The following is a 98,599-nucleotide window of genomic DNA, read 5'->3' as shown; positions in this document are numbered from 1 at the left end:
GAGAGGGGGGGATGCCACGCCTCCCTTTTTCCTTCCCTCCCCCCCGCCTCCCCCCCCCCCCCCCCCCCCCCCCCCCCCCCCCCCCCCCCCCCCCCCCCCCCCCCCCCCCCCCCCCCCCCGCGGCCCTGGCGACCGCACTGGGCGTCAACGACCCGGGCGGCGGCGGAGTGCCGTTCGAGGAGGCGACCTGGCCGCTGCCGCCGGGCAGCACCCTCGTGCTCTACACCGACGGACTGGTCGAGAGGCCCGGCCCCGACATCGAGGCCCGGATCGACGTCCTCACCGAGACCGCCGACGCCGCGCTGAAGGGCGCTCGCACCGGCCCGGACACCCTCGAACGGGCGGCGGACCGGCTGATCAGGACCCTCATCGCGGACACGGCCGCCCATGACGACGACGTGACGCTGCTCGTGATCGGTGTCCCCGGGCCGGGCGGGGCGGGCGCCGACGGCTGACCGCCCCGCCTCCAGCCGCGTAGACGGTGACCGGCCGGTCAACGGGGCGCGTCGTGCCACCGGCCGAACCGGGACCGAGGGCTGTCGCACCGCAACCGCGATGGCCGAAAATGTGTCTCTCACCGCGCGGCCCGGTCGCTCCGCCAAGGGGTGGGGCTCGAACGGCACGGCGGTCTTGGGGGGCTGGAATGAACGCATGGGCGGTGCCCGGATACACCGAGTCACTCGAACTCGGGTCGGGGGCGAGCGGGCGGGTCGTACTCGCCGTGCACGAGGAGACCGGCGTGCCGGTGGCCGTGAAGTACCTCAGCGAGTCCCTGCGCACCCGGCCGGGCTTCGTGCACGACTTCCGGGCGGAGGCGCGGCTGCTCGGCGGGCTGGAGAGCCCCTACGTCACCGGACTGTACGAGTACGTGGAGAGCCCGGACGGCGCCGCCATCGTGATGGAGCTGGTCGACGGGGTCTCGCTGCGTACGCTGCTGCGACGGGAGGGTCCGCTGGCGCCCGAGGCCGCGCTCGTCATCCTCAAGGGATCGCTGCTCGGCCTGGCCGACGCGCACCGCGTCGGCGTCGTCCACCGCGACTACAAGCCGGAGAACGTCCTGGTCGTGCCGGATGGGTCCTCCAAACTGGTCGACTTCGGCATCGCGGTGGACGTGGGCAGCAGCGCGGGTGTGGCCGGAACCCCCTCCTACATGGCCCCGGAGCAGTGGACCGGCGCACCTGCCTCTCCCGCCGCCGACGTGTACGCGGCCACGGCGACCTTCTTCGAGTGCCTGACGGGCCACAAGCCGTACGCGGGCGACAACCTCGCGGAACTCGCGCTTCAGCACGTCGACGCGCCCGTTCCCGCCGAGGAGGCTCCCGAGCCGGTGCGGGAGCTGGTGCGCCGAGGTCTGGCCAAGGACCCGGAGGAACGGCCCGCACAGGCCGAGGCGTTCGTCAGGGCACTGGAGGCGGCCGCAGGCGCCGCCTACGGCCCCGACTGGGAGGAACGCGGCCGGGGCCGGCTCGCAGCGCTGGTGGCACTGCTGCCGCTGCTGCTGCCCACGGCCCGCAGCACACCCCGGAGCACCACGGACACCGCACGCACGGTTCTGAGCCGGGAGCCGGGCCCCGGCCGGGCGCAGGCGTGGCTGCCCGGCCGGGCCGGATGGCTCGTGTCCGGTGCCGCCGTACTCCTCGGTGCCCTCCTGACCTACGGACTCCCGTACGACCCTGAGGCCGCCGCGCAGCGGGCGACGCAGGCCCTGGCCACCACCGCCGCCCGGCCCGGCGGCGCGGACCCGGCGGCGTCCCCTGCCCCGACGGCCTCGTCCCCGCCCCCGTCCTCCACCCCCACCGCGTCAGCCGGCCTGTCGCCGTCACCCAGCCTGTCGCCCCCGGCCCCGGCGGCCATCGCTACCGGTGGGCCCTCGGCCTCCGCCGGCCCGGCCGGTGAAGAGGAGACCATGGCGCCCGGTGGGCCGACCCCCTCAGCGGCGCCGACGACCGCCGCCCCCACGTCGCCTGCCGCTCCCGCCGTGAAGGACGTCGTGGTGTCGGACTTCCGGCAGACGGGCCCCACCACCGCGACGGCGACGATCGGCATCACCACGGACGCACCCGGGCCGGTTTTCCTCACTGTCTCCTGGTCCACGGGCGACACGGCGCGCCGGCCGGGCACCGCGGACGGTGCGCCCCAGACCTTCGAGCGCAGCGGCGCCACCCAGTACACGCTCACCGTCGATCACACCTTCCAGAACGCCGGCTGTTACTGGGCGGTGCAGGCCACGACGACCCCGGCCGCCGCCGGCGGCGGCGGAGCCTCCCGGCAGCTTCTGACCAGGCGGTGTGAACTCAGATGACCGCCCGAGACGACGACCGCACTCCCGCACCCGCCGACGAGCGGACCGAGGTGCTGAGGTCTGCCGACGAGCGGACCGAGGTGCTGGGGTCTGCCGAGGAGCGGACTGAGGTGCTGGGGTCTGCCGAGGAGCGGACTGAGGTGCTGGGGTCTGCCGAGGAGCGGACTGAGGTGCTGGGGTCTGCCGAGGAGCGGACCGTGGTGCTGGGGTCTGCCGAGGAGCGGACCGTGGTGCTGGGGCCCGCCGACGGGTGCACCGAGGTGCTTCCACCCGCCGAGGAGTGCCCCTCCACCCTCCACCTCGGCCCCGTCGGCGGCCTTGCCCCGGGACGCGACCCCGGTTCGGCCGACGCCGAGTACAGCGCCACCGTGCTGGCCAGCCACTGGATCCAGAGACCCGAACCGGACGAGACCCGTGTCGAGCAGCCGGCCGGGCAGCCCTCGGCGACGACGCGGCCGGTGCAGCCCGATCGCGTCGAAGGCACCGTGCTGCGGTTCGGCCCGGGCGTGACCGCATCCGTCGCACACCGCGCCCACCGGACGCTCCCCGCCCTGCCGCCGCCTCCCGCGCCCCCGCGCCGCCGAAGCCTGCGCAGACACGCTCTGCCCGCGCTGGTCGTCCTGTGCGTCCTGGCCTTCCTCGCCTGGCAGCGCCTCGGTCCCTCCCTCGCGGTCGGCACGGTGGCGGTCACGGCCCGGCCGACGGTCCTGGAGTGCGACGGCACCGCACACATCGTCGGCCTCGTGACCACGAACGGCCGTCCGGGCACCCTCTCCTACCGCTGGATCCGAAGCGACGGCACCTCCTCGGGCGTTCTGAAGGAAGTGATGGCCCGGGGCCAGCGACAGGCACGCCTTCACCTGTTGTGGACCTTTCAGGGCCAGGGGCACCGCACCGCCCGGGCCGAACTGCGCATCCTCTCCGCGCCTCCCCGCACGGCCACCACCCACTTCACCTACGACTGCGCCTGACCGCCAGACCCGCCGGTCGCTCCCTTATGACCGGCATCGGTACATTTGTACGGCAGGACATACACACGCCAGGCGTGCCGACGGCCGCGCCCCGTCTCAACGACCCTCGCAGGCGAGGACCGCATGTTCGATCTGAGTGCGCCGATTCTGACCGCGTTCCTCGTGTATGTGGCTGCCATGATCGGGACCGGCGTGTGGGCCTACACCCGCACGCACACCTTCGCCGACTTCGCCCTGGGCGGCCGCAGACTCAGCGCCGTCGTCGCCGCCCTGTCCGCAGGGGCCAGCGACATGTCCGGCTGGCTGTTCCTCGCGTTGCCCGGAGCCGTGTACGCGGCCGGCCTCGGTGCCAGCTGGATCGCCGTCGGCCTGGTGATCGGCACTTACCTCAACTGGCTGTTCGTCGCACCGCGGCTGCGCACCTACACCGAGCGGGCCGACAACGCCGTGAGCCTGTCCGCCTACCTGGAGGAGCGGTTCGAGGACCGCACCCGGACGCTCCGACTGGTGTCGGCCGCCGTCACCCTGGTGTTCTTCACCGTCTACGTGGCCAGTGGCCTCGTGGCCGGCGGGTTGCTGTTCGAGCAGGTCTTCGACATCCGGTTCGGCATCGGGGTGACCGTGACCGCCCTGGTGATCGTCGTCTACGCGTGCCTGGGCGGCTTTCTCGCCGTGAGCCTGACGCACGTGATGCAGAGCACCCTGATGTTCCTCGCCCTGCTCGTGATCCCGCTGACCGGTGTCGCGGTGCTCGGCGGCTTCGGCGCGCTGGGCGAGTCCCTCGACAGCAAGGCTCCGAGCCTGCTCGACATGGGGGCCAGAGTCGGCTTCACGGACGGCCGGTGGTCGGACGGCGGGTCACTCGGCGCCGTGGCGACGATCTCGCTGCTCGCCTGGGGGCTCGGCTACTTCGGTCAGCCGCACATCCTGGCCCGCTTCATGGGCATCCGCAGTACCGGTGCCATCCCGGCGGCCCGCCGCATCGGAACCGCCTGGGTCTTCGTCGTGCTCGCCGGCGCCACACTCGTCGGCCTGGTGGGCATCGGACACCTCGGCACGCCACTCGGCGACCCCGACACGGTGTACATCGTCCTGACCCAGACACTGCTCACGCCGTGGGTCGCCGGTGTGATGCTGCTCGCCGTCCTGGCCGCGATCATCTCGACCGCGGACAGCCAGCTGCTCGTGTCGTCCACGGCTCTCACCGAGGACTTCTACCACGCGTTCCTCCACCGCCGGGCCGGGGACAAGGCACTGGTGCGGGTCGGTCGCGGCGCCGTCGTCGTGGTGATCCTGGTGGCCTTCGTGATCGCGCTCGGGGGCGGCGGGCTGCTCGACATCGTCGCCCAGGCCTGGGCGGGCTTCGGAGCCGCCTTCGGGCCGGTGGTCCTCCTCTCGCTGTACTGGCCGCGCATGACCTGGGCGGGCGCCATGGCGGGGATCGTCTCGGGCGCGGCCACCGTCCTGTTCTGGGAGAACATCAACCCACTGCTCGGACCACTGGAGTCCGGCATCTACGAGATGGTCCCGGGCGTCCTGGTCGCCACGGCCGCCGCCCTGGTCTTCGGCAGGTTCGTGGGGCGGCCGCCGAAACGGGCCTTCTGGCGGATGCCGGGCGGCGGAGTGAGCCAGTTGATGGTCGCGCCCTTCCTCACCCGTGCACCGGTCGGCATGGCGGTCCTCGACACCGACCTGCGCTACGTCTGGGTGAACGAGCCACTGGACCGCATCATCCCCCTCGAACAACGACTGGGGCGGCAGGTGAGGGAAGTGCTGCCGGAGCCGGAGGCGGAGGCATACGAGGAACAGATGCGCAAGGTCCTCGAGACCGGGATGCCGGTGCTGGACCACGAGTACCGCGGTCCCAGCTACACCGACCCCGACCGTGTCCGCGCGTGCTCCGCCTCCTTCTTCGCGCTCAAGGACCGCAAGGGCCGGTACGTGGGCATCTCCTACATGGTCGTCGACGTCACCGAGCGCTGGCGGGCCCAGGAACGCCTGGCCCTGCTGAACGACGCGGGGGCACGGATCGGCAGCACGCTGGAAGTGACGCGGACCGCCCAGGAACTGGCGGACGAGGCGGTGCCGTTTGTCGCCGAGTTCGTCGCCGTCGACCTGCTGGACTCGGTCATGCGGGGCGAGGAGCCGGAACCCGGACCGGTGGGCATGACGCCCGTCATCCGCCGCGCGGGCCAGCAGTCGGTGCGCGAGGGCTGCCCGGAGGCGAGTCTGACCGTGGGCGAAACCGTCCGGCGCGCCGCGCTGTCGCCCGTGACCCGGAGCCTGCTGGAGAGCAGAACCCTGGTGGAACGGGTCCTGGACCTCTCGCAGAGCGCCTGGGTCACCGGGGACGAGTCACTGGGCACCTCCCTGCGCGACTTCGACTTCCGCTCGCTGATCGTGGTTCCGGTGCGGGCGCGCGGCGTCACCCTGGGAGTGGCGACGTTCGCCCGTACCGCCCGTACGGGCCCCTTCGAGGACGACGACGTTCGACTCGCCGAGGAACTGGTGTCGCGCGCGGCCGTGTGCGTCGACAACGCGCGCCGCTACACGCGCGAGCGTGCCGCGGCCCGCTCCATGCAGCGTTACCTGCTGCCGCAGGAGCTGGCCGGAGGTTCCGCCCTGGAGGTGGCGTCCTGGTACCTGCCGGCGGACGCCCCCAGTGGTGTGGGCGGCGACTGGTTCGACGTCATCCCGCTCTCCGGGGCCCGGATCGCCCTGGTCGTCGGCGACGTCGTCGGCCACGGCATGAACGCGGCGGCGACCATGGGACGCCTGCGCACTGCGGTTCGCACGCTCGCCGACCTGGACCTTCCCCCGGACGAACTGCTGGCCCATCTGGACGACCTGGTCATCGGCCACCTGGGGGCGCACGGCAGCAGGGAGCCGGTGGCAGCCGGCGACGAGACCGCGGGCGCCGCGTTCCTCGGGGCCACCTGCCTGTACGCCGTGTACGACCCGGTCGGCCGGCGGTGCACGCTGGCCCGGGCCGGCCACCTCCCGCCGGTGATCGTCGCGCCCGACGGCACCGCCGGCATCCTCGACCTGCCCGCCGGACCGCCCCTCGGCCTCGGCTACCTCCCCTTCGAGTCCATCGAGGTGGAGCTGGCCGAGGGCAGCCTCATCGCCCTCTACACGGACGGCCTCATCGAGACCTACGACCGGGACATCGACGTGGGGCTCTCCCGGCTGTGCGACGCCCTCGCGGTGCGCGGGCGGACACTGGAGGAGATCGGTCTGGGCGCGGTCGACGCCCTCCTGACGGGTCCGCCGTCCGATGACGTGGCCCTGCTGCTCGCCCGGACCCACGTCCTGCCGCCGGACCAGGTCGTCTCCTGGGATTTGCCCAGCGATCCGGCCGCCGTCGCGCACGCCCGCTCTCTCGCCGGCCGGCAACTGGAGGAGTGGGGCCTGGCCGGCCTGACCTTCACCACGGAGCTCATCGTCAGTGAGCTGATCACCAACGCCATCCGCCACGCGACCGGACCGGTCCGGCTGCGTCTGATCCGGGACCGGGGGCTCATGTGCGAGGTCTCCGACGCCAGCAGCACCTCACCGCGCCTGCGCCATGCCCGAACCACCGACGAGGGAGGGCGGGGCCTGCTGATCGTGGCCCAGCTCGCCCAGCGATGGGGCACGCGTTACACGACGACCGGCAAGATCATCTGGACGGAGCAGCTCATTCCTCCCGGCACCCCTCCCGGCGCCGCCGAACAGGGGATGTGACCGCATCGGGCGGCCCGGACGGGCTCTCCGGCGTCTTGCGATGCACGGCATCGGACCACGCGACCTGATCGGACGCTCAGAGTGAAAGGACCCCTCAGCGGCTCGCCGCACCCGACCGGGCCGCCGGCCGGCCGCGGGAGACCACACGCGTCCCGCGGCCGTCCACGACCCGGACCTGCAGCGAACCGCACCCGCAGCGGGTCCACTCCGTACGGCCCGTCGCGGTGGCGTGCCGCGACAGCACCTGGAACGGCTCGCCCCCGTCCGGCCAGCCGCAGTGCGGGCAGGCGGTGGCATCGATGCTGGTCATGACTGACTCCTCGAACGTCGTGGCTGGTGGACCGTCGCGACACAGCCAGGGTGCTTCGGGAGTTCCGTACACGTCCAGGTTGACTTTGTGGACCTCACTGTGAAGCCTGGGCTTCATGATTGACCTGCGCCGGCTGCACGTCCTGAGGGCGGTCGCCCACTACGGCACGGTCACCGCGGCCGCCCGGGCCCTGCACTTCACCACGTCCGCCGCCTCCCAGCAGATCCGCCAGCTCGCCCGCGACCTGGACGTCGACCTGCTGGAGCCGCAGGGGCGCGGAGTCCGGCTCACCCCGGCCGCCGAGAGCCTGCTCGCGCACGCCGACGCCATCCAGGCCCGCTGGGACCAGGCCGAACTCGACCTGCGGGCCGGCCTCGGGACGCCGTCCGGTGTGCTGAGGGTGACCGGCTTCCCGATGGCCGTCTCGGTGCTGCTGGCGCCCATGGCGGCCCGGCTGGGGGAGCGGCATCCGCGGCTGTCCGTACGGATCACCGAGGCGGGCGTCCCGGAGAGCTTCGACCTCCTCTTCGAGGGTGAGACGGACCTGGCGGTCATCGAGGCCACCCCGCACAACCCGCCGATGAGCGACACGCGGTTCGACCAGCGGCCTCTACTCGACGACCCGTTCGACCTGGTCGTCCACGAGGGGCACCGGCTGGCCGGGCGGGACCGGGTCGACCTCGCCGAGGCGGCACGCGAGCCGTGGATCGCGCCGGTGGAGCAGAGCCCCTGCCGCCCCCGCGTCCTGTCCGCGTGCGGTGCCGCCGGGTTCACGCCCGACGTCGTCCACCACGCCCTCGACTGGAACGTCACCGCCCACCTCGTCGCCCACGGGCTCGGCGTCGCCCTCATCCCGCGCCTGGCCCACCTGACACCGCACCTGCCGATCGCCCGGGTCCGCTGCACCGGCAGTCCCCACCGCAAGCTCCTGACCTGCACTCGCGGCGGCGGCCACACCCGCCCGGCGGTGGAGGCGGCCCTGGCGGAGCTCCGGGACCTGGCACCGACAGCGGTCGCCTGACGCAACCCCGGGGTCCCAGGACCCGGAGGGCCCGGCCCGTCAGCGCCCGGACGCTCCTGCCCGCAGCGCGTCCATGACCAGGTCCAGCAGACGCGTGGCGCGCGGCTGCCAGTCGCTGCGCGGGTCGATCGTCCAGAGGCCGCCGATGGCGAGCAGCAGGTCGTCGGGGGTGATCCCGGGCCGGATGGTGCCAGCCTTCTCGGCGGCGCGGAGCAGCAGTTCGGCCGCCTCGGTCACCGGGGCGTGACCTGGCTTCGCCGGTTTCCCGGGTGCGCTGGTGGCCTGCCGGATCGCGTCCGCCAGGCCCGCCTTGGTCATGGCGAACCGCGCGAGCCGGTCCATCCACTCACGCAGTGCCCGGTCGGGCTCCCGGCTCGCCAGCAGCGGGGCCGCGGTGTCGGCGACCTGCTGCATCTCGTGACGGTAGATCTCCAGGACGAGTGCCTCACGGGTGGGGAAGTGGCGGTAGAAGGTCCCCTGTCCGACGCCCGCCTTCTTGGCGATCGCGCTCAGCGGGGCGTCCGCCGACCGTGTCAGTTCGGCCAGCGCCACTTCCAGGATGCGCTCGCGGTTGCGCTGCGCGTCCGAGCGCAGAGGAGCGTCCTTCTTCTGGCTCACTCGCCCTCCTCGCGGCCCGTGGCCGAAACCCGGTCCTTGTTAAGCGGACAGCTGTCCGTTACGTTTTCCGGGTAACGGACAACTGTCCGCTTGTTGTCATCGTATCGGTGTGCCGTCCGTGCGGACAGCCCGTGGCGGGCCGTGCCCCGGCCGGCCTGCCCCGCATCCTGCACGGTCGCGAACCGCCACCGCCACCCGCGGCGCCCGACCCTCCCCGACCACGCGATGTGAGAGAGAAGGCTTCCATGCCCCCATCGACGTCCAGCGACCTCACCCTGTCCGTCAACGGCGAGAAGTACCCGCTGACCGTCGACCACCGCACCACCCTGCTCGACGCCCTGCGCGAGCGGCTGGACATGACCGGCACCAAGAAAGGATGTGATCACGGGCAGTGCGGCGCCTGCACGGTCCTGGTCGACGGCCGCCGGAGCGTGGCCTGCCTCCAACTGGCGGTCGCCGCCGAGGGGCGCGAGATCACCACCATCGAGGGCGTGGCCGACGGTGACCGGCTGCACCCGGTACAGCAGGCCTTCCTCGATCTCGACGGCTTCCAGTGCGGCTACTGCACGCCGGGGCAGATCTGCTCGGCCATCGCCGTGATCGAGGAGCACGCGGCCGGCTGGCCGAGCGCGGCCACCGGCGACATACGGCCCGAGGCGGGACCACCGCCGCTGACCCCGGAGGAGATCCGCGAGCGCATGAGCGGCAACCTGTGCCGCTGCGGCGCCTACGTGTCGATCGTCCAGGCCGTGGCCCGCGCCGCCGAGGCGAAGGGAGCGGCGGCATGAGGGAATTCGGCTACCAGCGCGCCTACGACGTCTCCGGCGCGGTGGCGCTGCTCGACGGCGACGGGGAAGCCCGTTTCCTCGGTGGCGGCACCAACCTCGTCGACCTCATGAAAACCGGCGTCGAGCGGCCCGCCCGGCTCGTCGACGTGACCGAACTGCCCCTGAACCGCGTCGAGCCGGCCGAGGACGGCGGACTGCGCATCGGGGCGACCGTCACCAACAGCGACCTGGCCGCCCACCCGGAGGTCCGGCGCCGCTACCCGGCCCTGGCGCAGGCGGTGCTGGCCGGTGCCTCCGGGCAACTGCGCAACATGGCCACCGTCGGCGGCAACCTGCTCCAGCGCACCCGCTGCGGCTACTTCACCGATGTGACGAGCCCCTGCAACAAGCGCCTCCCGGGCAGCGGCTGCCCCGCGCTCACCGGTGAGCACCACAATCACGCCATCCTGGGCGCCTCCGACCACTGCGTGGCCACCCATCCTTCGGACATGGGCGTGGCCCTGACCGCCTTCGACGCCGTGGTCACGTACGAAACGGCCGACGGGCCGGGCGAGTTGCCGCTCGCCGACCTCTACCTGCCGGTGGGGCGGACCCCGCACCTGGAGACCGCCCTGCCGCCCGGTGCGCTGATCACCGGCGTCACCCTGCCGCCCACGCCGGTCGCGGCTCACTCCCGCTACCGCAAGGTGCGCGAGCGGGCCTCGTACGCCTTCGCCATCGGTTCCATCGCCGCCGCGCTCGACGTCCGCGACGGTCTCGTGCACGACGTACGCCTGGCCTTCGGCGCGGTCGCCTCGCGCCCCTGGCGGGCCCGCACCGCCGAACGCGTCCTGACCGGCGCCCCGGCCGCTGCGGAGAACTTCGCGGCCGCCGCGGACGCCGAACTGGCGGCCGCCAGGCCCCTGCCCCACAACGGATACAAGGTGACCCTGATGCGCAACCTCGTCGTGGCCGGCTTGAGCGAACTCGCCGAGGAGGCCGCCCGATGACCACCGCCACCAGGGGAGCCGTCGGCACCGCGCACACCCGTGTCGAAGGCCGCGACAAGGTCACCGGAACGGCCCGCTACGCCGGCGAGATCCCCTTCGCCGGACTCGCCCACGGCTGGCTGGCGCTGTCCACCGTCGCCCGCGGCCGCATCCGGGCCATCGACACCGAGGCCGTGCTGGGCATGCCCGGCGTCCTCACCGTGCTCCACCACCACAACGCCCCGCGCGTCGACAGCGGTTTCACCGGCATCATGGGCGTCCCGCCGGACCCGGGCGTCGGCCTCTTCCAGCACGACCGGGTGGTCCACCGGGGCTGGCCGGTGGCCCTGGTCGTCGCCGAGACGTCCGAACAGGCCCGGGAGGCCGCCGAGGCGCTCGTGGTGCACTACGAGGAGGAGCCGCACGACGTGGCGTTCTCCGCCGGGCGCGACGCCGAGGCCTACCCGCACGACGGGCACGTGCCGGCGGCTGTGGAGAAGGGCGATCTAGAGGCCGGCCTCGCGGCGTCCGCCGTCGTCATGGACGCGGAGTACACCACTCCCGAGGAGCACCACAACCCGATGGAGCCGCATGCGGCGACGGCACTGTGGGAGGGCGGCCGGCTCGAGGTCGTCGACTCCAACCAGGGCACCAACTGGGTCGCCGGCGAACTCGCGAGCCTGTTCTCCCTCGACCCGGCCGCCGTGCGGGTCCGGTCCGAGCACGTCGGCGGCGGCTTCGGCAGCAAGGGCGCCCGCGCGCACCAGGTGGCCGCCGTGATGGCCGCGACCGTCCTGCGGCGCCCGGTCCGGGTCGTCATGACCCGCCGGCAGATGTTCTCGCTCGCCGGATACCGCAGCCCCACCGCCCAGCGGGTCAGGCTCGGCGCCGACGCGGACGGCCGGCTGCGCGCACTGGAGCACCGGGCCCTGAACCAGACCTCCACCGTGCACGACTTCGTCGAGCCGAGTGCCGCGGCGGGACGGTCGATGTACGCCGCCGACGCCCACCACACGGTCAGCCGGCTCGTCAAGCTCGACGTACCGACCCCGACGTGGATGCGCGCCCCGGGCGAGGCACCGGGCTCGTTCGCCCTGGAGTCGGCGCTGGACGAACTGGCCGAGAAGTGCCGCATCGACCCGATCGAGCTGCGCGTGCGCAACGAGCCCACGGTGGGGCCGGTCTCCGGGCTGCCGTTCAGCAGCCGCAACCTGGTCGCCTGCTTCCGGGAAGGCGCCCGCAGGTTCGGCTGGGCGGAGCGGGACCCGCGCCCCGGAGTGCGCCGGGAGGGGCGCTGGCTGCTCGGCACGGGCACCGCAGCCGCCACCTTCCCCGTCATGGCCATGCCGTCCACGGCGGCCGTGACCGCGGAGGCGGACGGCACCTTCACGGTGCGGGTCAACGCCGCGGACATCGGCACCGGCGCCCGGACCGCGCTCACCCTGGTCGCCGCCGACGCCCTGGAGGTGCCGACGGACCGAGTCCGGGTGCGCATCGGGGACAGCGACCTCGGCCCGGCGATGATCGCCGGCGGCTCGTCGGGCACCCGATCCTGGAGCTGGGCCGTCACGTCCGCCGCCGGCGAACTGCGCCAGAGCCTCGTCCCGGGCGCCGGCATCCCGCCGGAGGGCGTCACCGTACGGTCGGACACGGCCGAGGCCGTCGGCGCCCTCGCCCAGAAGGAACGGCACTCCTTCGGGGCGCAGTTCGCCGAGGTCGCCGTCGACCCCGCGACCGGCGAGGTCCGCGTGCGCCGCATGCTGGGCGTCTTCGCGGCCGGCCGGATCGTCAACCCGCTCACCGCCCGCAACCAGCTCCTCGGCGGCATGATCTGGGGCCTGTCCATGGCCCTGCACGAGGAGGCCGTCCGGGACCGGGCGAGCGGCGGCGTGTACGGAGCCGACCTCGCGGGCTACCACGTCGCCGCGCACGCCGATGTCCCGCACATAGAGGCCGACTGGGTCGACGACCCCGACCCGGACGACCCGGTCGGCATCAAGGGGATCGGCGAGGTCGGCATCGTGGGCGCGGCCGCCGCGGTCGCCAACGCCGTGTGGCACGCGACCGGCGTACGCCACCGGAACCTGCCGATCCGGCCCGACCGCGTGCTGACGGCGGGCGGCGATGCTTGATCTCGCCGGGCCGCTGGAGGAGTGGATCGAGGAGGGCCGGGAGTTCGCCGTCGCCACGGTGGCCGCCGTCGGCGGCAGCGCCCCGCGCCCTCCCGGCGCCGCGCTGGCGGTCTCCGCCGACGGCACGGCCATCGGCTCGGTCTCCGGGGGCTGCGTGGAGGGAGCCGTGTACGAGCTGTGCCTCCAGGCCCTCCGGGACGGCGAGACCCTTCTCGAGCGGTTCGGCTACAGCGACGAGGACGCCTTCGCGGTCGGGCTGACCTGCGGTGGGACCATCGACGTGCTGGTCACGCCGTTCGCCGCCGGGCGCTCGGTCCACCGGGCCGCGCTCTCGGCCGCCGCCCGGGACGAGCCGGTGGCCCTGGCCCGGGTCGCCCGGGGCCCCGCCGGCCTGCTCGGCCGGGCCCTGCTCGTGCGTCCCGGCGGCTCGCACGAAGGCGGTCTGGGCGATGGCCCGGACCTGGACCGCACGGCGCGCGCGGAGGCCAGGGCCCTGCTGGAGCGCGGCCGTACCGGCACGGTCGAGCTCTCCGAGGGCGGGTCGCACTGCCCGGGCGGTCTCACCCTGCTCGTCGAGTCGGCCGTGCCGCCGCCCCGGATGATCGTCTTCGGCGCGATCGACTTCGCGGCGGCGCTCGTCCGGGCGGGCCGGTTCCTCGGCTACCACGTCACCGTGTGCGACGCCCGCCCCGTCTTCGCGACCCGGGCGCGTTTCCCGGAGGCCGACGAGGTCGTCGTCGACTGGCCCGACCGTTATCTGCGGAGCACGCGGACCGATGGGCGCACGGTGCTGTGCGTGCTCACCCACGACGCGAAGTTCGACGTGCCCCTGCTGACGGAGGCCCTGCGCCGGCCGGCCGCCTACATCGGCGCCATGGGCTCCCGCCGCACCCACGAGGACCGCGAACGGCGGCTGCGGGAGGCGGGTGTGGGCCGGGGCGAGCTGGCCCGGCTCCGGTCACCGATCGGCCTCGACCTCGGGGCTCGTACGCCCGAGGAGACCGCCGTGTCGATCGCGGCGGAGATCATCGCGGCCAGGCACGGCGGCACGGGGGCGCCGCTCACCGGCTCGGACACGCCGATCCACCGGGCCGGGCGGGAGGCGCTGCCGGTCTGACGGCACGCCGGAGGGCCCGCGGTCGTCACCGGCCGCGGGCCCCTGGGTGGTGCCAGCGCGAACGGGTCAGGCCGCGGTCGGCTCCGAGACGAAGCCGTGCAGGCGGGCGATGACCTCGGTCAGCTGCGCGGCGACCTCGGCGTCGTCGGCCGGGTGCGTCTCGGCGAAGCGGGTCATCGAGCCGGGGATGGACAGCTTGACGTCCTCCAGCACCTTGCCGCCGGCGACACCGACGGACTTGCGGGTCTCGTCGTGCGCCCACACACCGCCGTACTGGCCGAACGCGGTGCCGACCACGGCGACCGGCTTGTCGTTCAGGGCGCCGGTGCCGTAGGGACGGGACAGCCAGTCGATGGCGTTCTTCAGGACGGCCGGGATGGTGCCGTTGTACTCGGGCGTGAAGAGGATGAGGCCGTCGGCGGCGTTCGCGGCCTCGCGCAGCTTCGCGGCGGCGGCCGGAACACCGCCCTCGACGTCGATGTCCTCGTTGTAGAAGGGGATCTCGGCCAGACCCTCGAAGAGGTCCACCTCGGCACCCTCGGGAGCGAGCTTGACGGCCGCCTCGGCGAGCTGACGGTTGTGCGAACCGGCGCGCAGGCTGCCGACGAGGGCGAGGATACGAACAGACATGCTGACTCCCACGTAGTGAACAGTGCTCTGGAACCACCGTAACGATCCGGACCGGGGTCCGTTTAACGTTCTACCACCCTAACCGGACCGCGGTCCAGTTTTGTTCCCGATGCTTTACGCTGGCTTCATGTCCGCCGTCCCGCCCCCCCTCCCGACGCCCCAGGAGCCCGTCGGCCACCCCGAGCTGCTCCAGCTCGGCACCGCCCTGGAGGCCGACGAGCCCTGCCTGCGGGCAGACGCCGCGCGCAACCGGGCCCGGCTGCTGGAGGCCGCCGCGCGACTGGTGGCGGAGCGCGGCGCCGACGGCGTCACGATGGAGGCGGTGGCCGCCGAGGCCTGTGTGGGCAAGGGCACGGTCTTCCGCCGGTTCGGCGACCGCACCGGCCTGCTGACCGCGCTGCTCGACCACTCCGAGAAGAAGTTCCAGGCCGCGTTCCTCGGCGGCCCCCCGCCGCTCGGACCCGGGGCGCCGCCCGTGGAGCGGCTGCGGGCGTTCGGCTGCGCGATGCTGCGCCGGTCGACCGATGAACTGGAGCTGCAGCTGGCGGCCGAGCCCGGCGCGAGCCGCCGCTTCGTCACCCCCGCCCGCCGTGTGCTGCGGCACCACATGGAGATGCTGCTGCGCCAGGCGGTCCCCGAAGCGGACTGCGAGCTGCTCTCCCACACGCTGATGGGCCAGCTCGACCCGGCCCTCATCCACCACCTCGCCAGGCAGCGCGGCATCCCCCTGTCCCGCCTGGAGGCCGCGTGGACCGACCTTGTCGACCGGGTGACCGGCGCGGGTGCCGCCCGCTGAGGGGTGCCCACCGGGGGATGCCCGCTGAGGGGCGCCCGCCGGGGGATGCCCGCTGAGGGGCTCCCGCCCCGCCCCGTGCGCGCTCACGGGATCGTCACAACTCCCCCGCCGGAAGCGCGCATTGGGGCTTCTGCCAAGATGCCGTACGTCATGGTGCAGATACCGAAAACGCCCGCGCCCCCGTCCCCCGCGCCGTCGCGCTCCGTGCCCACGAGCGCCGATGTGGCCCGCCTGGCCGGCGTGTCGCGCGCGACCGTCTCCTATGTCCTCAACAACACCAGCGCCGTACGGATCAGCGAACCCACCCGCCGCCGGGTCCACGAGGCGGCGAAGGAGCTGGGGTACGTTCCGCACGCGGCGGCCCGCAGCCTGCGCGCCGGGCACAGCCGCATGGTCCTGATCCCCGCGCCGACCTTCCCCGTCGGCCCGCTCTACCGCCGGTTCCTCACCGACCTCCAGGGCGCGCTCGGCGGCCTGGACTACACGGTCGTGCAGTACGGCACCGGTGGCCCGCACGGCGACGAGGCCGCCCGCGCCTGGGCCGAGTTGCGGCCCGTCGCCGTGCTGGTGCCCGGCTCCGGACTCGGTCCGCGCGGTGTGGCGGTGCTCAAGCGCTCGGGTGCGCGGGCCGTGGTCACCCTCGGCCCGGAGACCATCGAGGGCGCACACGCCCTGCTCATGGACCACGACGTGGTCGGCCACAGCGCGGGCGCCCACCTCCACGACCGAGGCCGGCGCCGCATCGGCGTCGTCGTCCCGCAGGAAGCCGGCCTCGAGGCGTTCTCCGCCCCCCGCCTCGACGGGGTGCGCCAGTCCGTGCGGGGCACGGACGCCACGGTGACCGAACTGCCCCTCGCCCACGACGAGCAGGCCGCGGCGCGCCTCGCCGCCCGCTGGCGCGGCCTCGGTCTGGACGCCGTGTTCACCTACAACGACGAATACGCGATGCTGCTGATGCGGGCCCTGCAGGACGAGGGCATCCGCGTCCCCGAGGAGACGGCCGTGATCGGCGCCGACGACCTGATGCTCGGGCGGCTGCTGCGGCCGCGGCTGAGCACGGTCCGGCTGGAGCTGCCCTCTGGCCGTGAACTCGCCGAGCTGGTCGACCGCGCGGTGCGCAATCCCGCCACCGAGCCCGAGACGCACAAGGTCATGGGTGCGACGGTGCTGCACCGCGAATCGAGCTGACCCGACGGGGCGCGACGTGCCGAGCGGACGGGCGATGGTCATGCCCTCGCTCCGCGACGCGGCTAGGATGTTTCATGCTCAACAAAATGGGGGCGCGGACTCGCACGGGCCGCAGCACACACGGCTGCGCCCGGTCCGCGCGCCCCGCCATGTGACCGCCGAACCGGCCGCGCACACACGGGAGTTCCGCTCGTCCCGTCCGCCGGTGACCGATTGATCGGAGAGCCGTCATGCCGTTGCTCGACACCAGGAGCTGGCAGCCCCACACCCTCACGGGACCCGGGCACACCGTCACCGAGCCCGCCACCGGCCAAGCCCTCGGCACCCTCGCCCTCGCCGGCCCCGAGGACGTCGGGGCCGCCGCCGGGCGGGCCGCCGCAGCTCAGCGCGCGTGGGCCGGCGCCCCGCACTTCGCCCGCGCAGCCGTGCTCCGCAAGGCGGGCGACCTGTTCACCGAACACGCCCCCGAACTGCGCGAATGGCTCGTCCGCGAGTCCGGCTCGGTCCCCGGCAAGGCCGACTTCGAACTGCACGTCGCCGCCCAGGAGTGCTACGAGGCCGCCGCCCTCGCCTCCCGTCCGGCCGGCCAGGTCCTGCCGAGTGAGGCGCCGCGCCTGTCGTACACGCGCCGCGTCCCCGCCGGTGTCGTGGGGGTGATCTCCCCGTTCAACGCCCCGCTGATCCTGTCGATCCGCTCCGTCGCCCCGGCCCTGGCGCTGGGCAACGCGGTCCTGCTGAAGCCCGACCCGCGCACGGCCGTCTGCGGAGGGCTGGCCCTCGCCGCGGTCTTCGCCGCCGCGGGCCTGCCGGAGGACCTGCTGCACGTGCTCCCCGGCGGCCCGGACGCCGGACAGGCCCTGGTCGCCGACCCGCGCGTGCCGGTCATCTCCTTCACGGGCTCCACCGCCGCCGGACGGGCCGTGGGCGAGGCCGCCGGCCGTCACCTCAAGCGGGCCCACCTCGAACTGGGCGGCAACTCGGCCATGATCGTGCTGGAGGACGCCGACCTCGACGCGGTGATCTCCACGGCCGCGTGGGGCTCGTTCTTCCACCAGGGCCAGATCTGCATGACGACCGGGCGCCACCTGGTGCACGCGTCCCTCTACGACGAGTACGTCGAGCGGCTGGCGGCCAAGGCGGACTCACTCGCCGTCGGCGACCCGCACCGCGACCAGGTCCATCTCGGCCCCATCATCGACTCGGCCCAGCTCGCCAAGATCAGCGGCCTGGTCGAGTCCAGCACGGCCGCGGGCGCCAAGCTCGCCGCCGGCGGCACCCACGACCGGCTCTTCTACCGGCCGACGGTCCTCGCCCACGTCGACGACCACACCCCGGCCTACGCCGAGGAGGTCTTCGGCCCCGTGGCACCCGTCCGTTCCTTCACCACCGCCGACGAGGCGGCGGCCCTGGCCGCGCGGAGCCCGTACGGCCTCTCCCTGGGCGTCGTCACCAGGGACACGGCCCGCGGCCTGGAGCTCGCCGAGCGCATTCCGACCGGCATCGTGCACATCAACGACCAGACGGTGAACGACGAGGCGGTGGCGCCCTTCGGCGGGGTCGCCGCCTCCGGCACCGGCGCCCGGTTCGGCGGGGAGGCCAATCTGGAGGCCTTCACCGAACTGCGCTGGACGACGGTACGCGGAGACGTGGCTCCGTACCCCTTCTAGGGCAGTCCCAGGGCCCGGTTCCCGGACCCCCGGGGCCGGGTCACTCGGCCGGCTGCTGGGCCTGCTGCTTGGCGACCTGCTTGCGGACCTCGTCCATGTCCAGGTTCCGGGCCTGCCCGATGACGTCCGTCAGGGCGGCCTCGGGCAGGGCGCCCGGCTGGGCGAACACGGCGACCTGGTCGCGCACGATCATCAGCGTGGGGATCGACTGGATACCGAAGGCCGCGGCCAGCTCCGGCTGGGCCTCGGTGTCCACCTTGCCGAACACCAGGTCCGGGTTCTCCTCCGCCGCCTTCTCGTAGACCGGGGCGAACTGCTTGCACGGCCCGCACCAGGACGCCCAGAAGTCGATCAGGACGAACTCGTTGTCCGTGACCGTCTGGTCGAAGTTCTCCTTGGTGAGCTCCACGGTGCTGCTCATGGCGTACATCCCTCTTCCTGGTGGGGGGGTCAAGCCCTCGGCACAACACGGCCGACCGGACACGTATTCCGCGCCCCTACCCATGTGGCCAGGGCGCACACCACCCACCAGACTGACCCCATGACGGAAACGGAAACCAACGGTTACGACGTCGTGGTGCTCGGGGCCGGGCCCGTGGGGGAGAACATCGCCGACCGCACCCGTGCGGCCGGACTGACCACCGCGGTCGTCGAGAGCGAGCTGGTCGGCGGCGAATGCTCCTACTGGGCGTGCATGCCCAGCAAGGCCCTGCTGCGCCCGGTCATCGCCCGTGCGGACGCCCGCCGCGTACCCGGCCTGAGCCAGTCCGTCCAGGGCCCCCTCGACGCGTCCGCGGTCCTCGCCCACCGTGACTACTACACCTCCCACTGGAAGGACGACGGCCAGGCCCGGTGGCTCGACTCCATCGGCGCCGACCTGTACCGCGGCCACGGGCGGCTCAACGGCCCCCGCACGGTGACGGTCACCGGGCCCGACGGCGGCGAGCTTGTCCTGACCGCCCGGCACGCCGTCGCCGTCTGCACCGGCAGCCGCGCCGCCCTGCCAGGCCTGCCCGGGCTCGACGCCGTCAAGCCCTGGACCAGCCGGGAAGCCACCAGCTCCCGGAGCGTGCCCGGCCGGCTGATCGTCGTCGGCGGCGGCGTGGTCGCCACCGAGATGGCCACCGTCTGGCAGGCCCTCGGCTCGCAGGTGACCATGCTGGTGCGCGGCAAGGGCCTGCTTCCCCGGATGGAGCCCTTCGCCGGGGAACTGGTCGCCGAGGCGCTCACCGAGGCGGGCGCGGACGTCCGTACGGGTACGTCGCTGGATTCGGTGACCCGTGAGAACGGCACGGTCGTGGCCGTCACCGACAAGGGCGACCGCGTCGAGGCCGACGAGATCCTCTTCGCCACCGGCCGCGCCCCGCGCACCGACGACATCGGCCTGGACACGATCGGCCTCGGCCCCGGGTCCTGGCTGCCGGTCGACGACAGCCTCCAGGTCAGCGGCCACGACTGGCTGTACGCGGTCGGCGACGTCAACCACCGTGCCCTGCTCACCCACCAGGGCAAGTACCAGGCGCGCATCGCCGGTGCCGCCATCGCCGCGCGGGCCACCGGGGAGGCCCTCCTCGCGCAGCCCTGGGGCGCCCACGCCGCGACCGCCGACCACGCCGCCGTCCCCCAGGTCGTCTTCACCGACCCGGAGGCGGCGGCCGTCGGTCTCTCCTTCGCCGAGGCCGAACAGGCCGGGCACCGGGTGAAGGCCGTGGACGTGGACCTGTCCTCCGTCGCCGGTGCCGGCCTGTACGCCGACGGCTACACGGGCCGCGCCCGCATGGTCGTCGACCTGGAGGAAGAGATCCTCCGGGGTGTCACCCTCGTCGGCCCCGGCGTCGGCGAACTCATCCACTCCGCGACGATCGCCGTCGCCGGTCAGGTCCCGATCAGCCGTCTGTGGCACGCCGTCCCCTCGTACCCGACGATCAGCGAGGTGTGGCTGCGGTTGCTGGAGGCGTACCGGGACGCGTGACCTCCGGCTCGTGTGCCCCCGGGGCGGTCCCGCCGGGCGCGGGACCGCCCCGGGGTTCAGGTGACGGGCCGGGATCCGGCAGGGGCACCACCCGCTCCGGCGGCCGACCGGCGACCGATGAGCGGCGGCCGACGGCGTTACGGCAGCTCGAAGCCGAGTGCCCGCGCCGCCTCCCGCGGGGTCGGCTGCGCCCAGCGCTCCACCACCGCCTGGTTGGACGACAGCGACCGCGACTCGGCCCGGTCCAGATACAGGACGCCGTCCAGATGGTCCGTCTCGTGCTGCACGATCCGTGCCGGCCAGCCCGTGAACACCTCGTCCAGCGCCCGCCCCTGCTCGTCCTGCCCGGTCAGCCGCACCTCGACGGGCCGTGCGACCACGGCCTGCCACCCCGGCACGCTCAGACACCCCTCGAAGAACGCCGCCCGCGCCTCACCGACCGGCTCGTAGGCGGGATTGACCAGTACCCGGAACGGCTGCGGCACCCGCCCGCGCGCGAGCCGCACCTCCTCCGGCACCGGCGCCGGGTCCTCGATCACCGCGATCCCGAGCGGCACACCGACCTGCGGCGCCGCCAGCCCGACCCCGGGTGCCGCCCGCATGGTGACCCGCAGGGCCTCGACGAACCGGGCCAGCAGCGCGGGGCCCAGCTGACCGTCGTACGGTTCGGTGCCGCGTCGCAGCACCGGGTCGCCGGCCGCGACGATGGTCAACGGGCCGCCGTCGGCCAGGAGTTCCTCGACCCGCTCGGCCAGGGGTGCGCGATCGCTCGGAGTTCCCATCGCGTCAGGATGACACGGCACCCCCACCTCCGTGTGCCACACGTCACAGGCACTCTCCGGGAACTGAACGCCCCCGCGCCCCGACTCCTGCACCACAACGGCCCACCAGACGTCCCCCGGAGAAGCCCGCCGATGACCACCGCTCCCTCGACCACCACGGACGAGGCCCCCCAGCCAGCCACCCCGGCCCCGACGAAGAGCAGCTGGGCCCCCTTGCGCCCGCTGATCCTCCGGCTGCACTTCTACGCCGGGGTACTGGTGGCGCCCTTCCTCCTCGTCGCCGCCGTCACCGGCCTGCTGTACGCGACCTCGTTCCAGGCCGAGAAGATGGTGTACGACCACGAACTGACCGTCCCCGCAGGAGAGCGCAAGCTGCCGATCAGCGAGCAGGTGGCCGCCGCCCGCGAGGCCCACCCGGAGGGCACGGTCTCCGCCGTACGCCCCTCGCCCGAGGCCGACGCGACGACCAGGGTGATGCTGTCCGGTGTCCCCGGCGTCGACGAGGGCCACACGCTCGCCGTGTTCGTCGACCCGTACACCGCGACGGTGCGCGGCGCCCTCGAACAGTACGGCTCGACCGGTGCGTTGCCGCTGCGCACCTGGATCGACGAGTTCCACCGGGACCTGCACCTGGGGGAGCCGGGGCGGCTGTACAGCGAGCTGGCGGCCAGCTGGCTGTGGGTGATCTCGGCCGGCGGGCTGGTGCTGTGGTTCTCCCGGCGCCGCGCCCTGCGCACGATACGCGGGACGAAGGGGCGGCGCCGCACACTCGGACTGCACGGCAGCGTCGGCGCGTGGGCGGCGGCCGGGTTCTTCTTCCTCTCGGCGACCGGCCTGACCTGGTCGGCCTACGCCGGTGCCCACATCGGCGAGCTGCGGACCTCGCTGGGCCAGGCCACCCCCGCGGTGTCGGCCGCGGCCGGCGGGGAGCACTCCGGCCACGGTTCCGCAGCCGGGCAGGCCTCAGACGCCGCGCACGGGGTCGGCCTGGACAAGGTCCTGGCGGCGGCCCGGGCCGAAGGTCTGGGCGACCCGGTGGAGATCGTGCCGCCCGCCGACGCGACCTCGGCGTACGTCGTCCGGCAGGTCCAGCGCAGTTGGCCCACCAAGCAGGACTCCGTCGCGATCGACCCGGCGAACGGCGAGGTCACCGACGTGCTGCGGTTCGCCGACTACCCGGTGCTCGCGCAGCTCACCCGGTGGGGCATCGACCTGCACACCGGCGTCCTGTTCGGCCTGGCCAACCAGATCCTGCTGATGCTGCTCACGCTCTCGCTGATCCTGCTGATCGTGTGGGGCTACCGCATGTGGTGGCAGCGCGGCAGGGGCAGTTCCTTCGGCCGTCCGATCCCGCGCGGCGCCTGGCAGCAGGTGCCGCCGCAGATCCTGGTGCCGTTGCTGGCGGGCATCGCCGTACTCGGGTACTTCCTGCCGCTGTTCGGCATCCCGCTGGCGGCCTTCCTCGCCGTCGACATCCTGCTGGGCGAGATCGCCTACCGGCGGGGGCAGCGGTCGTACGGGACAGGTGACCCGGCGCGGTAGACGCGTGCCCGCCCCGACACGCCCACTCACACGGCGTTCGCCACGTCCTTGTCCGGGTCCTGGTCGTACGCCAGGCGGAAGTGCTCCGGCTCCCTGAGAGGAGCCGGAGCACCTGCCGGTCGGTGACGGTCACCTCGCCGGCCGGGTGGCCGCCGCTCCGCCGGCTGCGTGACGGACACTCCGCTCGCTGCGGTGAGGTCAGCTCTGCTCGAAGTCACCCGCGAGCGCGGAGGCGATCCGCAGGTGCGGCTCCGCGTCCTGGTGCCGGTTCTGCCGCTGGAGCGTGCGGCCGAGCATCAGCCGGGCGTAGTGCTCCACGGGGTCCCGCTCGACGATCGTCCGCAACTCGGTCTCGGCGCGGCGCAGTTGGGCCGAGTGGTAGTAGGAGCGCGCCAGCAGCAGCCGCGGCCCGGTCTGCTCGGGCACCTCCTCGACCAGCCCGGCCAGGACCCGCGCGGCGGCGGCGTAGTCCTTGGCCTCGAAGAACAGCTGCGCGCGCTCCCAGCGCTCCGCGGGTGCTCCGTGGGCGTAGTACGTCACGTCGTTGGTCGTGTTCACTCGTGCCTCCTTCGAGGCCGACAACCGAAGCCGTTGGTTCAATATTCCACTAGTTTGTCGTGGCCCGGCCGGCGAGCGCTGCCAGCTCGTCCTCGGCCCGCCGGGTGATGAGGCTCAGTACCCGTCCGGCGACGGCCAGATCCTCCGTCGGGATGCCGTCGTAGATCCGGGCGGTGAGGGGCGCGGTCTCGCCGGAGATCCTGGCGTACAGCTCCCGCCCCGCGTCCGTGATCCGCACGTCCGACGCTCCGGCAGGGGCCAGGAGCCGCGCGGCGATCAGTTGGCCGATCACGCCGTGCACCTCGCTCGCGTCGACCTTCAGTGCACCGGTGACGCCGTCGGCGAGCTGCTCGCGCCCGACCGGGCCGTCGGCGAGGGCGGCGAGCCGGAGGGTGACGGACTGCTGGAAGGTGGCGCCGTGCCGGATCAGCACGCTTTCGAGGACCGCGCGGCCGGCGTAGTGGGCCAGGGCGATGACGCGGGGGTCGAGCAAAGGTGCGGCGGTGGTCATGACTGCTCCGTCTCGTTCTCGCTGGAAGGATCAAGAGGTGCGTCGAGCAAGGCCGTCAGCTCGCGCGTGAACTCCCGCGTGCGGGCGCCGTCGAGGCCGCCAAGCGGGTCCAGGAGCTGCTGGAGAAGCCCGTGGACGACCACGATCGCCCGCCGGGTGACCTCGCGGCCCCGCCCGGTGAGCGCGAGTTGCACCGCGCGTGGGTCGCGGGGATCCCGGGTGCGCTCCAGGAGGCCGGCGGCCTCCAGTGCACGGGCGAGCTTCGATACGTAGAGCGGCTCGAGCCCGGTGTGGTCGGCGAGGCGGCGCTGGCTGGGGCGCTCGCCCTCGCGCTGCATGCCGTACAGCGAGGCGACCAGCGAGTACTGCGCGTGGGTGAGCCCCAGGGGTGCCACCGCACGATCGACCGCGACTCGCCACTTCATCGATAGCCGCCACACCAGGAAGCCGGGCGTCGCGCCTTCGGAACCTTCGCTCATGAGCAGATAGAGTACATAGATACTATGTACATGGCTACTAAATTCGGGGCGTCGATCGAGGCCTCGGCGGGACACCCGGGCACGGCCCTGTGACGCGCTGACGCGGGACCTTCCACCGGGCTAGGTTGTGCGCCATGAGCAATCTTGAGCGCGAGGCGGCTCCCTCCCTGTGCGGTGGCCGCGGCTTCGTCGTGGCCGAGCCGGTTCGCGAACTCCTCAGTCCGCGCCACGTCAAGCTGGGCGAGTCCAGCGAGGTCCGCCGGCTGTTGCCCAACCTCGGCCGCCGCATGGTGGGAGCCTGGTGCTTCGTCGACCACTACGGTCCGGACGACATCGCCGACGAGCCCGGCATGCAGGTGCCGCCGCATCCCCACATGGGTCTGCAGACGGTGAGCTGGCTGCACGAGGGGGAGGTGCTGCATCGCGACTCCACGGGCAGCCTCCAGACGATCCGCCCGCGGGAACTGGGCCTGATGACCTCCGGCCGGGCGATCAGCCACTCGGAGGAGAGTCCCCGCTCGCACGCCCGGTTCCTGCACGGCGCGCAACTGTGGGTCGCCCTCCCCGACGGCCACCGGCACACCGAGCCGCGCTTCGAACACCACGCCGAACTGCCGGTGGTCACGGCGCCCGGTCTCACGGCCACGCTGATCCTCGGCGACCTCGACGGCGCGACCTCACCCGGCACGGCCTACACCCCGATCGTCGGCACCGACCTGGCCCTGACCCGGGGCGCGGACGTGCGCCTGCCGGTGGAACCGGACTTCGAGTACGCGGTCCTCGCCATGTCCGGCGAGACCCGTGTCGACGGCGTCCCGCTCCTGCCCGGCTCCATGCTCTACCTCGGCTGCGGCCGCACCGAACTGCCCCTGCGGGCCGAGTCGGACGCGGGTCTGATGCTCCTGGGTGGCGAGCCGTTCGAGGAGGAGCTGATCATGTTCTGGAACTGGATCGGACGGTCGCAGGAGGAGATCGTACAGGCGCGTCGGGACTGGATGGAGGGCACTCGGTTCGGGGAGGTGGAGGGGTACGACGGGGCTGCACTGCCCGCACCGGAACTGCCGCCGGTGGCGTTGAAACCGCGGGGAAGGGTGCGGTGACTTGCGGGAAAGGCGTCAGTGTCGGTGGCCCCTGGGCGGAAGGTGATCGGGGAATCCCTGTGCTGCTGCCGGTCAGGGCTGTCGGGTACTGCCCATCTCCGAGGCGAAGACCACGGGGTCGCTGTCGAATCCACGGACCATCTGGTGAAACTTCCACCCTGCCGAGGTGTCCCGGGTGAACTCCGCGAAGGTGGCGGCGGTGGATCCGGCGACCTGTGTGAAATCGTTCTTGAGTAGCTCCTTGTAACCCTCGACGACCAACACTCCTGCGTTCGATATGTCGCCGAAGGTCTTGTGTCCGCTGTCCTGGTGGATCGCTACCCCCACGACCACCCTGGCGAAGGAGGGCGCGAGGCGATCGAGTTCCAGGACCATCACCTCGACGAAGCCGAAGCCCTGACCGGTCTGGCTGTGCCGGCTCATGTTGATGGTGCCGTCCGGTGAGCGACTGTCGAAGTGGACGACGTACACCGGCCGCCCGTGGAGGGCCTCCGCCGAGTAGGTCGCGGCGATGATGTCGAGATGATGAGGTGGCTGGTCCCAGGGACTCGGGTCCCACTTGAGCCGAACCTCAACCTTCCCCACTCCTTGGTTGTCGCTGTTCACCGGTTTGCTGCCTCTCCCATTCCAAGCCACCGCGGGATGATCCCCGCAGGGTCAAGTATGGCCATCGGCCGACCTGTTGAAGCCTCGCGCGGCCTGCTCCTTCGGCGGGTCGTTGGGTGCTCCACAGGTGGTGGCCACGGGCAGCCGGGTCTCCTCTGGCGCACCGGCCCCATCCAACCCGTCCGCACGACGACGGGCCTGCGAGAAGAGGAGCCCCAGAGATGGACCCCGTACGGAGCACCTCACCTCGAGGACTGACCGAGGCGGCATCGGGCGCGGCCCCTCGTCGCGGCGGCGGGTGCGGTGCCGGCCGCCGCCGCGGCACCGTCCGGCCGAGGGTTGCCGAAGGGCAACTGGCGCATCGACACTCACGCCCCTCGGCGGGGATCACCTCGGCCGCCACCGTAGTGGACCGCCGCCGCACCTACGGCCTGCTGCACCTGGCCGGGACCCCACTGCGGGTCCTGGACGCCGCCCGCAGCCGGGAGACGCTGATCCCGGTCACGGTGCTGGCGGGCGGGGCTGTCGCAGCAGGGCTCCTGTGCGGGGGATCGGCGATGCTGGCCGGCGGCGATCCGGCGTTCGACGCACGCGGCGTGATCGTGCTCGCGGCGTGCTGCGCCGCCGAGGTCGCCGGAATTCTGGCGGCCGGAGGGCTGAGCCGTCCACTGCTGCGAGCGGTCACCCGGCAGGCAGGGGCACGGGGAGAGTGAGCGCTTCCGGGGCTGAGCCCGACGGCCGGGCCCAGCCCCTGCGGCACATGGCCGGCGTACCGCCGCGCCAGGCATCCGAGCTCGGCGCGCCCACGCACAGGACAAGGCCATATGGCTCGCCCAAGTGCCGTCGCTTCCCGAAGCCGAGAGCGTACCCGGGCGGCGGTGCAGGGGTGCACGTAGTGGTGCCACGGCCCATGTCCGCATCAGCAGCTCATGGGAGACTCGCTCCTTCTCCTTCCACCGTCCGGCATACGCCCGGCCGGGGCATCTCGGAAGGTGCGCTGTCCGCCCTCGGTCGCACGCGTTCGGCCGCGCGGTGCGCGATGGTGGAGAACGAGACCCATGGGGCCATGCCGCCAGAGGAACGCGGGCTGCTTACCGGTGGCCGTGCGGGACGGTGATGACCGGACAGCGTGCGTGGTGCAGTACGCCCTGGCTGACGGAACCCAGCAGCATGCCGGTGAAGCCGCCGTGCCCGCGGCTGCCCACGACCAGACCGAGGGCGTGTTCGGACGCCGTGGCCAGGACCTGTACCGGGTGGCCCGTTACGACCTCGTGGTGCAGTGCCACTTCCGGATGGGCGGCGGTCCGCCCGGCGACGGTCTCCGACAGCAGCCGCCGGCATTCCTGGACGGCGGCGCCCTCGTCCGGGCCTCCGAGCCGCGGAGGGTTCCACACGTACAGGGCTCGCAGGGCCGCGCCGCGCAGGGCGGCCTCCCCGAAGGCGAAGTCGACGGCGTCGGTGGACTGGGGGCTGCCGTCGACGCCGACCACGTAGTACGGCGGCTGCTGGGTGATGTGCTCCGGCTCGGGGATGACCACCACGGGGCAGGTCGCGTGCGCGATGAGCGGCAGGGTGACGGAGGCGGAGGTGAAGACCTCCTGGAGAGCACTCAGATGCCAGGAACCGAGCACGACCATGGTGGCGTGCTGCGCCTGCTCACGCAGCACCCACGCCGGCTGCCCCTCCGCCAGCAGCCCGGACACCGGTACCTGCGGATGGCGGGATTCGACGAAGGTGACCGCCTCATTCAGCACCCGATCCCCCGTCGCGTGCAGCGCCTCGTTCCACTCCTCCCAGGACGGCCGCCCGCCGGTCGGCCGGTATCCGGGGGTCGGCACGTTCTGCGCGAGGACCACCAGCAGGGGCAGGCGGCGCCGGTCCGCCTCGTCGGCGGCCCAGGCGAGCGCCATGCGTTTGCCCGGATCGGGGTCGACGCCGACCACGATCGGTTCACGTCCTTGCGCGTGCGTCATCGCCGACTCCGGTGGCTTCTCGGCCGGCGCACCAACCCCGGTGCCGGCCGGTGCTGGTGCCGGTCACCGCGACCGAATCCGTTTCTGGCGCCGGCGAGCATCTACAGGCCCTGGGAGAGCAGGAGTTCATGGGCGAGTCGTGCGCCGCGTGCCGACTCCTCGGGCGGAACGTTCTTCGACGGGGTGTTCTCCAGGCCACGGGCGAGCACACGGACAGCCTCGGCCAGGGTCGCGACCTGTGCTTCGAGCCGGCTCAGCCGGGCTTCAGGTCCGGGCGCCGCATCGGGCTCTTCGGGACGGTTCTGCGTCATGCTGTGCCTCCTTTCTCGGCGGTGATGGCCCGTGGGGCCGACCCGGTCTCGGAAGCCGATGCCATCTAGGCCGGGGACCGGCACCTTCGTCGCCTCAGAGTCAGTGAAGGCCACCATGTTCCGTGGGGAGCCTGATCAGCCATGGGCACGTGCGACCGCTCGGGCCCGCCCGGTGGCCGACGTCCTGCCGGTCACGCTATAGCCAGTAAACAACGGTCTCCCTGTGCCCGCAGCGGATGGGCCTCGGGTGCGTATCGCCGGACTTCAGGCAATCCAGCTCATCCCTTGTGGACCGCTGCCTTCGATGCGGAGGAGCGACAAGGCATGCACACGTGCACACGAACCGAGTGTGGCAATCTGTTTGATCAAGTGGATTTCTGACGCATGATCGCGATGGGTCATTTCTGCATGCGACCCATTCACGCCAGCGCGGCGACTGCCCCAAACCTGGGAGTAGAGGCGGTCGTTGCCTTATCGTCGCTGTTCCCCGCCCTGTGGCGAGCCTCGGGAAGCTGGCGGGCTGACGCCTTGTCGTATGCCGGGTGCCTCAGTACTGTCCTCAATTGTCAACAGAATCGGAAGAACCTCAACGGCCTCTCCACGTCGCGCCTGCTCCGATTGTCATGGACGCGCCTTAAGGGAGCCGCATTCCAGTCCAGCCTGGCCCCCCATCAGCACCCGGCTGCATGAGCGGGTGTTCGGCGGGCCGGCCTCGGCCGTGGTGCACCCATGCGGGGGTACGGAGATGAGGAGTAGGCACTGATGCGAAAACACCCTGTCCGCACGGCACTCAGCATCACGACCGCGGTGATGCTGGCATGCGGCGCAGCGGCATTCGGGCCGGTCGGCCCGGCCGCCGCACACTTCGGCGAGGCCGAGATCTCGCCGATCGAGAGCGACATCAGCGCGAAATCCTGGGCGAGTGTCGAGGTCGGCAGCGGGGCGTCCACCGCTGACCTGGCGATCGACCAGGACGACCAGACCGCGTGGACGGCGGACGGCACGTCCGCGAACCAGTGGCTGACTCTCGATCTCGGCGGCGCCTACGACAACGTCAGGAAGGTCGGGGTCGTCTTCCCGGACACCGGGGCCGCCTACCAATACGTGGTCGAGTCGTCCGCGGACGGCGACAGGTGGAACGTCATCGCCGACCACTCGGCCAACCACCGGCCCGCTCGCGGATCGGTCGACCTCTTCACCCGGCCGGGGACCAGATTCGTGCGGGTCACGTTCACGGGAGCCTCGCCCGGTGCGACCTTGGGAATCAGTGAGCTCAGCGTTTACAACTACTTGCGCGACGACCTGATCCTCGGCGCCGATGCCTCCTGGGTGGACAACGACGTCGCCGAAGGACGCAAGTACTGGGTGAGCCCGGCCGAGGAGGACCCGGGCGCTGGCCCCCACCTGCTCGACGTGCTCCAGGACCGTGGCGCCGACTACGTCCGGCTGCGCGTCTTCAACGAGCCTCGCAGCGAGTCCTCGGGCGACGTACTGGCCGTCCCGTACCAAGGCCCGGAGCGGTCACTCGAGGTCTCCAAGTGGATCAAGGCCGAACGGGAGATGGGCCTGGGAATCGACTTGCACTACGCCGACTCGTGGGCCGACCCGGCCAAGCAGCCGAAGCCGCGAGCATGGGCCCAGCTGGAGTTCGACGACCTGACCCAGGCGGTGTACGACTACACCTACGACTACGTCCGGCAGCTGATCGAGCAGGGCACGACGCCGGACAAGGTCGCGATCGGCAACGAGATCGTCAACGGCTTCCTGTACGGCAGCGAGGCGGCGTTGATCGGCACCACCGATCCGGCGTACTTCCGCAACCAGTCGGAGATCTACCAGTCGCAGCCCGGCGGCGGCCTGCTCTGGAAGTACTGGGGCTCCGACGACCCGGAGGAGCGGCGGCTCTACGAGGAGGCGTGGGACCGGTTCACGACGCTGTCCGCGGCGGGGATCCGCGCGGTCCGCGACGTGTCGGCCGACCAGGGCGAGGACATCGACGTCGAGACGCACATCATCATCGGCAAGGATCGGGGCGCCAAGACGCTCGAGTTCTGGGATCAGTACCTGACCCGGGTGAACGCCAAGGGCGCCGACCCGGACGTTCTCGCCCATTCGTACTATCCGGAGTGGCACGGGTCGCCGGACCACTACGAGTTCAACCTCAACGCGGTGGCGGCGGCGCACCGGGGATACAAGATCGAGATCGCCGAGACCTCGTACCCGGCGTCGGGTGGCGGCGGGGCACCGATGCCCAACTCGACGTACCCGCGGACCGTTCAGGGGCAGGCGGACGCCCTCCAGCGCGTGTTCCAGATCGCCAACGACATCCCGGACAACCAGGGGGTGGGCGTGCTGGCGTGGGAGCCCGCGCGATGGCAGTCCCTGTTCACCGCCGTACCGGGCATGACGCGCACCTGGGAGCCGAACGCCTCGATCGACGTCTTCACCAAGAGCCGCGCCTCCCACGTGGTGCAGGACACCGTGTACGCGTCCGCACAGGTCGGCGACGAGGTGGTGCTGCCGGATTCGGTGCGGGTGCTGACCATGGCCGACGGTTCGACCGAGCCGGTCCCGGTGGAGTGGGACCCGGTACCGGACGGCGCCACCGGCGCGGCCGGCCGGCTCACGGTCCACGGCTCGACCGAGTACGGTCCGGTGACGGCGGTGCTCGACGTGGTCGAAGCGTATGCCGGCCTCGACTGCGATCGGGTGATCACCGGCCGGCATGCCGGGCCGTTGACGGTGACCGGGGGCGTGACCTGCCTGGACGGGGCGACGGTGTCGGGTCCGGTGTCGGTGCGTGCCGGCGCCTCGCTCCAGGTGGACGGTGCGGTGATCGCCGGCCCGGTGCGGGCCGACGGCGCGGCCGGGGTGGTGATCTGCGACAGCCGGACCTCCGGCCCGGTGACGTTGTCCGGGACCTCGTCGGTGACGATCGGCAACCCGGTGCTGGGATGTGTTCCGAACACGATCTCCGGCCCGGTCACGGTGACGCGGACGCGGGGATGGAACGTGATCGCCGGGAACACGATCCACGGCCCGCTGATGTGCCGGGGAAACGCTCGGCCGCCGGTGAACAACGGATCGACCAACACGGTGAGTGGTCCGAAGTCGGCGCAGTGCCGCGACCTGTAGCGACCTGACGTCCGATTGTTCTCGAGGCGCTGCCGGGCCGGGCGGCCCGGCAGCGCGCTCACGGACCCCGACGCCGCCGGCTATTGGCCCGACACGTGGCGCATGGGATCGGAGTGATCGCGGAACCTCGAAACGCCTGTGACGCAAGGGGTTTTGGCGGGGCGGCGGTGACGGTGCGCCGCACCCGCCCGACCATGTGACGCACCGGTGAAAACCCAGTGGAGACCTTGTCGGTGGGTCCGCTTATGCTGCACCCGAAGATCACGCGGTACCAGGGGAGGGCGCGGCATGTTCGGCAAGCTGTTCGGCAGGGGTGCGGAGAGACCGGTGACGGATCCGCACGTCCTTCCCGCTGCGCGCAGAGGGAAGAGCGGGATGTACACGCTGCGCGCGCTGGGGGACACGCGCGTGCTCGCGCTGGTGGAGGCTGCCGAGGCGGGGGACTGGGAGGCGGTCAAGGCGGCGCTCGCGCCGTTCGATCTCGGCCGCGACCACCAGGTCCTGGGCGAGCTCGCCGACGTGGACGGCCTGCAGGACTGGATCGGCCGGGCCGTCGAGGAGGACAAGGAGCACCGGGCGACGGCTCTGCTGATATCCGGTGCGCGCCACATCATCTGGGGCTGGGAGGCACGCACCGCCGAGCGGGCCGTGAACGTCTCGCAGGAGCAGTGGCGGGTCTTCCACGAGCGGCTCCACATCGCCGAGGAGCAGTTGCTCGAAGCGGCCGAGCTGCGGCCGGAGTGGATCACGCCGTGGCGCCGCCTGCTCACCTCGGGCCGTGGCATGTCACTGGGCCCGGCCGTCAACGAGACACGACGCGACGCCGCCCTGCGGCGCGACCCGCTGGACCTGGAGACCCACCTCGAGTGGCTGTCGCAGATGCAGCCCCGCTGGGGAGGAGAGCCGGGGCAGGCCCTGGCGTTCGCCGAGGACGCGCTCGCCCGTTCCCCGGAGGGACACCGCCTGGGCTGCGTGATCGCCATGGCGTACATCGAGGAGTGGGTCGAGTCCGACCGCGGGGACCACCTCGAATCCTCCGAGATCCAGGCCCGGTTGCGGGAGGCGGCCGACCACAGCATCCTCCACCCCGCCTACGTGTGGCGCCCGGGCTGGCAGCACGACTTCAACATGTTCGCCATGGCCCTGTCGCTGGCCGGCGAACGGCACACCGTCCGGCGGGTGTTCCGGACGCTGGACGGCGCATACACCGAGTGGCCCTGGACCTACTTCGGCGACCCCGAGAAGGAGTTCGCCCGCCACCACCGCCGCGCCTGAGCCCTCGCCACCACGCCCGAGTGCCACGCCGGAGCACCCGCGCCCCTGGCGTCACGCCGAGCGCCCGCACGCGCACCCCTGGCACCACGCCCGAGCACCCGAGGCACGCCCGGCCTGAGCGCCCGCGCCCGAGCACCCCGTGAGTGCCCGGCCCCGGCACCCACGCCACAGCGCCCGCCGGCCCCGGCGCCGCTCGCCCCCGCCACCCGTCGCCTCTCCTACCCCGGACTGTCCGATGACTCTGCCCGACACCGCCGCGAACGCGGCCGGCGCCGACCGCACCTTCCAGGTGGATCTGCGCGGCCTCGTCGACCTCCTCTCCCACCACCTCTACTCCAGCCCCCGCGTCTACCTGCGTGAACTGATGCAGAACGCGGTGGACGCGCTGACCGCCCGGCACACCCTGGAACCGGCCGCCCCCGCCGGCGCCTTCGGCGTCCGCCTCTACGCCGACGGCTCGGTCGTCCGCGTCGAGGACGACGGGGTCGGTCTCACCGAGGCCGACGTGCACGCCTTCCTGGCCACCATCGGCCGCAGCAGCAAGCGCGCCGCACAGATCGCCGAGCAACGCGGCGACTTCATCGGCCAGTTCGGCATCGGCCTGCTCTCCTGCTTCCTGGTCGCCGACGAGATCCATGTGCTGAGCCGCTCCGCCCGCACCCCCGGCGCACCCGCCGTGGAGTGGCGCGGACGCGGCGACGGCAGCTACACCGTCCGCACCCTCCCCGTCACCGCCCGCCCCGCGCCCGGCACGACCGTCACCCTGACCCCGCGCGGCGACGCGGGGGAGTGGACCCGCCCGGCACAGGTGCACGCCCTCGCCCGCCACTTCGGATCCCTCCTGCGCCACCCGGTGACCTTCGACGACGGCACCGGCGATCCGGGCGGCACCGGCGGTTCAGGCCGCCCGGGCGCGCCCGTCAACCCCGACCCCGCCCCCTGGGCGCGTACGTACCCCACACCCGGAGCCCGGTCCCGCGCGCTGGCCGCGTACGGCGAGGAGGTCTTCGGCTTCACGCCGCTGGACACCATCGAGCTGGACCTGCCGGCCGTGGGCCTGAAGGGCATCGCGTGCGTGCTGCCCGAGGCGGTCCCGGCCGGGCGTCGCCACGGCCACCGCGTGCACGTCAAGGGCATGCTGCTGTCCGAGCAGGCCGAGGAGATCCTGCCCGAGTGGGCGTTCTTCGTCCGCTGCGTCATCGACGCCGAGAGCCTGCGCCCGACGGCGTCCCGCGAGTCCCTGTACGAGGACGACACCCTCGCCGCCGTCCGCGACGCCCTCGCGGAGCGGCTGCGCGCCTGGATCGCCCGGGCCGCCGCCAGCGACCCGGACCTGCTCGGCCGTTTCCTCCAGGCCCACCACCTGGCCGTGAAGTCGCTCGCCGTGCACGACGACGAGATCCTGCGCATGCTGCTGCCCTGGCTGCCGTTCGAGACCACCGACGGGCACACCACCCTGGACGAGTTCGCGCGCACCCACCGCACCGTGCTCGTGACGTCGACCGTGGAGGAGTTCCGGCAGGTCGCGGCGATCGCCTCGGCCGCCGGGCTCGGCGTCGTCAACGGCGGATACACCTACGACCGCGAACTGGTCCACCGGCTGCCCGAGATCAGGCCCGAGGCGAGTGTCGCCGATCTCGACCCGGCGACACTCACCGCCCACCTCGACCCCGTCGACCGGGAGACGGAACTCGCCGCCGCGGCCTACCTCGCGCAGGCCCGCGACGCCCTCGCCGTGTTCGACTGCGACGTCGCGCTGCGCACCTTCCAGCCCGCCAGCGCCCCCGCCCTCCTCATCGACAGCCGCGAGGCCCGGCACGAGCGCACCCGCTCCCAGCTCGCCCGCGAGCAGGAGGGCGGCCTGTGGGGCGACATCCTCGGCGCCCTGCGCCAGGAGGCCCCGCGGGCCCAGCTGATCCTCAACCAGCTCAACCCGCTGGTCCGCACGGCCGTGTCCATCGACGAGCCCGAACTGGCCCGCACCAGCGCCGAAGCCCTGTACGGGCAGGCCGCGATGCTGTCCCGGCGCCCGCTCAGGCCCGCCGAATCGAGCCTCATCAACCGCTCCTTCCTCGACCTTCTCGCCCACGCCCTCCGCAAGGACAGCTGACGATGCCCACCACACCCCACCCCCAGAGCACCGACGAGCTGTACCAGGCGCTCCAGGAGAACGACCGGCGCCCCTACGGCCGCACCCGCACCGTCACCGCCGAGGAACTGGTCGAAGCCGCCGAGCAGTTCGCGGAACCCGTGCCGCTCGTCCACGCGCTGTTCGAACTGCAGGAGGCGTACACCTACGGCTCCGAACCCCGGAAGTCGCCCGTCGTCTTCGCCCGCCTGCTCACCCTCTTCGACGAGCAGCCCGTCGTCTTCGACGAACGCCTGCGCCACATGCTGTTCTGGCGCTTCAAGTGGGTGTCCAACGCCCTGCGCGCGCTGCCCGAGATACCGCTGGCCAGCCTGCGCCAGTGGCTGACCGAGATGCGCGACCGGTACGAGAAGGCCGACCTCGGCCTCCACCCCTACTACGGGCAGGCGTACCAGCTCGCCGCGCACGTCGGCGAGGACACCACCCTCGCCTACGAGCTGTGGGCGGGCCGCACCCGCACCCGGCTCAGCGACTGCGAGGCCTGCGAGATCTGCGAGCGTGCCCTGTACCACCTCGCGGCGGGCGACGACGTACGGGCGCTGGGGGCCTGGGAGCCCGTCCTGGCCGGGAAGGAGTCCTGCCAGGAGGAACCGGCCCGCTCCCTGTCGTACGCGCTGCTGCCCCTGCTGCGCACCGGCCGTGCCGACCGGGCGCGCGAACTGCACCTGGCCGGCTACCGCGGCTGCCGCCGCAACCCCTCGATGTCCGGGGAGGTCGGCCGGCACCTGGAGTTCTGCGCGCTGACCGGCAACGAGGCACGCGGCCTCGAACTGCTCGCCGAGAACCGGAACCTGTTCGACGAGGTCGACTCGCCGCTGGACCAGCTCGACTTCCTCACCGGCGTGGAGGTCCTCCTCCAGCGCACCGAACTCCTCGGCCACGGCGAACTGCCCGCCGCCGGATACGCCGGCCGCACCTGGACGGTCGCCGGCCTGCGCGCCGAGGTCCGGGACCGGGCCGGCGACCTCGCCGCCCGCTTCGACGCCCGCAACGGAACCGCGGCCCACACCGGCCGCCGCCGGGCCCGCCTCGACCGCGCCCCGCTCCTGGACGCGCTGGAACTGACCCTGCGCACCCGCAGCCTCGACGACGTGGCCCCGGCCACCCCGGCCGCCGCCCCCGCCGCCCGTACGGCCGCCGTCCCCGACGCACTGCCCGAACTCATCACCCGGGCAAGGGCGCTGGACGAGCAGGGCCACCCGGACGCACAGGCCTGCTGGGCACGGCTGCGGACGCTCGCCACCGCCCGCGACTACACCCACCCCGACGACCCGGCCGTGGGCCCGCTCGCCCGGCTGCGCGCGGACCTGCTCGCCGAAGAGGCCGGCCGGGCGGGCGAGAAGGACGAGTTCGCGGACGCCGCCGCCCTCTACGAGGAGGCCGCGGCCCTGTACGACGACGCCGGCACCCCGGGTCACGCGGCGCTCGCCCGCGTCGGCGGCCTGCTCGCCGCCGCCCAGATCGCCGCGCAGGACGGTGACGGACCCGAGGCGAAGGCAGCCGCGCTGACCGCGGCCCACGCCTCCATGGTCCGCCTCCACGAGGAGACGCCCGGTCTCGCCCCGCACCAGGAGGCCCGCCTGCTGCGGCTGCGGGCGACCGCACTGGCCCTGCGCCTGCAGACCTCGGGCAGCGCCGAGCATGTCGCGCCGGTCTTCGCCGAGGCGGACCTGCTGCTCGCGTTCGCCACCCGGCACGAGGTCGCCGGGCAGATCTCCGGCGCCCTGCTGCTGCGGGCCACCACGCACGCGATCTCCGGAGACCTGCCCGCCGCGGTCACCGAGATCGACGCCATCCTGGACCGGCTGAAGGCGCACGGCCCCGCCTGGCACCTGCCGCGCACGCTCGGACTGCGCGGCCGGCTCCAGCTCGTCCTCCAGGACGCGCAGGCCGCGTACGCCGATCTCACCGAGGGCCTGCGACGGGCCGCCGAGTGGCAGTCCGACACGGGGGACGCCACCCGCCTCCACGGTGATCTGGCCGAGGCCTGCATGCACCTGGGCCGCCCCGACGAGGCGCTGCGGCACCTGACGCGCTCGGCGGAGCTCGACCTTCGCCGCGGCAGCCGGACGGACGCGTTCTGCACCTACAGCAACGCGGCCCAGCTCAGCCTCGACCTGGGCCGCGTCGAGGACTGCATCGCACTGCTCGACTCCCTGCTGGCCGAACCGGACGTCACCGCGGGCGAGCTGGACGACCGGCTCGTCGCCCAGCTGCGCCTCACCCGCGCCCGCGCGCTGCACGCGGGGGAGGACCTCAAGGCCGCCACGGCGGAGTTCGTCGCCCTCGCGGCCGAGTCGGCCGGCTGGGACGACGACCCGGGGAGCCACGCCATGATCGCGGCGGAGACGGCCGTACTCCTCGGCGAGTCCGGCGCGTTCGACCGGGCTCTTGAGGCCGCGGACCAGGCGCTCGCCGCCCATGCCCTGGCCGCGCGGTACGAGCCGCTCAGCAACTGCCTGCGCGAACTCGCCCGCCTCCAGGCGCAGCAGCAGGGCCCCGACGGCCTGGCCGGTGCCCGCGCGTTCCTCGCCGACGCCGGCCGGATCGCCGACGAGGCCCGCGCCGACGGGTACGAGGCCCAGGGCCGGTCGCTGGACACGGCCCTGGCCTACGAACACGGGCGGGTCAACGCGTACGCCGGTGCGTACGAGGATGCCCTGGCCGCTCTGGAGAAGGCCCTCGCCCTGCTCGGCGAGCCGGGCCCGGAGGAGGACCACGCCGGCGAGTGGGCCGAGTGTGTTCGCCTCGCGGGTGCCGTGGAGGGCATCTACCTGGAACGCCCCGCTCCCGCCCTCAGCCGCCTCGACGCGGCGATCTCCCGCCTGACCGCCCTGGGCCACACGGAGGAGACCGAGCCGCTGACCGCTCTGGCGGCCCGGCTGCGTGACGAGGAGTGAGGTGACGGACGCGGCCGTCGTCCGTCCGCCCCGGGGACGCCGCCCGGGGGCGGGCCGGACGCGTCGCGTGACCGGCACCCGGCCCGCCCCTGTCGACAGCGCCCTCAAGCGGATGACCACCGCCCGAAGCCCGCACGTCCCGGCCCGGGCCAGGCGTGCACGTCCCGGTCCGGGTGAGCCTGCACGGCCCGGACCGCCCGAAGCCCGCACGTCCCAGGGTGCCCGAAGCCCGCCCGAGCTCCCCGCGCGGAACCAACCGCCCGGAGGCCCCGCCCGGGCGGGGCCTCCGGCGCCGGTCAGAACCGGGGCTGCGGCGACTGCGCCTGGACGAGTTCCGTGGCCTCCGCCTCCGTCTCGACGGACGGCGGGGAACCGGCCAGGGGCTTGTTCGCCGTCTCCCGCATGCACAGCACCGCGATGACACCGACGACCGCGGCGCCCGTGGCGTAGTACGCCGGCATGAGGGTGGAGTCGAAGGTGCTGATCAGGGCCGTGATCACCAGCGGTGTCGTACCGCCGAAGATCGAGGTGGCCAGGTTGTAGGCGACCGAGAGGGATCCGTAGCGCACCTGGGTGGGGAATATGGCCGGGAGCGCCGCCGACATCGTGCCGAGCATCGGCACCAGCGACAGACCCATCAGCAGCAGGCCCAGCGCGATGAGGACGACACTGCCCTGCCGGATCAGCAGGAAGGACGGCAGGGAGAGGAAGAGGAAGCCGAGCATCCCCGTCATCAGCAGCGGCTTGCGCCCGAAGCGGTCCGACAGCCGCCCGACCTGGTTGATGACGCACATCTGCAGCACCATCACGAGGAGCAGGATCAGCAGCCCGTGGTTGGTCCCGTAGCCCAGTTCCTCGGACAGGTACGTCGGCATGTACGACAGCAGCATGTAGTCGGTGATGTTGTACGCCGCGACCAGCGCGAGGCACAGCAGCAGCGGCCGCCAGTACCGCGTGAAGATCTTGCCGAGGTCGGCGGCGGCCGAGGTCTCCACGGCCTCTGCGGCCTCGCTCGCCTTGACCCCGCCGCCCTCCAGCTTCTGGAAGGCGGGCGTCTCGTCCAGCTTCAGCCGCAGATACAGGCCGATGAGGCCGAGCGGGGCCGCGACCAGGAAGGGGACGCGCCAGCCCCAGGCCAGCATCTGATCGTCGCTGAGGAGGGTCTGGAGGACGACGACGAGGCCGGAGGCCGCGACGTAGCCGGCGAGCGTGCCCAGCTCCAGGAAGCTGCCGAAGAAGCCGCGCCGCTTGTCCGGCGCGTACTCCGCGATGAAGGTCGAGGCGCCCCCGTACTCCCCGCCGGTCGAGAAGCCCTGTACCAGCCGGAAGAAGATCAGCAGGGCCGGGGCCCACAGGCCGATCGCGGCGTGCGAGGGGACCAGGCCGATGGCGCAGGTGCCCACCGCCATCAGGATCATGGTGAGGGAGAGGATGCGCTTGCGGCCGACCTTGTCGCCGAGCGGCCCGAAGACCATGCCGCCGAGCGGTCGCACCAGGAAGGCCACGGCGAACGTCGCGAAGGAGCCGAGCAGCTGGGCGGTGTCGTTGCCCGAAGGGAAGAAGACCCTCCCGATGGTCGACGCCAGATAGCTGTAGATGCCGAAGTCGTACCACTCCATCGCGTTGCCGAGGGCGGCCGCCTTCGTGGCGCGCTTGACCGCCGCCTCGTCGGTCACGGTGATGTCGCTGCGGCGCAGTTTCGGGTGGCGGCGCTTCTCGATCGCCCGGAACAGCACCCGGTGTCGTCTCACCGCCGCGGGATCCACCGACTCGTCGTTGTCGGTCGGCGCCATGACGTCGTTCCTTTCGCCGCGGTCGTTTTCCCCAGCACCACGCATGCACAGATCTCGTGCGCTCAAACGAGCCCCTTCGTGACGTCCGGTCGGCTACGCACCCTGTTGTAGGGGCGATCAAGGTGAGATTGACTGGTCGTGGCGGCCCGGGACCATCACCGGGCGGGTGTGTGCCGGGGCCCTGGCCGGGGAACCTGTTCCGCCCGGGTGCGTACCCGGTGAGAGGAGCCCAAGTGTCAGCGGAGGGCGGCGGGAGCCAGGGCGCGCCGGAGGCCGGGTACGAGCCGGACCCGAACCGGTGGCGGGCCCTGTGGGTCACCCTGGTGGCCGGTTTCATGAGCCTGCTGGACGTGTCGATCGTGGCAGTCGCCCTGCCCACCATCCAGCGCGAGTTGCACGCCTCCGCCGCCCAGGTGCAGTGGGTGGTGTCCGGGTACGCCCTCTCCTTCGGCCTCGCCCTGGTCACCGCCGGCCGTCTCGGCGACGCCCTGGACCGGCGCCGCATCTTCCTGCTCGCCCTCAGCGGCTTCGTGCTCTTCAGCGCGGCCTGCGGAGCGGCGCCCAGCATCACGCTGCTGGTGGTGGCCCGTCTCGCCCAGGGCCTGGCGGCCGGCTTCATGGCTCCGCAGAACTCCGCGCTCATCCAGCAGATGTTCCGCGGCGCCGAACGCGGCCGTGCCTTCGGGTTCTTCGGTGCCACCGTCGGCGTCTCCTCCGCGGCCGGCCCCCTCGCCGGCGGCCTGATCCTCGCGCTGGCCGACGGCCCCCAGGGCTGGCGGTGGATCTTCTACATCAACGTCCCCATCGGCGTCCTCGCCGTGCTCCTCGGCCGGCGTCTGCTGCCCCGCACCCGGCGCTCCGGCCGGGAACACGTGGACCTGCCCGGTGTCCTGCTCCTCGGCCTCGGTGTCCTCGCGCTCATGTATCCGCTGGTGCAGGCGGAGGCCGGCGGTCTGACCCGCCTGTGGTGGCTGTTCCTCGCCGGCGCCGCGCTCCTGGTCGTCTTCGCCCTGTGGCAGCGCCGCCTGCTGGCCCGCGGCACCCAGCCGCTACTCGACCCGCGCCTGTTCACCACCGTGCGCGGCTACGCCGTCGGCGCCGGCGTCGGCACGCTCTACTTCATCGGCTTCAGCGGCGTCTGGCTGGTTTTCGCCCTCTTCTACCAGCACGGGCTGGGCTTCTCCCCGCTCCGTTCCGCCCTGGCCGTGACCCCCTTCGCCGTCGGCTCGGCGTGCGCGGCCGCGGTCTCCGGCCGGATGGTGGACCGGCTCGGCCGCCTGCTCACCGTGGGCGGGCTCGTGGGTGTGATCATCGGCCTGGGCGGTACCGCGCTGCTGCTGCGCTTCGCGCCCCTCGACATCGCGCCCTGGCTGGCCGCCCCGGCCCTGTTCCTCGGTGGCGTCGGCGGCGGGTGCGTGATCTCCCCGAACATCACCCTGACACTGCGCGACGTACCCGTGCACATGGCCGGCGCGGCGGGCGGCGCGCTGCAGACCGGTCAGCGACTCGGCGCCGCCGTGGGCACCGCCGCGCTGCCCGGCCTCTTCTACCTGGTGCTCGGCAACCGGGGCGACGACTACCGCGGTGCCCTCTTCCTCGCACTGGTCGCCGGCATCGCCGGCATGGCGGCGTCCCTCGCCCTCGCGGCCTTCGACTGGCGGCGCGACCGGCGGACGCGGGAGCCGCACCGGGAGTGCCCGGACGACGTCGCCCACAGCCCGGTGCACGCCCGGCACACCTGACCGTCAGCCGCTCACCGGTGCCGTCGCGTCGTGCCCCAGCTCGCCGTGGAGTGCGGCGGTGGCGATGGCATTCATGGACGCCAGGAGCAGCAGCGCGAGCGCCCCCCAGAAGATACGAGCTGCCCGCGATGGCGGACAGCTCCTCCGAGCAGACGGTGGACCCCCGCTGGAGGCCCTGGCGGCGCGGGCGCGCGTCCTCACGCGGCGGCGGACAGCGCCCTTATGCCCGCGTCGAAGGTGATCGGCGGCTCGAACTCAAGGTCGCGGCGGGCGGCTTCGACGTTGAACCAGTGAGGGTGCAGCAACTCGGCGACGAGGAACCGGCTGAGCGCGTGGGTGCGGGCGAGACCGGTCAGCCGCAGCACCGATTCGCAGGCGGTCGCGGCGGCCCGGGCCAGGGGACGCGGCACGGTGCACCAGCTGGCCTCGAGCCCGGCCGCGCGCAGAAAGTGGGCGGTGATGTCGCGCAGGGGACGGGGCTCGTCCTGGGTGATGAAGTAGGCGCGGCCCCCGATGCGGCGGCCCTCCCGGAGCCGGTCCAGGGCTAGCAGGTGGGCCTCGGCGGCGGTGTGCAGATGGGTCGTGTCGACGAGGTTGGTGCCGTCGCCGGGCATCACCAGACGGCCGGCGCGCACGGCCCGTGCCAGGGACGGGGCGAAGTGCGGGTCGCCGGGACCCCAGATGATGTGCGGGCGCAGGGAGACGGCGGCCAGGCCGGGGCCGTCGGCGGCCAGGACGAGGGCTTCCGCGTGCGCCTTGGCGCGCGGGTAGGCGGCCAGGTGCCGGTCGGGGTAGGGGCAGCGTTCGTCGGCGTTCTCCAGGCCGCCGGGCCGGAAGACGACGCTCGCCGTCGACGTGTAGATCAAGGTGCCGACCCCGTGGGCCCGGCACTGGTCGATGACGTTGCGGGTGCCGAGGACGTTGGTCCTCCAGTACGGCCCGAGAGGGCCGCTGACACCGGCGAGCGCGGCGTTGTGGATCACCGCGTCGCAGCCCGCGAGCGCGCGGGAGACGGCGGCCGGATCGGCCAGGTCTCCCTGGTGGTGCCGGACGCCGAGGCTCTCCAGAGTGGGGCTCGGGCGGCGGCCGAGGGAGGAGACGGCGGTGCCGCGGGCGACGAGCCGACGGCAGATCTCCTGCCCCAGGAAGCCGCTTCCGCCGGTGACGAGGACCCTCAACGGCGGCCTCCCGTCGCGTATGCGGCGAGCCGGGCACGGTCGATCTTGGAGTTGTGGCGGATGTCGGTCGGGAAGCGGGGGCGGAAGAGCACGGTGCCGATGCGGCGGCCCTGCGGGTGCTCGCCGAGGGCGGCACGCAGTGCGTCCAGGACAGCGTCCCGCTGCGCGCCGCGCTCGGGCTCGACGCAGAGCACCGCCCGCTGCCGCCCGGTGGGGCCGACACCGACCAGGCCGGTACGGCGGACCCCGGGGGCGGTGTCGGCGGCCGCCTCGACGTCCTCGGTGGTGAGGGTGAAGCCCTCGCCGGTGACGAGGTGGGCCTTGCGGCCGAGGTACCAGAGGCGGCCTTCGCCGTCGAGGCGTCCCAGGTCGCCGGTGCGGTGCCACAGGGTGCCGTCCGCACGGGATTTGGCGGCGTCCGTGGCGTCGGGGCGGGCGTGGTAGGCCGGGCTGACCACGGGCCCGGCGACGGCGATCTCTCCGAGCCCGGTGCCGTCCGGGTCCAGGATGCGCGCGCTGATGCCGGGGAGGGGGCGGCCCAGACACGTGCCGGCGTGGCCGGGGGGCGGCTGGACGCGCAGCGCGTCGGCGTCGATCGCGGCGACGGGCAGGCACTCGGTGGCGCCGTAGACACTGAGGATCTCCGCCCCGGGCGGAAGGGCCTTCGCCAGCGTCTCGATGAGGCGGGGGCGAAGGGGCGCGCCGAAGGAGAGCACGCGGCGCACCGACGGCAGTGTCAGGCCGCGGCGGGAACAGTGCCCGGCGATCAGGCCGAGGATCGCCGGTGAGCCGAGGACGATGTTCGCCCGGTGGCGCAGGAGGGGCCCGACGAGATGTCCCGGGGGCGTGCGTGCCGGTGCCAGATGGTCGACCTGCGGGGCGACGGTCGTCAGGCCGAGCAGCGGGCCCAGCGCGGCGAACGGCAGGAAGCAGGACAGCAGCACGTCACCGGCCTCGGCGCGCAGCACGGCGTCCAGGGAGCCGAGTTGCCCGGCCAGGGTGCTGTACCGGTACTCCACGCCCTTGGGCTGTCCGGTGGAACCGGAGGTGAAGGCAATCATCGCCAGGTCGTCCGGCCCCGGTTCCGGGACGCGCGGGGCGGGGCCGCTGCCGTCTGGCATCGCCAACGGCAGCTCCCTTCCCAGGAGCCGGCCGCCACCCGGGAAGCCGCGGCCGGTGACCAGGGCCGTACGGACATGGCCGCGCCCCCAGCCCAATGCCCGGCGTGCCACATGGGCCAGGGGCTCCCCGATGAAGACCCCGGGGGCGATCTCGTCCAGGCAGCGCCGTGCCTCGGCGCGCGGCTCGATCAGCACGGGGACGGCACCGAGCGACGTCAACGCGTATACCGAAGCCATGAGCTGCCAGGCGTCCTTCGTCATCACCACGGCCCTGTCGCCGTGCCGCACTCCGGCAGCCCGGAGGGCGTCCGCGGTACGGAGGGTGCCGTCCAGCAATTGTGCCGCCGTGACGTCTTCGGCGGACCCGGCGCCGGCGCAGCGGACCAGTACGGTCGCCTGTGGCCGTCCGGCCATCCGGGTCAGGCGGGTGAACAGGCTGTCGGGTGCGGCGGTCATCGCCCTCCTCGAAGGAAGTCACGGATGCGGACGCCGAGTTCGTCCGAGGCGTCGTCCATCACCAGATGGCCGGCGCGGGGGAAGCGGTGAACGACGGCGTGCGGATGGCGGCGGGTCCACTCGGCGAGGACGGGCGGCGTGAAGACCGGATCGCGCATGCCCCAGCCGATGAGCATCGGCAACTGCCGCAGGCCGTCGGCCCCGTCGGGGGGTGAGAGCAGTCGCCAGGCCTCGTCGGAGAGGTCCCGGGGGATGGCACGGACGAACTCCGTGATCGCCCCACGGTTGTCCCGGCGGGCGTACGGCAGCAGGTAGGCGCGCCGCTCGGCGGGACTGAGCCGGTGGGTGACGCCGAGGCGGACCGTGGCCCGGGCGAAGGCGTTGGTGGCGTGGACGGCGGCGGCCACCGGACGGTGGTCCCGGATCCAGCGCAGATAGAACGGCAGCCGGTAGCCGTCGGGCCAGGGGAAGGCGATGGTGTTGAGGACCACCAGGCGGGAGACGACCCCCGGGTTGCGCAGCAGCCAGGCGATGCCGAGCGGCCCGCCCCAGTCGTGCACGACGAACGTCCAGCCCTGCCGCGGGACACCCTCGCGGCGGACCAGGTGGGTGTAGAGGGCGTCCAGCTGGTCGAGTTGGTGCGGATAGCGCGCCGCGGGATCGGGCGGCGGCGCCATGTGCTGGGACAGACCGAGGCCGGGCAGGTCCGGGGCCAGGCAGCGGGCGTGCGGGAGCAGCGTGGGCAGCAGCTTGCGCCAGGCGTAACTCCAGGTCGGATTGCCGTGCAGGAACAGCAGCGGTTCGCCCGTGCCGACGTCGAGATAGTGCTGGCCCGTCTCCGGCACGAGCCGCCAGTGCTCGCGGGCGGGGTAGCCGGGCAGCAACTGCTGGAGAACGGAGGTGTGCGTGGGGGCGGCCGCGCGCCGGTTCTCGGCGGTCACCAGCGGACCAGCGCCAGACCGAAGCTCATACCGCTGGCCAGACCGAGCATCGCCACGGTGTCGCCGGGCTCGATCCGGTCGCTCTCCCGCACCTTGACCAGTTGCAGGGGCAGGGAGGCGGCGGCGCAGTTGCCGTGCTCGGCCACGGTGGGCAGGCACCGGTCGGCGGGCAGGGGGAGCTTGTCGATCAGCTCCTGGTACTGCGGCATGCCGATCTGGTGGAAGGCGATGAAGGCGCTGGAGCGGACCGCCTCCAACTCCCGCGCGGCGGCCTGTCGGAGGAACGTCAGGCCCTCGACCGCGGCCGTGCGCAGCAGGTCGCCGTTGAGCCGGATGGTCAGGTGCTCGTCGTCGAACGCCCGCGGGTGCATGGAGCCGCCGCCGCTCACCGTGCAGGCGTTCCAGGCCGACGACTGGGCGGCGAACCGCAGCATGAGCACTCCGGGAGCGTCCTTGCCGGCGGGCCCGGCGGTGAGCAGCAGCGCGGCGCCCGCGTCGGAGACGGTGTAGCCGGGCATGGCCCGCAGCAGGGCCTCATGGTCGGGGACGTGCCAGCGCGTGACCATGGTCCCCACCTCGCCGCAGGCGATGAGCACCGTGCGGTAGCGGCGGGTGGCGATGAAGGCGCTGGCCACCTCGATCGCGTTGAGGACGCTGTTGCAGGCGTTCGTCACGTCGAACACCGGGCAGGTCGCGCCCAGTTTGGCCGCCACGAGGTGCGACGTGGACGGTTCGATCATGTCCTGGCTGGTGGCGGCGAACAGCAGCAGATCCACCTCGTCGACGGTCGTGCCGGCGTCCGCGAGTGCCTTACGGACGGCCGAGACCGCGAGGTCGGAGGCGCATTCCCCCTCCTCGCTCACGTGGACGCCACGCACTCCCGTGACGTCCTCGAGGAAGCCGGGCAGCGGTACGTAGGGACTTCCGGCGGCGGCGATCCCGGCCCGGATCTCCTCCATGGTCCGGTAGCGGGACGGCAGATGGACGGCGACTGATGTCAAGCGGGCACGCGGGGCTTCGAGCACCGCGCCACCGTAACGGCGGGTCACGCACTGTGACAGAAAGGTCACTCGTGTGGTGGACCGGGATCACGCTCACGGGTGAAACAACCCTTGGCCACCCGGCCACCAGGGCAGTGTCCTCCCGCTCGGACCGACAAACGGGACCAACAGGGGGGCAGTTGATGGCTGCAGGACGGGACGACCGGTTGGTGGCGGTGGTGGGCGTCGGCTGCCGGCTGCCGGGCGGGATCACGGGCCTCGACGGGTTGTGGGCAGCCCTGCGGGACGGCTGTGACCTCGTGGGGGAGATGCCGCCGGACCGCTTTCCCAGGGACCGGTTCGTCGACCCGGGGGCGGTGCGGCCGGGCCGCAGCTACACCGCCGCCGGGGGCTTCCTCGACGACGTCGCGTCCTTCGACGCCGCGTACTTCGGCATCTCGCCCAAGGAGGCGGCCCACGTCGATCCGCAGCAGCGGCTGCTGCTGGAGATGACCGCCGAGGCGCTGGACGACGCCGCCGTACCGGCCGAGACGCTCGCCGGGTCCGACACGTGCGTGTACGTGGGCGTCTCCGACCCCGGTTACGGCACCGTCCTGACGATGCTGGAGGACCACACCAGCCCGCACACCATGCCCGGCGCCACCCTGTCCATCGCGGCGAACCGCCTGTCGTACGCCTTCGACCTGCGGGGCCCCAGCATGGCCATCGACACGGCCTGCTCCTCGTCGCTGGTGGCACTGGACCGCGCCTGCCGCACCCTGCGGGAGGGCACCAGCCGCGTGGCGCTGGCCGGCGGGGTCAACGTGCTCGCGCACCCCTACTCGTTCGCCGGCTTCTCCTACGCGGGCATGCTGTCGCGGCGCGGGCGGTGCGCGGCCTTCTCCGCCGACGCCGACGGCTTCGTGCGGGCCGAGGGCGGCGCGGTCCTCGTGCTGAAGCGGCTGGCGGACGCGGTGGCCGACGGCGACCGCGTGCACGCCGTCCTCGCCGGCACCGGCAGCAACTCCGACGGCCGTACGACCGGCATGACACTGCCGAGTTCCGAGGCGCAGGAGGCGCTGCTGCGCGCGGTGTGCGACGAGGCCGGGATCGGCCCGGACGACCTGGTCTACTTCGAGGCGCACGGCACTGGCACGCCGGTCGGCGACCCCGCCGAGGCCCGGGCCATCGGCCGGGCCCTCGGCGCGCGGCGCGGCAACGGCCCGCTGCCCGTCGGGTCGGTGAAGTCCAACTTGGGTCATCTGGAGCCCGCGGCGGGCATGGCCGGGCTGCTCAAGGCGATGCTGGTGCTCCGCCACCGGACCGCGCCCGCCACCCTGCACGCCCTCCCGCTCAACCCGGCCATCGACTTCGACGAGCTCGGCCTGGCCCCCACCGTGGCGCCCGTGGAGCTGCCTCGCTCGGAGCGGGCCGCGGTCGGGGTGAACTCCTTCGGCTTCGGCGGTGCCAACGCCCACGCCATCGTCGTACCACCCCCTCCGGCGCCGCCCGGGCCGGCACCCGCAAAACGGCCGGTGCCGGTCATCGTCTCCGCGCGGTCGCCCAAGGCGCTCCAGCAGTTGAGCGCGCGGATGGCCGAACGGCTGCGCACGGCGCCACCGGAGGAGTTCTACGACCTGGCCCGCACCAGCACGCTGCGACGCAGTGCCCACCCGCACCGGGCCGCAGTCCTGGCCACCGGTCCCCGGCAGGCGGCCGACCGGTTGGAGAGCCTGCACACCGACACGCCGTCCCGCGGGGCCGTGACCCGCAAGGCCGAGCGGGGCGCCGTCGCCTTCGTCTACTCCGGCAACGCCTCCCAGTGGCCCGGCATGGCCGCCGACCTGATGGCCGACGACGCCGTCTTCCGCGCCGCCGTCGAGGAGGCCGACGCCGCGCTGGCCCCGCATCTGGGCTGGTCCGTGGCCAAGGAGCTGGAGCGTCCCAACGCGCCGCGTTGGGCGCGCACCGAGATCGCCCAGCCGGTGCTCTTCGCCGTCCAGGTCGGCCTGACCGCCCTGTTGGAGTCCCAGGGCCTGCGCCCGGAAGCGGTCGCCGGGCACAGCGTCGGCGAGGTGGCCGCCGCCTACGCGGCCGGGGCGCTGACCCTGGAGCAGGCGGCATCGGTGCTCGCCCAGCGCAGCCGCACCCAGGCCCTCACGGCGGGCCGCGGCCGCATGGCCGCCGTCGGTCTGCCCGAGGACGCCGCACGCGAGGAACTGGCCCGGTTCGGCGGGGCGTTGGAGATCGCCGGCATCAACAGCGACCGGGACGTCACCGTGGCCGGCGACCCCGACGCGCTGGCCGCGCTCGGCGCCGACCTGACCGCCCGCGAGGTCTTCTTCCGCGAGCTTGATCTGGACTACGCCTTCCACAGCCGCGCCATGGACCCCATCGAGGAACCCCTGTGCGCCGCCCTGGCCGGACTGACCCCCGCCGAGGCACGGGTGCCGTTCGTCTCGACCGTCACGGCAACCCCTTTGACCGGCCCGGAGCTTGACGCCGGGTACTGGTGGCGCAACGTACGCGAGCCGGTGCGCTTCGCCGAGGCCATGGGCCGGCTCGCCGACCAGGGCATCGGCATCCTCGTCGAGATCGGCCCCCACCCGGTGCTGCGCCCCTACCTGCGTCGTACGGGCCTGTCGTACGTACCGACGCTGCACCGCGACGGGGACGGGCCGCGAGAGGCCACGGTCGCGGTCGCCGCCCTGCTCGCGGCGGGCGCCGACGTGGACTGGCGGGCGCACTTCCCGCACCCCGGCCGGGTCGCCGACCTGCCCGCCTACCCCTGGCAGCGCGACCGGCACTGGCACGGCACTCCGCGGGACCTCCTCATGCACACCAGCGGCACCGGAGTCCTGGACCACCCACTGCTCGGCGAACGCCTGCCCGCACCCCACCCCCTGTGGCACGGCACCGTCGAACCCCAACTCGTGCCCTGGCTGGGCGACCACCGGGTCGGCGGTGGCGTCCTGATGCCCGCCGCCGCGTACGCGGACATGGCGCTGACCGCCGGGCAGCGGGCGCTCGGCCGCCCCGTGGAGGTACGACACCTGGAGCTGGCCCGTCCGTTCCCGATCGAGTGGCCGGACCCGGCCGGAGCCGCGCTGCAGACCGCCGTCGTCCCGACCGACGGCACCCTGACCATCAGCACACGGGACGGGCGCGACGCCGAGATCCAGCCCGTCGTCCGGGCCCAGGTGCGCACCCAGCTGGGTGCCGCTCCCGGTCCGCTGGACATCGCCGCGGTCAAGGCCCGCTGCTCCCAGACCCTCACGGGTGCCGACTACTACGAGCAATGCCTGCGTCTGGGGCTGCAGCTCGGCCCGGCGTTCCAGGTCCTGAGGAGCCTCGACCTCGGCGAGGGCGAGCTGCTCGCGTGGTACCGGCTCGAGCACCCGGCCGACGCCCACACGGTCCACCCCGTGCTGCTGGACGGGCCCTTGCAGGCCACCGCCGCCCTGGCCGACCAGCCGACACGGGAAGTCGGCGGCTTCCTCCCGTCGGTCTTCGGGGCGGTACGAGTGTGGCGTACCCCCGCGCCGGAAGGCGTCGTCCACCTGCGACGCCGCAGCCGCAGCGCGAACGAGATCTGCTGGGACATCACGTACGCGGATCTCGACGGCACCGTCACCGCCGAGATCGACAAGTGCCGCACCCGGCGCGCTCGCGTCACCGACCACGCCCCCCTCACCGTCCAGCGCACCGTGCTGCGCGCGGCCCCGCACCCCTCGACGCCCGCCCCACCGTCCCCGCTGCCCGCTCCGGCCGAGCTCGCGGACGTCGCCCGGACGCGTATCGCCTCCGCCCGCACGGAACTCGACAGGAGCGGCCACGCCCGGTTCACGGCCGCCGCCGAACGGGCCGGCGCCCACTGCTGGGCAGCGGCCCTGCACGGCCTGCTGCCCCACCCGGACGAGCCCTTCACCGTGCCCGACCTGGTCGCCCAGGGCCTCGCGCCCCGGCACCGCAGGCTGGTGCGTCTGATGCTGCCCCTGCTGGTAGAGCAGCACTTGGCCGAGGCAGACGGGGAACGATGGCGGCTGAACGCCGCGACGGACCCGGAGGAGGCCCTGCGGAGCCTGACGCAGGACCACCCACGCTTCGGCCCGGCCGCGCTGCTGATCAACAGTCAGCTGCGGCAGCTGCCCGACGTGCTGCGCGGCACCGCAGACCCGCGCGACCTGATGCCCGTCGGCGAGAGCTTCCTCGAACAGTGGCAGGAGACCGCGCCCACCCACCGCTACACCCACCGGGTGGTGCAGGCGCTGCTCGACCGGATCGTCCGCGACTGGCCCGCCGACCGTCCGCTGCGCATCCTGGAACTGGGCGCCACCGGCACGGCCCTGACCGCCGCTGCGCTGCCGCTGCTCCCGGCCGACCGCACCCACTACACCTGCACGGCTCCCGCCGGCGTCTCCTTCGCCCGCGCCCGCCATCGCTTCGCCGCCTGCCCCTTCATCGACTTCCGTAGCCTCGACCCGGACGCCGACCCGGCCGTCCAGGGCTTTCCGCCGGGCGGCTTCGACCTGGTCCTGGCCGGTGACGCCCTGCACGCCACCGCCGACCTGACCGCCGCACTGGGACACGTGCGCTCGCTCCTCGCCCCGGGCGGCCACCTGCTGGCCACCGAACGGCACCACGACCGCCTCGACGCACTGCTGCTGGGCGGCCCGGAGTCCCTGTGGAAGCGCGGTGACCGGGACCTGCGTCCCACCACCAGGCTGCTGCCGCGCGACGCGTGGACACCCCTGCTGGAGCGATGCGGTTTCACCAGCCCCTGGCAGACGGGACCCGACGACCACACGGTGCTGCTCGCCGCCGCGCCCCGGGACGCGGCCGCCACGCCCCGGGACGCGGCCGCCACGCCCACCCTGCCCGGACCGGTGCCGGACACGGCCTGGCTCGTCGCCACGGAGACCGACACCGAAGCTCCGGCCGCCAGGGAACTGGCAGCACTGCTGGGCCCGGCCACGATCCTGCCCGCCCCCACCGACGCCGCCGCGTGGACGACGGCACTGCCCGGCGAGGCCGCGCCGCGCATCGTCCTGCTGCTCGCCGAGCCCGACCCCCAGCAGCCGGCCGCCCGAACCACCCACCGCGCGGCCGTCCTGCGCACGCTGGCCGCCGCCTGCCGCAACCTGCCCGAAGGCCGTGCCGCACATGTGTGGCTCGTCACGCGCCCCACCGGCCTGTTCCCCGCCCCGGAACGCCCCGCCCACCCCGAGGACGCGGCCGTCTGGGGTGCCGCCCGCACCCTCGCCAACGAAGAGCCCGGCCTGGGCCTACGACGTGTCTCCCTCGACCGCACGGCGGACCCGGCCGCCGACGCCCGGCGGCTGGCCGCGGAATTGCTTCACCCGGGCAGCACTCCGACCGAGGACGAGGTCGTCCTCACCACGGCCGGACGCTTCACCCCCCTCCACGTCGAGCACCCGTGGAACGAGCCGCTCACCGTCCCCTCCGGCGTGCCCTTCCTCCTGGAGGTCCGCGACCCCGGCCCCGCCCGGCGCCTGGTCTGGCGGGAGACGGCCGTTCCGCGGCCCGGCCCCGGCGAAGTCGCCGTCGAGATGCGCGCCGTGGCGCTCAACTACCGCGACCCCATGCGCGCCAACGGCCTGCTCCCGCCCGAAGCCGTGGAGGGCACCGCGCTCAGCCGCGGACTGGGCATCGACGGTGCCGGCATCGTCCGCGCCGTCGGCCCCGGGGTCACCGACGTCGCGGTCGGCGACCGGGTGTGCGGTGTCGTCCCCGCCGCCCTCGCCTCCCACGCCGTCACCTCCGACCACAGCCTGATCAAGATCCCCGACGGCATGAGCCACGCCGAGGCGGCGACCTTCCCCATCGCCTTCCTGACGGTCCATCACGCCCTGGTCGACCAGGCGCGGGTGGCTCCCGGTGAGACGGTGCTCGTGCACGGCGGCGCCGGCGCGGTGGGCCTGGCCGTGCTGCAGTGCGCCCACGCCCGGGGCGCCCGCGTCATCGCCACCGCCGGGACCGAGACCAAACGGAACCTGCTGCGCAGTCTCGGGGTGTGGCACGTGCTCGATTCGCGCAGCCTGGAATTCGTGCCGCGCGTTCGTGAACTCACCGAAGGCCGGGGTGTCGACATCGTGGTCAACTCCCTCAGTGGTGAGGCGATCGCCCACGGACTCGATCTGCTGCGCCCCAACGGCCGCTTCATCGAACTCGGCAAGCGGGACATCTTCCTCAACAACACGCTGCCGATGCGGGCCTTCGACCGCAGCCTGACGTTCATCGGCTTCAACCTCGACCATGTGATGCTGGACCGCGATCGCGACCGCGACCGTGACCGCGGCTCCCGTCTCGTCGCCGACGTCGTCTCCCTCATCGACCAGGGCGTGTACCGGCCGCTGCCGCACACCGTCTACCCGGCCGCCCGGGTGGAGGAGGCCTTCCAGGTCCTCCAGCACTCCCGGCACATCGGCAAGGTGGTCGTCTCCTTCGACCACGAACATCCGCTGGACGAGCCCGTTCCGGTCCAGCCCGCACCCCGGCCACCCGCTCTGGACCCCGACGGCACCTATCTCGTGACCGGCGGGCTGAGCGGCTTCGGCGCTGCCACCGCACGGTGGCTGGCCGACCACGGCGCCCGGCATCTGGCCCTGGTCTCCCGCCGCGGCCGGGCCACCCCCGAGGCGGACGCTCTCGTGGACGACCTGGCCGGGCGCGGTGTTCACGCCACCGCCCACGCCGCCGACGTCACCGACGAGACGGCCCTGCGCCGGGTCCTCGACGCGGTCGACACCACCGGGCACCGGTTGCGCGGGGTCGTCCACGCCGCGATGCACCTCGACGACGCGCCCCTTGCCGACCTCACCGACGACCGGTTCAGCGCCGTCCTCGCCCCCAAGGCCGACGGCGCGGCCCTGCTGGACCGCCTCACCGCGAACCACGACCTGGACCTGTTCCTCACCTACTCCTCGATCGCCACCGCCGTCGGCAACATCGGCCAGGCGCCCTACGCGGCCGGCAACGCCTACCTGGAAGCCCAGGCCCGCGCCCGCCACGCCCGGGGGCGCCCGGCCACCGCACTGGCCTTCGGCCCGATCGGCGAGACCGGGTACGTCGCCCGGCACGCCATCGGCGACGCCATGGCCGAACGGGGCTTCCAGCCCCTCACCGTCGCCGAGGCCCTCGCCACCGCCGGCGGCCTGCTGCGGCCGGGCACCGATGTGGCGGGCATCGGCCGCTACCGCTGGAGCCGTGCCCGCCGCCTGCTGCCCAGCCTGGCCACCGCCCGTTTCACCGCCCTCGTGCCGGCCGGCACCGGCGCCGGCCCCCAAGGCCGGGCGGAGCTGCGGCGCGAACTGGCCGGCCTCACACCCGACGACGCCCGGGCCGCGATCACTCAGACCCTGATCCGGCTGCTCGCCGTCGTGCTGCACAGCGACTCCGAGGAGCTGGACGCCACGCGTCCCGTGACCGACTTCGGCCTCGACTCGCTGTTGAGCACCGAATTCCTGGTACGCGCAGGCGAACACTTCGACGTCCGTCTGACGGCCGGCGAGCTGATGAACAGCGACCGCACGCTGACGCACTTCGCGCAACTGGTGCACACCAGGCTGGACCTCACATAGAAAACAGCGGACCCCGGGCGAAGGCCGTCTCCGCGTCGCCGCGGAGACGGCCTTCGCCCGAGCCGGCCCTACCGCACCTCGGCCCGTCCGGCGGTGTCGTCGAGGAAACCGCCCGACTGGTGCTGCCACAGCTTCGCGTAGGAGCCGTCGAGCGCGAGCAACTCCTGGTGGCTGCCCTGCTCGACGATCCGGCCGCGGTCGAGGACGACGAGCTGGTCCATGCCGGCCACCGTGCTCAGCCGGTGCGCCACCACCAGCGCGGTACGCCCGTCCATGAGCCGCCACAACGCCTCCTGGACGAGCAGCTCGCTCTCGGAGTCCAGGGCGCTGGTCGCCTCGTCGAGCAGCAGGATCGGCGCGTCGCGCAGGATCGCCCGGGCGAGGGCGACGCGCTGGCGCTGACCGCCGGACAGCTTGACGCCCCGCTCGCCCACCATGGTGTCGAAGCCGTCCGGCAACGTGTCGGCGAACTCCGTGACATGGGCCGCCTCGGCAGCGCGGCGGATCTCGGTGTCCGTGGCGTCCGGCCGGGCGAACGCGATGTTGTCCCGCAGGGTGCGGTGGAACATCGCCGGGTCCTGCGGTACGTAGGCGATCCGGCTGCGCAGGTCGGCCTGGCGCAGCCGGCTGATGTCCTGGCCCGCCACCAGGATGCGGCCGCCGTCGATGTCGGTCATCCGCAACAGCAGCCGGGTGAGGGAGGTCTTGCCGCCGCCGGAGCGGCCGACGAGGCCGATCTTCGCCCCGCTCGGCACGGCCAGGTCGAGCCCCTCGAACAGTGGCCGGCCGCCCCGGTGGGCGAAGGTCACCTTCTCGAAGCGGACGTCGGCGGGCCCGGACCGCGGCGGTTCCGGGTCCGGCGGGTCGAGTACGGTCGGCGGCGTCAGGAGCAGTTCGGTGAACTGCGCGGCCTCCGTCATCGAGCTCTCCAGCCGGCGGTAGATCTGGTTGAACTCGAACATGATCCGGGTCGCGTTGTTGTAGTAGGCGAAGGCGACCACGATCGCCTCCACGCCGTGCGCGCCGCCGCCGAGCATGACCGCGAGCAGCAGGCCCATCGCGTTGGTGAGCACGGACATGGGCGCGACCAGCGTGTCGATGCGCAGGTTGCCGTAGTCCCACGACCGCACGGTGAGCCGGCGCGACATCGCGACCCGGGCCCGGTGCTCGGCGGCCTCGCGCTCCTCCGCGGCGAACGCCCGCACGGTGTCCATGTTCATCAGGCTGTCGGCGACATGGCCCGACACCCGGGCGATCGCCTCCTCACGTTCGTCGACGAGCCGCTGGCGTCGCCGGACGAGGGGGGCGACCAGCACCGCCGTGAGCGCGATCATCGCCAGCAGGCCGACGACGAGCAGCGGTTCGTACCGCCACAGCACCACCGCCCCGAACACCAGCGGCACGAAGCTGCCCACGATCTGGAACGTCAGCGTGTCCACGAACGGCTCGAAACGGGAGGCGAAGCTGAGGACCCGCTTGGTCAGCGAACCGGCGAAGTTGTCGTGGAAGAACGCGGCGTCCTTGGCGAACAGTTCGTCCATCCCGATCACGTACAGGTGCTCGATGCCGAGGGCGTCCAGCCGGTTGAGGCAGTGCAGGGCGACACGCCACAGTGCCTCCGCGAGCAGCAGGACACCGGCGAAGCCGAGCACGTACGGCAGTGCCGAGGCGACCGTGAGGCCCTGGTCGCCGGCGAGGCCGCCGACGAGCTTGGCGACGATCAGCGGCGCGATGTAGTTGATTCCGATGTTGCCCAGCGCCGAGAGCAGCATCGCGGGGGCCGTCCACCGGCGGAGCCGGGCCAACTCCCGTCCGTAGTGACGAAGTGCCAGAAGTACCGAGCGCTTGCCCGGCTGAACCCTGCGTGTTCCAGGCGTTTCCATCCCACCCCTGTGTCGTCCTGTGGCCGTCCGCCACGCGTGTGTGCGGGCAGGGGCCATCGCCGCAACGGATGTGTGGAGTTTCGGGTCGAGTCCGGAAGTGTCTCGCGGTGGCGTCGGCGGAGTCCAAGCGTTTTCCGGCCCGGCGGTGGTGTGCGGGGAGCGCCAGGGGGCACGGCGGCGGACTCGGGGGTGGGTAGCTGTTCGCCAGGAGGTGTGCACGAGGTCGAGTCAGCTCGATCGTGTGATGGTCGGCTTCCTGGCTTGCGGTGTGCTGGGCCGTTCGGGCTACGGTGGTCGTGCGATCTGGGACACCGGGCGTGGCGCCGGTGTGCGGGGCCCCCGCTCCACCGGAGTGATGGTTCGGGGCCTCCCCGTCGCCTCTGGCTACACCCACATGGTCAGGTCGCACAGGGAACCGGCCTCCCGGGCCCGGACCACGGACGGGATCCGTGTCGCTGCCCCGGGGCTGAGTACGCCGGGGACCAGTACGCCCAAGACCGTTCGGGGCGTGCGGCTGAGCGGACTCACTTCTGCTCAGTCCACAGGAACGGTGATGGGAGCCGGGCCGTGCTTCAGCGCGGATGTCCCCGCGCCCTCGCGATCCGACGGGGGGGAACCGGTCGATCAGGCGGCGCGGTTCGGGGGCCCGGCCGAGTCGGGGTCGCCGGCCATGGACAGGACGGGGCCGGTCGCGGTGTCGTGGTGGCTGATGGCCGGCTGCTTCCTGTGATGCGGCTCGGTGGGGGGCGGGTCCGGGCGGGGCGGCGGGGACACCGAGTGCGAGCAGGGCGGTGCCTCCTCCAGCCCCGTGCCGCCGGGGATCAGCCCAGGTACAGCGGCAGCTTCGAGGCCCGTTCGCCGAGTTCCGCCTGCTCCGTCTCGGTCGGCGCCCGCCGCCCGGTGCCGATCAGCAGCGCGTCCAGGTCGTACCACGACGCCGGGAACGTGCTCCCCGCGATCTGCTCCAGCATCGCGCGGGACCGGGTGAGCCCCTCCGCCGGCGGCTGCGGCCGGTCCGGGAGGTACGCGATCAGGTCGAGGTGGTGCAGCGTCCACTCCATGACGTACGTGGAGAGGTGGTCGGCCACGGTCAGGACCTCGTCGCGGGTGCCGACCCTCCCGGCCGGGTCGGCGAGCAGGGCAGCGCGGCCGGCGGCGGAACCGACGTCCTCCAGGTGCTGCTTGAGCAGGTACGGATCCTCGTACGCGGCCGCCAGCCGGACGGTCAGCGCGTGGAGCGGGTCGTCGCCGGTCGGTGGCGTGGCGGAGATCTCCCAGTACGTCAGCGCGTCGCGCGTCGGTTCCCGGCCGGACGGGGTCGCCAGGGTGATCAGGACGTCCTGGGCGTCGGCGATCAGGTGGCACACCAGGTCCCGCACCAGCCAGCCCGTACAGCCGGAGGGCCGTCCGAAGTCCTCGTCGGACAGGTCGTCGACCGCCGCACGCAGTGCCGTCCAGGAGCGTGAGAAGAGATCCACCTCGGCACCGTAGTGCGGTGGCGCGAGCGTCGACAAGGACATCCAGGGCACACGATCGTCACCGAGGGCGTCGCGGCCGTCGACGTGCACGACTCCGGCGACCACGTTGAGTAACCTGGTGATTGCGGCGTATCACAGGAGCCCGCGACCCGAAGAGGGGTGAGCATGACCGATCTGCGCAATCCCGGAGTAGAGCCCGGAGTGCCGACCGCGACCGGCGAGGGCGCGGAGCAGCTCGTGTCGCCGGTCGGGTCGCACACCGAGTGGGATCCACTGGAGGAGATCATCGTCGGGCGGCTGGAGGGCGCGACGATCCCCTCCGACCACGCGGTGGTGACCTGCAACGTGCCGCCGTGGGCCGGGCGGCTGCAGGGGCTCGCGGCCGGCTTCCGGTACCCGCGGCTGCTCGTCGAGGAGGCGCAGCAGGAGATCGACGGCTTCGTCGCCCTGCTGGAATTCCTCGGTGTCACGGTCAGGCGACCGGAGGCGGTCGACCACCGGCGCCGCTTCGGCACCCCCGACTGGACCTCGCGCGGCTTCTGCAACACCTGCCCGCGCGACAGCATGCTCGTGGTCGGCGACGAGATCATCGAGACGCCGATGGCCTGGCCGTGCCGGTACTTCGAGACGCACTCCTACCGCACGATCCTCAAGGACTACTTCCGGCGCGGCGCGCGCTGGACGGCGGCACCCAAGCCGCAGCTCTCGGACGAGCTGTTCGATCCGGACTACCGCCTCCCCGGGCCGGATGACCCCATGCGGTACATCCTCACCGAGTTCGAGCCCGTCTTCGACGCGGCGGACTTCGTCCGGGCGGGACGGGACCTGTTCGTCACCCGCAGCAACGTCACCAACGCCATGGGCATCGACTGGCTGCGCCGCCACCTCGGCCCGGAGTACCGCATCCACGAGATCGAGAGCCGCTGCCGCACGCCCATGCACATCGACACGACGTTCGTCCTGCTCGCGCCCGGGAAGGTGCTGATCAACCCCGAGTACATCGACGCCGACCGCCTGCCGGAGGTCCTTGACTCCTGGGACGTCCTGGTCGCGCCCGAGCCCGACCCGATCAGCGAGCGGCTGCTCAAGATCACGTCGATGTGCGGCAAGTGGCTCAGCATGAACGTGCTCATGCTCGACGAGAAGCAGGTGATCGCGGAGCGGCACCACACCGGGATGCTGCGCGCACTGGAGAAGTGGGGCTTCGAGCCGATCCCGTGCGACCTGCTGCACTACGCCCCCTTCGGCGGCTCGTTCCACTGCGCGACCCTCGACGTCCGGCGCCGCGGCTCGCTCCGGTCGTACGTCGACTGACCGGGCCGCCGGCCGGCCGGGGCTGATGCCGGGCCGCTCGACCCGCGGCCGCTCGGTTCGGCCCGGCGGGGCCGCGGGGGCCGCCCTCAGCCTCCGGCCGCCCCCAGCCGTGCCGCCGCGAGAGCGGCGAGTTCGGCGGACGTACGCGGCCCCGGCTCGGTGCCGGACAACAACCCCTGTGCGCGCAGGAGTTCCGCCGCTGCGGCGCCCCACGGCAGCCGCAGCCCGGCCTCCCGGAGGAGATCGGTGCGGGCCAGCGCCGCGGGCGCGGGCCCGGTGCGGACGCCGGAGGGGGTGAGGAGCGCCACGTCGTCGGCCCAGCTCAGGGCGAGGTCGACGTCGTGGGTGGCCATCACCACCGTGGTGCCCCGGGCGCGGAGCCCGTCGAGCGTGGTGAGGAGCCGTTCCTGACCGTCCGGGTCGAGTCCGGCCGTCGGCTCGTCCAGGACGAGGACCCGGGGCCGCATGGCCACCGCGCCCGCGATGGCGGTCCGCTTGCGCTGTCCGTAGGAGAGCAGATGGGTGGGCCGATCGGCCAGGGCGGTGATGTCCAGGGCGTCCAGCGCCTCCGCCACCCGCGCCCGCACCTCCGCGTCGGGCAGGCCGAGGTTCAGCGGCCCGAACGACACGTCCTGTTCGACGGACGCCGCGAACAACTGGTCGTCCGGGTCCTGCACCACCAACTGGACGGTCGTCCGCAGCCGGGTCAGTCCCTTGCGGTCGTACGTCACCGGCTGCCCGGCGACCGTCAACCGGCCCGCGTGCGGTTTCAGCCCGCCGCTGAGCAGCCGCATCAGCGTGGTCTTGCCGCTGCCGTTGCGGCCGAGCAGCGCGAGTGCGCGCCCCTCGCGGATCTCGAAGTCGAGGCCGCTGAGCACGGCCGGGCCGTCCTCGTAGGCGAAGGACGCGCCCCGCAGGGCGACGAGGGCGGGCTCGCTCATGTCAGCGGCCTTTCCAGTACGAAGGTGAGGACGGCCAGCGTCGCGAGCAGCGTGCAACTGGCCGCCGTGAAGCGGACGGAGACCCGGGCCTCGGGCACCAGGACCCGCAGGGTGCCGTCGTAGCCGCGCCCGGCGAGACCGGCCTGGAGGCGGGCCGCCCGGTCGAAGGCCCGGACGAACGCGGTGGCGCCCAGCCCGGCCAGGGAACGCCACTCGGCGGCCCGGCCGGTGTGGCCGAGCCGGGCGGCCTGGGCTTCCCGGATGCGGCGCACCGAGTCCAGCAGCAGGAAGCTCATCCGGTACGTCACCAGCGCGACGTCGACCACCGGCGCGGGGATGCCGGCCCGCACCAGGCGGGGCAGCAGGTCGGACATGGGCGTGGTGAAGGCGAACAGCAGCACGCCCAGGGAGGCCGCCGAGGTCCGCAGCAGCAACTCCCCGGCCCGGACGGGCCCGTCCGCGGCAAGGGAGACGAAGCCGCCCGGCCCGCCGACCTGGACGAGCAGCGTGACCGCGCCGGTCACGCAGAAGCCCAGTGGCACCCGGTAGGCCCGCCACAGCCGCCGCCCGGGCACGCCCGCCGGTCCCAGCAGCACCACCAGGGCCGTCAGGAGCACCAGCGCGGCGCCCGGCCAGGGCGGCAGGGAGATCGCCAGCACGGTCAGCCCGAGCCCGAGCACGGCCTTGTCCACAGGATGACGGCGGCGCCAGCGACTGCTGTGCGCCGCCGCGTCGATCGGCAGCACCCGGGCTCAGTCCCGCTCGGCGGCGGACTTGCCGGCGGCCTCGGAGGGCACACTCCCGACCGCCCGCTCCAGCGCCCGCTGCTCGCCCTGCCGCCGTCCCCGGTGCAGGCCGAAGTAGTAGGCGAGGACGCCGGCGCCGAGGGCCGCCTGGAGGGAGAACAAGGCCGACTCGATCTCACCGGACGGCGGCTCGTACAGCGGTGAGAACCACGGCTCGTAGTCCGGCTCGATCTCGGTGATCGCGGTCTCCGCCTCGCCGTCGGCGCCCGTGAACGGCTCCTCCTTGTGGTCGCCGAGACCGAGCGCGAGCGGCAGCGCGGCCAGCGCGGCCACGACGAGCAGCAGCACCAGGTTGATCTTCGTGTTCCTGCTCATCGGGCCACCGCCTCGGTCTCGGTCCGGGACCGCTTCGTGGTGAGCAGTACGCCCAGCCGGGTCAGTTCGCCCTTGCTGGACTGCACCAGCAGCCGCATCACGAGCACCGTCAGCAGCCCCTCGCTCACCGCGAGCGGAACCTGGGTGACGGCGAAGATGGAGCCGAACTTGCCGAGTGCGCCCAGGAATCCGCTGCCCGGGTCGGGGAACGCGAGCGCCAGCTGCACGCTGGTGACGCAGTAGGTGGACAGGTCGGCGACGAACGCGCCGGAGAACACGGCCACCATCAGCGGCGCACCGGACCGCCGTAGCAGCCTGTAGACGGCGTATCCCGCCCAGGGCCCGGCGATCGCCATGGAGAAGACGTTGGCGCCGAGCGTGGTCAGGCCGCCGTGCGCGAGCAGCAGTGCCTGGAAGAGCAGGGTGATGGTGCCGAGCACCGCCATGATGGGCGGGCGGAACAGGATGGCGCCCAGGCCCGTGCCGGTGGGGTGGGAGCAACTGCCCGTGACCGACGGCAGTTTCAGGGCGGACAGGACGAACGTGAAGGCGCCGGAGGCACCGAGGAGCAGTGTGCTCTCGGGGTGCTCCCTGACCTCACGGGTGAGCGACCGGACCCCGTGGACGACGAACGGCGCCGACGCGACGCCCCAGGCGACCGCGTGCGCCGGAGGAAGGAAACCCTCGGCAATGTGCATGGCTCAGCAGACCCTCTCCAGCACCTCGTGGATGGTTGACGCGCCTTGGCCGGTCTCCTGGCTGACGGGTACCACCGCCCGAACTCCGCCTTCCCGGGTCACTAGGACCCAGTGGCTGCCCGCGAGGGCCGGAGCCGGACTTCCCGATTCACAGTGGCGAGGGCCGCACCGGCATCACACCGGATTTCCCGTTCACCAAGGCCTGGTGACAATAAGGCCGGGGTAAGGACGATGACAAGCCGCCCACGGGGGCGCGCGAGGGGGCGTCCGCTCGCACACCGGCGCATCCCCGGCGGTTCCTCAGCGGATCCACGCGGCAGGGAGCGGGCGGCCCGGGCCGCCCGCGGACCCGATCACGTCAGTCCTCGCCGTCGTCGTCCCCGTCGTCTTCCTCGCCGTCCCCCCAGTCCTGGCGCGGCTTCTCAGGCTGCGGCTCGTCCGTCTGCTCCGGCCCGCCGCCGCCCGCTTCCTCCGTCGGGGCCGTGGCGCTCGGCGTCGGCGCGCCGGAAGCCGGTGCATCGGCCGGTGCGGGGGTCGGGGTGACATCCGTCACTGTTCCGGTGGCCGGCGTGGCGGCGGGCGCCGGGTCGGAGGTGAGCGGCGAGCCGGAGTCGGAGGAGGGGGTGGCGGCGGGACTGCTCGCGGTGGGGGAGGCGTCGGGCTCCGTGCCCTCCGTCGCGGTGCTGTCCGGAGAGAACACGCGCATGCCGATGAGCATCGCGGCGAGGAAGAGCGCAGCCGCGGCGGCCGTCACGGCCACGAGCGAGCGGTTGCCCGGGCCGCCCCGCCGCCCGGCACGGCCCGAACGCCCGGCCTGGGCCGCCCGGGCCGCGCTGCGGTGTCCCGTGGTCGCCGGCAGCGCGTACGTGGTCGGGCTGCCGGTCTCTGAGCCCCGCACGGACGCGGTGGCCGAGGGCCTGGTCTCCGGCCGGAGGGGCGGTGAGGCCTCCGGCAGCGGCTCCGGCAGTCCCCGCCAGAGGCCCGCGGCGAACCACTCGGCGGACCGCTGGGCCGTGGGCCGATCTTCGGGCTGCTTCGCCAGCAGGCCCAGGAGGTAGTTCTCGAACGCCGGCGGGAGACCGGTGACTCCGAGCTCGCGCGGCGGCACGGGGGCCGAGTCGAGATGCTGGTGCAGGAGCGCGACGGCGGTGTCCGCCTCGAACGGCGGCCGGCCGCTGAGGAGCTGGTAGAGCACGCAGCCCAGGGAGTACATGTCGGAGGCGGGACCCGCGGGCTTGCCCAGGGCCCGTTCGGGCGCGAGGTAGAGACCGGTGCCGACGATCTGTCCGGTGGCGGTGAGCGCGGCCCCCGGGTCGTCGAGGAAGCGCGCGATGCCGAAGTCGCCGATCTTCAGGGTGCCGCCCGCGTCCAGCAGCAGGTTCGCGGGCTTGACGTCCCGGTGCACGATGCCCTGCGCGTGCGCGGCGGCGAGCCCGGCGGCGGCCTGTGCGGCGAGCTCGGCCACCCGCTCGGCGGCGAGCGCCCCGGAGGCGGACAGCACCCCGGCGAGACTGTCGCCCTCCACCAGCTCCATCACCAGATACAGCCGGTTGTCGAACTCGCCGAAGTCCAGGACACCGACGACGTTGGGATGGTTGAGGCGCCCGGCGGTCTGGGCCTCCAGACGGAACCGGGAGGCCGCCGTGGCGTCGGTGTCCTGGGGGAGCAGCAGCTTGACGGCCACCGCTCTGGCGAGCGTCTCGTCGTACGCACGCCAGACCTCTCCCATTCCACCGCGCCCGATCTCAACATCCAGCCGGTAGCGGCCCGCTAGCAGCACTCGTCCTCGCATCATGCTTGTGGGAAGGTCGTAGCCGCAGACCGAACTTCCCGCATCCGCACGGGGATTGGCGGGGGTGCCGCAGCCGACCCAGGATACTGGCGCCGCGTGACCACCGATCTCCGCAGCGGTGTCCCCGGCCGGTACGGTCCCGGAATTCCCGGAGCGGAGAGGCCGCCCTCTCAAGTGACGCTCCCGCGCGCGTGGTTGCCGGGCCGGTGTCCTCGGTGGCGGCTCAGGACACCGTGGCCGTCGCCCCCTCCCGGCGCGGCAGCAGGGCCACCGCCAGGGCCGGTACGGCCGAGAGGACCAGCCACGGCACGGCCGTCGGAAGGCCCAGGTCGAGCAGGGAGCCGGTGGCCGCGCTGCCCGCGAGGACGATCAGACCGGAGACGGAGGACAGCGCGCCCATGTAGAGGCCGAGCCGGCCCTCCTCGGCGAGGTCGGGCACCCATGCGCGAGCGGCCGGCACCACCAGCATCTGCCCCACGGTGAGCAAGATCACGAAGCCCGCGGCCGGTACCAGCCCGGCGGCACCCGTCCAGCCGGCGGGGCGCGCGGCGGCCACCACCGCGAAACCGGACGCGATCAGCAGCAGCCCGGCGGCCATGGAGCGGCGCAGATCGAGCCGGTCACCCGCCCAGCGGGTCACCGGCAGCTGCGTGCCCACCACGAGCACCGAGGACAGGGCGAACAGCCAGGACAGCGGGGCCTGAGAGCCCGCCGCGCGCTGCACCTCGTCCGGCAGGGCCAGATACAGCTGGTTGTAGGCGAGCAGGTACGTGCCGTACGCGCAGCACAGGGCCAGGAAGCGGCGGTTGCGCAGCAGCAGCCGCACCCCGCCCCGCTCCCGGACGCGGACCCGGCCGGGAATGTGCTGCGGCATCAGCCACACGTGCCCGGCCAGGACCAGCACGAAGACGGCGGCGCCGGCCAGGCACGCGGTGCGGAAGTCGACGGCGAGCAGCAGCGCCCCGAGGAGAGGCCCGGCGAAGGCCCCGACCTGGCCGGCCACGCTGAACAGCGCCAGCACCCGGGTGCGCGCACCGTGCCCGTCCTCCTCCCACACCACCGCCTGGCGGGCCACCTCGGACTCCACGGCGGGGGAGAACAGCGCGGCGGCGAACCCGATCACCAGCACCGAGCCGATCACGGCCCAGGTCGCCTCCGCGTATCCGAGCCAGGCGAACCCGGCGATCCGCAGCACGCAGCCGGCCAGTACGACCGGGCGCACCCCGCACCGGTCGACGAGCCAGCCGCCGACCACGAACAGCCCCTGCTGGCTGAACGTGCGCAGTCCGAGCACGAACCCGACCAGCCAGCCCGCCATGCCGATCGCCGTGCCGAGATGCTCGGCGAGGAACGGCAGGACGGCGTAGAAGCCGATGTTGAAGGCGAGCTGGGTCAGGATCAGCAGCCGCAGCAGCGGTGACAGTTCCTTCCAGAGCCGCCGGGTGCTCTCGCGCGGGGCGCGCGGGCCCTTGGCCGTACGGGAGGCGCGGCGGGTCGGCACGCGGGAGGTGGGGTCGGTCATCGCTCTTCTGCCGGTGGGGCGGGGACGGGGACAAGGAGGGCGTCGGGGCGGTCCGGCTGTCGCCGCGGGGCCGGGAGGGCCCGTTCCGCGGGCGGCTCGGCCGGGCCGGCGGGACGCTTGCGTCGTCGGGGCAGCCGTACGCCGCCCGCGGCGGTCACCGCGAGCGCCCCGAGCAGGGCGAGGACCGCGGCCGGGAAGAGCACGGCCCACGGGGCGCGCTCGGCGTACGGCTGGTTCTCGGCGAGCAGCAGGCCCCACTCGGGGGACGGGGGCTGGGCGCCGAGGCCGAGGAAGCCGAGCGCGGCGAGGCTCAGAGCGACGCCGGGCAGCCGGAGCAGCGCGTGCCGGGTCACCGGCGGCAGCACGGCGGGCAGCAAGGCGTGGCGGAGCAGGTACCAGTCGCCGGCGCCCAGCGCACGGGTGGCCGTGAGGTGGGTGGTCGCGCGTTCCTGACGCAGCAGCGAGGAGGTGTGTGCGGCGAGCGGGGCCCAGGCCACGACACCGACGGCGACCGCGGGGGTCCACGGGCCGCTGCCCGCGATGCCGGTGACGAGCAGGCCGGCCAGGACCGGTGGCACCGCGCCGGCCGTGTCGACCAGCGGCGTGGACAGTCTCGGCAGCAGCCCCAGCAGCAGCCCGGCGACGAGGGCGGCGGCGCTCACCGCGAGGGCGAGGGCGAGGGTGTTCAGCGCGCCGTGGGAGACGCGGGCGAGCAGGTCCCGGCCGAGCGCGTCCGTCCCGAACGGGTGGCCCGGGGAGGGGCCTTGCAGCCGGGCCAGGGCGTCCAGGGTGAGAGGGTCGCGGGGCAGGCCGACCCCGATGACGGCGGCGAGCAGCCCTCCGTAGAGCAGCGGCAGGGTGCGGGGCGCGGGCGGACCGGGCCGGTGCAGGGACTGCAGGGCGCCGTCGCGCAGCGCGGGCCCGATCAACAGCCGGGCCGTGAACCGGGCCAGCAGCCCCGCCGCGGCGGCGAGCAGGACCAGGGCGAGCGTGCCGGTCTGCAGGACGGGCAGATCCTGGGCCAGGGCCGCGTGCAGGGTGAGCCGGCCCACGCCCGGGATGTCGAAGATCTGCTCCACGGCGACCGCTCCGCCGGTCAGACCGACCACGAACAGGCCCAGATTGGGCAGCAGTCCGGGCACGCAGCGGCGCACCGCGTGACGCGCCGCGGACGTCGGCGGAAGGCCACGCGCCGCGGCCGCCCTCGCCCAGGGCTCGCCGAACGCGCCGGGCAGCAGATCGTCCAGCATCCGCCCGAGCACCGCCCCGGCGGGCAGGCCGAGGGCCAGCGAGGGCAGCACCATCCACGGCGGCCCGTACCAGCCGAGCGCGGGCAGCCAGCCCAGCTGCACCCCGATCACCGAGGCCAGCACCGTAGCGACGAGGAACTCGGGCAGCGCGGCCAGCACGGCGGGCACGGTGCCGCCGGCCCCGCGCGCACCGAGCCTGCCCCGTGCGCCGAGCCGGATCGTACGGGCGCAGACGGCCGCGGCCGTGCACGCGGCGACCGCGAGCGCCCCGGACATCAGCAGCAGTGACGCGCCGAGTGCCTGCGCGACACCGGGCAGCACCTCGGCGCCGGACACCCATGACGTGCCGGCGTCGCCGCGCAGCGCCCCGCCGAGCCACCGGCCGAGCAGCGCCAGCGGACCGTCGTCGAGGCCCAGTTGCTCCCGGATGGCACGCAGGGTCTCGGGGGTGGGGTCGCGGTCGGCCGACCGCGCCCGGAGCACGGTCAGCGCGGGGTCGGTACGGGACAGCCACGGCAGCAGGCCGACTCCGCACACCAGGGCGGCGGTGAGAAGGGCCCGCCACAGCAGCGCGGGGGCGCCGCCGCGCGCGAGTGCGCGCAGACCGGCGGCGCCTTTCATCGGGGGCGTGTCCGAGGTACTCAGCGCCGGGTCCCCGTACCGACGAGGGTGCGCTCGTACGGATCGGGCAGCGCGCCCCGCACGGACGTCGCGATGCCCTGGACGAGCTTCAGATGCACCAGCGGGATCACCGCGTCGCTGCCGAGGACGGCGGCCTCCGCCTTCATGGCGGCGTCCTGCCGCTCGGCGGTGCCGGACTCGGTCTGGGCGGCGGCGACCAGCTTGTCCACGTCCTTGTCGCACAGGAACGACAGGTTGTTGGAGCCGTCGCAGGTGTAGTCGCTCGCCAGGACGGTCACCGGGTCGCCGGTGTCCAGCATCATGTTGCGGGAGAAGACCGCCGCGTCGAACTTCCCGGCCAGCAGGTCGCCTTCGAGGCGCGTGTACGTGCGCACCTCCAGCTTCACCTTGAACCCGGCCTTCTGCAGCTGCTGCTGGAGCACCTGGGCGGTCTCCGGCAGCTCGGGCCGGTCGCTGTAGGTGGCGAGGGTGATGCTCGTGCCGTCGGGGTCGGCCGCCCGTGCCCGTCCGGCCGGTTCGAGGCGCTTGCCGGCGGCCCAGGTCAGGGCCGGTCCGAACAGGCCCTGTGCGGGCACGGCGTACCCCTCGTAGGCGCCCTTGGCGATGACCGAGGTGTCGATCGCCTCGCGGGCGGCTGCCCGCAGCCCGGCGTCGGTGAAGGCACCGGACTCGGTGTTGAGGTACAGACTGGTGTTGCGGGCGGTGTTGACCTCGTGGACGGTGTCCTTGTCCAGGGACGCGACCTGGGCGACCGGCAGGGACTCGGCGATGTCGACCTCGCCGGTGCGCAGGGCGTTGGCGCGGGCGGTGCCGTCGGAGACGAACCGGACGCTGATCCCGGACGCCTGGGCCCGGCCGCCCCAGTAGTCGTCGAAGCGGTCCAGTGCGGCCGCCGTGTCGCCGTCGGTCCTGGTGAGCGCGAAGGGACCGGTGGCGGTGCCGACGACGTTCACCGTGCCCTTCTTGGCGTAGGCCTTCGGCGCGAACACCGCGAGGGACGGGTTCGACAGCCGCAGCGGCAGGACGGGGTCGGCCTCGGCGGTGCTGACCCGGACCCGCTGGTCGCCCTCGGCCCTGGCGGTCAGCTTCACGCCGGAGAGCGCGGACGGGGCCGGGTCGGCCTTCCCCGCGGACGTGAGGGCGGCGGCCACGGCCCGGGCGGTGACGGCCTCGCCGTCCTGGAACCTGGCGTCCCGCAGGGCGAACACCCAGCTCTTGCCGCCGTCCTCACTGCTCCACGACTCGGCCAGCGCGGGGACCGCAGTACCGTTGGCGTCCAGCCTGGTCAGCCCCTCGATGACGCCGAGACGGGACAGGAGCATCGCGTCCTGGCCGTACGGCGAGTAGTTCTCGGTCGGAGCGAAGGGGAGGGCGACGCGCAGGCGGGCGCCGTCGGCGGAGCCGGAGGCGTTCGAGGACTCGTCACCGGAGGGCGCGAAACAGCCGGAGAGCGAGGGGAGCAGGAGCAGACCGGCTATGAGCCGGCGGCGGGAAGTTCTCATAGCGTATATGAATACCATTTTCGTTAAATGAACGGGATCTCGAAGTGCACGACGCCATTGCCTCCGCCGGGCATCTCCTCCCGCTCGTCACACAGCACCTTGCCCAGCGTCCGCCACAGGCCCATCGCGCCCGGCGAGTGCGGATAGGTGTGCAGGTACACGGACCGGTAGCCGCCATCGGTCCGCGCGAACTCCAGCAGGGCCTCCACGAGCCGGCCGGCCAGCCCCCGTCGCCGGTGCTCGGGTCGCACGTACACCCGCCGCAGCTGTGCGGTCTCGCCCGAGGGGAACCGCTCGGCCAGCCAGCGCGGGTTCGGCGGATGCGCCGGCCCGCGCGCGTCCAGCGCCGCCGTCGCCACCACCGTCCCGTCCCGCTCGTCCACGGCCACCAGGAGGAGGTGCCGGGGCGGCGCGACGTAGAACGACACCGGGTCGATGACGTCGGCGTGCCACTGCGGCACATAGCCCGTGCCGAAGTCGCGGTACACCGCGTCGAGCATCACCGCCCGGGCCTCGTCGATGTCGGCCGCTGCCGCTTCCCGGATGATGTAGTCGCGCATTTGCGCATCATATGCAATAAGGGCCTGGCCGGTGCTCAGCCGGGGGCCGTGGGCCGGTCCGGGGCCGCCGAGGTGATGTGGCTCAGCACGCACAGCCAGTGCCCCCCGCGCTTCACGAACACGTCCGTCGTCCACTCGTCGGCGTCGTACCGAGCGCCCCGGAAGTGGGCCGTGTTCGTCACGCGCCCGGTGACCACGGCCGTGTCGCCGTAGACGCGGATCCGAGGGCGGGTCCGCAGGTCCATCGCCGAGTGGGTGAGATCCCCGGACCCGACGAGGGCCAGGAACCTCTCCTTCGGGTCGATGCCCGACTCGGACACGATCACCCACTCGTCCGCCATGAAGCCCGCGATCCTCACGGGGTCGTTCGAGACGATCGCGGCGGCCCAGCCCTTCGCCACGTCGACGAGCCGAAGGGTCTCCGCCGGATCGGGTGTTTCGCTCATGGCGCGACCGTGGTCCTGGCGAGCCGTGCAGCCGGATGATCAGGACAACCGTTGTGGCCGGGTCAGCTCTCCGCAGGGGTGAGCAGCACGAAGTCCGCGTTCGCCGGGTCGAGGCAGACGGCCATTCGTCCGACGCCCTCCGCGTCCTCGGGGCCCATCTGCACACTGCCGCCGTTCTCCCGGACCCTGGCCACCGCGGCGTCGCAGTCGTCGACCGCGAAGACCGGGTGCCAGTACGGCCGCCCGTTCGTCGGTGAGAGAACTTCCTTGCCGACCTCCATGAGGCCGCCGTGCATGCGCTCCTCGGGCAGTCCGGCAGGGGTGATGAGGGTGTACGTGCCCCCGCCGCCGGGCAGCGGCATGTCGCTGAACCGCCAGTCGAAGAGGCGGCCGTAGAACTCCCTCGCCGCCGCGGCGTCGCTCGTGTACAGCTCGACCCACGCCAGCGAGCCCGGCTGGTCCACCAGTTCCAGGCCCGCGTTCGTCCCCGGCTGCCAGACGGCGAACTGGCCGCCCAGCGGGTCGCTGTACTGCGCCATGCGGCCCCACTCGTCGAGGTCCATCGGCGCGACCCGCACGGTGCCGCCCGCCTGCTGCACGGACTGCGTCGTGGCGTCCGCGTCGGGGACGCTGAAGTAGAGCATCCAGGCCGAGCGCGCGCCCTCCTCGGTGAGCTTGCCGAGCCCGGCGACGATCTTGCCGTCCTTCTTGAACATCCCGCCTTCGAAGTCCTCGCTCTCGCCCATGGCCTCGTAGTCCCACTCGAGCACGGCGCCGTAGAAGGCGGCGGCGGTCCGAACGTCCGGAGAGCCGAGGTCGAGCCAGCAGGGGGAACCGGGGACGTACTCCGTGGTGATCATGGCGATGCTTTCCCTTCGCAGGTCCTGTCCGCCCAGCGTGACACCGGGCACTGACACGCGCCCGTCGCCGCTCTCCGGTCGGGGGACTCCTGAGTGGTGGGGGCGAAGGTCTCCTTCCGGCTCTGCGATCATCGGGGTCGCCGCCCGGCAGGGGTGGCCTCGGGACTCCGTGCGGTGAGGGTGGTGGCGGACGTGGTGGCCGGCTGGGAGTGGGACGACACGCTGTTCTCGGGGAGCGCCGCCTACTACGCGCGCGGGCGGCTCCCGTACGCCCCCGGGCTGCCGGACGCGCTCGCCGAGGTGCTGCGGCCCGACGGGCGGGGGCGCCTCATCGACGTGGGCTGCGGGCCGGGGACCATCGCCCTGAGCCTCGCCCACCTGTTCGGCGAGGTCGTCGGTGTGGACCCGGACGGCGGGATGATCGCCGCAGCCGCGCGCGGGGCCGCCGAACGGGGGGTGGACGCCAAGACGCGATGGGTACGGGCCCGTGCCGAAGCCCTGCCCGCCGGGCTCGGCACCTTCGCGGTCGCCACCTTCGCGCAGTCCTTCCACTGGATGGACCAGGACCTGGTGGCGGCGACCGTCCGGGACATGCTCCGGCCCAGCGGGGCCCTGGTGCACATCTCGGACCTGAAGACCGGGCCCCGCACCGTCGACGGCCTGCCGCACCCGGCGGTGCCCTACGCGGCCGTGGACGCGCTGGTCAAGCGGTACCTCGGGCCCGTGCGGCGAGCAGGCCGAGGGGTGTTGCCGCACGGGACACCGGGTGGCGAGGCCGAGGTGTTCGCCCGGGCCGGGTTCTCCGGCCCCCGGCAGCTCGTCGTACCCGGCGGGCAGGTCCTGGAGCGGACCTTCGACGATGTCGTCGCCTGGGTGTTCTCCATGTCGTTCTCGGCTCCGCACCTGTTCGAAGGTCGCCGGGACGACTTCGAGTCGGACCTGCGGCGGCTGCTGTGCGAGGCCTCCCCGACGGGCCGGTTCTCCGAACGGGCGCCGGGCACGGAGGTGTTCGTGTGGCGCCGAGCCGCGTCCGAGGACTGACCGCGAGTCCGTCTCACGCCGTCACCGGTGGACGGACCGTCAGTGGACGGACAGACCGCCGTCCACGAAGACCGACTGCCCGGTGAGGTAGGCGGACGCCGGGCTCGCGAGGAAGACCGCCGCGCCGGCGAAGTCCCCGGGCAGACCGTTCCGCCCGATCATCGTGCGGGCGGCGAGGGCGGCCACCGCCTCCGGGTCGGACGACAGGCGCGCGTTGAGCGGTGTCATGACGAAGCCCGGCACCAGCAGGTTGCAGGTGACACCGCGCGGCGACCACGCCTCGGCCTGGGAACGCGCCAGCGCCTCCAGGCCGCCCTTGGAGGCTCCGTAGGCACCGCTCTGGACGAACGCGCGGTGCGCCTGCTGCGAGCTGATGTGGATGATCCGCCCGTAGCCGCGTTCCGCCATGCCGGGGCCGAAGCGCTGTCCCAGCAGGAACGGCGCCTCGAGGTTGACGGCCATCGTGGCGTCCCAGACGTCCTCGGTGAGTTCGTCCATCGGCGGACGCAGGTTGATCCCGGCGCTGTTGACGAGGATGTCGGGCTCCCCGAACTTCCCGACCGCCCGCTCGGCGGCCGTCCGCACGCCCTCCCGCGTACTCAGGTCCGCGCTGACCCAGGCGGCGCGGCAGCCCTCGGCCGTGAGCTCCTCGGCCGTCGCGGCCAGGTCGGCCTCCTTGCGGGCCACGGCCACGACGCTCGCCCCGGCGCGGGCGAGGGCGCCGGTGATGGCGCGGCCGATGCCCGAACTCCCGCCCGTGATCACCGCGACCCGGCCTTCCAGGGAGAACAACCGGGTGAGGTAGGCCTGCGTCGTCGGGGCGGCCGGAGTCGGCTGTGTCGTCATGGCCACACACCCTAGGCCGTCCGGCGGGACCGCCGGTCCGGCCCCGCTCCCCGGGCCGCCGAGGGCCGGTCGGGTTCCTCGGCAGTGCCCTGGATCACATGGCGTGGATTGAGTGTCAGGGCCGGGCGATGTCCGTACCCCTGGGGGAAAGGGCGGGGCCGGATGCGAGGATGAGGCGCCATGACAGCTGAGTGGTGTGCTCGCACGACACGGGCCGCGGTGTTCGCGGCCGTCTGTGTCGTGCTCGCCGCACTTGGGCACGTCATGATGTCCGGCGACCACGTGCCACCCTCGACGCTGCTGGCCGGCTGGGCGGTGACCGGCCTGGTCGGCTGGTGCCTGGCGGGCCGCGAGCGCGCACTGCTCCCGGTCGTCGCGGTCGCCGTGACCGTGCAGACGGCCCTGCACTCGGTGTTCTCGCTCGGCCCGCCGACGTCACCCGCCGGCGCCGCTGCCCTGAGCACCCACGCGACGGACATGGGGCACCCGGGGCACGACATGGGATCCATGGATGCCATGTCCTCGCCCCTGGGGCACATGGGGCACACCTCCGGCGGTGACTCGTCCCCCGGGATGCTCGCCGCCCACCTGCTCGCCGCCCTGCTGTGCGGGCTGTGGCTGGCCCACGGCGAACGCGCCGTGTTCCGTCTGCTGCGCGCGCTGGGCGCCCGGCTCGCCGCGCCGCTGCGGCTCCTGTTCGCCCTGCCCGTGCCCCCGCCGCCGCCCGTGCGCGCACGGCGCCGGCCCGCGGACCGGACGCCGCGTCTCCTCCTCCTCGTCCATGCGATCACCTCCCGAGGGCCGCCCGCGGGGGCCGCTGCCGCCTGACGGCAGCCGGTGGTATCCCCGGGGCAGCACCCGTGCGCCCCGGCCGCGGCCGTACGTCCGTACGTGTGCGCGCCCGCGGGCGGTCACGCCCGCTCAGGCGCCGTACGGGCATGCCCGCATCCCCGCTCACCGGACCGCGCACCCACGCGTGCACTCCGACAGCACGGCCCGCCCGCGTGCCCGTGGTCCCGGAATTCCCGGAAGGACACCAGGTGATCACTCCTGCCCTGCCCCTTTCCCACTCGGGAGCGGCCTCGGCCGACGACTCGGCAACCGCCTGGGCACTGGCCGCACGCGGCGGTGACCGCGCCGCCGCCGACCGCTTCGTACGCGCCCTGCACCGAGACGTCATCCGCTACGTCGCCCACCTGTGCGCCGATCCGCAGGCCGTGGACGATCTGGCGCAGGACACGTTCCTGCGGGCGCTCGGCAGCCTGCACCGGTTCGAGGGCCGCTCCTCGGCGCGTGTCTGGCTGCTGGCCATCGCCCGGCGCGCGGTCGCCGACAGCATCCGATACACCGCCGTACGCCCCCGCCGGGCCGACCTGCCGGACTGGGAGCCGGCGGTCGAACGCGCCCAGCCGCGCGGCCTGCCCGGCTTCGACGACGGTGTGGCGCTGCGGGAGCTGCTGGCCGGTCTGCCGGACGAACGCCGCGAGGCGTTCGTCCTCACGCAGCTGCTCGGACTGCCCTACGCGGAGGCCGCCGCGCTGAGCGACTGCCCGGTCGGCACGGTCCGTTCCCGCGTGGCCCGCGCCCGGGCGACGCTCCTGGCCCTGCTCGCCGCGGCCGAGGAACCGGAACCCGCACTCGCCGCGGCCTGACCCGACCGGACCACGGTGCCCGCCGGGCGGCGGGCACCGGCCGGGCGGCCTGAGCGGGCCTTCGGGCAGCGGGCTGCGGCCGGCGCCGCGGTTGTCGAACGCGGTGAGCCGGTAGTGGTCCGCGAACCCGTCGAGCTGCGGCTGCCATGCCTCCGCGGGGTCCCCGAGCCCCGCGATGAGCAGAACGTCGGGTCCCTCGCCCCGCCGTTCCACCCAGAGCTCCACGCCGTCGGCGTTGACCATCTGTCCCATGGCGGCCTCCCCGGGCCGGTGTCCGTCACCCTCGCGCCGGCTCGATGTTCTGGTTGGCGTGGAAGAGGTTGTCCGGGTCGTAGGTCCGCTTGACCCGGGCGAGCCTGTCGTAGTGGTCGCGGTACGTCGCCCGGACCCGCTCCTGGCCCTCGCCCGGACCCATGAAGTTCACGTACGAGCCGCCCATCGAGTACGGGTGCAGTTCCTCCTGGTAGTCCACGCACCACCGCCTGATCGTCTCGGCGTTGGCCGGGTCGGGATCGACTCCGGCGAAGACGCCGGACCAGAGCGCGTCCCGGTAACTGAACGCGGTGTCGTCCGGGCCGGCCCGGTGGGCGGCCCCGTCGATCGGGTAGAGGTGCATCAGCGAGAGCTGCGTGGGGTTGTTCCGGCCGTACTTGAGGTGCACGTCCAGGGCGGCGTCGGGGATGTGGTCGAAGAAGTCGCCCCGCCAGTACCACTGGTAGCCGGTCGGGATCAGGTCGTCGAACATGCCCTGCAAGGCGTCGTACGGCATCGGCGTCGTGAAGTGGAAGGCCGGCCGGCCCGCGTCGTTCACCACCGCGAGCGTCTCGCCGACCCCGTCCGGGTCACCCGTGCAGCACCAGACGATGCCGCACACCTTCTTGCCGTGGAGCTCCTCCGGGAAGGGCGGGCCGGGCGGGACGACGAGGATGGCGAAGAAGCCGTAGACGTCCTCGGGCGCCTGCGGAAGGAACTCGCGGTACCACGCCAGCACTTCGCGCGTGCTGTCGACCGGCCAGACCGTCACCCCGGCCCCGACCGTGCCCACCGGGTGCAGTCGGTAGGTGAGGGACGTCGCGATGCCGAAGTTGCCGCCGCCGCCCCGCAGCGCCCAGAACAGGTCCGGGTGTTCGGTCTCGCTCGCGGTGACGAAACTGCCGTCGGCCAGCACCACGTCCGCGGCGATGAGGTTGTCCACGGTCAGCCCGTACTTGCGGGTGAGGTAGCCGTGGCCACCGCCGAGGGTCAGGCCACCGACGCCGGTCATGGAGATGATGCCCGTGGGGGTGGCGAGGCCGAAGGCCTGGGTGGCGTGGTCGAGGTCGCCGAGCTGGCTGCCGCCGCCGACCTCGGCGGTCCGCGCCTCCGGGTCGACCCGTACCCAGCGCATCGGCGAGAGGTCGACCGTCACGCCGTCGTCCACCAGGCACAGGCCGGGGCCGCTGTGCCCGCCGCCCCGCACCGCGAGTTCCAGGCCGTGGTCGCGGACGTAGCCGACCGCGGCCATCACATCGGCGGCGTCGGTGCAGGGCACGAGGGCGGCGGGCCGCTTGTCGATCATCGCGTTGTAGATCTTGCGGGCCTGGTCGTAACCGGCGTCCTGGGGGCCGATCACCGGCCCCCGCAGCGTTGACCGCATCTCTTCCAGGGTGGCGGTGTCCATGACGATCTCCTCGGGGCGCGTGACCGTGCTGACACCACCAGCCTCCCGCCGACCGCGCCGCGATGCATGTCCGGAGGATCCGCGGAGCTCTCCCCTGCGCGCCGTTCGCCGCGGTGCGTGAGGGGAGGACTGGGCTCGGCCCGCAGCCGCCTCTTCCGCGCGTGGTTCGGCGCCACCGGCGCCCCGGGCGTGCTGCCGGTGCACGGCTGGGGCGGGGACGGCCGGGAGGGGTCCCCCCTTCCGAGGCCCTGGCCGGCCGCTTCCGGGTGATCGTGCCCGACCTGCGCGGACATGGCCGCTCGGCGGTGCCGGACGGGGGCAGCACCCCGGCGGTGACGGCGGACGACCTGGCCGCGCTGCGCGACGGGCCGGTGGTGGCCGCGGGCCACTCCCGGATCACGTCAGGCCGTGGTGACCGTGGTGACCTCCACCGGCAGCTTCTTGATGCCGTTGACGAAGTTGGACCGTACGCGCGGTACCTCGCCGGTCAGGCGGATGTTCGCCAGGCGCGGGATCAGTTCCTCGAACATGATGCGGATCTCGGTGCGGGCGAGGAGGTTGCCCAGGCACAGGTGGGGGCTGCCCTTGCCGAAGGTGACGTGGTCGTTGTCGCGGCGGGTGACGTCGAAGTCGTAGGGGTTGCCGAAGACCTCCTCGTCGCGGTTGCCGGAGGCGAACCACATCACCACCTTGTCGCCCTCCCGCACCTGCCTTCCGCCCAGTTGGACATCGCGCGTGGCGGTGCGGCGGAAGTGGTAGACGGGGGAGGCCCAGCGCAGGAACTCCTCGACGGCGAGGGGGATCAGCGACGGGTCCTCCTGGAGTCGGGCCAGCTGTTCGGGGTGCTGGATGAGGGCCAGCATGGAGTGGGAGATGGTGTGCCGGGTGGTCTCGTTGCCGGCGACGACCAGGAGGAGGAAGTAGTTGTCGAAGTCCTGCGGGGAGAGCGGGACTCCGTCGCGGGGCGTGGTGTTGACCAGGCGGGAGACCAGGTCCGTGCCGTCGCCGCCCCGGCGCTGCCGTGCCAGTTCCCGGCCGTACTCGAAGACCTCCAGTGAGGCGGGGGAGCGGAAGGGCAGATCGCGGTACCGCTCGCTCTCCTCGCTGTGCAGCAGGACGTCCGCGTAGTCGGGGTCGGTGTGGCCGATGATGCGGTTGCCCCAGTCGATGAGCTTCCGGTTGTCCTCCGGGGGGACGTCCAGCAGCCGGGCGAGGACGTTGATGGGGAAGTCCGCCGAGACGTCCTCGACGAAGTCGAAGCGGCCCTTGGCGAGGGCGGCGTCCAGCGTCCGCGCGGTCAGCCCGCGCAGGAAGTCGGTGTAGCCGCTGATCACGTTCGCGCCGAACTGCCGCTGGATGACGCTGCGCAGCGCCCGGTGCCGGACGCCGTCCAGTTCGAGGATCGAGGCGCGCTTGTTGATCTGGTCGTCGTCGACCTCCTCCAGGTTGACGAACTTCGTGGACGTGAACGTCTCCGCGTCGCGGTCGACCCGGACGATGTCCTGGTGCCGGGTCACCGCCCAGAAGCCGGAGTTGGGGGCCTCCTCGGGCTGCCAGTGCACCGGGTCCTCGTGGCGCAGGGTGTGCAACATCCGCCAGGGCGTCACCCCGTCGGTGAAGCGGTCCAGGTCGGTGAGGTCCACGTCGGCCAGGGGCAGCGGCTCGCGCACGGCGTCGGTCGGGGTCTCGGTCGTCATCGGCATGCTCCTCGGCGTCACGGGTGGCGTCACAGGTGGTAGGCGTACTCGGTGAACTCCCAGTCCGTGACATGCCGGTGGAAGCGTTCGACCTCGTCGCGCTTGTAGGAGAGGAAGGACGTGGTGAAGCCCTTGCCGAGCAGATCGGTCAGGGCGGTGTCCGCCTCCAGGGCGTCCAGCGCGGCGGACAGGGTCTGCGGCAGAACGGCGGAACGGGCGGTGTCGTAGCCGTAGCCCTCCAGCGGGGCGGGCGGCTCCTCGCCGGCCAGGACGCCCAGCAGGGCGGCGGCGGCCGTCCCGGCGATGGCCAGATAGGGGTTGGCGCTCGCGTCGCCCAGCCGCAGTTCGAGCCGGGCACCGGAGCCGCGCTCGGGCGGGATGCGCACCATGGCGCTGCGGTTGTCCAGCCCCCAGTCGATCAGCCAGGGCGCGAGGGTGTCCGGGCCGAAGCGTTTGTAGGAGTTGACCGTGGGGTTGAGCAGCGCGGCGAGGGCGGGCGCGTGGGCGAGGACGCCGGCGACGGCGTGCCGGGCGGTGGCGGACAGGCCGTACGGGGCGGACGGGTCGTCGAAGGTGTTGCGGCCCTCCTCGTCGTCGCAGGACAGGTGGAGGTGGAAGCCGGAGCCGCCCGCGTCGTTGAAGGGCTTGGCCATGAAGGTGGCCAGCCTGCCCTCCTTGCGCGCCAGTTCCTTGATCGCGGCCTTGAAACGGAAGGAGCGGTCGGCGGCCGACACGGCGTCGGAGTGCGCCAGGTTGATCTCGATCTGGCCGCCGTCGAACTCGTGGTTGCCGCTGATCGCCCCGACCCGCAGGTCGCGCACGTGACGCAGGGCGCGCAGCAGGTGGTTGTCCGGGTCGGCCCGCAGGCCGGCGGTGTAGACGACCCCGGGGCCGGGTGCGTAGCGGCGCCAGCCGCCCGACGGGTCCGGGTCGCACAGGAAGTACTCCAGCTCGGGCCCGACCACCGGCCGCAGCCCGTGCTCGCCGCACCGTGCGAGGACCGATCGCAGCAGGTCGCGGGGCGACTCGGGGGCGGGCGCGCCGGTCGCCGGGTCGAGGACCTCCCCCAGACAGGCGGCCACCCCCGGCTCCCAGGGCAGCGGCACCAGCGTGTCGAGGTCCGGGTGGACGCAGATGTCCGGCAGGCCCGCGTCCAGCCCGCCGCTGACCGGGACCACGTCGCCCTGCGGGCTGGTGTGGTAGACGGCCCGGCAGAACGCCAGCCCGTGCTCGCAGGCCCGGGGCAGTTCCTCGAGCAGCACGTCACGCGCCCGGTCGGTGCCGATGAGGTCGGGATAGGTCACCCGGACCACGTCGATGCCGTCGGCGGCGAGCCGGTCCATGTGGCGGCGGACTTCTTCAAGGTCGTGAGCGCTCACCGTTGTCTCCTCGGGCGGACGTCGGGACACCTCCGGGACACGGGGGCCGGGGAGGCGGGTGGCGATGAGAGCGAGTGTCCGGGCGCGGCGGCGCCAGGACCGCCCGGATCTCATTTGATGCCAAACGGTAGGCGTGGGTGAAGGGTGCCGCAAGGGGGCGGTGGCAAGAATTTATCCATCCGGATAGCTATTGACCAGACCCCTGGCCCTGCCTACCTTGTTTGAAGCCAAACGAGTTCGGGTCGCGTCGACCGCGCCCCGTTGGCCGGGGCCCGGCCCCTTCCGGCCGGGCCCCTTCTCTTCCGCTTCGACGCCCTCACATTCAGGAGGACCGGCCATGAAGGTCGTCGTCGACATGACCAAGTGCCAGGACCACGGCCAGTGCGTCTTCGCGGCTCCCGACGTCTTCCGGCTGGAGGACGACGGCAGGCTGGCCTACGTCCCCGACCCCGACGACGCCCTGCGCGACGAGGTCGAGGAGGCCGCGGACGTCTGCCCGCTCCAGGCCATCCGGATCGAGGACTGACATGAGCGGGCGCATCGTCGTCGCCGGTGCCTCCCTCGGCGGACTCCGGGCCGCCGAGCAGCTGCGCGCCGCGGGCTGGACCGGCGGGATCACGGTGATCGGCGACGAGCCGCACCGGCCCTACAACCGGCCTCCGCTGTCCAAGGAGGTCCTCGCCGGCAAGGCGTCCTTCGCGTCGCTCGCCTTCACACCGAAGGCGTCAGCGGCCGACGTGGAGTGGCGGCTGGGTACGAAGGTCACCGCCGCCCGGCTCGCCGAGCGGACCGTCGAGCTCCACGACGGCTCGGTGCTCCCCTACGACGGGCTGGTCGTCGCCACCGGGACGCGGGCCCGGCGGCTGCGCTGCCCCGGGCCGGTCGAGGGCCGTCACACCGTCCGGACGATCGGCGACGCCCAGGTCCTGCGGGACGAGCTGACCCGGCCCGGGGTGCGGGTCGTCGTGGTCGGTGCCGGGTTCATCGGCTGCGAGGTGGCCGCCACGGCGGTCGGGCTCGGTGCGGCCGAGGTGACCGTCGTCGATCCGCTGCCGTTGCCGATGGCCGGGCCGCTCGGGGAGTTGCTCGCGCGCGTGCTGTTCGCGCGGCACCAGGAGCGCGGGGTGTCCTTCGCGCTGGGATCGGGTGTGGCCCGCTTCGAAGGGGACGACCGGGTCACCGGCGTCGTGCTGGGCGACGGGTCCGTGCTTTCCGCCGATGTGGTGGTGGAGTCCGTGGGCTCGGTCGCCAACACCGAATGGCTGGACGGCAACGGGCTGGACCTGAGCGACGGGGTCCGCACCGACCGGCACCTGCGGGTCGCGGGCCGGCCGGAGGTCGTCGCGGTCGGGGATGTCGCCCGCTTCCCGAACGCCCGCTACGACGGTGTGCCGCGGCGGGTCGAGCACTGGTCCGTGCCGGCCGACTCGGCCAAGCACGCCGCGAAGGTACTGGTCGGCGGCGAGAGCGGCCTGGCGCCCTTCGCGCCGCTGCCCACCTTCTGGAGCGACCAGCACGACTTCCGCCTGCAGTCCTTCGGCGCGCCCGCCCTGGGACTCGGTGACGTCCGGGTCCTCGACGGTGACGTCTCGGGGGACGTGCTGGTCGGTTACCACCGCGACGGACGGCTGGTCGGTGTCGTCGCGCTCGGCGGACCGTCCGCCGCCCGTGCCGCCGCCCGGTACCGCGCCGACCTGCTCAAACAGCCCGCCCTCACCTCGTAAGGAGCCCTCCAGTGACCGGTCTTCGTGGTTACTTCCATCCCAAGACGGCGACGGGCGCCTCGTCGCTGATCCCCTCCCCGCCCTGGCGGTACTCCGGCGACCTGCTCACCGTCGAGTACCGGACGGACCCCGCGCGGGTGCGCGAACTGCTCCCCGCACCGCTGGACCTGGCCGAAGACGATCCCGGGGCCGTCGCTCTGATCTGGGCGGACTGGCAGTCGTGCTCGGCGTCGGGGGAGGAACTGCTCGATCCGGTGCGGGCGCAGTACAAGGAGGCGTTCGCGGTGGTGCGGTGCCGCTACGGGGGGCGGACGTACTCGCGGTGCGTCTACATCTGGGTCGACAAGGACTTCGCGATCGCGCGGGGGCTGCACCAGGGGTATCCGAAGAAGCTGGGCTCCATCCACCAGACGCGGCCGCATCCCTACGGGCCCGCTCCGCGGATCGAGGCGGGGGCACGGTTCGGGGCGACGCTGGCTGCCGCGGACCGGCGTCTCGCGCAGGCCGTGGTGACGCTGCGGGGGCCTTCTGAGAGCGGCGGGTTCGTCAATGCCCATCCCATGGCGCATCACCGCTGGCTGCCGTCGATCGAGGGCAAGGGGCTGGCTCTCGACGAGCTGATCGAGTCAGGGGCCGCGTCCTTCGAGGGCGGGCAACCGTGGGTCGGAGACGCGGAGCTGGAGCTGTTCGAGGCGCCGACCGAGGAGCTGGCCCGGCTGGAGGTGCGGGAGCCGATCGCGGCGTACTACCGGCAGGTCGGGGTGGTCTGGGACGGGGGGCGGCTGCTGGAGGCCGGTACCTCGGAAGCCTCTGCGGATTAGCGCGGGTGGGCCGGTACGGGTTCGTCGTGGCTTGTCACGCCCACGCGGCGGAGCCGCACACCGAACACCGCCCCGCGCCCCTGGGTGAGTGCGATTCCCCTCGTATTGAACGGAACTCTTCTTATGCCTGACAACATCATCGTCGCCGGTGTCTCCGTCGACACCCGGCACTGGATCGGCGGCCGACGCGTCGCCTCCGCCGGTACCTTTACCGACCACTCGCCGATCGACGGAAGCGTCCTGGGCGAGATCGCTCGCGGCCGGCCCGCCGAGGCCGAGGCGGCCGTCGCCGCCGCCCGGGACGCCTTCCCCGCATGGGCCGCCACCTCGCGCGCCGAGCGCGCCCGCGTCCTGCACGCCATCGCCGACGGCGTCGAGAAGCGTATCGAGGACCTGGCGATCGTCGAGACCACCGACAACGGAGCCCTCCTGCGCTCCCACCGCCGGGGCGTCATGCCCCGCGTCGCCCACAACTTCCGGTTCTTCGCCGACTGGTTGCGCCGGCTCGACCACGAGGACTTCGAGACGCGCGGACACACGAATCACGTCTCGTGGGACCCCGCCGGGCCCTGCGTGCTGATCACGCCGTGGAACGCACCCCTGATGCTGGCCACCTGGAAGGTCGCCCCGGCCCTCGCCGCCGGCAACACCGTCGTCCTCAAGCCCGCCGAGTGGTCCCCGCTGACCGCCTCGCTGCTGGCCGACATCGCGGCGGAGGCCGGGCTGCCGGCCGGTGTCCTCAACGTCGTCCAGGGATACGGGTCCGAGATCGGTGACGCCCTCACCTCCCACCCCCGCGTGCGGCGCATCAGCTTCACCGGCTCGGTGCCGACCGCGCGGCGGATCGCCGCCTCGGCCGCCGGCCACCTCACGCCCCTGAGCCTCGAACTCGGCGGCAAGTCACCCCTGCTGGTCTTCGCCGACGCCGATCTCGATCTGGCCGTCGACCTCGCCGTGGAGCAGTACGACAACGCCGGGCAGGTGTGCCTGGCGGGCACCCGGCTGCTCGTCGAGGAGGCGGTCGCCGAGGAGTTCACCCGCCGGTTCGTGGAGCGGGCGTCCGCCCTCACCCAGGGCGATCCCCGCGACGAGGCCACCGACGTCGGGCCCACCATCCACCCCCGTCAGCTGGAGAAGATCGACGGCTTCGTGCGGCGGGCCGTCGCGGCCGGGGCGCGGGCGGTCATCGGAGGGCACCGCAAGGACGGGCAGTACTATGCGCCGACGCTGCTCACCGACGTCGCCCAGGACTCCGAGATCGTGCAGGAGGAGGTCTTCGGGCCCGTCCTGACCCTCCAGACCTTCACCGGCGAGGACGAAGCCGTCCGGCTCGCCAACGACACCCGCTTCGGGCTGGCCGCAACCGTCGCCACCGGCGACCGGGAGCGCGCCGAGCGGGTCAGCGGGCAACTGGTCGCGGGGACCGTCTGGGTCAACTGCTTCTTCGTGCGCGACCTCCAGGCACCCTTCGGCGGCTCCCGGCAGTCCGGCGTCGGCCGCGAGGGCGGCACCTGGAGCTTCGACTTCTACTGCGACCTCAAGAACACCGTCACCGCCCCGAAGGGATGGAACCAGGACCATGGGTGAGATCGTCGGAGCCGGGCTGCTCGCCCACGTCCCCACCATCGTGCTGCCCGAGGAGGAGCGGCTGGAACTCAACGAGGGCAAGGAGATCACCCTCGTCACCGGCCTGCGACAGCTGCGCGAGGACGTCTTCGCGCGCGACGACTACGACACCGTCGTCGTCCTGGACTCGCACTGGGCCACCACCGTCGAGTTCGTCGTCACCGCCCAGCAGCGCAGGGCCGGGCTCTTCACCTCCGAGGAGCTGCCTCGCGGCATGTGCCGGATGCCGTACGACTTCCCCGGCGACCCCGAACTCGCCCACAACATCGCCTCGTTCGCCGACAAGCACGGCACCTGGATCACCCCGATCGACGACGATTACCTGCCGATCTACTACGCCACCATCAACCTCTGGAAGTACCTGGGCGAGGGCCTGCCCGACAAGCGGTGGGTCACCATCGGGGTCTGCCAGACCGGGGACATGGAGGATCATCTGCGGCTCGGGCGGGCGCTCGCCGACGGCATCGCCGCGACCCCCGGGCGACGGGTGCTGCTCATCGCCTCCGGCGCCCTCTCGCACACCTTCTGGCCGCTGCGCGAACTGCGCGACCACGAGGCCAGCGACCCGGCGCACATCCGCACACCTAAGGCGCGGGAAGCCGACCACGAACGCATCGCCTGGTTCAAGGAGGGCCGTCACGACAAGGTCCTCGACACCATGGACGCGTTCTGGAAGGTCAAGCCCGAGGCGAAGTTCTTCCACTACCTGATGATGGCCGGCGCCCTGGGCGAGCGGCGCTGCGCCGCCCGAGCCCGTCAGTACGGCGCGTACGAGAACTCCGTCGGCACCGGCCAGGTCCACCTCTGGTTCGACCGCCCGGCCGACGGCTGGACGGCGCCCCACCACCCCGCCGCAGACCACACCTCCGCCGCAGACCACACCCCCGCCGAGGAGTCCGCCCATGCCTGAGTACCGCCGTATCCTCCTCGACGGCGCCGCCGTCCAGGTCACCGCCGACGGGGACGAACTCGTCGCCGGGGACGGGCGCCGCGTCAAGGCCGAGGACGCGCGGCATCTGCCGCCGGTCGTGCCGTCCAAGGTCATCGCCGTCCACCTCAACCACCGCAGCCGGGTGGAGGAGTTCCGGATCGGGCTTCCCGGCACGCCGACCTACTTCCACAAGCCGACCTCCGCCCTCAACGCCCACAAGGGCGCGATCGTCCGGCCCGAGGGCTGCAAGTGGCTCAACTACGAGGGCGAGGTCGCCATCGTCATCGGGAAGACCGCGCGGAACATCTCGCCTTCCGAGGCGGGGGAGTACATCGCCGGCTACACCGTCGCCAACGACTACGGCCTGCACGACTTCCGTGACACCGACGCCGGGTCCATGCTCCGGGTGAAGGGCTCCGACACCCTCTGCCCGCTCGGCCCGGGCCTGGTCACCGACTGGGACTTCCACGGCAAGCGGCTGCGGACGTACGTCAACGGAGAGGTGGTGCAGGACGGTTCCACCGACGAGATGACGTGGGACATGCACTACCTCGTCGCCGACATCGCCCGCACCATCACCCTCTGCCCCGGGGACGTCCTCCTGTCCGGCACGCCCGCCAACTCGCGGCCCGTCCGGCCGGGGGACGTGGTGGAGGTGGAGGTCGAAGGCCTCGGGCGGCTCGCCAACCACGTCGTGACCGGGCCGACCGCCATCCGTGCCGACGTGGGCGCCCAGCCCACCGAGTCGGAGGAGGTGCTGTCGACCGCGCTCGGCGGCGACTGGGAGTTCCGTGGCATCCGGCCACCGCGCCGCTGACGCGGGCCCCGGCCGCCGCGTCGCCGCGCGGGACGCCCCGGGTAGGGTCACGGACATGACCGAGCCCGCCCGTCGCCCCCGCAAGCGCGTGAACTACGGCACGGGCCGCGAGGCCCTGCTGGAGGCCGCCGTGCGTGTCGTGGCCCGGGGCGGGCTGCGCAGGCTCACCTACCGGGCCGTCGCGGAGGAGGCCGGGGTCACGCACGGCCTGGTCGTGCACCACTTCGGCTCCCGCGACGCCCTGATCGAGGAGGCCGTCGCCCACGCCATCCGCTCCTCCCTGAACAGCAGTGCCCTCGAACCGGGCACGGGCAAGGCCGCCGACTTCGCGGTGGGCCTGACGGACATGGTGGAGTCGGGACCTGACCTCCAGGCCTTCCAGTACGAACTGCTGCTGGAGTCCCGCCGCCGCCCCGAGCTTCAGGCTCACCTGCGGTCGCTGTACGACGAGTACTTCGACGCGACCCGGCGCGAGCTCACCCAGATGCTGCCCGGCCCGGTCGACGAGGGCCTGTCCCGGATGGTCTTCGCCACGCTGGAGGGACTCGTCCTGCACCAGCTGGTCTTCGGGGAGCGCGAGGTCATCGACCGGGCGCTGGACGAACTGCGCTCCGTGCTGAGGCTGCTCGCCGAGCGGCGGGACGGCGAGGACTGACCTCTCCGGGCCCTTCCGGCTCACCCGGGCCCTTCCGGCTCACCTGGGCTCTTCCGGCTCATGCGGGCGTCTCCGGCACAACCGGCCTCTCCGCTCCCCTGGGCCTGCCCGGACTCTCCGGTCCCGGAGCCGCGGAATTGCCCGTCCCTCACCCCTTGCCAAACGGATAGTTCCGCCCCACGATGAGGCAACTCGTTTGGCCTGAAACGATCCTTCCTCCCCTCTGGCAGGTGATCCGAGTGGACAGTCAGACGGTCTCCCGGCACACGGCGAAACCGGACGCGCCCACCGCAGGCACGCTCAAGCCCAACGCCCTCGGCGTCCTGGGCATCCTCTTCTTCGTCCTGTCCGCACAGGCCCCACTGACCGGCATCGCCGGCGCGGCCCCCATCGCAGTGGCGCTCGGCAACGGGCCCGGTGTGCCCGCCGCCTATCTGGTGGCGGGGCTGGTGATCCTGCTGTTCTCGGTGGGCTTCGTCGCCATGGGCCGCCATGTGGTGGACGCGGGCGCCTTCTACACGTACATCGGCAAGGGTCTCGGCCGGACCACCGGCACCGGCAGCGCGGCCCTCGCGCTCTTCGCGTACTGCACCATCCAGGCCGCCATGTACGGCCTCTACGGCGCCATCGTGAGCGGCCTGGTCGCGAGCCACACCGGCCTCGACCTGCCCTGGTGGGTCTGGACGTTGGCCACCATGGCCGTGGTCCAGGCGCTCGGCGCCGCCGGGGTCGAGATGGGTGCCAAGGTGCTGGCCGTCCTCGTCCTCGCGGAGTTCAGCATCCTGTCGGTCTTCGCCCTGGTCACCCTGGTCAAGGGCGGCGGCCCCGAGGGGCTCGGCCTCGCCGACAGCTTCTCCCCGTCCGCCGCCCTGGACGGGGCGCCGGGCGTGGCCGTGATGTTCGCCGTGGCATCCATGTTCGGCTTCGAGGCGACCGCCATCTACGGCGAGGAGGCCCGCGATCCCAGGAAGACCGTGCCGCGTGCCACGTACCTGGCGGTCGCCGTGGTCACCGGCTTCTTCGCCCTGGTCTCCTGGATGATCATCTCCTCCTATGGCGCCTCCGAGGCCACCGCGGCCGCGGGCAGGGCCCTGGAGAGCGGCGACGGGGCGGGCTTCGTCGTCGCGCCCATCGCGGCGGACTTCGGCGGCTGGGTGAGTGACGTGCTGCCGGTCCTGCTCGCCACGTCCCTCTTCGCCGGCATCCTCACCTTCCACAACTCCGCCAACCGCTACCTGTTCTCCCTAGGCCGCGACCGGCTGCTGCCGCTGCGGCTGTGCCGGCTCAACCGCCGTCACGCCCCCTGGGCGGCCGGGTGCGTCCAGACGGTCCTGGCCGTGCTGCTGGTGACGCCCTTCGCGCTGGCGGGCAAGGACCCCGTGCTGACGCTGTTCTCCTGGTTCAGCGGGGTCGCCGTGCTGGCGATGATGCTGCTGTACCTGCTGACCTCGGTGTCCGTGGTGGTCTTCTTCCGGCGCGAACGGCTCGACGCCCGTCCCTGGAACACGCTGATCGCACCCGTCCTCGGCGCGCTCGGCATCGCCGGGGCGATCTGGCTCGTCCTGGCCAACTTCACCACCCTCATCGGCGGGCAACGCACCACCGCCCTGTGGCTCACGCTGTCCGTGCCGGTGGTCATGACGCTGGGCATCGTGGCCGCGCGGGTGCGGGGGAGGGCCGTCGCGGCCGCCGACGGCTGACCGTGAGTGCTGTCCCGGCCGTCGGCGGCTGACCCGTGAGTGCTGCCCTGGCCGTCGGCGGCTGGCCGTGACTGCCGTCCCGGCCGTCGGTGCCGCCCTGACCGCCGGCGCCATCGTCCGCGTACGGCCCCGTACGTATCGTTCGAGACCAGAGGAGGACCATCCATGCCGGCCGTCACCCATGACGAATGGCTGCGCCGCGCCAAGGCGTTCCAGCCCTCCGGAGCCCATCACATCGACGGCGCCGAGGAGGCCGGGGGAGGGGCGACGTTCCACGTCGTGTCCCCGCGTGACGGCCGGATCCTCGCCGAGGTCGCCGACGGTGGCGCCGCCGAGGTGGACGCGGCCGTCGCCGCCGCCCGGCGGGCCTTCGACACCGGCCCCTGGCCGCGCCTGGCACCCGCCGAGCGCGGCCGGGCCCTGCTCCGCCTCGCCGGCCTGCTCGACGAGCGGCGCGAGGAACTGGCCCTGACCGTGAGCCTGGAGATGGGCAAACCGATCGCGGACGCGTACGGCATCGAACTGCGCGCCCTCGTCGGCACGCTCCGCTGGTACGGCCAGCTCGCGGACAAGCTCACCGACGAGTCGCCGCACACCGCCCCGGACGCCCTCGCCCTGGTCACCCGGGAACCCGCTGGGGTGGTCGGTGCGGTGGTCCCCTGGAACTTCCCGCTGACCCTGGCGGGCTGGAAGGTCGCCCCGGCCCTGGCGGCCGGCTGCACGGTCGTGCTGAAACCCTCGGAGAACTCCCCACTCTCCGCCCTGCTCCTCGGGCGTCTCGCGACCGAGGCCGGCGTCCCGCCCGGCGTCCTCAACGTGGTCACCGGCGACGGCCCCACGGCGGGCCGGGCCCTCGGCCTCCACCCCGACGTCGACGTCCTGGCGTTCACCGGCTCCACCGCCGTCGGCCGCCACTTCCTGCGCTATGCCGCAGACTCCAACCTCAAACGCGTCTGGCTGGAACTCGGCGGCAAGTCGCCCAACATCGTCCTGCCGGACGCCCCCGACCTCGACCAGGCCGCCGCCACCGCCGCCTGGGGCATCTTCTTCAACCAGGGCGAGATGTGCACGGCCCCCTCCCGGCTGCTCGTGCACGCCTCGATCGCCGAGCGGGTCACCGAGGCCGTGGTCCGGCGGGCCCGTGAGCTGAGGGTCGGCGACCCGCTCGACCCGGAGACGGAGATGGGCGCACTCGTCGGGCGCGGGCACCTGGACCGCGTACGCGAGCACGTCCGGCACGGCGTCGACGAGGGCGCGCGCCTGCGCGCCGGCGGCGACCGGATCCTCGCCGAGACGGGCGGGACGTATCTGGAACCCACCGTCTTCGACCGGGTGGGCCCCGGCTCGCGCCTGGCCCGGGAGGAGATCTTCGGCCCCGTCCTGTCCGTGCTCGCCTTCGACGACCTCGACGAGGCGGTCCGCCTGGCCAACGCCACCGAGTACGGCCTCGCCGCCGGTCTGTGGACCTCCGACCTGTCCACCGCCCACCGGGTCTCCCGCGCGCTGAAGGCCGGGACCGTCTGGGTCAACTGCTACGAGGAGGGCGACCTGACCGTGCCCTTCGGCGGCATGAAGCAGTCGGGCAACGGGCGGGACAAGTCGGTCCACGCCCTGGAGAAGTACACCGAGCTCAAAACCACCTGGATCCAGCTGTGATGCCGCTGATCGCGATCCCCGCCCGGTTCGCCGCGCGGACCTCCGCCCTCCGGTACGCCGCCGAGGTCAACGCCCGCGCCCTCGTCGAGGCCGTCTGGCGGGCCGGCGGCGAACCGGCGAGCATCCACCCGGCGGACACCGGCACGGCCGCCCGGCTGGCCCGCTTCGACGGTGTCCTGCTCCCCGGCGGCGGCGACCTCGCGCCCTCCCGCTACGGCGCCACCGGCACCCACGACACCGTCTACGACGTCGACCCACTCCAGGACGCCTTCGACCTCGACGCCGCCCGCCACGCGCTGGAGTCCGGTCTGCCCCTGCTCGCGATCTGCCGCGGCCTCCAGGTCGTCAACGTGGCCCTCGGCGGCACCCTGGAGCAGGACATGGGAGGCCCGGACCGCGAGCACCGGCACCTCGTCCACCCGGTCACCCTGGAGCCGGACTCGCTCGTCGCGCGGGCCACGGGCGCCGAGAAGACCGACGCGTCCTGCTACCACCACCAGCGCGTCGATAGCCTGGGCGCCGGCCTCCGGGTGACCGCCCGGGCGGCCGACGGCACGATCGAGGCCCTCGAACTCCCGGGTACGGGCGGCTGGTTCACGGCCGTCCAGTGGCATCCGGAGGACACCGCCCACGAGGACCCGGCCCAGCAGGGCCTGTTCGACGCGCTCGTGCGGGCCGCGGTCCGGTGAGGCGGCAGCGGGAGTCAGGCCCGGGGCCGCCGGCCGCTGCGCCGCGGCGCGGGCTCGGCGCCACCCAGCAGGGACTGCCGGCGCTCCTCGCCGTGCTCCTCGACCTGGAGGACCACGCTGCGCAGCCCCTCCGCGAGGCCGCGGCACTCCGCGTCGCTGAGTCCGGCGGTGACGAAGGCCTCCTCCTCGTTGAACGCCGGGAACACCCGCAGCATGAACTCCTCGCCCTCGTCGGTGAGGCTCAGCAGCACCAGCCGCCCGTCGGTCGGATGACCGTCCCGTCGCAGCAGACCCCGCGACTCCAGCGTGCGGACCACACCCGTCAGCGTGCCCTTGGAGATCCCCGCCTCCTCCGCCACGTGCCGGGTCTCCGACTCGCCCCACACCCAGACCACCCACAGCACCACGAAGGCCGTCCAGGTCAGATCGGAACCCCGCAGCACCGAGTTCTCCAGGTGCTGCCGCACCGCGGACGCGGCCCGGTAGATGTTCGCGACCGCCGCCATCTGCTCCCGGCGGATCGGAATGCCCCCGAGTTTCGCCGCTGCGAGCTTCTCGGCCTCGGTGATGGATCGGTGGCCCGGCACGGGCGGCTCCTTCTGATCGCGGCGCGTCACACACGGGCGGCTCAACCCCGCCGTCCGGTCGTTCGGATTCAAATTGTACGAAGGTGAAAGGGAAACCCCACATGCCCGCCTCTCCCCGCATGCTCCTCGTCCTCAGCGAGAACTGGACCCTGACCGGCGGCCGGGCCGATCTGCCCGCCGCCGTCCGCTGGGCCCGCGAGGCCGAGGACGCCGGCTTTGACGCCGTCATGGTCAGCGAGCACATCGTCCTCGGCCCCGACGCGGCGGCCGCCGGCGTCATGGGCAATCCGCGCGACTACGCCCTCCCGGGCAACCAGGACCGGCACACCCCCTGGCCGAACTCGCTGCTGCTGCTCGCCGCCATCGCCCCCGTCACCTCCCGGCTGCGCCTGGCCGCCGCGGCCGTCCTCGCCCCGCTGCGCCACCCCCTGCTGCTCGCCCGCGAGCTCGGCACCCTCGACCTGATCAGCGAGGGGCGTCTCGTCGTGCAGCCCACGGTCAGCTGGAGCAAGGACGAGTACGACGCCCTCGGCGTGCCGTTCGCCCGGCGCGGGCGGCTGCTCGACGAGCACCTGGAGGTGTGGGCGAAGGCCTGGGGCCCGTCCCCGATCTCCCACGACGGACCGCACTTCCCCTTCCAGGACGTCTACTTCGAGCCCAAGGCCCACCGTCCGGACGGTCCCCGGCTCTGGTTCGGCGGCCAGCGCCTGCGCGGCCCCGTCCTGCGCCGCCTCGTCCGGTACGGCCACGGCTTCCACCCGCTGGGGCAACCCACGCCCGAGGACCTCCAGGCGCTCAAGGAGGCGATGGCCGCGGCGGGGCGGGACAGCGCGGAGCTGGAGATGATCGGCGGCACCCGGGCCGTCTTCCCCGACGACCGCTCCCCGGCGGACCTCGGCGCGGCGCTCGCCGTCATCCCCGAGCAGCTGGAGCAGGGCTTCACGACGTTCTGCGTCAAGCCGAACCAGTTCATCGACGACCCCGACGGGGTGGGGGCGTTCTGCCGTGAGGTCATGCGGCGGGTCGAGGCCCTGGCGTCCTGACCGTCCCGGCCCGGATCACCGCTCGACGAACCGTGCCAGGTGATCCGGGTCCGGCCGCAGCAGCCCGTCCCGCACCGCGAGCGCGGTGGCCTCCGCCCGGGAGGCGCAGCCGGTCTTGCGCAGCAGATGCTCGACATGGCTGTGCACGGTCCGCGGGGACAGGAACAGCGCCTGCGCGATGGCCTGGTTGGTCTGCCCCGTGGCCGCCCGGGTGAGCACCTCCAGTTCCCGGGGGCTCAGCCCGTACGGCAGTTCCGTGGGCGTCTCGTGCACCAGCACCGCGTCCGCCGCCAGGCCGGGCCCCGCCGGGTGCCGGTGCAGGACGAGCCGCCGCCAGTCGCCGTCAACCGGCCACAGCAGGCGCAGCCGCCGCCCGCCCGTGCCGGTGAAGGCGTGCAGCAGCGCACCAAATCCACCGTCCTCCCGCAGTACCCCGGGCCGGTCGCGGCCCGGCAGGTCGATCACCGCGCCGTCGCCGGTGACGAGGCTCGCCGCGTCCGCCTCCGCCAGACCGTGCAGATCACCGGTGTGCGCCAGCGGGTCGGCGAGCGCGGCCAGGGCGGGGATGACCGAGGCGAGCAGCCGGCGGGCGTCGGTGTCGTAGGCGTCCGCGCTCTCGGTGGAGAGGTGAACCAGGCCGACCAGCCGGCCCCGGTGCCGCAGGGCCCCTGTGACCCCGTCCCGGAAACCGGCCGGGCGGACCCGCTCGGCGTAGAACCAGCCGTGCCGGAAGCGCGGCCCGGCGTCCTCGGCGTCCTCCGAGATCGACGGCGGCAGCTCCCGCCGTACGACGTTGCGGTACCACGGTGTCGCGACGAACTCCCCGGCCATGGCCTGCGAGGCGGCGGCGGTGTAGCCGATGCTCGCGACCTGGACGTGCGAGCCGGTCAGCGGGTCGATCGTGAGCAGGGTCGCCGCGTCCAGGGGCAGCGCGCGGGCGAGCTCGCGGAGGGCCTGTGCGGAGGCCGAGGCGGTATCGCGTTCGCGGGTGAGCATGCCGATACGGGCGGCTGCCGCGATCTGGTGATGGCTGGGCATGACGAGCCTCCGGGCGGCTCGGGCGACGATATCGTTTGAGGCCTAACGATAGAGCCCCGGCTGGTGCCCCACAAGGTGTGCACCGGTACCGGGCGAGCGAGCCGGGGCGCGGTCGCAGTCGGTATTTGTACGGATGGCGCGGCGGGCCATGCGGGTCTTTCCTGTTCGGCACAGCCGGACGCCCGCTCCAGCCGGGCCCGCCCCTCGGAGAGAGCCCACCATGACCCCACCCCCGTACACCGCCTCGCGCCGACACTTCCTCGCCCTCTCCGCCGCCACCGCCCTGGCGGCAGCCGGATGCTCGGCCCCGCAGAACACCGCCGCCTCGACGAAGCCCTCACCCTCCGGCGGCACCCGCCTGACGAAGATCGGCCTCGACTACCCCTTCACCCAGCTCCCGCTCTACTCGACCCTGGTGAAGCTCTCCACGGCCCGGGCCGAGAAGCACGGCATCTCGCTGCTCACGACCAGCGACAACGCCAGCGCCGACACCCAGGCCAGCAACCTCAAGACCTGGGTCGCCCGCAAGGTTCCGGCGATCGTGTCCTTCCCGATGGTCTTCGAGGCCGCCGAGCCCTTTGCCAAGGCGGCCCTGGACGCCGGACTGATCTGGGTGACCTACGGCGGCTCCCTGCAGCACCAGAGCGCCGACATCCAGTTCAGCTTCCGCGAGGGCGGCACCCTGCTCGGCGAGGCGGCGGCGAGGTGGGCCCAGGAGCACCTCGGAGGCAAGGGCAAGATCGCCTTCCTCACCGACAGCGCCATCGAACTGGGCCGCGAACGCACCAAGGGCATGATCGACGCCTTCACCAAGGCGGCACCCGGCGTCGACGTGGTCGCCCAGGAGCAGGCCATCGACCCGGACACGGGCCTGACGAAGACGAAGGCGATCCTCGCCAAGCACCCCGACCTCAACCTCGTCCTCGGCGTCACCGACGCCGCCGCGTACGGCGGATTCAAGGCCCTCCAGCAGGCGGGCCGCGCGAAGGACGACGCGAAGACCTTCGTCGGCGGCCAGGACGGCGCCGCGCCCTCCCTCCTCGCCGTCAAACAGGGCACCTTCTACCGGGCCTCCGCCGCCCTGGCGCCCAAGGACATCGCGGCGGCCATCGTCGACGTGCCGCGCGCGGTCGCGGCCGGCCGGGCGAACCCGAGCGTCCAGGTGCCCATCACCCTCGTCCAGCGTGCCGACACCGCCCGGATCGACGCGCTGCTCGCCCAGAACGCCTAGGCCGGCCATGACGATCACGAACCTCCGCATCCGCGGCCTGACGAAGTCCTTCGGCGGAGTCAGGGCCCTGGACGGCGTGGACCTCACCGTCCCCGCCGGCCAGGTGCATGCCCTGCTCGGCCACAACGGCGCCGGCAAGTCCACCCTCATCAAGTGCCTCGGCGGCGCGTTCCCGCCCGACGCGGGCACCATCGAGGTCGGCGGCGCGTCGTACCAGCGCCTCACCCCGCGCGAGTCCATCGCGTCCGGCGTGGCGATCATCTTCCAGACGCTCAGCGTGGTCGACGCTCTGACCGTGGCGGAGAACATCTTCCTCGGCCAGGAGTGGACCCGGTACGGCCGTATCGACCGGCGCGCCCAGGAGGAGGTCGCCGCCGGGCTCCTGGAACGGGTCGCGGCCCGGTGCTCCCCGCGTGACCGGGTGGGCGATCTGCCCATGGGCCAGCGCCAGTTGGTGGAGATCGCCAAGGCCCTGAGCCGCAGCGCCTCGGTCCTGGTCCTCGACGAGCCGACGGCGGCGCTGTCCGGCGCCGAGACGGACGCCCTGGCGGAACGGGTGGAGGACCTGCGTACCCAGGGGCTGGCCATCGTCTACGTCACCCACCTGCTGGCGGAGGTGGAACGGCTGGCGGACGCGGTGACCGTGCTGCGGGACGGGCGGGTGGCTCATCACGCGACGGTCGCGGGGCGGACGCGGCGGGAACTGGTGGAGGCGATCGCGGGACGGCCCACGGAGGAGACACGGACGCCTCGGCGCGGAGCGGGCCCGAGCGCGCCCGGCGCCGGAAGCACGCCGGTCCGCGATGTGCCCGGCTCCCGAACCACGCCGGTCCCCGATGTGCACGACCCCGCAAGTACGCCGGACCCCCACGCGCCCGAGCCGCGGCGAACTCCCGTCTCACCCTGTCTCGTCGCCGACGCCCTGTGCGGCCCGGGCTTCGGCCCCGTCGGCCTCACCGTCGCCCCGGGGGAACGCGTCGGTCTGTTCGGCCTCATCGGTTCCGGCCGCACCCGCATCCTGGAGACCCTCTACGGCAGGCGCCGCGCCACGGCCGGAACGATCCGGGTCGGCGACCGTACCGTCACCCCGGCCCGCCCCGCCGACGCCCTCGCCGCCGGGATCGCCCTGGTACCGGCGGACCGGCGCGCCCAAGGTCTGTTCCCCTCGCTGTCCGCGCAGGACAACGCCCTGCTGCCGTCCGTCCGGCCCCTGGCCCGCCACGGGGTACGGGCGCTGCGCACCGAGCGGCGGGTGTTCGGCGCGCTGGCCATGGCGGTCGGGCTGCGTCCGGCCCGGCCCGGACTGCCCGCGGCCGCGTTCTCCGGCGGCAACCAGCAAAAGCTCGTCCTCGGACGCTGGATCAACGACGCCCGGCACGTGGACGTCCTGCTGCTGGACGAGCCGACCCAGGGCGTCGACGTGGGCGCCCGCCAGGAGATCTACCGGGTGGTGTCCACGCTCGCCGAGGACCGGGGCACCGCCGTGCTGTTCGCCTCCAGCGACCCGGAGGAGATCGTGGCGCTCGCCGACCGCTGCCTGATCGTCGCCGGGGGACGGATCGTCGGCGAACTATCCGGTCCCGAACTCACCGAACAGGCCCTGCTGTCGGCCGTCCACGACCCCCTGACCGACGAAGGAGCAGCATGACCACCGCCGACCCGGTCCTCACCCGGCCCCGCCTGATCGCCACGGGCGGGCTGACCACCGTACGACGCAACCCGCTCCTCGTCGTGCTGCTCGCGATGGTGCTGGTCTTCCAGGTGACCACGGGCAGTTTCCTCGCCCCGGCCAACCTCGCCGGCATCGCCACCGAGGCCGCCACCCTCGCCATCGTCGCGGTCCCGCTGGCCCTGCTCGTCATCAGCGGCTACCTCGACCTGTCGGTCGGTTCCACGCTCGCCCTCGGCGGGCTGGTCGCGGGCTGGCTGGCCGGGCAGCACCACCAGTCGCCCGCCGTCGCCCTGCTCGGGGCGCTCGCCGCCGGGGCCTTGGTGGGGGCGGTGAACGGCGTCCTGTGCTGCTACTTCGGCCTGTCCGCGTTCATCGTCACCCTCGGCATGCTGACCGCCGTACGCGGCCTCGCCCAGCAGTTGTTCCCGCTGCCGCTGAGCGGGTTCGGCTCCGGGTTCGCCTGGATCGGCGGGGCGCGGATCGCGGGTGTCGCCGCGCCGGTCGTGATCGCGGTGCTCGTGCTGGCCGCGGGCGCCCTGTTCCTGGCGCTCACACCGGCCGGACGGCACGTCTTCGCCATCGGCGTCAACCGGGAGGCCGCCCACCTCTCCGGCATCCACATCCGCCGTACCCCGTTCGCGCTGTTCGTCGTCACCGGCGTGGCCGCCGCCCTGGCCGGGGCGATCAAGGCGTCGGTGCTGGACAGCGTGGTCGCCGGTACCTCCGGCTCCGGCTTCGAACTGACCGTGCTCACCGCCGTGCTGCTCGGCGGCGTCGCCCTCACCGGCGGCTCCGGCTCCATCCTCGGCGTCCTGCTCGGCGTGCTCTTCCTCGGCGGCCTGCAGAACGGCCTGACCCTGCTCGACGTGCCGACGTTCTGGCAGCAGATGGCGCAGGGCACCGCGCTGGTGGCCGGCGCGGCCCTGGCGTACTTCGCCCCCCGCACCGGCCGCTGACCCACCCTCCCCCCGAAATGAGGTCATCCGTGAGCGACACCGCTCCCACTCTCGTCCTGACCGGCGGTCAGGTCCTCACCGTCGACGCCGGCTTCACCGTCGCCGAGGGCGTGGCCGTGCGCGGCCGGGACATCCTGGCCGTCGGCACCGACGCGGAGATGCGCGCGCTGGCCGGGCCCGGCACCCGGATCGTCGAACTGGGCGGCCGGACCGTACTCCCGGGCATCAACGACTCGCATCTGCACGGGGCCGCCTACGGCATGACGAAGCCTCCCTTCGCCATCGACGTCGGCCACCCGGCGGTGGGGTCCATCGCCGACATCGCCGCGGCGGTGGGCCGGGCAGCCGGGGATGCGCCCGCCGGTGCGTGGATCATCGGCCTGGGCTGGGACCCCGGCTACCTCGCCGAGTGCCTGGCCGACCCGGGCCGCTTCCCGCACCGGCGGGATCTGGACGCGGTCGCCCCGGACCACCCGGTCTGCCTGACCGACTTCTCCTCGCACATGGTGTGGGCCAACTCCGAGGCCCTGCGCCGCTGCGGCGTCGACGCGGACACCCCGGCCCCGCCCGGCGGTGTCATCGACCACGACCCCGACGGCCGGCCCACCGGCATCCTTCGGGAGGCCGCCGGGCGGCTCGTCCAGTCCGCACTCCCCGCCCCCACCCTCGCCCAGCGCCGCCAGGCCATTCAGGGCGTGATCCGCGAACTGCACTCCCGGGGCATCACCAGCTACACCGAGCCCGGCCTCGGCCCCGGCGGCGCCGACACCCTCTTCGGGGGCCTGAGCACCGACAACTGGACCGCCTACGCCGAACTCGCCGCGTGCGGTGACCTCCAGGCCCGGGTCAGCGTCCTGCTCCTGCCCGCACCCATGGGCGGCTCGGCCGACGACGTCCGCGAGGGCCTGGCCCAACTGCGCCGCCCCGAGTCGGCCGACCCCCGGCTGCTGCGGGCCATCGGCGTCAAGATCTTCGCCGACGGCGTCCCGCCCAACCGCACGGCGTGGATGAGTGAGCCGTACCCGGAGGGCGGCCACGGTGCCCTGTGCGTGCACGGCGACTCGCCCGCGCTCCAGGTGCACGAACTCCGCGAGATGATCCGGCTCGCCCACGAGGCCGGCTTCCAGCTCGGCGTGCACGTGACCGGCGACCGGGCCATCGACATCGTGGTGGACGCCTTCGTCGCCGCGAACACGGCCGTACCCCGTCCCGACGCCCGCCACTACGTCATCCACGGCGACTTCATCAGCCCCGGCAGCCTGGCGAGGCTCGCCGCGCACGGCTACGGCGTCAACATGAACCCCGCCATCAAGTGGACCATCTCCGACCTGATGGACGAGGTGGTCGGTCCCGAACGCTCCGCCTACCAGTGGCCGGTGCGCTCGGCCCTGGACGCCGGGGTACGGGTCTGCGCCAGCTCCGACGCCCCGATCACCGAGCCCGACTGGCGCCAGGGCGTGGCCTCCATGATGCTCCGCGAGTCCAAGGCCAGCGGCCGACCCAGCGGCCCCGACCAGTGCGTGCCGCTCGCCGACGCCCTGCGCGCCTACACGGCCACCCCGGCCTGGCAGGACTTCGCCGACGACTGGAAGGGCACCGTCGAGCCGGGCAGGGCCGCCGACCTGTGCGTCCTGGACCGGCCGCTGCTGGACCTCGACCCGCACGAGATCACGGACGTGCGGGTGGATCTCACGGTGTTCGACGGTCGGGTGGTCTTCGAACGGTGAGGGCGCGTTCCACCAGGTGGTCCGAGGTTCGAGAACCAGGATCGGGGCTGGCCGGCAGCACCTCTGTCCCAGGTTCAGCCCGGTCCGCGGCGATCGAGTGCAGCACGAACCTGGTTGAGGCCCTGCACTCTCCAGCGGCCCCGGTCGGGCATGTGGTCGTCTCGGCGCCAGCGCCAGGCGGAGAACATCGCCCAGTTCAGGGCGCGGCACCGGTGGATCAGGTCGTGGTCGGCCCCCGCATAGTGCTTTCCCACTTCGTCGGGCGCATGGGCGAGGTCGAACTCGATCGGCCCACGGCAGCAGGTGGCGAGGTCCACGAAAAGCGGCCCCCTCCTCGTGTTCAGGAGGTTGCCCGGATGAGGCTCGCCGTGCAGCAGCTGGTCGCCGGTGTTGTCGATGCTGATCGCGGCGCTCAGTCCACTGAGTGTGGAGCTGAGGAGTTCCCGGTCGGAGTCGGGCAGCTCGGGGGACCGGTCCCGGTCGTTCACCTCTCCCAGTGCCACGGCGACCCGATCGGTGAAATGCGGTGCGGCCAGGTCGATCTGGCGCAGGGCCGCATGGTGCCGCAGGAACACGTCCGCGTAGTCGGCCGGGGCGATCTCCGACCCCACCGGTTCGTAGTAGGTCCAGAGCGAGATGGCGAAGGCATCACGCGAATAAACTCGCGGCTCGACCCGAGGCTCGAGCTCGGCCACCGGAGCGTCGACGCCGGCGAGACGGTGGGCGACCTCTACTTCGAACTCGGAATCAGCCAGATGCCCCGAGGGTGCGACCCGAGCCAGAATGTCGCAAGGGACCAGGCGCAGCGCGACGCGGTCCGAGTTGTGGATGACGATCGCATCGTCGACCTGAAGGCCCAGCTCGGAAGCGGTCGCCCGTCCTGCCTCGACTGCGCGGCGGAGTTCTAATGGCTCCATACCGGTCTCCCTCCTTTTGAGTGCCCATAGGTGTTGGGGGACAGCAGCGATGCCCACCGATGTCTTCGTGAACATCCTTCGGCGGCCGGACCCGGACCTTGCGACAAGCATCGGCGGTTTCTGCCGGTCAGCAAAGGCCGTTGTGGACGGTCAGGCCGCCCGCAGCTCCGTCCGCCCGATCCCCCACCGCCGCTTCCGGTACCGGCCGGCCACCCGGCACACCGCGTAGATCGTGAAGGAGATCGTCGTGACATAAGGGCTGATGGGAATGCTGCTGCCCAGGGCGAGCAGGATGCCGCCCTCGATGGAGGCCACGGCGAACACGACGCTCAGGACGGGCAGCAGTACCGGTGAGGCGGTGACGCGGGCGGCTGCCGCGGCCGGGGTGACGACCATCGTGAGCACCAGCAGCGCGCCGACGATCTGCACCGACAGGGCGACCGCGAGCCCGAGAACCAGCATGAAGGCGAAGGACAGTCCGCGGACCGGCACCCTGCGCGCCTCCGCCACCTCCGGGTCGGTGCTGGCGAAGGCCAGCGGGCGCCACATGACCGCCAGGGCGGCCAGCACCAGCACGGACGTACCGAGCAGCCACGACATCTGCGGGGTGTCCACGGCGACGATCTGGCCGGTCAGCAGCCCGAACTTGTTGGCCGCCCGGCCCTTGTAGAGGGCGAGGAAGAGCACCCCGAGGCCCAGCCCGAACGGCATGATGATGCCGATCACCGAGTTCCGGTCCCGGGCCCGCGTCCCCAGCACACCGATGGCGCCGGCCGCGAGGAGCGAACCGGCGATCGAGCCCGCCACGATGTTCGCCCCCAGCAGCAGCGCCGCCGAGGCGCCCGCGAAGGACAGCTCGCTGATGCCGTGCACCGCGAACGGCAGGTCCCGCATCAGCACGAACACCCCGGCGAGCCCGCCCACCAGCCCGAGTGCCACACCGGCGACGAGGGAGTTGCGGACCAGGGACAGGAGTGCGCCGTAGTCGGTGAAGTCGAAGATCTGGTGCCAGGCCCCGTCCGCGAGCGTCATGCGCGCACTCCGTCCGTCACGTGGACCGGCCCGGGATGGTGCGGCGGGGCGGCCGTCTCGTCGGGCGCTCCGGCGACCACCACCCGGCCGCGCACGCGGACGACGTCGACCCGCGTGCCGTAGAGCCGGGACAGCGACTCGGAGGTCAGCACCT

Annotated in this window: 79 protein-coding genes and 1 riboswitch (1 of these 80 cut by a window edge); of the genes, 41 read left to right on the top strand and 38 right to left on the bottom strand. The window is 73.1% G+C overall.

The genetic code is table 11. The features are described from left to right. Positions 1-11 precede the first annotated feature (11 nt). The 4 genes from ACZ5TL_RS07785 to putP all read left to right on the top strand — a co-directional run bounded on the left by ACZ5TL_RS07785 (position 12) and on the right by putP (position 6,999). Complete coding sequence (locus tag ACZ5TL_RS07785; protein WP_468588487.1) at positions 12-455, top strand: SpoIIE family protein phosphatase; 444 nt, start codon at positions 12-14, stop codon at positions 453-455. Positions 456-643: 188 nt separating this feature from the next. Continuing rightward, positions 644-2,302, top strand: coding sequence for a serine/threonine-protein kinase (locus tag ACZ5TL_RS07780; protein WP_468588486.1), 1,659 nt, complete (start codon positions 644-646; stop codon positions 2,300-2,302). After that, positions 2,299-3,273, top strand: coding sequence for a hypothetical protein (locus ACZ5TL_RS07775; protein WP_468588485.1), 975 nt, complete (start codon positions 2,299-2,301; stop codon positions 3,271-3,273). Before ACZ5TL_RS07780 ends, ACZ5TL_RS07775 begins: the two co-directional genes overlap by 4 nt. Before the next feature lie 123 nt (positions 3,274-3,396). Continuing rightward, positions 3,397-6,999 carry a sodium/proline symporter PutP gene (putP, locus tag ACZ5TL_RS07770; protein ID WP_468588484.1) on the top strand — a complete coding sequence of 1,201 codons (3,603 nt, stop codon included), beginning with the start codon at positions 3,397-3,399 and terminating at the stop codon, positions 6,997-6,999. Between the two features lie 94 nt (positions 7,000-7,093). On the opposite strand, the gene ACZ5TL_RS07765 is transcribed toward putP, so the two are convergent. Further along, positions 7,094-7,309: a hypothetical protein gene (locus ACZ5TL_RS07765; protein WP_468588483.1), complete on the bottom strand. Its 216-nt coding sequence runs from the start codon at positions 7,307-7,309 to the stop codon at positions 7,094-7,096. 115 nt (positions 7,310-7,424) lie between these two features. Here ACZ5TL_RS07765 and ACZ5TL_RS07760 point away from each other — a divergent pair, with 115 nt between their 5' ends. Beyond that, positions 7,425-8,330: a LysR family transcriptional regulator gene (locus ACZ5TL_RS07760; RefSeq protein WP_468588482.1), complete on the top strand. Its 906-nt coding sequence runs from the start codon at positions 7,425-7,427 to the stop codon at positions 8,328-8,330. A 39-nt stretch (positions 8,331-8,369) separates the two neighbouring features. Here ACZ5TL_RS07760 and ACZ5TL_RS07755 read toward each other — a convergent pair whose 3' ends face one another. Next, positions 8,370-8,948, bottom strand: a complete 579-nt coding sequence (locus ACZ5TL_RS07755) for a TetR/AcrR family transcriptional regulator (RefSeq protein ID WP_468588481.1) — start codon at positions 8,946-8,948, stop codon at positions 8,370-8,372. A 245-nt stretch (positions 8,949-9,193) separates the two neighbouring features. On the opposite strand from ACZ5TL_RS07755, the gene ACZ5TL_RS07750 reads away from it, so the two are divergent. Genes ACZ5TL_RS07750 through ACZ5TL_RS07735 form a run of 4 tightly spaced genes read left to right on the top strand, consistent with a single transcriptional unit; the run spans position 9,194 to position 13,953 of the window. After that, entirely contained in the window at positions 9,194-9,736 is a 543-nt protein-coding gene (locus ACZ5TL_RS07750; RefSeq protein WP_468588480.1) for a 2Fe-2S iron-sulfur cluster-binding protein, read from the top strand. After that, complete coding sequence (locus ACZ5TL_RS07745; RefSeq protein WP_468588479.1) at positions 9,733-10,725, top strand: FAD binding domain-containing protein; 993 nt, start codon at positions 9,733-9,735, stop codon at positions 10,723-10,725. The genes ACZ5TL_RS07750 and ACZ5TL_RS07745 overlap by 4 nt, the downstream gene beginning before the upstream one ends. Then, positions 10,722-12,836, top strand: coding sequence for a xanthine dehydrogenase family protein molybdopterin-binding subunit (locus ACZ5TL_RS07740; RefSeq protein ID WP_468588478.1), 2,115 nt, complete (start codon positions 10,722-10,724; stop codon positions 12,834-12,836). Before ACZ5TL_RS07745 ends, ACZ5TL_RS07740 begins: the two co-directional genes overlap by 4 nt. Continuing rightward, positions 12,829-13,953 carry an XdhC family protein gene (locus ACZ5TL_RS07735; protein WP_468588477.1) on the top strand — a complete coding sequence of 375 codons (1,125 nt, stop codon included), beginning with the start codon at positions 12,829-12,831 and terminating at the stop codon, positions 13,951-13,953. Before ACZ5TL_RS07740 ends, ACZ5TL_RS07735 begins: the two co-directional genes overlap by 8 nt. 66 nt (positions 13,954-14,019) lie before the next feature. Here ACZ5TL_RS07735 and ACZ5TL_RS07730 read toward each other — a convergent pair whose 3' ends face one another. Then, positions 14,020-14,583: an NAD(P)H-dependent oxidoreductase gene (locus tag ACZ5TL_RS07730; RefSeq protein ID WP_468588476.1), complete on the bottom strand. Its 564-nt coding sequence runs from the start codon at positions 14,581-14,583 to the stop codon at positions 14,020-14,022. A 127-nt stretch (positions 14,584-14,710) separates the two neighbouring features. On the opposite strand from ACZ5TL_RS07730, the gene ACZ5TL_RS07725 reads away from it, so the two are divergent. The 3 genes from ACZ5TL_RS07725 to ACZ5TL_RS07715 all read left to right on the top strand — a co-directional run bounded on the left by ACZ5TL_RS07725 (position 14,711) and on the right by ACZ5TL_RS07715 (position 18,234). Then, positions 14,711-15,379 carry a TetR/AcrR family transcriptional regulator gene (locus ACZ5TL_RS07725; RefSeq protein ID WP_468588475.1) on the top strand — a complete coding sequence of 223 codons (669 nt, stop codon included), beginning with the start codon at positions 14,711-14,713 and terminating at the stop codon, positions 15,377-15,379. A 138-nt stretch (positions 15,380-15,517) separates the two neighbouring features. Beyond that, entirely contained in the window at positions 15,518-16,567 is a 1,050-nt protein-coding gene (locus ACZ5TL_RS07720) for a LacI family DNA-binding transcriptional regulator (RefSeq protein WP_468588474.1), read from the top strand. Between the two features lie 230 nt (positions 16,568-16,797). Beyond that, entirely contained in the window at positions 16,798-18,234 is a 1,437-nt protein-coding gene (locus ACZ5TL_RS07715) for an aldehyde dehydrogenase family protein (RefSeq protein WP_468588473.1), read from the top strand. 40 nt (positions 18,235-18,274) lie between these two features. Here ACZ5TL_RS07715 and trxA read toward each other — a convergent pair whose 3' ends face one another. Continuing rightward, positions 18,275-18,655 carry a thioredoxin gene (gene trxA / locus ACZ5TL_RS07710; RefSeq protein ID WP_468588472.1) on the bottom strand — a complete coding sequence of 127 codons (381 nt, stop codon included), beginning with the start codon at positions 18,653-18,655 and terminating at the stop codon, positions 18,275-18,277. 120 nt (positions 18,656-18,775) lie between these two features. Between trxA and ACZ5TL_RS07705 the strand changes: the two genes are divergently transcribed. Then, complete coding sequence (locus ACZ5TL_RS07705; protein WP_468588471.1) at positions 18,776-20,206, top strand: dihydrolipoyl dehydrogenase family protein; 1,431 nt, start codon at positions 18,776-18,778, stop codon at positions 20,204-20,206. Positions 20,207-20,343: 137 nt separating this feature from the next. Here the strand turns inward: ACZ5TL_RS07705 and ACZ5TL_RS07700 are convergent, their stop codons facing one another. After that, positions 20,344-20,988 (bottom strand): peptide deformylase, encoded by a 645-nt coding sequence (locus ACZ5TL_RS07700; protein ID WP_468588470.1) that lies wholly within the window; start codon positions 20,986-20,988, stop codon positions 20,344-20,346. 132 nt (positions 20,989-21,120) lie between these two features. On the opposite strand from ACZ5TL_RS07700, the gene ACZ5TL_RS07695 reads away from it, so the two are divergent. Then, positions 21,121-22,530: a PepSY-associated TM helix domain-containing protein gene (locus ACZ5TL_RS07695; protein ID WP_468588469.1), complete on the top strand. Its 1,410-nt coding sequence runs from the start codon at positions 21,121-21,123 to the stop codon at positions 22,528-22,530. 198 nt (positions 22,531-22,728) lie between these two features. Here ACZ5TL_RS07695 and ACZ5TL_RS07690 read toward each other — a convergent pair whose 3' ends face one another. From ACZ5TL_RS07690 to ACZ5TL_RS07680, 3 genes are read right to left on the bottom strand one after another with little or no spacing between them, the layout of a single operon-like run. Continuing rightward, positions 22,729-23,088, bottom strand: coding sequence for a tetratricopeptide repeat protein (locus tag ACZ5TL_RS07690; RefSeq protein WP_468588468.1), 360 nt, complete (start codon positions 23,086-23,088; stop codon positions 22,729-22,731). Between the two features lie 49 nt (positions 23,089-23,137). Then, positions 23,138-23,599, bottom strand: coding sequence for a MarR family transcriptional regulator (locus tag ACZ5TL_RS07685; RefSeq protein WP_468588467.1), 462 nt, complete (start codon positions 23,597-23,599; stop codon positions 23,138-23,140). Further along, positions 23,596-24,078, bottom strand: coding sequence for a MarR family winged helix-turn-helix transcriptional regulator (locus ACZ5TL_RS07680; RefSeq protein ID WP_468588466.1), 483 nt, complete (start codon positions 24,076-24,078; stop codon positions 23,596-23,598). The genes ACZ5TL_RS07685 and ACZ5TL_RS07680 overlap by 4 nt, the downstream gene beginning before the upstream one ends. A 134-nt stretch (positions 24,079-24,212) precedes the next feature. Here ACZ5TL_RS07680 and ACZ5TL_RS07675 point away from each other — a divergent pair, with 134 nt between their 5' ends. After that, positions 24,213-25,178 carry a pirin family protein gene (locus ACZ5TL_RS07675; RefSeq protein ID WP_468588465.1) on the top strand — a complete coding sequence of 322 codons (966 nt, stop codon included), beginning with the start codon at positions 24,213-24,215 and terminating at the stop codon, positions 25,176-25,178. A gap of 72 nt (positions 25,179-25,250) precedes the next feature. On the opposite strand, the gene ACZ5TL_RS07670 is transcribed toward ACZ5TL_RS07675, so the two are convergent. Further along, entirely contained in the window at positions 25,251-25,784 is a 534-nt protein-coding gene (locus tag ACZ5TL_RS07670) for a TerD family protein (RefSeq protein ID WP_468588464.1), read from the bottom strand. Between the two features lie 221 nt (positions 25,785-26,005). Here ACZ5TL_RS07670 and ACZ5TL_RS07665 point away from each other — a divergent pair, with 221 nt between their 5' ends. Continuing rightward, on the top strand, positions 26,006-26,497 hold the full coding sequence (locus ACZ5TL_RS07665) for a hypothetical protein (RefSeq protein ID WP_468588463.1): 492 nt from the start codon (positions 26,006-26,008) through the stop codon (positions 26,495-26,497). Between the two features lie 378 nt (positions 26,498-26,875). Here the strand turns inward: ACZ5TL_RS07665 and ACZ5TL_RS07660 are convergent, their stop codons facing one another. Both ACZ5TL_RS07660 and ACZ5TL_RS07655 read right to left on the bottom strand, forming a co-directional pair. Next, complete coding sequence (locus ACZ5TL_RS07660) at positions 26,876-27,757, bottom strand: universal stress protein (protein WP_468588462.1); 882 nt, start codon at positions 27,755-27,757, stop codon at positions 26,876-26,878. Between the two features lie 101 nt (positions 27,758-27,858). Then, positions 27,859-28,068 (bottom strand): hypothetical protein, encoded by a 210-nt coding sequence (locus tag ACZ5TL_RS07655; RefSeq protein ID WP_468588461.1) that lies wholly within the window; start codon positions 28,066-28,068, stop codon positions 27,859-27,861. Positions 28,069-28,830: 762 nt separating this feature from the next. On the opposite strand from ACZ5TL_RS07655, the gene ACZ5TL_RS07650 reads away from it, so the two are divergent. The 4 genes from ACZ5TL_RS07650 (at position 28,831) to ACZ5TL_RS07635 (ending at position 37,527) form a co-directional block, all read left to right on the top strand. Further along, positions 28,831-31,203, top strand: coding sequence for a glycosyl hydrolase 53 family protein (locus ACZ5TL_RS07650; RefSeq protein ID WP_468588460.1), 2,373 nt, complete (start codon positions 28,831-28,833; stop codon positions 31,201-31,203). A 288-nt stretch (positions 31,204-31,491) separates the two neighbouring features. After that, the gene (locus ACZ5TL_RS07645) at positions 31,492-32,478 is read left to right on the top strand and encodes a hypothetical protein (protein ID WP_468588459.1); all 987 of its coding nucleotides are present in this window, start codon (positions 31,492-31,494) and stop codon (positions 32,476-32,478) included. 235 nt (positions 32,479-32,713) lie between these two features. After that, positions 32,714-34,588 (top strand): HSP90 family protein, encoded by a 1,875-nt coding sequence (locus ACZ5TL_RS07640; protein WP_468588458.1) that lies wholly within the window; start codon positions 32,714-32,716, stop codon positions 34,586-34,588. Between the two features lie 2 nt (positions 34,589-34,590). Further along, positions 34,591-37,527: a hypothetical protein gene (locus tag ACZ5TL_RS07635; RefSeq protein WP_468588457.1), complete on the top strand. Its 2,937-nt coding sequence runs from the start codon at positions 34,591-34,593 to the stop codon at positions 37,525-37,527. A gap of 296 nt (positions 37,528-37,823) precedes the next feature. Here the strand turns inward: ACZ5TL_RS07635 and ACZ5TL_RS07630 are convergent, their stop codons facing one another. Further along, positions 37,824-39,320, bottom strand: coding sequence for an MFS transporter (locus ACZ5TL_RS07630; protein WP_468588456.1), 1,497 nt, complete (start codon positions 39,318-39,320; stop codon positions 37,824-37,826). Positions 39,321-39,553: 233 nt separating this feature from the next. On the opposite strand from ACZ5TL_RS07630, the gene ACZ5TL_RS07625 reads away from it, so the two are divergent. Continuing rightward, the gene (locus ACZ5TL_RS07625) at positions 39,554-41,062 is read left to right on the top strand and encodes an MFS transporter (RefSeq protein WP_468588455.1); all 1,509 of its coding nucleotides are present in this window, start codon (positions 39,554-39,556) and stop codon (positions 41,060-41,062) included. 197 nt (positions 41,063-41,259) lie between these two features. Here the strand turns inward: ACZ5TL_RS07625 and ACZ5TL_RS07620 are convergent, their stop codons facing one another. From ACZ5TL_RS07620 to ACZ5TL_RS07605, 4 genes are read right to left on the bottom strand one after another with little or no spacing between them, the layout of a single operon-like run. Then, entirely contained in the window at positions 41,260-42,240 is a 981-nt protein-coding gene (locus ACZ5TL_RS07620; RefSeq protein ID WP_468588454.1) for an NAD-dependent epimerase/dehydratase family protein, read from the bottom strand. Then, on the bottom strand, positions 42,237-43,817 hold the full coding sequence (locus tag ACZ5TL_RS07615; protein ID WP_468588453.1) for an AMP-binding protein: 1,581 nt from the start codon (positions 43,815-43,817) through the stop codon (positions 42,237-42,239). The genes ACZ5TL_RS07620 and ACZ5TL_RS07615 overlap by 4 nt, the downstream gene beginning before the upstream one ends. Next, positions 43,814-44,758 (bottom strand): alpha/beta fold hydrolase, encoded by a 945-nt coding sequence (locus ACZ5TL_RS07610; RefSeq protein ID WP_468588452.1) that lies wholly within the window; start codon positions 44,756-44,758, stop codon positions 43,814-43,816. Before ACZ5TL_RS07610 ends, ACZ5TL_RS07615 begins: the two co-directional genes overlap by 4 nt. Next, positions 44,755-45,759: a 3-oxoacyl-ACP synthase III family protein gene (locus ACZ5TL_RS07605; RefSeq protein WP_468588451.1), complete on the bottom strand. Its 1,005-nt coding sequence runs from the start codon at positions 45,757-45,759 to the stop codon at positions 44,755-44,757. Before ACZ5TL_RS07605 ends, ACZ5TL_RS07610 begins: the two co-directional genes overlap by 4 nt. 182 nt (positions 45,760-45,941) lie before the next feature. Here ACZ5TL_RS07605 and ACZ5TL_RS07600 point away from each other — a divergent pair, with 182 nt between their 5' ends. Then, a complete protein-coding gene (locus tag ACZ5TL_RS07600; protein ID WP_468588450.1) occupies positions 45,942-53,339 on the top strand; it encodes an SDR family NAD(P)-dependent oxidoreductase in 7,398 nt (2,465 codons plus the stop codon). 68 nt (positions 53,340-53,407) lie between these two features. Here ACZ5TL_RS07600 and ACZ5TL_RS07595 read toward each other — a convergent pair whose 3' ends face one another. After that, a complete protein-coding gene (locus ACZ5TL_RS07595) occupies positions 53,408-55,222 on the bottom strand; it encodes an ABC transporter ATP-binding protein (RefSeq protein WP_468588449.1) in 1,815 nt (604 codons plus the stop codon). An 821-nt stretch (positions 55,223-56,043) separates the two neighbouring features. After that, positions 56,044-56,700, bottom strand: a complete 657-nt coding sequence (locus tag ACZ5TL_RS07590; RefSeq protein WP_468588579.1) for a maleylpyruvate isomerase N-terminal domain-containing protein — start codon at positions 56,698-56,700, stop codon at positions 56,044-56,046. Positions 56,701-56,865: 165 nt separating this feature from the next. On the opposite strand from ACZ5TL_RS07590, the gene ACZ5TL_RS07585 reads away from it, so the two are divergent. Then, complete coding sequence (locus ACZ5TL_RS07585) at positions 56,866-58,014, top strand: amidinotransferase (RefSeq protein WP_468588448.1); 1,149 nt, start codon at positions 56,866-56,868, stop codon at positions 58,012-58,014. A gap of 86 nt (positions 58,015-58,100) precedes the next feature. On the opposite strand, the gene ACZ5TL_RS07580 is transcribed toward ACZ5TL_RS07585, so the two are convergent. The 11 genes from ACZ5TL_RS07580 to ACZ5TL_RS07530 form a co-directional block, all read right to left on the bottom strand. Continuing rightward, positions 58,101-58,955: an energy-coupling factor ABC transporter ATP-binding protein gene (locus ACZ5TL_RS07580; protein ID WP_468588447.1), complete on the bottom strand. Its 855-nt coding sequence runs from the start codon at positions 58,953-58,955 to the stop codon at positions 58,101-58,103. Then, complete coding sequence (cbiQ, locus tag ACZ5TL_RS07575; RefSeq protein ID WP_468588446.1) at positions 58,952-59,701, bottom strand: cobalt ECF transporter T component CbiQ; 750 nt, start codon at positions 59,699-59,701, stop codon at positions 58,952-58,954. The genes ACZ5TL_RS07580 and cbiQ overlap by 4 nt, the downstream gene beginning before the upstream one ends. A 6-nt stretch (positions 59,702-59,707) precedes the next feature. Next, positions 59,708-60,076: an energy-coupling factor ABC transporter substrate-binding protein gene (locus ACZ5TL_RS07570; RefSeq protein ID WP_468588445.1), complete on the bottom strand. Its 369-nt coding sequence runs from the start codon at positions 60,074-60,076 to the stop codon at positions 59,708-59,710. Next, positions 60,073-60,774, bottom strand: a complete 702-nt coding sequence (locus tag ACZ5TL_RS07565; RefSeq protein WP_468588444.1) for an energy-coupling factor ABC transporter permease — start codon at positions 60,772-60,774, stop codon at positions 60,073-60,075. Before ACZ5TL_RS07565 ends, ACZ5TL_RS07570 begins: the two co-directional genes overlap by 4 nt. A gap of 30 nt (positions 60,775-60,804) precedes the next feature. Next, positions 60,805-60,989, bottom strand: a riboswitch (cobalamin riboswitch). Positions 60,990-61,132: 143 nt separating this feature from the next. Continuing rightward, positions 61,133-62,569, bottom strand: coding sequence for a serine/threonine-protein kinase (locus ACZ5TL_RS07560; protein WP_468588443.1), 1,437 nt, complete (start codon positions 62,567-62,569; stop codon positions 61,133-61,135). Between the two features lie 220 nt (positions 62,570-62,789). Continuing rightward, a complete protein-coding gene (locus tag ACZ5TL_RS07555) occupies positions 62,790-64,088 on the bottom strand; it encodes an MDR family MFS transporter (RefSeq protein ID WP_468588442.1) in 1,299 nt (432 codons plus the stop codon). Beyond that, a complete protein-coding gene (locus tag ACZ5TL_RS07550; protein WP_468588441.1) occupies positions 64,085-65,959 on the bottom strand; it encodes an ABC transporter permease subunit in 1,875 nt (624 codons plus the stop codon). Before ACZ5TL_RS07550 ends, ACZ5TL_RS07555 begins: the two co-directional genes overlap by 4 nt. Before the next feature lie 20 nt (positions 65,960-65,979). Further along, positions 65,980-67,482, bottom strand: coding sequence for an ABC transporter substrate-binding protein (locus ACZ5TL_RS07545; protein ID WP_468588440.1), 1,503 nt, complete (start codon positions 67,480-67,482; stop codon positions 65,980-65,982). 23 nt (positions 67,483-67,505) lie between these two features. Further along, entirely contained in the window at positions 67,506-68,042 is a 537-nt protein-coding gene (locus ACZ5TL_RS07540) for a GNAT family N-acetyltransferase (protein WP_468588439.1), read from the bottom strand. Positions 68,043-68,077: 35 nt separating this feature from the next. Beyond that, positions 68,078-68,488: a nuclear transport factor 2 family protein gene (locus ACZ5TL_RS07535; protein ID WP_468588438.1), complete on the bottom strand. Its 411-nt coding sequence runs from the start codon at positions 68,486-68,488 to the stop codon at positions 68,078-68,080. Between the two features lie 62 nt (positions 68,489-68,550). Continuing rightward, a complete protein-coding gene (locus ACZ5TL_RS07530; RefSeq protein WP_468588437.1) occupies positions 68,551-69,348 on the bottom strand; it encodes a VOC family protein in 798 nt (265 codons plus the stop codon). Between the two features lie 192 nt (positions 69,349-69,540). On the opposite strand from ACZ5TL_RS07530, the gene ACZ5TL_RS07525 reads away from it, so the two are divergent. Then, positions 69,541-70,389, top strand: coding sequence for a class I SAM-dependent methyltransferase (locus ACZ5TL_RS07525; RefSeq protein WP_468588578.1), 849 nt, complete (start codon positions 69,541-69,543; stop codon positions 70,387-70,389). A gap of 39 nt (positions 70,390-70,428) precedes the next feature. Here ACZ5TL_RS07525 and ACZ5TL_RS07520 read toward each other — a convergent pair whose 3' ends face one another. Beyond that, positions 70,429-71,235 carry an SDR family NAD(P)-dependent oxidoreductase gene (locus tag ACZ5TL_RS07520; RefSeq protein ID WP_468588436.1) on the bottom strand — a complete coding sequence of 269 codons (807 nt, stop codon included), beginning with the start codon at positions 71,233-71,235 and terminating at the stop codon, positions 70,429-70,431. Between the two features lie 180 nt (positions 71,236-71,415). Between ACZ5TL_RS07520 and ACZ5TL_RS07515 the strand changes: the two genes are divergently transcribed. Both ACZ5TL_RS07515 and ACZ5TL_RS07510 read left to right on the top strand, forming a co-directional pair. Next, positions 71,416-72,063, top strand: coding sequence for a hypothetical protein (locus tag ACZ5TL_RS07515; RefSeq protein WP_468588435.1), 648 nt, complete (start codon positions 71,416-71,418; stop codon positions 72,061-72,063). Between the two features lie 212 nt (positions 72,064-72,275). After that, a complete protein-coding gene (locus ACZ5TL_RS07510; RefSeq protein WP_468588434.1) occupies positions 72,276-72,887 on the top strand; it encodes a sigma-70 family RNA polymerase sigma factor in 612 nt (203 codons plus the stop codon). Between the two features lie 277 nt (positions 72,888-73,164). Here the strand turns inward: ACZ5TL_RS07510 and ACZ5TL_RS07505 are convergent, their stop codons facing one another. The 3 genes from ACZ5TL_RS07505 to ACZ5TL_RS07495 all read right to left on the bottom strand — a co-directional run bounded on the left by ACZ5TL_RS07505 (position 73,165) and on the right by ACZ5TL_RS07495 (position 77,623). Continuing rightward, positions 73,165-74,547, bottom strand: coding sequence for an FAD-binding oxidoreductase (locus tag ACZ5TL_RS07505; protein WP_468588433.1), 1,383 nt, complete (start codon positions 74,545-74,547; stop codon positions 73,165-73,167). Between the two features lie 401 nt (positions 74,548-74,948). Then, entirely contained in the window at positions 74,949-76,244 is a 1,296-nt protein-coding gene (locus ACZ5TL_RS07500) for a cytochrome P450 (protein ID WP_468588432.1), read from the bottom strand. 29 nt (positions 76,245-76,273) lie between these two features. After that, complete coding sequence (locus ACZ5TL_RS07495; RefSeq protein WP_468588431.1) at positions 76,274-77,623, bottom strand: glutamine synthetase family protein; 1,350 nt, start codon at positions 77,621-77,623, stop codon at positions 76,274-76,276. Between the two features lie 337 nt (positions 77,624-77,960). Here ACZ5TL_RS07495 and ACZ5TL_RS07490 point away from each other — a divergent pair, with 337 nt between their 5' ends. From ACZ5TL_RS07490 to ACZ5TL_RS07445, 10 genes are all read left to right on the top strand, one after another. Then, positions 77,961-78,149, top strand: coding sequence for a ferredoxin (locus tag ACZ5TL_RS07490; protein ID WP_468588430.1), 189 nt, complete (start codon positions 77,961-77,963; stop codon positions 78,147-78,149). Between the two features lies 1 nt (position 78,150). Next, entirely contained in the window at positions 78,151-79,347 is a 1,197-nt protein-coding gene (locus ACZ5TL_RS07485) for an NAD(P)/FAD-dependent oxidoreductase (protein WP_468588429.1), read from the top strand. A gap of 11 nt (positions 79,348-79,358) precedes the next feature. Next, complete coding sequence (locus ACZ5TL_RS07480; RefSeq protein ID WP_468588428.1) at positions 79,359-80,168, top strand: acetoacetate decarboxylase family protein; 810 nt, start codon at positions 79,359-79,361, stop codon at positions 80,166-80,168. A gap of 123 nt (positions 80,169-80,291) precedes the next feature. Next, the gene (locus ACZ5TL_RS07475) at positions 80,292-81,755 is read left to right on the top strand and encodes an aldehyde dehydrogenase (RefSeq protein WP_468588427.1); all 1,464 of its coding nucleotides are present in this window, start codon (positions 80,292-80,294) and stop codon (positions 81,753-81,755) included. Continuing rightward, complete coding sequence (locus ACZ5TL_RS07470) at positions 81,748-82,704, top strand: 3,4-dihydroxyphenylacetate 2,3-dioxygenase (protein WP_468588426.1); 957 nt, start codon at positions 81,748-81,750, stop codon at positions 82,702-82,704. Before ACZ5TL_RS07475 ends, ACZ5TL_RS07470 begins: the two co-directional genes overlap by 8 nt. Next, positions 82,697-83,542, top strand: coding sequence for a fumarylacetoacetate hydrolase family protein (locus ACZ5TL_RS07465; RefSeq protein WP_468588425.1), 846 nt, complete (start codon positions 82,697-82,699; stop codon positions 83,540-83,542). The genes ACZ5TL_RS07470 and ACZ5TL_RS07465 overlap by 8 nt, the downstream gene beginning before the upstream one ends. 55 nt (positions 83,543-83,597) lie before the next feature. Beyond that, positions 83,598-84,197, top strand: coding sequence for a TetR/AcrR family transcriptional regulator (locus tag ACZ5TL_RS07460; protein WP_468588424.1), 600 nt, complete (start codon positions 83,598-83,600; stop codon positions 84,195-84,197). A gap of 239 nt (positions 84,198-84,436) precedes the next feature. Continuing rightward, positions 84,437-85,897, top strand: coding sequence for an APC family permease (locus tag ACZ5TL_RS07455; RefSeq protein ID WP_468588423.1), 1,461 nt, complete (start codon positions 84,437-84,439; stop codon positions 85,895-85,897). 165 nt (positions 85,898-86,062) lie between these two features. Next, on the top strand, positions 86,063-87,553 hold the full coding sequence (locus tag ACZ5TL_RS07450; protein ID WP_468588422.1) for an aldehyde dehydrogenase: 1,491 nt from the start codon (positions 86,063-86,065) through the stop codon (positions 87,551-87,553). Beyond that, the gene (locus ACZ5TL_RS07445) at positions 87,553-88,242 is read left to right on the top strand and encodes a gamma-glutamyl-gamma-aminobutyrate hydrolase family protein (RefSeq protein WP_468588421.1); all 690 of its coding nucleotides are present in this window, start codon (positions 87,553-87,555) and stop codon (positions 88,240-88,242) included. The genes ACZ5TL_RS07450 and ACZ5TL_RS07445 overlap by 1 nt, the downstream gene beginning before the upstream one ends. A gap of 14 nt (positions 88,243-88,256) precedes the next feature. Here the strand turns inward: ACZ5TL_RS07445 and ACZ5TL_RS07440 are convergent, their stop codons facing one another. Further along, the gene (locus tag ACZ5TL_RS07440; RefSeq protein WP_468588420.1) at positions 88,257-88,829 is read right to left on the bottom strand and encodes a MarR family winged helix-turn-helix transcriptional regulator; all 573 of its coding nucleotides are present in this window, start codon (positions 88,827-88,829) and stop codon (positions 88,257-88,259) included. Positions 88,830-88,930: 101 nt separating this feature from the next. On the opposite strand from ACZ5TL_RS07440, the gene ACZ5TL_RS07435 reads away from it, so the two are divergent. After that, positions 88,931-89,872, top strand: a complete 942-nt coding sequence (locus tag ACZ5TL_RS07435) for a TIGR03619 family F420-dependent LLM class oxidoreductase (protein WP_468588419.1) — start codon at positions 88,931-88,933, stop codon at positions 89,870-89,872. A 15-nt stretch (positions 89,873-89,887) separates the two neighbouring features. Here the strand turns inward: ACZ5TL_RS07435 and ACZ5TL_RS07430 are convergent, their stop codons facing one another. Beyond that, on the bottom strand, positions 89,888-90,910 hold the full coding sequence (locus ACZ5TL_RS07430; protein ID WP_468588418.1) for a helix-turn-helix transcriptional regulator: 1,023 nt from the start codon (positions 90,908-90,910) through the stop codon (positions 89,888-89,890). 220 nt (positions 90,911-91,130) lie between these two features. Here ACZ5TL_RS07430 and ACZ5TL_RS07425 point away from each other — a divergent pair, with 220 nt between their 5' ends. The 4 genes from ACZ5TL_RS07425 to ACZ5TL_RS07410 are packed head-to-tail and all read left to right on the top strand — an operon-like array spanning position 91,131 to position 96,496. Next, entirely contained in the window at positions 91,131-92,141 is a 1,011-nt protein-coding gene (locus ACZ5TL_RS07425; RefSeq protein ID WP_468588417.1) for a sugar ABC transporter substrate-binding protein, read from the top strand. A 7-nt stretch (positions 92,142-92,148) separates the two neighbouring features. Then, positions 92,149-93,789 (top strand): sugar ABC transporter ATP-binding protein, encoded by a 1,641-nt coding sequence (locus ACZ5TL_RS07420; protein ID WP_468588416.1) that lies wholly within the window; start codon positions 92,149-92,151, stop codon positions 93,787-93,789. Further along, on the top strand, positions 93,786-94,769 hold the full coding sequence (locus tag ACZ5TL_RS07415) for an ABC transporter permease (protein ID WP_468588415.1): 984 nt from the start codon (positions 93,786-93,788) through the stop codon (positions 94,767-94,769). Before ACZ5TL_RS07420 ends, ACZ5TL_RS07415 begins: the two co-directional genes overlap by 4 nt. A gap of 29 nt (positions 94,770-94,798) precedes the next feature. Next, a complete protein-coding gene (locus ACZ5TL_RS07410) occupies positions 94,799-96,496 on the top strand; it encodes an amidohydrolase (protein WP_468588414.1) in 1,698 nt (565 codons plus the stop codon). 74 nt (positions 96,497-96,570) lie between these two features. On the opposite strand, the gene ACZ5TL_RS07405 is transcribed toward ACZ5TL_RS07410, so the two are convergent. The 3 genes from ACZ5TL_RS07405 to ACZ5TL_RS07395 all read right to left on the bottom strand — a co-directional run. Then, positions 96,571-97,413 (bottom strand): phosphotransferase, encoded by an 843-nt coding sequence (locus ACZ5TL_RS07405; protein ID WP_468588413.1) that lies wholly within the window; start codon positions 97,411-97,413, stop codon positions 96,571-96,573. 150 nt (positions 97,414-97,563) lie between these two features. Further along, positions 97,564-98,445 carry a metal ABC transporter permease gene (locus ACZ5TL_RS07400; protein WP_468588412.1) on the bottom strand — a complete coding sequence of 294 codons (882 nt, stop codon included), beginning with the start codon at positions 98,443-98,445 and terminating at the stop codon, positions 97,564-97,566. Next, a protein-coding gene (locus ACZ5TL_RS07395) for a metal ABC transporter ATP-binding protein (protein WP_468588411.1) crosses the window boundary here: on the bottom strand, positions 98,442-98,599 show its 3' end. It continues 691 nt past the right edge of the window; 158 of the gene's 849 nt are visible here — the last part of the coding sequence; the start codon falls outside the window, past its right edge; the stop codon is at positions 98,442-98,444. Before ACZ5TL_RS07395 ends, ACZ5TL_RS07400 begins: the two co-directional genes overlap by 4 nt.

This window comes from Streptomyces sp. NPDC033136 (genome assembly GCF_055578235.1).
Note: the sequence above shows the minus strand (reverse complement) of the source record. Positions and strands in the feature narration are given on the sequence as shown.

Bases quoted from the DNA above. Each gene is read 5' to 3' on its own strand.
- ACZ5TL_RS07785 (WP_468588487.1), top strand. From the start codon at position 12: ATGCCACGCCTCCCTTTTTCCTTCCCTCCCCCCCGCCTCCCCCCCCCC.
- ACZ5TL_RS07780 (WP_468588486.1), top strand. From the start codon at position 644: ATGAACGCATGGGCGGTGCCCGGATACACCGAGTCACTCGAACTCGGG.
- ACZ5TL_RS07775 (WP_468588485.1), top strand. From the start codon at position 2,299: ATGACCGCCCGAGACGACGACCGCACTCCCGCACCCGCCGACGAGCGG.
- putP (WP_468588484.1), top strand. From the start codon at position 3,397: ATGTTCGATCTGAGTGCGCCGATTCTGACCGCGTTCCTCGTGTATGTG.
- ACZ5TL_RS07765 (WP_468588483.1), bottom strand. From the start codon at position 7,309: ATGACCAGCATCGATGCCACCGCCTGCCCGCACTGCGGCTGGCCGGAC.
- ACZ5TL_RS07760 (WP_468588482.1), top strand. From the start codon at position 7,425: ATGATTGACCTGCGCCGGCTGCACGTCCTGAGGGCGGTCGCCCACTAC.
- ACZ5TL_RS07750 (WP_468588480.1), top strand. From the start codon at position 9,194: ATGCCCCCATCGACGTCCAGCGACCTCACCCTGTCCGTCAACGGCGAG.
- ACZ5TL_RS07745 (WP_468588479.1), top strand. From the start codon at position 9,733: ATGAGGGAATTCGGCTACCAGCGCGCCTACGACGTCTCCGGCGCGGTG.
- ACZ5TL_RS07740 (WP_468588478.1), top strand. From the start codon at position 10,722: ATGACCACCGCCACCAGGGGAGCCGTCGGCACCGCGCACACCCGTGTC.
- ACZ5TL_RS07735 (WP_468588477.1), top strand. From the start codon at position 12,829: ATGCTTGATCTCGCCGGGCCGCTGGAGGAGTGGATCGAGGAGGGCCGG.
- ACZ5TL_RS07730 (WP_468588476.1), bottom strand. From the start codon at position 14,583: ATGTCTGTTCGTATCCTCGCCCTCGTCGGCAGCCTGCGCGCCGGTTCG.
- ACZ5TL_RS07725 (WP_468588475.1), top strand. From the start codon at position 14,711: ATGTCCGCCGTCCCGCCCCCCCTCCCGACGCCCCAGGAGCCCGTCGGC.
- ACZ5TL_RS07720 (WP_468588474.1), top strand. From the start codon at position 15,518: ATGCCGTACGTCATGGTGCAGATACCGAAAACGCCCGCGCCCCCGTCC.
- ACZ5TL_RS07715 (WP_468588473.1), top strand. From the start codon at position 16,798: ATGCCGTTGCTCGACACCAGGAGCTGGCAGCCCCACACCCTCACGGGA.
- trxA (WP_468588472.1), bottom strand. From the start codon at position 18,655: ATGAGCAGCACCGTGGAGCTCACCAAGGAGAACTTCGACCAGACGGTC.
- ACZ5TL_RS07705 (WP_468588471.1), top strand. From the start codon at position 18,776: ATGACGGAAACGGAAACCAACGGTTACGACGTCGTGGTGCTCGGGGCC.
- ACZ5TL_RS07700 (WP_468588470.1), bottom strand. From the start codon at position 20,988: ATGGGAACTCCGAGCGATCGCGCACCCCTGGCCGAGCGGGTCGAGGAA.
- ACZ5TL_RS07695 (WP_468588469.1), top strand. From the start codon at position 21,121: ATGACCACCGCTCCCTCGACCACCACGGACGAGGCCCCCCAGCCAGCC.
- ACZ5TL_RS07685 (WP_468588467.1), bottom strand. From the start codon at position 23,599: ATGACCACCGCCGCACCTTTGCTCGACCCCCGCGTCATCGCCCTGGCC.
- ACZ5TL_RS07680 (WP_468588466.1), bottom strand. From the start codon at position 24,078: ATGAGCGAAGGTTCCGAAGGCGCGACGCCCGGCTTCCTGGTGTGGCGG.
- ACZ5TL_RS07675 (WP_468588465.1), top strand. From the start codon at position 24,213: ATGAGCAATCTTGAGCGCGAGGCGGCTCCCTCCCTGTGCGGTGGCCGC.
- ACZ5TL_RS07665 (WP_468588463.1), top strand. From the start codon at position 26,006: ATGGACCCCGTACGGAGCACCTCACCTCGAGGACTGACCGAGGCGGCA.
- ACZ5TL_RS07660 (WP_468588462.1), bottom strand. From the start codon at position 27,757: ATGACGCACGCGCAAGGACGTGAACCGATCGTGGTCGGCGTCGACCCC.
- ACZ5TL_RS07655 (WP_468588461.1), bottom strand. From the start codon at position 28,068: ATGACGCAGAACCGTCCCGAAGAGCCCGATGCGGCGCCCGGACCTGAA.
- ACZ5TL_RS07650 (WP_468588460.1), top strand. From the start codon at position 28,831: ATGCGAAAACACCCTGTCCGCACGGCACTCAGCATCACGACCGCGGTG.
- ACZ5TL_RS07645 (WP_468588459.1), top strand. From the start codon at position 31,492: ATGTTCGGCAAGCTGTTCGGCAGGGGTGCGGAGAGACCGGTGACGGAT.
- ACZ5TL_RS07640 (WP_468588458.1), top strand. From the start codon at position 32,714: ATGACTCTGCCCGACACCGCCGCGAACGCGGCCGGCGCCGACCGCACC.
- ACZ5TL_RS07635 (WP_468588457.1), top strand. From the start codon at position 34,591: ATGCCCACCACACCCCACCCCCAGAGCACCGACGAGCTGTACCAGGCG.
- ACZ5TL_RS07630 (WP_468588456.1), bottom strand. From the start codon at position 39,320: ATGGCGCCGACCGACAACGACGAGTCGGTGGATCCCGCGGCGGTGAGA.
- ACZ5TL_RS07615 (WP_468588453.1), bottom strand. From the start codon at position 43,817: ATGACCGCCGCACCCGACAGCCTGTTCACCCGCCTGACCCGGATGGCC.
- ACZ5TL_RS07600 (WP_468588450.1), top strand. From the start codon at position 45,942: ATGGCTGCAGGACGGGACGACCGGTTGGTGGCGGTGGTGGGCGTCGGC.
- ACZ5TL_RS07595 (WP_468588449.1), bottom strand. From the start codon at position 55,222: ATGGAAACGCCTGGAACACGCAGGGTTCAGCCGGGCAAGCGCTCGGTA.
- ACZ5TL_RS07585 (WP_468588448.1), top strand. From the start codon at position 56,866: ATGACCGATCTGCGCAATCCCGGAGTAGAGCCCGGAGTGCCGACCGCG.
- ACZ5TL_RS07580 (WP_468588447.1), bottom strand. From the start codon at position 58,955: ATGAGCGAGCCCGCCCTCGTCGCCCTGCGGGGCGCGTCCTTCGCCTAC.
- ACZ5TL_RS07570 (WP_468588445.1), bottom strand. From the start codon at position 60,076: ATGAGCAGGAACACGAAGATCAACCTGGTGCTGCTGCTCGTCGTGGCC.
- ACZ5TL_RS07565 (WP_468588444.1), bottom strand. From the start codon at position 60,774: ATGCACATTGCCGAGGGTTTCCTTCCTCCGGCGCACGCGGTCGCCTGG.
- ACZ5TL_RS07560 (WP_468588443.1), bottom strand. From the start codon at position 62,569: ATGATGCGAGGACGAGTGCTGCTAGCGGGCCGCTACCGGCTGGATGTT.
- ACZ5TL_RS07555 (WP_468588442.1), bottom strand. From the start codon at position 64,088: ATGACCGACCCCACCTCCCGCGTGCCGACCCGCCGCGCCTCCCGTACG.
- ACZ5TL_RS07550 (WP_468588441.1), bottom strand. From the start codon at position 65,959: ATGAAAGGCGCCGCCGGTCTGCGCGCACTCGCGCGCGGCGGCGCCCCC.
- ACZ5TL_RS07545 (WP_468588440.1), bottom strand. From the start codon at position 67,482: ATGAGAACTTCCCGCCGCCGGCTCATAGCCGGTCTGCTCCTGCTCCCC.
- ACZ5TL_RS07540 (WP_468588439.1), bottom strand. From the start codon at position 68,042: ATGCGCGACTACATCATCCGGGAAGCGGCAGCGGCCGACATCGACGAG.
- ACZ5TL_RS07535 (WP_468588438.1), bottom strand. From the start codon at position 68,488: ATGAGCGAAACACCCGATCCGGCGGAGACCCTTCGGCTCGTCGACGTG.
- ACZ5TL_RS07530 (WP_468588437.1), bottom strand. From the start codon at position 69,348: ATGATCACCACGGAGTACGTCCCCGGTTCCCCCTGCTGGCTCGACCTC.
- ACZ5TL_RS07520 (WP_468588436.1), bottom strand. From the start codon at position 71,235: ATGACGACACAGCCGACTCCGGCCGCCCCGACGACGCAGGCCTACCTC.
- ACZ5TL_RS07515 (WP_468588435.1), top strand. From the start codon at position 71,416: ATGACAGCTGAGTGGTGTGCTCGCACGACACGGGCCGCGGTGTTCGCG.
- ACZ5TL_RS07505 (WP_468588433.1), bottom strand. From the start codon at position 74,547: ATGGACACCGCCACCCTGGAAGAGATGCGGTCAACGCTGCGGGGGCCG.
- ACZ5TL_RS07500 (WP_468588432.1), bottom strand. From the start codon at position 76,244: ATGACGACCGAGACCCCGACCGACGCCGTGCGCGAGCCGCTGCCCCTG.
- ACZ5TL_RS07490 (WP_468588430.1), top strand. From the start codon at position 77,961: ATGAAGGTCGTCGTCGACATGACCAAGTGCCAGGACCACGGCCAGTGC.
- ACZ5TL_RS07485 (WP_468588429.1), top strand. From the start codon at position 78,151: ATGAGCGGGCGCATCGTCGTCGCCGGTGCCTCCCTCGGCGGACTCCGG.
- ACZ5TL_RS07475 (WP_468588427.1), top strand. From the start codon at position 80,292: ATGCCTGACAACATCATCGTCGCCGGTGTCTCCGTCGACACCCGGCAC.
- ACZ5TL_RS07470 (WP_468588426.1), top strand. From the start codon at position 81,748: ATGGGTGAGATCGTCGGAGCCGGGCTGCTCGCCCACGTCCCCACCATC.
- ACZ5TL_RS07465 (WP_468588425.1), top strand. From the start codon at position 82,697: ATGCCTGAGTACCGCCGTATCCTCCTCGACGGCGCCGCCGTCCAGGTC.
- ACZ5TL_RS07460 (WP_468588424.1), top strand. From the start codon at position 83,598: ATGACCGAGCCCGCCCGTCGCCCCCGCAAGCGCGTGAACTACGGCACG.
- ACZ5TL_RS07450 (WP_468588422.1), top strand. From the start codon at position 86,063: ATGCCGGCCGTCACCCATGACGAATGGCTGCGCCGCGCCAAGGCGTTC.
- ACZ5TL_RS07445 (WP_468588421.1), top strand. From the start codon at position 87,553: ATGCCGCTGATCGCGATCCCCGCCCGGTTCGCCGCGCGGACCTCCGCC.
- ACZ5TL_RS07435 (WP_468588419.1), top strand. From the start codon at position 88,931: ATGCCCGCCTCTCCCCGCATGCTCCTCGTCCTCAGCGAGAACTGGACC.
- ACZ5TL_RS07430 (WP_468588418.1), bottom strand. From the start codon at position 90,910: ATGCCCAGCCATCACCAGATCGCGGCAGCCGCCCGTATCGGCATGCTC.
- ACZ5TL_RS07425 (WP_468588417.1), top strand. From the start codon at position 91,131: ATGACCCCACCCCCGTACACCGCCTCGCGCCGACACTTCCTCGCCCTC.
- ACZ5TL_RS07420 (WP_468588416.1), top strand. From the start codon at position 92,149: ATGACGATCACGAACCTCCGCATCCGCGGCCTGACGAAGTCCTTCGGC.
- ACZ5TL_RS07415 (WP_468588415.1), top strand. From the start codon at position 93,786: ATGACCACCGCCGACCCGGTCCTCACCCGGCCCCGCCTGATCGCCACG.
- ACZ5TL_RS07405 (WP_468588413.1), bottom strand. From the start codon at position 97,413: ATGGAGCCATTAGAACTCCGCCGCGCAGTCGAGGCAGGACGGGCGACC.
- ACZ5TL_RS07400 (WP_468588412.1), bottom strand. From the start codon at position 98,445: ATGACGCTCGCGGACGGGGCCTGGCACCAGATCTTCGACTTCACCGAC.